Annotated in this window: 103 protein-coding genes, 2 tRNA genes and 1 riboswitch (2 of these 106 running past the window's edge); of the genes, 68 read left to right on the top strand and 37 right to left on the bottom strand. The window is 40.5% G+C overall.

The window, feature by feature from the left end:
- The 6 genes from ESA94_RS04880 to ESA94_RS04855 form a co-directional block, all read left to right on the top strand.
- Positions 1–1,618: the 3' portion of a SusC/RagA family TonB-linked outer membrane protein gene (locus tag ESA94_RS04880; RefSeq protein ID WP_205755907.1), read on the top strand. 1,415 nt of this gene lie to the left of the window's left edge; only the last 1,618 of its 3,033 coding nucleotides appear in the window; the start codon falls outside the window, past its left edge; the stop codon is at positions 1,616–1,618.
- Positions 1,619–1,637: 19 nt separating this feature from the next.
- On the top strand, positions 1,638–2,966 hold the full coding sequence (locus tag ESA94_RS04875) for a RagB/SusD family nutrient uptake outer membrane protein (RefSeq protein ID WP_129129720.1): 1,329 nt from the start codon (positions 1,638–1,640) through the stop codon (positions 2,964–2,966).
- Between the two features lie 130 nt (positions 2,967–3,096).
- Positions 3,097–3,657, top strand: coding sequence for an RNA polymerase sigma factor (locus ESA94_RS04870; protein WP_240670987.1), 561 nt, complete (start codon positions 3,097–3,099; stop codon positions 3,655–3,657).
- Complete coding sequence (locus tag ESA94_RS04865) at positions 3,647–5,065, top strand: outer membrane beta-barrel protein (RefSeq protein WP_164972652.1); 1,419 nt, start codon at positions 3,647–3,649, stop codon at positions 5,063–5,065. The genes ESA94_RS04870 and ESA94_RS04865 overlap by 11 nt, the downstream gene beginning before the upstream one ends.
- Before the next feature lie 61 nt (positions 5,066–5,126).
- Positions 5,127–6,371 carry an LVIVD repeat-containing protein gene (locus ESA94_RS04860; protein WP_129129718.1) on the top strand — a complete coding sequence of 415 codons (1,245 nt, stop codon included), beginning with the start codon at positions 5,127–5,129 and terminating at the stop codon, positions 6,369–6,371.
- Positions 6,372–6,375: 4 nt separating this feature from the next.
- Complete coding sequence (locus ESA94_RS04855) at positions 6,376–6,951, top strand: hypothetical protein (protein WP_129129717.1); 576 nt, start codon at positions 6,376–6,378, stop codon at positions 6,949–6,951.
- A 173-nt stretch (positions 6,952–7,124) separates the two neighbouring features.
- Here the strand turns inward: ESA94_RS04855 and queG are convergent, their stop codons facing one another.
- The 9 genes from queG to ESA94_RS04810 form a co-directional block, all read right to left on the bottom strand.
- The gene (queG, locus tag ESA94_RS04850; protein ID WP_129129716.1) at positions 7,125–8,057 is read right to left on the bottom strand and encodes a tRNA epoxyqueuosine(34) reductase QueG; all 933 of its coding nucleotides are present in this window, start codon (positions 8,055–8,057) and stop codon (positions 7,125–7,127) included.
- Positions 8,058–8,059: 2 nt separating this feature from the next.
- Positions 8,060–8,401, bottom strand: a complete 342-nt coding sequence (locus ESA94_RS04845) for a hypothetical protein (protein WP_129129715.1) — start codon at positions 8,399–8,401, stop codon at positions 8,060–8,062.
- Positions 8,402–8,466: 65 nt separating this feature from the next.
- The gene (locus tag ESA94_RS04840; protein WP_129129714.1) at positions 8,467–9,477 is read right to left on the bottom strand and encodes a serine hydrolase domain-containing protein; all 1,011 of its coding nucleotides are present in this window, start codon (positions 9,475–9,477) and stop codon (positions 8,467–8,469) included.
- A gap of 74 nt (positions 9,478–9,551) precedes the next feature.
- Positions 9,552–9,971: a VOC family protein gene (locus ESA94_RS04835; RefSeq protein ID WP_129129713.1), complete on the bottom strand. Its 420-nt coding sequence runs from the start codon at positions 9,969–9,971 to the stop codon at positions 9,552–9,554.
- A 24-nt stretch (positions 9,972–9,995) separates the two neighbouring features.
- Positions 9,996–10,406 carry a VOC family protein gene (locus ESA94_RS04830; RefSeq protein WP_129129712.1) on the bottom strand — a complete coding sequence of 137 codons (411 nt, stop codon included), beginning with the start codon at positions 10,404–10,406 and terminating at the stop codon, positions 9,996–9,998.
- Between the two features lie 10 nt (positions 10,407–10,416).
- Positions 10,417–10,860: an SRPBCC family protein gene (locus ESA94_RS04825; RefSeq protein ID WP_129129711.1), complete on the bottom strand. Its 444-nt coding sequence runs from the start codon at positions 10,858–10,860 to the stop codon at positions 10,417–10,419.
- Between the two features lie 17 nt (positions 10,861–10,877).
- Positions 10,878–11,255 carry a DUF1801 domain-containing protein gene (locus tag ESA94_RS04820; RefSeq protein ID WP_129129710.1) on the bottom strand — a complete coding sequence of 126 codons (378 nt, stop codon included), beginning with the start codon at positions 11,253–11,255 and terminating at the stop codon, positions 10,878–10,880.
- A gap of 13 nt (positions 11,256–11,268) precedes the next feature.
- The gene (locus tag ESA94_RS04815) at positions 11,269–11,802 is read right to left on the bottom strand and encodes an SRPBCC family protein (protein WP_129129709.1); all 534 of its coding nucleotides are present in this window, start codon (positions 11,800–11,802) and stop codon (positions 11,269–11,271) included.
- Between the two features lie 81 nt (positions 11,803–11,883).
- Positions 11,884–12,624 carry a DinB family protein gene (locus ESA94_RS04810; protein WP_129129708.1) on the bottom strand — a complete coding sequence of 247 codons (741 nt, stop codon included), beginning with the start codon at positions 12,622–12,624 and terminating at the stop codon, positions 11,884–11,886.
- Positions 12,625–12,763: 139 nt separating this feature from the next.
- On the opposite strand from ESA94_RS04810, the gene ESA94_RS04805 reads away from it, so the two are divergent.
- Positions 12,764–13,747: a GlxA family transcriptional regulator gene (locus ESA94_RS04805; protein ID WP_129129707.1), complete on the top strand. Its 984-nt coding sequence runs from the start codon at positions 12,764–12,766 to the stop codon at positions 13,745–13,747.
- A gap of 23 nt (positions 13,748–13,770) precedes the next feature.
- A complete protein-coding gene (locus ESA94_RS04800; RefSeq protein WP_129129706.1) occupies positions 13,771–14,142 on the top strand; it encodes an iron chaperone in 372 nt (123 codons plus the stop codon).
- A gap of 3 nt (positions 14,143–14,145) precedes the next feature.
- Here ESA94_RS04800 and ESA94_RS04795 read toward each other — a convergent pair whose 3' ends face one another.
- From ESA94_RS04795 to ESA94_RS04765, 7 genes are all read right to left on the bottom strand, one after another.
- The gene (locus ESA94_RS04795; RefSeq protein ID WP_164972651.1) at positions 14,146–16,140 is read right to left on the bottom strand and encodes a PAS domain S-box protein; all 1,995 of its coding nucleotides are present in this window, start codon (positions 16,138–16,140) and stop codon (positions 14,146–14,148) included.
- A 229-nt stretch (positions 16,141–16,369) separates the two neighbouring features.
- Complete coding sequence (locus ESA94_RS04790; protein WP_129129704.1) at positions 16,370–17,980, bottom strand: OmpA family protein; 1,611 nt, start codon at positions 17,978–17,980, stop codon at positions 16,370–16,372.
- A gap of 102 nt (positions 17,981–18,082) precedes the next feature.
- Positions 18,083–19,744, bottom strand: a complete 1,662-nt coding sequence (locus tag ESA94_RS04785; protein ID WP_129129703.1) for an FAD-dependent oxidoreductase — start codon at positions 19,742–19,744, stop codon at positions 18,083–18,085.
- A 14-nt stretch (positions 19,745–19,758) separates the two neighbouring features.
- Complete coding sequence (locus tag ESA94_RS04780) at positions 19,759–21,183, bottom strand: ATP-binding protein (RefSeq protein ID WP_129129702.1); 1,425 nt, start codon at positions 21,181–21,183, stop codon at positions 19,759–19,761.
- A gap of 146 nt (positions 21,184–21,329) precedes the next feature.
- Complete coding sequence (locus ESA94_RS04775; protein ID WP_129129701.1) at positions 21,330–21,836, bottom strand: lipocalin/fatty acid-binding family protein; 507 nt, start codon at positions 21,834–21,836, stop codon at positions 21,330–21,332.
- 255 nt (positions 21,837–22,091) lie between these two features.
- Positions 22,092–22,715: a hypothetical protein gene (locus tag ESA94_RS04770; RefSeq protein ID WP_129129700.1), complete on the bottom strand. Its 624-nt coding sequence runs from the start codon at positions 22,713–22,715 to the stop codon at positions 22,092–22,094.
- Positions 22,716–22,795: 80 nt separating this feature from the next.
- Positions 22,796–23,941, bottom strand: a complete 1,146-nt coding sequence (locus tag ESA94_RS04765; RefSeq protein ID WP_129129699.1) for a serine hydrolase domain-containing protein — start codon at positions 23,939–23,941, stop codon at positions 22,796–22,798.
- A 59-nt stretch (positions 23,942–24,000) separates the two neighbouring features.
- Here ESA94_RS04765 and clpB point away from each other — a divergent pair, with 59 nt between their 5' ends.
- From clpB to ESA94_RS04750, 3 genes are all read left to right on the top strand, one after another.
- Positions 24,001–26,643, top strand: coding sequence for an ATP-dependent chaperone ClpB (clpB, locus tag ESA94_RS04760; RefSeq protein WP_129129698.1), 2,643 nt, complete (start codon positions 24,001–24,003; stop codon positions 26,641–26,643).
- A 48-nt stretch (positions 26,644–26,691) separates the two neighbouring features.
- The gene (locus ESA94_RS04755) at positions 26,692–27,273 is read left to right on the top strand and encodes a DsbA family protein (protein ID WP_129129697.1); all 582 of its coding nucleotides are present in this window, start codon (positions 26,692–26,694) and stop codon (positions 27,271–27,273) included.
- A gap of 125 nt (positions 27,274–27,398) precedes the next feature.
- A complete protein-coding gene (locus tag ESA94_RS04750; protein WP_129129696.1) occupies positions 27,399–28,625 on the top strand; it encodes a TCR/Tet family MFS transporter in 1,227 nt (408 codons plus the stop codon).
- Positions 28,626–28,671: 46 nt separating this feature from the next.
- On the opposite strand, the gene ESA94_RS04745 is transcribed toward ESA94_RS04750, so the two are convergent.
- Positions 28,672–29,103, bottom strand: coding sequence for a DoxX family protein (locus ESA94_RS04745; RefSeq protein ID WP_129129695.1), 432 nt, complete (start codon positions 29,101–29,103; stop codon positions 28,672–28,674).
- 194 nt (positions 29,104–29,297) lie between these two features.
- Between ESA94_RS04745 and pdhA the strand changes: the two genes are divergently transcribed.
- From pdhA to ESA94_RS04710, 7 genes are all read left to right on the top strand, one after another.
- Positions 29,298–30,290, top strand: coding sequence for a pyruvate dehydrogenase (acetyl-transferring) E1 component subunit alpha (gene pdhA, locus ESA94_RS04740; protein ID WP_129129694.1), 993 nt, complete (start codon positions 29,298–29,300; stop codon positions 30,288–30,290).
- Positions 30,291–30,344: 54 nt separating this feature from the next.
- A complete protein-coding gene (locus tag ESA94_RS04735) occupies positions 30,345–31,034 on the top strand; it encodes a tetratricopeptide repeat protein (RefSeq protein WP_129129693.1) in 690 nt (229 codons plus the stop codon).
- A gap of 22 nt (positions 31,035–31,056) precedes the next feature.
- On the top strand, positions 31,057–31,563 hold the full coding sequence (gene ribH, locus ESA94_RS04730) for a 6,7-dimethyl-8-ribityllumazine synthase (RefSeq protein WP_129129692.1): 507 nt from the start codon (positions 31,057–31,059) through the stop codon (positions 31,561–31,563).
- A 22-nt stretch (positions 31,564–31,585) separates the two neighbouring features.
- Entirely contained in the window at positions 31,586–32,305 is a 720-nt protein-coding gene (locus ESA94_RS04725; protein WP_129129691.1) for a (Fe-S)-binding protein, read from the top strand.
- Positions 32,306–32,392: 87 nt separating this feature from the next.
- Positions 32,393–32,800 carry an EVE domain-containing protein gene (locus ESA94_RS04720; RefSeq protein WP_129129690.1) on the top strand — a complete coding sequence of 136 codons (408 nt, stop codon included), beginning with the start codon at positions 32,393–32,395 and terminating at the stop codon, positions 32,798–32,800.
- A 278-nt stretch (positions 32,801–33,078) separates the two neighbouring features.
- Positions 33,079–33,510 (top strand): hypothetical protein, encoded by a 432-nt coding sequence (locus ESA94_RS04715; protein ID WP_129129689.1) that lies wholly within the window; start codon positions 33,079–33,081, stop codon positions 33,508–33,510.
- Between the two features lie 76 nt (positions 33,511–33,586).
- Complete coding sequence (locus tag ESA94_RS04710; protein ID WP_129129688.1) at positions 33,587–34,498, top strand: DUF4349 domain-containing protein; 912 nt, start codon at positions 33,587–33,589, stop codon at positions 34,496–34,498.
- A 34-nt stretch (positions 34,499–34,532) separates the two neighbouring features.
- On the opposite strand, the gene aat is transcribed toward ESA94_RS04710, so the two are convergent.
- Positions 34,533–35,177, bottom strand: a complete 645-nt coding sequence (aat, locus tag ESA94_RS04705) for a leucyl/phenylalanyl-tRNA--protein transferase (protein ID WP_129129687.1) — start codon at positions 35,175–35,177, stop codon at positions 34,533–34,535.
- Positions 35,178–35,212: 35 nt separating this feature from the next.
- On the bottom strand, positions 35,213–35,506 hold the full coding sequence (locus ESA94_RS04700; protein WP_129129686.1) for an ATP-dependent Clp protease adaptor ClpS: 294 nt from the start codon (positions 35,504–35,506) through the stop codon (positions 35,213–35,215).
- A 105-nt stretch (positions 35,507–35,611) separates the two neighbouring features.
- Here ESA94_RS04700 and ESA94_RS04695 point away from each other — a divergent pair, with 105 nt between their 5' ends.
- The 3 genes from ESA94_RS04695 (at position 35,612) to ESA94_RS04685 (ending at position 38,998) form a co-directional block, all read left to right on the top strand.
- Positions 35,612–37,627, top strand: coding sequence for a hypothetical protein (locus ESA94_RS04695; protein ID WP_129129685.1), 2,016 nt, complete (start codon positions 35,612–35,614; stop codon positions 37,625–37,627).
- Between the two features lie 56 nt (positions 37,628–37,683).
- A tRNA-Val gene (locus tag ESA94_RS04690) sits at positions 37,684–37,758 on the top strand.
- Positions 37,759–37,990: 232 nt separating this feature from the next.
- Positions 37,991–38,998, top strand: a complete 1,008-nt coding sequence (locus tag ESA94_RS04685) for a PAS domain-containing sensor histidine kinase (protein ID WP_129129684.1) — start codon at positions 37,991–37,993, stop codon at positions 38,996–38,998.
- Here ESA94_RS04685 and ESA94_RS04680 read toward each other — a convergent pair.
- The 3 genes from ESA94_RS04680 to ESA94_RS04670 form a co-directional block, all read right to left on the bottom strand.
- On the bottom strand, positions 38,995–39,810 hold the full coding sequence (locus tag ESA94_RS04680) for a 3-keto-disaccharide hydrolase (protein ID WP_129129683.1): 816 nt from the start codon (positions 39,808–39,810) through the stop codon (positions 38,995–38,997). The two genes, ESA94_RS04685 and ESA94_RS04680, sit on opposite strands and share 4 nt — an antisense overlap.
- A gap of 99 nt (positions 39,811–39,909) precedes the next feature.
- Entirely contained in the window at positions 39,910–41,058 is a 1,149-nt protein-coding gene (locus tag ESA94_RS04675) for a DUF418 domain-containing protein (RefSeq protein WP_129129682.1), read from the bottom strand.
- A 152-nt stretch (positions 41,059–41,210) separates the two neighbouring features.
- Positions 41,211–41,450 (bottom strand): hypothetical protein, encoded by a 240-nt coding sequence (locus ESA94_RS04670; RefSeq protein WP_129129681.1) that lies wholly within the window; start codon positions 41,448–41,450, stop codon positions 41,211–41,213.
- A gap of 75 nt (positions 41,451–41,525) precedes the next feature.
- Between ESA94_RS04670 and ESA94_RS04665 the strand changes: the two genes are divergently transcribed.
- Positions 41,526–41,933 (top strand): hypothetical protein, encoded by a 408-nt coding sequence (locus ESA94_RS04665; RefSeq protein ID WP_129129680.1) that lies wholly within the window; start codon positions 41,526–41,528, stop codon positions 41,931–41,933.
- Positions 41,934–41,997: 64 nt separating this feature from the next.
- Here ESA94_RS04665 and ESA94_RS04660 read toward each other — a convergent pair whose 3' ends face one another.
- Together ESA94_RS04660 and ESA94_RS04655 are read right to left on the bottom strand one after the other, a co-directional pair.
- Positions 41,998–42,888, bottom strand: coding sequence for a 3-hydroxyacyl-CoA dehydrogenase family protein (locus tag ESA94_RS04660; RefSeq protein WP_129129679.1), 891 nt, complete (start codon positions 42,886–42,888; stop codon positions 41,998–42,000).
- Positions 42,889–43,044: 156 nt separating this feature from the next.
- Positions 43,045–43,686 carry a carboxypeptidase-like regulatory domain-containing protein gene (locus tag ESA94_RS04655; RefSeq protein WP_129129678.1) on the bottom strand — a complete coding sequence of 214 codons (642 nt, stop codon included), beginning with the start codon at positions 43,684–43,686 and terminating at the stop codon, positions 43,045–43,047.
- A 103-nt stretch (positions 43,687–43,789) separates the two neighbouring features.
- Here ESA94_RS04655 and ESA94_RS04650 point away from each other — a divergent pair, with 103 nt between their 5' ends.
- The 7 genes from ESA94_RS04650 (at position 43,790) to ESA94_RS04620 (ending at position 49,855) form a co-directional block, all read left to right on the top strand.
- Positions 43,790–44,884 (top strand): Mrp/NBP35 family ATP-binding protein, encoded by a 1,095-nt coding sequence (locus ESA94_RS04650; RefSeq protein ID WP_129129677.1) that lies wholly within the window; start codon positions 43,790–43,792, stop codon positions 44,882–44,884.
- A 111-nt stretch (positions 44,885–44,995) separates the two neighbouring features.
- The gene (locus ESA94_RS04645; RefSeq protein WP_129129676.1) at positions 44,996–45,247 is read left to right on the top strand and encodes a GlsB/YeaQ/YmgE family stress response membrane protein; all 252 of its coding nucleotides are present in this window, start codon (positions 44,996–44,998) and stop codon (positions 45,245–45,247) included.
- Between the two features lie 99 nt (positions 45,248–45,346).
- Positions 45,347–45,979, top strand: coding sequence for an FMN-binding negative transcriptional regulator (locus ESA94_RS04640; RefSeq protein WP_129129675.1), 633 nt, complete (start codon positions 45,347–45,349; stop codon positions 45,977–45,979).
- Positions 45,980–46,050: 71 nt separating this feature from the next.
- Positions 46,051–46,917: a glycerophosphodiester phosphodiesterase family protein gene (locus ESA94_RS04635; RefSeq protein ID WP_129129674.1), complete on the top strand. Its 867-nt coding sequence runs from the start codon at positions 46,051–46,053 to the stop codon at positions 46,915–46,917.
- 45 nt (positions 46,918–46,962) lie between these two features.
- A complete protein-coding gene (gene kynU / locus ESA94_RS04630; protein WP_129129673.1) occupies positions 46,963–48,240 on the top strand; it encodes a kynureninase in 1,278 nt (425 codons plus the stop codon).
- 119 nt (positions 48,241–48,359) lie between these two features.
- Complete coding sequence (gene pyrF / locus ESA94_RS04625) at positions 48,360–49,235, top strand: orotidine-5'-phosphate decarboxylase (RefSeq protein WP_129129672.1); 876 nt, start codon at positions 48,360–48,362, stop codon at positions 49,233–49,235.
- 86 nt (positions 49,236–49,321) lie between these two features.
- Complete coding sequence (locus ESA94_RS04620; RefSeq protein ID WP_129129671.1) at positions 49,322–49,855, top strand: thioredoxin family protein; 534 nt, start codon at positions 49,322–49,324, stop codon at positions 49,853–49,855.
- 1 nt (position 49,856) lies between these two features.
- On the opposite strand, the gene ESA94_RS04615 is transcribed toward ESA94_RS04620, so the two are convergent.
- Together ESA94_RS04615 and ESA94_RS04610 are read right to left on the bottom strand one after the other, a co-directional pair.
- A complete protein-coding gene (locus tag ESA94_RS04615; RefSeq protein WP_129129670.1) occupies positions 49,857–50,522 on the bottom strand; it encodes an SGNH/GDSL hydrolase family protein in 666 nt (221 codons plus the stop codon).
- A 5-nt stretch (positions 50,523–50,527) separates the two neighbouring features.
- A complete protein-coding gene (locus ESA94_RS04610; RefSeq protein ID WP_129129669.1) occupies positions 50,528–50,944 on the bottom strand; it encodes a YciI family protein in 417 nt (138 codons plus the stop codon).
- A 90-nt stretch (positions 50,945–51,034) separates the two neighbouring features.
- Here ESA94_RS04610 and ESA94_RS04605 point away from each other — a divergent pair, with 90 nt between their 5' ends.
- From ESA94_RS04605 to ESA94_RS04595, 3 genes are all read left to right on the top strand, one after another.
- Positions 51,035–52,219, top strand: coding sequence for an acyl-CoA dehydrogenase family protein (locus tag ESA94_RS04605; RefSeq protein WP_205755906.1), 1,185 nt, complete (start codon positions 51,035–51,037; stop codon positions 52,217–52,219).
- A 227-nt stretch (positions 52,220–52,446) separates the two neighbouring features.
- Complete coding sequence (locus ESA94_RS04600; protein WP_129129668.1) at positions 52,447–53,823, top strand: HAD-IB family phosphatase; 1,377 nt, start codon at positions 52,447–52,449, stop codon at positions 53,821–53,823.
- 5 nt (positions 53,824–53,828) lie between these two features.
- Positions 53,829–55,607, top strand: coding sequence for a chloride channel protein (locus ESA94_RS04595; protein ID WP_164972650.1), 1,779 nt, complete (start codon positions 53,829–53,831; stop codon positions 55,605–55,607).
- Here the strand turns inward: ESA94_RS04595 and hxpB are convergent.
- Together hxpB and ESA94_RS04585 are read right to left on the bottom strand one after the other, a co-directional pair.
- Complete coding sequence (gene hxpB / locus ESA94_RS04590) at positions 55,602–56,261, bottom strand: hexitol phosphatase HxpB (protein ID WP_129129666.1); 660 nt, start codon at positions 56,259–56,261, stop codon at positions 55,602–55,604. The two genes, ESA94_RS04595 and hxpB, sit on opposite strands and share 6 nt — an antisense overlap.
- Before the next feature lie 41 nt (positions 56,262–56,302).
- Entirely contained in the window at positions 56,303–57,034 is a 732-nt protein-coding gene (locus ESA94_RS04585; RefSeq protein WP_129129665.1) for an SIMPL domain-containing protein, read from the bottom strand.
- Between the two features lie 103 nt (positions 57,035–57,137).
- On the opposite strand from ESA94_RS04585, the gene ESA94_RS04580 reads away from it, so the two are divergent.
- The 4 genes from ESA94_RS04580 (at position 57,138) to ESA94_RS04565 (ending at position 61,060) form a co-directional block, all read left to right on the top strand.
- Complete coding sequence (locus ESA94_RS04580) at positions 57,138–57,908, top strand: lysophospholipid acyltransferase family protein (protein WP_129129664.1); 771 nt, start codon at positions 57,138–57,140, stop codon at positions 57,906–57,908.
- A gap of 130 nt (positions 57,909–58,038) precedes the next feature.
- Complete coding sequence (locus ESA94_RS04575) at positions 58,039–58,857, top strand: ion transporter (RefSeq protein ID WP_164972649.1); 819 nt, start codon at positions 58,039–58,041, stop codon at positions 58,855–58,857.
- A gap of 46 nt (positions 58,858–58,903) precedes the next feature.
- Positions 58,904–60,052: a carboxypeptidase-like regulatory domain-containing protein gene (locus ESA94_RS04570; protein ID WP_129129662.1), complete on the top strand. Its 1,149-nt coding sequence runs from the start codon at positions 58,904–58,906 to the stop codon at positions 60,050–60,052.
- 63 nt (positions 60,053–60,115) lie between these two features.
- Entirely contained in the window at positions 60,116–61,060 is a 945-nt protein-coding gene (locus ESA94_RS04565; RefSeq protein WP_129129661.1) for a hypothetical protein, read from the top strand.
- A 5-nt stretch (positions 61,061–61,065) separates the two neighbouring features.
- On the opposite strand, the gene ESA94_RS04560 is transcribed toward ESA94_RS04565, so the two are convergent.
- The 4 genes from ESA94_RS04560 to ESA94_RS04545 all read right to left on the bottom strand — a co-directional run bounded on the left by ESA94_RS04560 (position 61,066) and on the right by ESA94_RS04545 (position 65,503).
- The gene (locus ESA94_RS04560) at positions 61,066–61,581 is read right to left on the bottom strand and encodes an acyl-CoA thioesterase (protein WP_129129660.1); all 516 of its coding nucleotides are present in this window, start codon (positions 61,579–61,581) and stop codon (positions 61,066–61,068) included.
- Positions 61,582–61,702: 121 nt separating this feature from the next.
- The gene (gene queA, locus ESA94_RS04555) at positions 61,703–62,752 is read right to left on the bottom strand and encodes a tRNA preQ1(34) S-adenosylmethionine ribosyltransferase-isomerase QueA (protein ID WP_129129659.1); all 1,050 of its coding nucleotides are present in this window, start codon (positions 62,750–62,752) and stop codon (positions 61,703–61,705) included.
- Between the two features lie 221 nt (positions 62,753–62,973).
- Positions 62,974–64,731 (bottom strand): ABC transporter ATP-binding protein, encoded by a 1,758-nt coding sequence (locus ESA94_RS04550; RefSeq protein ID WP_129129658.1) that lies wholly within the window; start codon positions 64,729–64,731, stop codon positions 62,974–62,976.
- Positions 64,724–65,503: an AMP nucleosidase gene (locus ESA94_RS04545; RefSeq protein WP_129129657.1), complete on the bottom strand. Its 780-nt coding sequence runs from the start codon at positions 65,501–65,503 to the stop codon at positions 64,724–64,726. Before ESA94_RS04545 ends, ESA94_RS04550 begins: the two co-directional genes overlap by 8 nt.
- Before the next feature lie 47 nt (positions 65,504–65,550).
- Between ESA94_RS04545 and ESA94_RS04540 the strand changes: the two genes are divergently transcribed.
- The 3 genes from ESA94_RS04540 to cydB all read left to right on the top strand — a co-directional run bounded on the left by ESA94_RS04540 (position 65,551) and on the right by cydB (position 68,678).
- On the top strand, positions 65,551–65,988 hold the full coding sequence (locus tag ESA94_RS04540; protein ID WP_129129656.1) for a type I restriction enzyme HsdR N-terminal domain-containing protein: 438 nt from the start codon (positions 65,551–65,553) through the stop codon (positions 65,986–65,988).
- Positions 65,989–66,261: 273 nt separating this feature from the next.
- Positions 66,262–67,641, top strand: coding sequence for a cytochrome ubiquinol oxidase subunit I (locus ESA94_RS04535; protein ID WP_129129655.1), 1,380 nt, complete (start codon positions 66,262–66,264; stop codon positions 67,639–67,641).
- A 2-nt stretch (positions 67,642–67,643) separates the two neighbouring features.
- Positions 67,644–68,678: a cytochrome d ubiquinol oxidase subunit II gene (cydB, locus tag ESA94_RS04530; RefSeq protein ID WP_129129654.1), complete on the top strand. Its 1,035-nt coding sequence runs from the start codon at positions 67,644–67,646 to the stop codon at positions 68,676–68,678.
- A 60-nt stretch (positions 68,679–68,738) separates the two neighbouring features.
- Here the strand turns inward: cydB and ESA94_RS04525 are convergent, their stop codons facing one another.
- The 3 genes from ESA94_RS04525 to ESA94_RS04515 form a co-directional block, all read right to left on the bottom strand.
- Positions 68,739–69,146 (bottom strand): DoxX family protein, encoded by a 408-nt coding sequence (locus tag ESA94_RS04525; protein ID WP_129129653.1) that lies wholly within the window; start codon positions 69,144–69,146, stop codon positions 68,739–68,741.
- Positions 69,147–69,323: 177 nt separating this feature from the next.
- Positions 69,324–70,460 (bottom strand): hypothetical protein, encoded by a 1,137-nt coding sequence (locus ESA94_RS04520; protein ID WP_129129652.1) that lies wholly within the window; start codon positions 70,458–70,460, stop codon positions 69,324–69,326.
- Positions 70,461–70,670: 210 nt separating this feature from the next.
- Positions 70,671–71,666: an acyl-CoA reductase gene (locus ESA94_RS04515; protein WP_129129651.1), complete on the bottom strand. Its 996-nt coding sequence runs from the start codon at positions 71,664–71,666 to the stop codon at positions 70,671–70,673.
- A gap of 67 nt (positions 71,667–71,733) precedes the next feature.
- Between ESA94_RS04515 and ESA94_RS04510 the strand changes: the two genes are divergently transcribed.
- The 5 genes from ESA94_RS04510 to ESA94_RS04490 all read left to right on the top strand — a co-directional run bounded on the left by ESA94_RS04510 (position 71,734) and on the right by ESA94_RS04490 (position 74,956).
- Positions 71,734–72,081 carry a 4Fe-4S dicluster domain-containing protein gene (locus ESA94_RS04510; RefSeq protein WP_129129650.1) on the top strand — a complete coding sequence of 116 codons (348 nt, stop codon included), beginning with the start codon at positions 71,734–71,736 and terminating at the stop codon, positions 72,079–72,081.
- Positions 72,082–72,204: 123 nt separating this feature from the next.
- Complete coding sequence (locus ESA94_RS04505; RefSeq protein WP_129129649.1) at positions 72,205–72,699, top strand: YybH family protein; 495 nt, start codon at positions 72,205–72,207, stop codon at positions 72,697–72,699.
- A gap of 81 nt (positions 72,700–72,780) precedes the next feature.
- Complete coding sequence (locus ESA94_RS04500) at positions 72,781–73,782, top strand: D-alanine--D-alanine ligase (RefSeq protein WP_129129648.1); 1,002 nt, start codon at positions 72,781–72,783, stop codon at positions 73,780–73,782.
- A gap of 17 nt (positions 73,783–73,799) precedes the next feature.
- The gene (locus ESA94_RS04495) at positions 73,800–74,639 is read left to right on the top strand and encodes a PASTA domain-containing protein (RefSeq protein ID WP_129129647.1); all 840 of its coding nucleotides are present in this window, start codon (positions 73,800–73,802) and stop codon (positions 74,637–74,639) included.
- Positions 74,640–74,650: 11 nt separating this feature from the next.
- Entirely contained in the window at positions 74,651–74,956 is a 306-nt protein-coding gene (locus ESA94_RS04490; RefSeq protein WP_129129646.1) for a rhodanese-like domain-containing protein, read from the top strand.
- A 72-nt stretch (positions 74,957–75,028) separates the two neighbouring features.
- On the opposite strand, the gene ESA94_RS04485 is transcribed toward ESA94_RS04490, so the two are convergent.
- Positions 75,029–77,398, bottom strand: a complete 2,370-nt coding sequence (locus ESA94_RS04485; protein ID WP_240670985.1) for a TonB-dependent receptor — start codon at positions 77,396–77,398, stop codon at positions 75,029–75,031.
- A gap of 114 nt (positions 77,399–77,512) precedes the next feature.
- Positions 77,513–77,633, bottom strand: a riboswitch (TPP riboswitch).
- A 221-nt stretch (positions 77,634–77,854) separates the two neighbouring features.
- On the opposite strand from ESA94_RS04485, the gene ESA94_RS04480 reads away from it, so the two are divergent.
- The 23 genes from ESA94_RS04480 (at position 77,855) to ESA94_RS04370 (ending at position 111,078) form a co-directional block, all read left to right on the top strand.
- Positions 77,855–78,583 carry a head GIN domain-containing protein gene (locus ESA94_RS04480; protein WP_129129644.1) on the top strand — a complete coding sequence of 243 codons (729 nt, stop codon included), beginning with the start codon at positions 77,855–77,857 and terminating at the stop codon, positions 78,581–78,583.
- Positions 78,584–78,692: 109 nt separating this feature from the next.
- A tRNA-Met gene (locus ESA94_RS04475) sits at positions 78,693–78,764 on the top strand.
- Positions 78,765–78,837: 73 nt separating this feature from the next.
- Positions 78,838–79,710, top strand: a complete 873-nt coding sequence (gene era / locus ESA94_RS04470) for a GTPase Era (protein WP_129129643.1) — start codon at positions 78,838–78,840, stop codon at positions 79,708–79,710.
- A gap of 75 nt (positions 79,711–79,785) precedes the next feature.
- On the top strand, positions 79,786–81,096 hold the full coding sequence (gene der / locus ESA94_RS04465) for a ribosome biogenesis GTPase Der (protein ID WP_129129642.1): 1,311 nt from the start codon (positions 79,786–79,788) through the stop codon (positions 81,094–81,096).
- Positions 81,097–81,142: 46 nt separating this feature from the next.
- Entirely contained in the window at positions 81,143–81,427 is a 285-nt protein-coding gene (locus ESA94_RS04460) for a hypothetical protein (RefSeq protein WP_129129641.1), read from the top strand.
- A gap of 130 nt (positions 81,428–81,557) precedes the next feature.
- Positions 81,558–82,133 carry an RNA polymerase sigma-70 factor gene (locus ESA94_RS04455; protein ID WP_164972647.1) on the top strand — a complete coding sequence of 192 codons (576 nt, stop codon included), beginning with the start codon at positions 81,558–81,560 and terminating at the stop codon, positions 82,131–82,133.
- Positions 82,134–82,193: 60 nt separating this feature from the next.
- Positions 82,194–83,312, top strand: coding sequence for a FecR family protein (locus ESA94_RS04450; RefSeq protein ID WP_129129639.1), 1,119 nt, complete (start codon positions 82,194–82,196; stop codon positions 83,310–83,312).
- 240 nt (positions 83,313–83,552) lie between these two features.
- Entirely contained in the window at positions 83,553–86,807 is a 3,255-nt protein-coding gene (locus tag ESA94_RS04445) for a TonB-dependent receptor (protein WP_164972646.1), read from the top strand.
- A 52-nt stretch (positions 86,808–86,859) separates the two neighbouring features.
- On the top strand, positions 86,860–88,374 hold the full coding sequence (locus ESA94_RS04440) for a RagB/SusD family nutrient uptake outer membrane protein (RefSeq protein WP_129129637.1): 1,515 nt from the start codon (positions 86,860–86,862) through the stop codon (positions 88,372–88,374).
- 45 nt (positions 88,375–88,419) lie between these two features.
- Positions 88,420–89,277, top strand: coding sequence for a LamG domain-containing protein (locus ESA94_RS04435; RefSeq protein WP_129129636.1), 858 nt, complete (start codon positions 88,420–88,422; stop codon positions 89,275–89,277).
- A 103-nt stretch (positions 89,278–89,380) separates the two neighbouring features.
- A complete protein-coding gene (locus tag ESA94_RS04430; protein WP_129129635.1) occupies positions 89,381–92,683 on the top strand; it encodes a VCBS repeat-containing protein in 3,303 nt (1,100 codons plus the stop codon).
- Positions 92,684–92,704: 21 nt separating this feature from the next.
- On the top strand, positions 92,705–94,138 hold the full coding sequence (locus tag ESA94_RS04425; protein ID WP_240670984.1) for a glycoside hydrolase family 30 protein: 1,434 nt from the start codon (positions 92,705–92,707) through the stop codon (positions 94,136–94,138).
- Positions 94,139–94,154: 16 nt separating this feature from the next.
- Complete coding sequence (locus ESA94_RS04420) at positions 94,155–95,627, top strand: glycoside hydrolase family 30 protein (protein ID WP_129129634.1); 1,473 nt, start codon at positions 94,155–94,157, stop codon at positions 95,625–95,627.
- Positions 95,628–95,654: 27 nt separating this feature from the next.
- Entirely contained in the window at positions 95,655–97,325 is a 1,671-nt protein-coding gene (locus ESA94_RS04415; protein ID WP_129129633.1) for a glucoamylase family protein, read from the top strand.
- 77 nt (positions 97,326–97,402) lie between these two features.
- Entirely contained in the window at positions 97,403–98,824 is a 1,422-nt protein-coding gene (locus ESA94_RS04410) for a glucoamylase family protein (RefSeq protein WP_129129632.1), read from the top strand.
- Between the two features lie 6 nt (positions 98,825–98,830).
- Entirely contained in the window at positions 98,831–99,253 is a 423-nt protein-coding gene (locus ESA94_RS04405) for a DoxX family protein (protein ID WP_129129631.1), read from the top strand.
- Positions 99,254–99,287: 34 nt separating this feature from the next.
- A complete protein-coding gene (locus ESA94_RS04400; RefSeq protein ID WP_129129630.1) occupies positions 99,288–101,066 on the top strand; it encodes a family 43 glycosylhydrolase in 1,779 nt (592 codons plus the stop codon).
- Position 101,067: 1 nt separating this feature from the next.
- Positions 101,068–101,733 carry a GDSL-type esterase/lipase family protein gene (locus ESA94_RS04395; protein WP_129129629.1) on the top strand — a complete coding sequence of 222 codons (666 nt, stop codon included), beginning with the start codon at positions 101,068–101,070 and terminating at the stop codon, positions 101,731–101,733.
- A gap of 12 nt (positions 101,734–101,745) precedes the next feature.
- Entirely contained in the window at positions 101,746–104,034 is a 2,289-nt protein-coding gene (gene bglX / locus ESA94_RS04390; protein ID WP_129129628.1) for a beta-glucosidase BglX, read from the top strand.
- Between the two features lie 291 nt (positions 104,035–104,325).
- Positions 104,326–108,075 carry a PAS domain S-box protein gene (locus ESA94_RS04385; RefSeq protein ID WP_129129627.1) on the top strand — a complete coding sequence of 1,250 codons (3,750 nt, stop codon included), beginning with the start codon at positions 104,326–104,328 and terminating at the stop codon, positions 108,073–108,075.
- A 26-nt stretch (positions 108,076–108,101) separates the two neighbouring features.
- The gene (locus tag ESA94_RS04380; protein WP_129129626.1) at positions 108,102–108,464 is read left to right on the top strand and encodes a response regulator transcription factor; all 363 of its coding nucleotides are present in this window, start codon (positions 108,102–108,104) and stop codon (positions 108,462–108,464) included.
- A 59-nt stretch (positions 108,465–108,523) separates the two neighbouring features.
- Positions 108,524–109,654, top strand: coding sequence for a HEAT repeat domain-containing protein (locus ESA94_RS04375; protein ID WP_129129625.1), 1,131 nt, complete (start codon positions 108,524–108,526; stop codon positions 109,652–109,654).
- Entirely contained in the window at positions 109,651–111,078 is a 1,428-nt protein-coding gene (locus ESA94_RS04370; RefSeq protein WP_129129624.1) for a glycosyltransferase family 2 protein, read from the top strand. Before ESA94_RS04375 ends, ESA94_RS04370 begins: the two co-directional genes overlap by 4 nt.
- Here the strand turns inward: ESA94_RS04370 and ESA94_RS04365 are convergent.
- Positions 111,075–111,857, bottom strand: a complete 783-nt coding sequence (locus tag ESA94_RS04365; RefSeq protein WP_129129623.1) for a YaiO family outer membrane beta-barrel protein — start codon at positions 111,855–111,857, stop codon at positions 111,075–111,077. The two genes, ESA94_RS04370 and ESA94_RS04365, sit on opposite strands and share 4 nt — an antisense overlap.
- Positions 111,858–112,354: 497 nt before the next feature.
- Here ESA94_RS04365 and ESA94_RS04360 point away from each other — a divergent pair, with 497 nt between their 5' ends.
- Positions 112,355–115,343: the 5' portion of a hybrid sensor histidine kinase/response regulator transcription factor gene (locus tag ESA94_RS04360; protein ID WP_205755905.1), read on the top strand. The gene runs 1,058 nt beyond the window's last position; only the first 2,989 of its 4,047 coding nucleotides appear in the window; the start codon lies at positions 112,355–112,357; its stop codon lies off the right edge, out of view.

Below are 115,343 nucleotides of genomic sequence, written 5' to 3'. Positions count from 1 at the left end.
TAACTATACACAAACTGCAACAGCTTATATTCCGCCACGCAATACAACTCCTTCTTATAACGGAGGTTTTATACGCCGTGCTGATGCAACGGTAATGCAGCTGAATAATGACCTTACTGCAACGTATCAAAAAGAAATTGTCAGCGAACTGCAATCCACCACTTCGTTGGGAGGTACATTGCAATACGACCGCACATTTACGTTTTCGGCTAATGCAACACAGTTAGGTGCGTTTGGACAAACGATTAACAATGGTACAATTGCGGCAGGCGAATTCAGAGGCGAACGTGTAATTATGGGTGCATTTCTGCAACAGACATTTGGTTATAAGAACAGGTATTTTGTAACGGGTGCTGCACGTGTTGATGCATCTTCTGTTTATGGTATCGATAACCGTTGGCAGTTCTTCCCTAAAGTGAGTGGTTCGTATATCGTATCAAACGAAAAATTCTGGAGCGATAATCTTTCAAAAGCAGTTAGTAGCTTAAAGCTGCGTGCTGCATATGGGCAAAGTGGTAACTTAACAGCTATTGGTCAGTACGATCGCTTTACAAATTTCTCACCAGTGGTATACGGTGGACAGGCAGGATATATTGCACCATCAACACTGGGTAACTTTACCGTTAAACCGGAACGCCAGACAGAAGTTGAATTTGGTTTCGATTTAGGTTTACTCAACGATGCCATCAGTATCGAGTTCAGCTATTTCAATAAGGATGTAAAAGATCTTATCCTCAACCGCACACTTGCACCAACAACAGGTTATAACAATCGTTTTGTAAACATTGGTACAATGACGAACAAAGGATTTGAGTTTCTCGTTCGTGCTGCCATTCTTAACAAGGATAAGTTGCGTTGGGTATCAACTTTATCTTACCTCAATAACAAAAACGTAGTGAATGGTGTAGAAGGTAATGGCGTATTACCATTCGCCGGCGGCTTTGGCCAGGTGGCAGCTGTAAACGGTTATCCTTTGGGTGCTTATTACAGTACATTCTTTGCACGCAATGCTGATGGAACGTTATTGCTTGATCTGAATGGTTTACCACAACGTGAAAGAGGTATTCAGTTAGCAAACGGCAAGTATACTGTACAACGTGCTGCAAACGGACAGCCAACAGGTACATTGCTGAGTAAAGTAATTGGTCAGCCCAATCCCAAACATATCATTTCAAAAATTGATGAGCTCGATTTCGGCAAATTCAATTTCCGTATGCAATGGGATGCCATGCTTGGTTACGATGTGTTCAACTTTACAAAACGTGTGGGCGACAGAGATTTTTATGGTGGTTTGAAAGGGTATGAAGCAGAACTGTTAGGCAAAGTTCCAAAAGGTACAAGCGCAGCACTCTTCAGCATTTTCGAAAACTGGATCGAAGACGGTTCGTTTGTGAAATTGCGTGAGTTATCGCTATCGTATAATATGAAGCCAAAGTTTTTAAAAGGCAACAGCATGCGTTTAAGTGTTGTAGGGCGCAACCTGTTTTCATTTGATAATTACAGTGGATGGGATCCGGAAGTAAATGCTGCAGGGCAAGACAATGCAGTACGTGGTTTCGATTTTGTGGAAGTGCCGCTTCCGAGAATGGTCCTGTTTGCAGTTAACGTTAATTTCTAATTGAAAAAAATATTATACAATGAAAAAGCTTTTTAAACATTCCATCTTCCTGCTTGCACTTGCAGTGTTTTCAGGATGTAAAATGGATATCGTAAACCCGAACGGGCCAACCGATGCACAGGTAGTTTCTACCCGTGAGGGATTGATCACTTACAGTATTGGTATGAAGCAGAACTATGCTGCTTCTGCATTCGAATCGCTTGCAATTACAACAGGTGGTACCACACGTGAAGTAAAAGGCATTGCAACATTTACCAATGTGCTTGAAATTGAAGCAGGCGGTTCTGCGTTACCAACTTTTAACGGTAATGTATTGGGTGTTTGGTTACGCATGAATCGTGTAATGGGTATGGCTGATGATATTATTGCCAATGCGCCTACAGTGCTTGCAACTGATAATGCCATGCGTTCGGGTATTGTAGCACATGCACATTTATTTAAAGCAATGGCAATTGGTGGATTAGCAACTGCATTTGAGCAGGTGCCAACAGAAACCAACAAGGCAGGCGGTGTAACGTTTGTTGCCCGTCAGCAAGGGTTATTAAAAGCCATTGAACTGTTAGAACAGGCAGCAGCATTAATTGCAGCAAATACACCATCAACCGAATTTAATACACGTGTATTGGGTGCAAACTTTAATCTGTTAAATTGTATCAATGCCTACCTGGCACGTTACAATGTAATGGCCGGTCGTTATACGCAGGCAATCGCAGCAGCCAATCTTGTTCCATTAAGTTCTGCATCGCAATTTGTGTACGATGGTGCACAATCCATTAACCCAATTTATAACCAGTTACGTGTTGTAAACAGCTTTTCGCCACGTGATAATTTTGGTTTACCTGCGGGTATGTTCGATCCTGCTGATGGGCGCCTGGCTTTTTATTTTCAAGGTTCGCCTGTAACAAGCGGCAGCGATGTGTTACGTACCATCCGTGGTTTTGCACAGGTAAACAGCAGCCCCATCCCGGTTTATCTGCCCGATGAAATGCGTTTGATCAAAGCCGAAGCAATTCTGCGTTCGGGCGGATTGGTAACGGATGCGTTGATTGAGATCAATGCAGTTCGTCAGCAATCGAGCGGTGATGCATTTGGTGTACATGCCAATCTTCCTGCTTACACAGGTTCAATTCTTGTGAATGATCTGTTGCTCGAAGTGTACAAACAACGTTGTGCAGAACTGTACTTAAGTGGTCTTCGTTTGGAAGACAGTCGCCGCTTTGGACGTACAGCTCCGCCAAACAATGTAAATCCTGTTCCTACAACATTTGAGCGCAACAGAAATTTCTATCCTTATCCCGATCAGGAGCGTTTGAACAATCCAAACACTCCGGCCGATCCGTCGATATAAGTCTTTTTTCAGTAGTTATGTTTTAAGTGTTCAAGCCCCGTTTTCTAACGGGGCTTCTCTTTTTTAAAGAAAAATTTACAACAAAGCAACGATTGAGGAAATAGCTTTGTCAACCCATTACAAAACCCGAATGATCGATCAGCGGCAATTAATAAAAGAATGTTTGCGTGGCAACAGCGTGGCGCAAAAGCAACTCTATGATGCTTTTGCTGAAACCATGCTGGGTATCTGTTTCCGCTACACCAAATCGCTGGCCGATGCTGAAGATGTGTTGCAGGAAGGGTTTATTAAAGTGTTTCGTAACCTGCATTCGTACAGGAACGAAGGAGAGTTGGGAGGATGGATAAGAATGATTATGGTGAACACAGCGCTGAACTATCTCAAAAAGAAAAAGGAATACCAGTACGATATGTCTTTCCTGAGCGAGCCGTTGCATCCTGTAAGTAATGAAAACCCTGAAATAGTACTGCAAGCTAAACAATTGGCCGAACTGATACGGCAATTACCAACCGGTTATCAAACCATTTTTAACCTGCACGCTGTAGAAGGTTTTACGCATGTGGAAATAGGGAAGATGCTTGGTATTTCCGAAGGTACCAGCCGCAGCCAGTATATGCGTGCCCGTAACCTGCTGATCACCTGGATAGAAAAGTATAATGCCGAACCCCAAAAGAAAGTGTATGGAGGATAATCAATTTGAACAAAAAATAGGGCAGGAGATGGCCGGCTTTAAGCTGAAGCCATCGGATGCCGTGTGGCAAAATGTAGATGCGCAGTTGAAAGAAGACAGGAAGCGTCGCAGATGGGTACTCTTCTTTCTTTTTGCAGGACTGCTTTTGGGCGGAGCCGGATTGTTTTATATAATATCAGGAGATGGTGAAAGTAAACCGACGGCAACTCATCAAACAACAATCAACAACACAACTGTTAATAAAGAAAACAAAGAAGCGGATAGTAAAAGCACAATCACATTAAATGAACAGCAGCAGGAAAATAAAGCAATAACGAATACAGCAACCGGTACAAAAATAGCTTCACTAAACGAAGCAGAACCACAAAGCATAAACAAACAGCAGCAACGGCCTGCGGCAATTGTGTCAGTAAAAGGGAAAGACAAAAAAGTAACAGTAACAAAGTCTTCAATAAAATTGCCTGTTGCAAAAGATCAACAGCAAAGCAAACAGTTTCCGGCGAAGGAAGAAGTAGCCATTGTTTCAACCGAAAAGAAAGATGAAGGCGCAGTAGTTGATACAACAACTGTTGTAAATACTAAATCTGAAACAACAACCAGCGCAACTATAGATCATACAGTACAAACAAATGCTGATTCAGTTTCAACTACCGCAGGTATGACGCCTGCTGACAGCAGCACTAAAACAAAAAATAAGTGGCGTGTTGGGTTGCATGTTAATACCGGTATTGCCCAAATAAGAGAAAGTGTTTTTCCGGGAGTAATGTCGTCGAGTGCCGACGCCTCACCGTTGTTTGGAAACAATGGCGGATCGGGAGGCCCTACAAGTATTACGGTAAACCAGTTTACGGTTAAACCTGCGCTGCAGTTTGGTGCAGGGGTTGTTGTGCGTAAAACTATTTTAAAGAAACATGCATTTGTTACAGGCTTGCAATACCAGTACAGCAGTTATAAAGTTGAACAAACACAACGGGTAGATAGTTTTTACCAAACAACAAACAGTTTCTCAACAGTTATGAAAACAGAAAGCAGTGCTTTGTTTAAAACGCACAGCATTGCAATACCGCTGGAGATAGAATGGAAGATTGCATCAACTTCAGGTGGGGTATTTCGTTTAGGTACAGGCTTGCAACAATGGTTTACATTGTCTTCTGCAAAGAAAGGAACAGTTGCATCTGCTTACAGATATTCCGGTACAAGTTTAGTTGCAGGAAGAACCGCTACTGCAAAAGCTACTACATGGCAACCTGTGCTGCAACTTGCTCCTTTGTACGAATGGAGTACAAAAAAGCAAACATCGCAACTGGGTTTGTTCTTTAATTATGGGTTACGACCTGTTTACAAAACAACTGCAAGCGATTACTGGTGGCAAACCGGAGTACGTTATCGTTTTTATTTTACGAAATAAAAAAGCAAAGGAGCAACGGTTTTTAAAGTAGCAGTGTCAACCTTCTAAATAAACTACTGCTATGACCAGGATTAAACCTTACGCATTATTGCTGTTGCCGATTTTGTTTTTCAGCAGTTGCCTGAAAGATAAGTGCACACAAACCTATACCATCTATCGCCCTGTTTACAAAGCAAGACAGGAAGTATATGCCGATATTAAAAGTAAACCGGCAAGAGCTATTACAAGTCCGGGTAAAATAACGCTGTTTGGTTCGTATATTTTTCTTAATGAAATCAATAAAGGCATTCATGTAATTGATAACAGCAATCCGTCGCAACCGAAAAATCTTTCGTTTATTGAAATGCCGGGTAATGTAGACCTGGCAGTGAAGGGAAACCGTTTGTATGCCGATCTGTATAACGATCTCATCACACTTGATATTACAAATCCTACACAGGTAAGTGTTGCAAAAATTACAACAAAAGTATTTCCACACAGAATGTATACATCGGGCTTTGTTGCAGATACCAATCTTGTAATTGTTGACTGGAATACAAAAGATACTTCCGTTGAAATTGGTTGCTCCGGTACACCAATGTTTGGATGGTTCGACAGATCGGCAATGTTATTGTCTTCATTTGCATCAGGCGGAACCAATACTGCAACAGTTGGCATCAATGGTTCAATGGCACGCTTTGCATTAAAGAACGAATATCTCTATACGGTTTCAACCACTGATCTGAAAGTATTTGGTTTGCAAAATCCTGATGCACCGCAACAGCTCAACACTGTGCAGCTTGGTTGGGGCATTGAAACCATCTTTCCATTTAAAGATCATTTGTTCATTGGCTCCAATACCGGCATGTTTATTTACAGTTTGCAAAATCCTTCGGCACCTGTAAAGAAAGGAGCGTTTGCACATGTGCTTGCCTGCGATCCTGTAATTGCCGATGATACACATGCGTATGTAACACTCCGAAGCGGTAACAATTGCCGGGCTGTTATTAACCAGCTGGATGTGTTGGATATTGCTAATCTGCAATCGCCTTCGTTGTTGAAGACCTATCAGTTAACAAATCCGCATGGTTTATCGAAAGATGGTAACCTGTTGTTTGTATGCGATGGAAAAGATGGATTGAAAGTTTACGATGCATCTTCGCCAACCGATCTTAAGCTTATAAAACAGTTTAAAGGATTTGAAGCATACGATGTAATTGCATGGAACGGTAATGCATTGGTTGTAACAAAAACAGCCTTGCTGCAGTTCGATTACAGCAATACAAACAATATTCAGCAACGTAGCAGTATTGCTATTCAAAAATAAAGCTATGCGAAAAATATTCTGTTTGCTGTTGATGGCTCCTTTGTTTGTTTATGCACAAGTAAATCAGCAAAAGCAAAAAGCAATGCCATTGAAATTTGAAACGATTGTACAAACAGGGTTGCTTGTTGGCGACAATGCAGAGTCAGCAACATTGCAGGCCATCGCCGGTATGCGGCATAAAAAATGGTATGCCGGTGTAGGTACAGGTCTCGATTTTTATTTGCAGCGGAGTGTTCCATTGTTTGCCGATGTGCGGTACGATTTTTCTGCAAAGCGTAAAACCTTTTTTCTTTACGGCGATGCCGGTGTTAATTTCGCCTGGACAAAAAATAAAGAGCAACAGAATATCATTGATCAGACGCCGGGTTTGTTTACCGATGCAGGGATAGGATTGAAAATTGCTACAAAAAAGCAAGATGCATTTCTCATCAGCGTCGGTTATTCGCACAAACAATTAGAAGAAACGCAAAAAGGGTTCAGCTGGTGGTCAATAATAGGGCCAGGGGTTGATTATGCATCAGAGCTCAAGTATAATTATTCTTTCAACCGCATCGCAATAAAGTTTGGCTTTGTGTTTTAACCATTGCTTTATCATCTCTCGGATATATAACCGGGATACACCTATAGATAAGGTTGTCTCAAAAGGATCGTCATTTAATACACGATCGTCACTGCGAGGAACGAAGCAGTCTTATTATCGAGATTGCTTCACTTTGTTCGCAATGACGTTCCTTTTGGGACAGCCTTTCTTTTTTAATTTGTTTGAATGAATTTAAGATTGCGTTGAATGCCGCTGAATTTTGTGCGTTTAAGCGGCGAGTGTTTAAAAACCTGTTTAAATAGTTCTTCGGTCATCTCTTCCCATTGTTTAGTAGAAAGATTGAGTATTTGGGGAAGAGGAGTAAATGCAGGTTCTGCAGTTTGTTTGCTGAAGCGGTTCCATGGACAAACATCCTGGCAAACATCGCAACCAAATAGCCAGTTGTTGAATTTGCCTTGCATACTTTCGTCGATCAAGGCATCTTTTAATTCAATGGTGAAGTAGGAAATACATTTGCTGCCATCAACAACTTTACCGGGCAGAATTGCATCGGTTGGACAATTGTCGATACAGCGGGTGCAGCTGCCGCAATAATCTTTTGCAAACAGATCGTCATACTCCAGTTCAAGATCGCAAATGATCGTTGCTAAAAAAAAGAACGAGCCTTGTTGTTTGTTGATGAGGTTGCCGTTTTTGCCGATCCATCCCAAACCACTTCGTTTTGCCCAGCTGCGTTCAAGAACAGGAGCACTGTCAACAAAGCCACGGCCATTCACTTCTCCAATCGAACTGTTCATTTCAAACAACAACTCTTTCAGCTTGCTGCGTATTACTTCGTGGTAATCGTTGCCGTAAGCATATTTCGAAATTTTTGGTCCATCGGTTGTTTGCATTGCAGATGGATAATAATTCATCATCAGTGTTATTACACTCTTTGCACCGGGAACAAGTTTTGCAGGATCAACACGCAACTCAAAATGATTTTCCATGTATTGCATCTGGCCATGCATGCCCTTGCTCAACCATTGTTCCAAACGCCTTGCATCATCATCGAGCCGCACAGCTTTACTGATACCGCAAAAACTGAAACCAAGTTTTGTTGCTGTTTGTTTAATGAAAGAAGTATATGCAGTTACAGGTATCAATACTATTTGTCTTGAATGTGCAGCTTATGAAACAGGCGATGAGCAGCAGGTGCAAGTATTAAACCAATGTTGGTAATAAAAACAACACCGCTGAACAATGCGTAAAACGAAGAAAAGAGTTTGCCTCCATCGGATGTAATGGTTACAACCGGCCCCATGCCACTAAGTATCATCGAAGCATTGTGCAATGCATCAAGCCAGGGAATATTATCGGTATAGTGATAACCAAGTACTCCAATTGCAAGGCAGATGCTTAAAATGCCGGAAGCTGTAAACAAATTCCAGGCCATGCGTTTGTAATATTTGTGCTTGGGAGCAAGCGGTTGTTTACTGTGTTCGTACATGCTACAGAGTTTAAAAACAGAACTGCCGGAAAGGTACAAAACGAAACATGAACACAGCCTTCTTCTTATTTACAACCGCCGCTTATCTGTGCATCAACCAATGTTTTTAACTGATCGTACAATTCACGTTTTAAAGGATCTCTTTCCTTTTTGGTAAGTAAAATGCAGGTGTAGCCTTTGCAATAATCGATCCATGCAAACGGGGCGTTTTGCGAAACAGCGCTTACAACTTTACCTTCCTCTTCAACCCATGTGCCTAAGCCATAGCTGTAGCCATTCATAAAAGGCGGAGTAAATTTATTGAGGGCATTGCCGGTTTGTATTTTCATGATTTCAGCTACTGATGCTTCGGTTAAGATCTGTTTGCCGTTGAACATGCCTTTGTTCAGCAACATGCTCATAAAGTTTGTGTACTCCGTTGCAGTTGATTTTGCGCCATCAAACGGACTGATGGCAGAAGTATAATTGCTGAATGTAGTGAAGCGCAGGTTCATGGGCCGCAACAGTTTTTCCTGTATCAACCGGTCGAACTTTTTCTTTGTAACCACTTCCAGAACACGGCCAACAATATTTGTTCCTATCTGGTTGTATTGAAACCATACACCGGGGTTGTTTACAATAGCTCTCTTTTCTGCATAGTGATTCACTTCATCTTCCAGTGTGGTAAAGCTGTTGCGCTGAAACATTTTTCCTGCACCTTGTTTGTCGGGTTCAATGCCATCGGTATGGCTGAGGCAATGCCTGATAGTGATGTATCCTTTCATCCACTTTGGAAAAATGGGGAGATACTTTCCTACATTATCATCCAGCGAAATTTTTCCTTCCTGCACCAGTATCATTACCAACGCTGCTGTTAACCACTGGCTGCTTTCACCAATGGGGGCTTGTATGTTTGGTTTAAAATCGCCCAATGTTTTCTGGTAAATAACTTTTCCGCCTTTGTAGATCATCAGCGCCTGATCGTCGCCCAATTGCTTTTGATTATTGAGCAGGAACTGTTCAACTTCACTAAAGTTTTGTGCGTACGTTCCGTTAAGTGCGAGTACAGAAAAAAGAAAAAGCAGCATCCGCTTCATGTAAAAAAGTTTATGCTGCTAAAGATAATTGGAAACAGTATGCAAGCAAGCACCCGTTTCAATATTAACAAGGTTTAAGCCTGCGTACTTTCCTCGAAATTAAACAACCAATACTTACCGTATTTATCGGTTAAGGAACCATAGAGTCCGCCCCAGAACATGCGGGCAAGCGGTTCAATAATTGAGCCGTCAATTGCAAGATGGTTAAAGAAGCGGTGAGCTTCTTCTTCTGAAGTACATTGTACACAAAGATGCGTGCCGTTACCGTTGTTGAGTTTGGTGCGGTTCATATCGGAACCCATAATAACAATTGCACCGCTGTTTAGTTGTGCATGCATTACCTGTTCCTGTATTTGCGGAGGCATCTGTGCTGCAATGGGTGCTTCTTTCACTTTTTGAATGTTGAGTTCGCCACCAAAACATTGCTGGTAAAACTGCATGGCTTCTGCACAATTGCCTTCGAAGCTGAGATAAGGATTGAGTGTTGCGGGCATAAAATAATTTTTAAACTTTTGTAATTAACCGGGAAACTTTGAAGGATCGGAAAACATCACTTCCCATTGATGCCCGTCGGGATCTGCAAAGGAATCGTAATACATCCATCCATGATCGGCTGCTTCACGATAGCGGCTGCCGCCGTTAGCCAACGCTGCCTGCACAAGGGCATCTACTTTTTCTCTGCTTTCAACATCTATAGCAATAATCACCTGTGTACTGCTGCCATCGGCAACAGTTCTGGTAGTGAAGCCGGCAAAGAATTCATGCGTTAGCAGCATAGCATAAATGCTGCCTTCGTTCAGAATTAAGCAGACAGCTTTATCGTTGCTGAACTGTGCGTTAAAGCTGAAGCCTAAACTCGTCCAGAATGCTTTTGTTACTGCAAGGTCTTTCACCGGCAGGTTAATGTAGATCGATTTTACATGCGACATACGATAAGGTTTAATTGGTTTGCTCGGCCATTGTTTTAATTACTTCCATTGCTTTTGGCCAGGTGCCAAGAAAGTAATCTTTATATTCCGCACTGATGTCTATCTCCACATCAAGTGTGGTGCCGTTATTGTTTTGTGTAAGTGTGTAGTTCTCTTTCGATCCATTCCATACTTTTACTTTGTCGCTTGTGGTATCTTCAATCCCGTCTTTTATTTCGCCGAGATGCGTAAACGACATGTATTCGTTCTCTCTTTTTTCAGCTATTTCACTTACCATGCCGTTGCCGGTTCCATCGGTAAATAAAATTCTGCTTCCCTGTTGCCAATCGCTTATAGCTGTTGAGCCTGGTGCAAATACAGCCGTCCATGCTTCGTAGTTGCCTTTGGTCCAGAGTACGTCCCATACTTTTTCTTTGGGGGCGTTGATTTTTACAGAAAAATGAAGTCGTTCCATAAAATATAAATAAAGGGTTAACCAATTAACTGCACCGATTCGTTTACAATACGCTGCAGTTCTTTTTTATTTGCGTTGATCGTTTTCATGTCGGTCAGGTAAAGCATCCGTCTGTCTTTGTAATCGCCTTCAAGTAAAGCCGATTTTATTTTTACAATTGAAGGATGATGAAAGATAAGATGCACATGCTTAGTTGCCCGGTGATTAAAAGTTAAAAAATCTTCGTTGCAATAATAGCTGGGAGCATTCCATTTAATACGTTCATTGATTTGCCGGTTGCTATCTTTTATCAGCTGCCGCACGGCATCAATTTCTGCTTTTAACGGATGCTCCAGTTTGTTCATCCATTCAGCTACCTGTTCTTCATCGGTTGGCTTTGTTTTTTTTGTGGCCATGCTTTGCTGCAATTTATTGTTCAAGATTTTTCTTCATGTTGTTGAGGTTTGTCTGCATGTCGTTGCCAACAAACTTGTCCATAAACAGGTTCATGATGTTCATTGGGTAGGCCGATTTGCCGGAGAAGGTAGTGGTTACTCTTGTTTGGTTTTCGTTAATAGCTGTAACTGTTGTATTAGCGTAGTTGGTGCCCTCCATTGGTTCTTTAAAACGAATTTCCACTTTCATGCTTTCTCCGTCTTTTACTTCAATAATTTCCTGTGCACCAACGCCAACGTTTTTGTCTTTACTTTCCCAGGATGATGTAAAACCCGGAGTACCATCGGTACCAGTATAAACAATTTTAATGTTGGGATCGGCCATAACCCATACGCTGTATTTTTCCTGGTTGCGGATGAGTTTTGCATAATCGAATACTTCCTGCTTGGGTTTGTTAATGACTACCTCTTTCGATAAGCTGAATTCTTTACTGATGAACAATGCCGTAATTAACAGAATTGCAATAAGTGTAAGTAAAACGAGGAGGATGCGTTTAATAAATCTCATGATAGATAAGTTTAAGGTTGGTTAATGTGTGTAGTTAAATCTAAAAATAATTTCCGGTATTAGGCCGCCGCTGGTCAATCATTAAGTAAAAACAGATCCTCGGTGCCCGAGTTGCTCAAGTGTTGTTAATATCAGCTTCTGTTGCACCCGTTCACCTTCTATTCTTAATATTTTATCACAGTCGTTCAGGTCTATGGTAATTTTTGAAGATGGATAATGCAGTTTCAACCGGTTAATGATCGTGTCGGCTTCCGGTTTTGTGGTTACATTGGTTTTAAATAACTCAATTGCAGGTTGCTGAGGTTTTGTTTGCCGGTATAGCCGCAGGCAGTTGTTCATCTGCCGCAAATGCCGCTGCGTATGAAACCACACAAAGTGTGCAATTTCCAATTTACTGATATTGCCGAATGCAGGATGGTCGATCATTTCATCAAAATCAATTTTATACAATAGCTGCATTAACGCCAGATGTGTTGTTTCAAACTCCTCCAATAAAACTGCTTTAACATAAATGTCTTTTGTTGGCAGTATAAATTCGGGAGAATTGTATTTCTTTTCAAAATCAAGAAAGATTAGTTGCAGCTCTTCAATTTTTTCAGCCGGATCCCGCTGCGATTTGCTTCCTTTTAAGGCCATCGCCTTTAGCACAGAGTTTGTAGAAAGTAATACATGCTCGGCTATTTGTGCAATGCACCAACTGCGGGCTGTGGGTTTAAAATGAAGCGCATCTTCATTGGCTGTAGTAAGTAAATGCAGCATTGCTGTATTTACTTCCTCAATACCGGTTAATAAGGTTGCTGTATGAATTGTGTTTGTAAACATATTTGTGTTTGCTGCACAAACCTAATCGCTTCCTTTTGGAAAGAAAGGGTGTGTTTCCGAAATTGTGTGGGGTTGATTACGACAAATGCATTTCCTACATTTGATTTCTCATTAACTTGATCATCATATAAAAAGCCATATGAAGCATATTTCAATTCTTGTACCTCTTGGTCATTCCAGTTTGCCAAATATTGATGGCACACACCAGATTTTGTCGGAGGTAAATAATATTCGGCAGGCTATGGGCATGGAGCCTGCTTTTCGTATTCAACTGGTTGGACTTGAAGGTTCTGTTCCGCAACGAAACGGATTGTATACCATACAGCCCGATGTGCTGATCAATGATGTAAAGAAAACCGATCTTATTATTATACCTGCCATGCATGGCGATCTGGAAAAAGCAATGCAAACAAATGCCGCATTTATTCCTTGGATTGTTGAGCAGTATGAACAAGGGGCAGAAGTAGCTACCTTCTGTATTGCTGTATTTCTGCTGGCGGCAACAGGTTTGCTCGATGGCAAGCGATGTGCTACACACTGGATTGCTGCAAATGATTTCCGCCGTATGTTTCCGCAGGTGAATTTAGTTGATGATCGTATTATGACGGAAGAAGATGGTTTGTACAGCAGCGGAGGTGCTTACTCTTTTTTAAACCTGCTGGCTTATCTTATTGAAAAATATGCAGGGCGGGAAGTAGCAGTGCGTATTGCAAAAACATTTATGATCGATATTGATCGTGAAAGTCAATCGCCCTTTATCATCTTTAATGGTCAGAAATCACACGAAGATGAATCGATCAAAAAAGCACAGGAATATATTGAACGTAATTACCAGGATAAAATAACGGTAGATCAATTGGCCGATATGTTGGCATTGGGCCGTCGTAACCTGGAGCGTCGGTTTAAAAAAGCAACAGCAAATACAGTAGTGGAATATATTCAACGTGTAAAAGTAGAAGCAGCCAAACGCCAGCTCGAAAGCGGCCGCAAGAATGTAAACGAAGTAATGTACGATACCGGTTATTCAGATGAAAAAGCATTCCGCACCGTTTTTCGTAAGATCACAGGGTTGTCGCCACTTGCCTATAGAAATAAATATCATAAGGAAGCGGTTGCGGTGTAAAATCATTTCAACACAACATTAGTATGAATACATCCATTACAACCATCGATGCTTACCTCGTAGATTTTCCTGTAAGCACACAAACTTTACTGCAGCAAATGCGTAGTACCATTGCTAAGGCAGCGCCAAAGGCCGAAGAAGCCATCAGCTACGGTATGCCAACCTTTAAGCTGCAGGGTAATCTTGTACATTTTGCCGGGTATAAAAATCATATTGGCTTTTATCCTGCACCTTCAGGTATCGAAGCATTTGCAGATGAATTGAAAAAATATAAAACATCAAAAGGTGCAATTCAATTCCCGATCGATGAAAAGTTGCCGCTTGCATTGGTAACGAAGATTGTAAAATTCCGTGTAAAGGAAAACCTGGAAAAAGCTGCAGCAAAAAAGAAGTAGCAGTTAATAAAAGTTTTTCTGCTTAAGCAATTCGCTGTTCTTCACATAAGGAATTACCGCTTCCACTTTGCAACCTTTGCCCGGTGAAGAAACAACAGTAATTCTTCCTGCAAAAGCCTTTACCCTTGCTTCCATATTGTTCAATCCAAGGCCTGCATGTTGTTTTAACGGATCGAAGCCTTTGCCGTTATCTGCAATGCTTAAATGCAGATCGTCGTTTTCAAGACTTAAGGAAATCAGAACTTCTGTAGCTGCAGCATGTTTTAAAACGTTGTTGAGCTGTTCCTGCACAATACGGAAGATTGCACGTTTTTGCTGCATATCAAGATCGGTAAAAGTATGGCTGTAATTAAAGCTTATGGTTAGTTTGCCTGTAGCAGTAATATTGTTAAACAAAACGTTTAAAGCATCTACAATGTTTTTTGCAGCTAATGTTGGAGGATTAATAGCGTGCGAAAGATGTCTTATTTCCTGTATGGAGTCATCTATCAATTGTCTTGCCTGCGGAAGATAGGTTTGACTTATTTCCCGGTTACGTTCAATCAGCTCCAGGTAGTGTTTCGTCATCGATAAAATCTGGCATACATTGTCGTGTAATTCGCCGCCAATAATTTCACGTTCCCTTTCCTGTGTCTGGATAACCTGCTGCATGATCAGTTGTTCACGATGATTACGTTCTTTAGCCAGCTCGTTTTCTAAACGCCTGCGTTCGGTTGCATCTCTTATTACAATAACTGCTACATGGCAACCGGTTTTCGATTTGTATAATGATGATGCAATCTCTCCTGTAAATACAGATCCGTTGGAGCGCTTCAGTTCCACTTCGCCATTAAATGCTTGCTGTCTATAAAATACAGCGGATGAATGAGCAGCAATTTCTGTTACAATAAATTCTGAAATGTTCCGCACAAAAGGCATTGGGTAATTCAACTTAAATACATTGTAAGCAGCTGCATTAAGATCGATGATGGTGCCGTTGTCTTCTGTAAGTAAAATAGCATCTTTACTGTTTTCAAACATTGAGCGGTATTTCTCTTCGCTTTCTGCAAGTGCATAAAAAAAGCGACGCCTGTTTTGAATACTCCTGATAATTACAAACAAAAACATCACAAGCAGTAACGTAATGATAGAAGTAAACAGCAGCGATTTTGTTTTTATTTTTGTGTAATCCCGTAATACATCAACTTCCCGTTTACCTACTGTCGCAATAATGGGATAGTTTTTTAGTTGGCGATAACTGAAGTAAGTGGGGATATGACGAATGGCATCCTTTGCGAAATAATTGTCAACAGGTTTGTTTTTTAAATGTTGAAACAAAGGGCTTTTTATGATGTTCTCACCATAACTCGCAACTGCGCCTGTTTTTCGTGCATAGGTTGTACCGTCGGGTGCAATTAATGAAACAATATCAAACGAATCAACAAAAGCGCCGTCAGAAAATGAAGTGAAGGTTTCCGGAAATATCTGTAAAGCAATAACTCCTGCAAACTGATTGTTTTTGTCGATGATTTTACGGCTGAGAACAATAACAGCTTTTGAAAACAGGCGTGATGTAATTGGTTTGCTGATGTAAAGACTGTCGTTTGCAGTAGTTGTATGAATTTGAAAATATTCTTTGGTTGTGAAGTTTGTAAGTGAGTCCGGATGAAATGGGTGAAAGGATGAAACAAGATCGCCATGTGCGTTCATGATCACTACACCTTCAAGTAGTTTTTGATCGATTGTAGTATTGTGCTCAAAAAGCTGGAAGTCGCTGAACGTATTGTTCTGTATATATTCTGATCGTACAACCTGCAGAATAAGGTCGGCATTTTGAATTGTTCGGATGGCAAAGCTTTCTAGCGCAAGCGCCTGGTTGGCATTAAGCTGCTTTGCCTTGTTAATTGCAAATTCTTTTTCTTTTTTCAGTTGTTGAAAAATGTTTACCCATAATAAAGCAATGAGTAAAGCTCCAAAGAGTATTACAGAGCTGATAGCAGAAATTGGATTTTTAGTCAACTTAAACATAGTATGCCGCCCCTGAAAGTAAACGAAGGTAGTTCTTCCTTACATATAAACCCATTCTATTATATATTGATCAACTTCGATATGTTGTTCTTTTAGCCAGATAGACTTGTTTATAAAGCAGGTTTGTACAAACTGGGTTGAAAAAAGCCTTTTTAAGAAGTGGCTGCAGCGTTTATGATGGTTGAAAAATACGAGTGCACATAATGTTGAAGTGCAGATTTTAGTTTGAAATTATTTTAAACTCTACTCTTCGGTTTAATTGCCGGCCCTCGTCGGTATCGTTTGTTGCAACAGGCACCGTTTCGCCATAACCTTTAAACGATAATCGATCGGGTGTTATGCCTTTCGATAAAATGTATTGCATTACAGCTTGTGCCCGGTTGTGGCTTAGCTTGATGTTGTATTCATCCGAACCTTTACTGTCGGTATGTGCGCCAAGCTCAATACTGATAGCAGGATTTTCGTTAAGCATCTTCACTACAAGATTTAATTCTACAAACGAAACGGGGCGGAGGTCCCATTTGTCGAAATCGAAAAACACATTGTTCAATCGTACAATCTGTCCCACTTCAATAGGAACGAGGTAAAGATCTTTATGAATGATTTTATTGCCTGCCTTTACCAGCGAATCGAGATTAAAGTTTTCCGATTGCGCAAAAAAGTGATCGGCTGTTGCCCGGATCATGTAATTCTTGTCGTAGGGTAGTGTAACCTGGAATGCACCATCGCCGGGAGCTGATAATCCTTCGCCTGCAGTTTGTCCGTCGGGCAAAGTTTCATAAATTAAACGGGCACTTAAGGGCTGCTTTGTTTTTGCATTGTAAACGTTACCTGTAATCAACAGTACAGGATCAGGCTTTTCCTTTTCAAGTAATTGCACACGCACAATATCACTCTTTCCCAACGATTGAAAGCTGCTGGTGAGGTATGCATATTCACCGCCTGCATCTAATGTAAAAAAAGCATCGAAGTCTGCAGTGTTAATCGGCTCGCCTAAATTAACAGGCTCGCTCCATTTTGTCCAGCTGCTGTCTAAACGCTTACTCATCCAAATGTCGTGATCGCCAATGCCACCGGGTCTGTCGCTGCTGAAATAAAGTGTAAGTCCATCGGCAGCAACATAAGGTGTCATTTGATTATAACCGGTAACATTAATTTTTTTGCCAACACTTTTTGGTTCACTCCAGGTGCCGTCGGGTTGTAAAAAGCAAACATAAATTTTATTCAGTCTGCTCTTGGCTTCTTCGCTCATGTACAGCAACAGTACCTGACCGTTGTTCGACATGCTTGCTCCCGATTGAAATCCACGATCGTATTTGTAATAGTTTTTTATTTTCAACATATCGGGTTTGCTCCACCGTCCGTCTTTTTGTACTTCGCTCATGCTTACACCATTGCCATAATAATCGCCGTTTACAAAAGCATTGCGTAAGAGTATTCTGTTCTTATCAGGCGATATCCAATACACAGCATTGTAGTGTGCAGTGTTGAAAGGGAAGCCTAAATGTTGTGCGTCTGTCCACTTGCCTGTTGCAGTATCACGAACGGAATACCAGATATCCTGCGAGTTGCGAACTTCGTGGGCATGATTGTTATCGGGATGGCTTTCGCAAATAAAAAATAACAAATTGCCGTCGGCAGAAATGGTTGGGCGTAATTCCGGAAGTTCGGAGTTAACACGAAAGCCCAGGTTTTCTATTTTAATGACAGTAGAAGCAGTAATAATTTTTTCTTTCTGTTCAATCAACTTGCCTGCAGTATCGGCCAGAGGTTGCGCAAAACAAGCAGAAGCAAAAAGTAAACAAAAAATAACAGATACAGATCGTTTCACGGGTAAAGGATTTGCTGCTAAGCTACAGCAAATCGTAGAGGTGAAAAATAGTAGAACAACGAATAAATGAAACGTAAATTATCAATAAGTAAATGTTGTTCTTTACATCTCCTGTAAATACTTCCGCACAAAACGAATGGCCATAGAACCTTCCCCTACTGCAGCAGAAATACCTGTCATTGCACCAAAGCGTACATCGCCTGAAGCAAAAATACCCGGCACACTTGTCTCCGAAAGAAAAGGTTCACGTTCTAATTTCCACACGGCTGCAAAAGATTTTTCTTTCATCAATTCACTACCGCTGAGAATAAATCCTTTTTCATCTTTTAATACAAGATCATCTAACCAACCGGTTCCCGGTCTTGTACCAATATAAATGAACAATGCTTTTGCAGGAACTGTTTTTTCTTCGCCCGTAACTGCATCTTTTAATGTGATGGTTTCAAGAATGGTTGAGCCTGAGCAGGCAATCACTTCTGTATGTGGAAGCACTTTGATGTTTGGCGTGTTGCTGATATTTTCTACAAGATAATTGGCAGCAACCTGTGAGAGTTTATCTTTTCGAATAAGAATATTTACATCTTTTGCAAACTTGCTCATGTACATGGCAGCCTGGCAAGCCGAATTGCCGCCGCCAATAATATAAATGCTTTCGTTGCGGCATGCCTGCGCTTCAACAGCAGCAGCGCCATAATATACACCCGCACCGGTAAACGAATCCATGCCTTCCACTTCTAATTTTTTATAAGCAACACCGGTGGCTATAACAACTGCTTTGCTATGTATCTGCGAGCCATCTGTTAACTCTGTGATCTTATAACCATCTTTAACGCTGATGCTTTTTACTTCCTGTGGTGTAAGAATTTCTGTACCGAAACGAAGTGTTTGTGTAATGGCTCTTCTGCTTAACTCAGCACCTGATAAACCTGTTGGGAAGCCAAGATAATTTTCAATACGTGCACTGCTACTGGCTTGTCCACCGGGATTGCTTCGCTCGATCAACAATGTTTTTAAACCTTCGCATGAACCATAAACTGATGCTGCAAGTCCTGCAGGCCCTGCACCAATGATGAGTACATCATACATTTCTTTGGTTGCTTTTTGTTGCAGGCCCACACGCTCTGCAAGTGTAGATAATTCAGGATTACTAACGACAGAACCATCTTTTAAAATCACCAATGGAAGATCTGATGTTGATGCATTGGCACTGATGAGATATTTTTCTGCTTCAGGATCATTCTCTACATCCATCCAGATGTAAGGAACAAGATTTCCCGAAAGAAATTCTTTGAGTGCATGACTTTTAGGCGACCATTGAAAACCGATGATCCTTGTTGCTTCATGATCGGGCTTATACAATGCCTGCCATTCATCTAACAGATCATTCACTACAGGAAATAATTTTTCTTCAGCAGGATGCCAGGGTTTCAGTAAATAGTAATCCAGTTTAACTGTGTTGATAGCTTTGATAGCTGCTTCGATATCAGAATAGGCAGTAAGCAATACTTTTTTTGCTTCCGGAAAAATTTCATTTGCCAGTTCAAGAAAAGCAACGCCTTCCATTTCGGGCATACGTTGATCTGAAATGAATAAGGCCACTACTTCGTTCTTCAACTTCAGTTCTTTAATTAGTTCAAGAGCCTCTGTTGCTGATTCTGTTGCTGCTATTTTGTAATCATCACGGTACTGGTTGCGAATGTCCCGTTGAATAGCACGAAGCACCTGAACATCGTCATCAATTAATATGATATAAGGAAGTTTCATCTTTTTTGTTTATGCTATTGATTGTGTGATATGATTTGTTGCGATAGTGGAATACAAACTTTAAACACTGTTCTGCCGGGCGCTGATTCAACTTTTATATCAGCATTATGCCTTTTAATGATGCGGTTTACAATATCTAATCCAATGCCAGTGCCTTCGCCCACTTTCTTGGTGGTGAAGAACGGATCAAAAATGCGGGAAGCAATTTCTTTTGGAATACCTTTTCCATTGTCGATGATCGCAACTGTTACATCTTTTGAAGTGCAGGTTGTTTCAATGGTAAGTATTCCGTTTTGTTCTAAGGCGAAAATAGCATTGTCAATTAAGTTCGTCCACACCTGGTTCAGTTCGCCAACATAAGCAGGCACTACGGGCATATCAGCACAAAACTTTTTCACCACTTCAATATTCTTTCCACGCAACTTAAATCCGAGCAGTGTTAATGTGTTTTCAATATCAGTATGAACATTGGTTGTTTGCAGATCGTTTGTGCGATCCATGTGCACATGACTTTTAATAGAAGCAACCAACTTTGAAATACGATCTGAAGCATCGCTGAGATCCTTGATCATTTTTTGCGAACTGATGAGATTTTCCAACCACGGAACTACACGTGTAAATGCATCTGCTCCTGCATCAGTACGTATCTGTTCCAGTTCATCTAACGAAAGTCCAAATTCAGCAAAGGTCTCTGCTGCTTCACGTTGCTTTATACCGTTGCTCTCCAGCCAGTCTTCAATATCATCTTCGGCCTGTATCCGTTGCATGGTAGTGTGCTTGGTTATTTCTGTTATTGTGGTTTCCTTTTTTTCAATGATTGAATGAATGGTTTGAATGTGCTCAGCTGTCATATTGCAATCGAGCAATTGCCTGGTAAGTATGTAATTGCGTGTTACACGTTTTGTAAGCTCGTCGGCAATACCGCTGATGGCTGCTGCCGGATTATTTAACTCATGTGCAATGCCGGCTGCAAGATTACCTAGTGCGTCGATCTTTTCGTGTTGCAATTGTGTGGTGGCAAATATTCTTGCACGTTCGGTCATGTAACCAATGAGCCGTTGAATGAGATCAGGATTTAATAATTCCAGCTCATGAAAATGATCTTTATGAAGACGCAGCATTTTTACATCGCCCAAGGCATAGGAATAGCCGGGCATTGTTTTCATTCTAGAGTATGGCAGTAATCCACCCACGCCCCCGGTGGTACTGGTATTTTCAAACGTAAAATAATAAACCTGTCGTCCGTTAATGTACATGTAGAACGTAACTTTTCCTTCCAATGCAATCCACATCACTTCGGCCGGGTCGCCATATTTTACAATGATATCGCCATCCTGGTATTCTTCGTATTTCGAACGATCGATGATCCATTGCAAATGTTCATCAGGCAGATCGCTGAATGCAATAACTTTTCTCAGATCTTCAATTGATGGCTGCATAAAAGTTTACTTAATAATAAATGATGTTGAGGCAGGGAATATCACCAGGTGTTGATCATAAAGCCAGGTACTTAAATATACAACAGTATTTTACAAACACAAACGCCACTGCAATGCAGTGGCGTTTGATGATGGGTATATTTTTTTTACTTACTGTAAACTGCTTTTGTTGTTGATTCGCCACGTGAAGAAGTGGTTTGCGTAACAACTGAAAGTAAACCTTCGCTTGTGAGCGACCATGTTTCAACTGATTTAAATTCCATTGTCTGACCATCTCTTTCAAAGGTCATAACGCTGTTGATGGTGAGTGTTGATCCGTCATCCGACCATTTTGCAGTTGATTTTCTTTTTGATCCACCAAAACCTTCTGATTCTGTCGTTTTACCATCGTAGGTTACTGTAAATGTAGTAGTAACCGGGTTACCGCCATTAAAACCGGGAGTTGTTCTGCTGATGGTTAAATCATTTTCTTTTTGTTCTGCTTTTAATGAGCGTGCTGTGCGCCCGGCAGCATTGCCTAATTCACTTTTTGATTCATCTAATTTCCATTCGCCGGAAAAATTAGCCCGGTAAGTTACTGTGGTAAATGAAAAAAGAAGGAGGCAGGGAATCGTTAATGCATAAAAGATGTTGCTGAGGAAAATCTTTTTCATATTAATTGTTTTAAGTCATTAAATATAAAGAGAAATAGAGGAGGTTGTTGAATAAGTGTTAGCCGTTTAAGTAAATTTCACTATTTCGAAATTTGATGCTTTATATAAAAGCAGTAGGAATTGTCAATAATTCTATTGAAAGAATTGCAGAAGGAAAAGTGCTAATGAGTGACATGCTTCGGTTTGTGTCGCATGAAATAAGGACAGACAAGAACGATTACAAGTAAAAACTAATTAATTTTTTTAGGCAGGGTTTTAGTCAATGTAAGGATCCATAAGACCTTGAGATTTGTGCCCTTGTTTTTCTGTCAATTGTCCTTTGTTTATACTTGCATTTATTTCATTCGAATAAATGTAGTTGCCTTTTGAAATTAATAGCTTATATCTGATTTTCGTCTTTATTTTTCCAGTAAACCTTGGAATAACAAAAGCCCAGAATTGATTTGTCTTTAAATAAACATTGTGATAACTATTTCCACACCAACTGCTTGGCAAGTATTCAATTGCTTGCCATTCGTTCTTATAAAAAGCCTCTGCAATAATCGAAAGCCTACTGTCGGAGGCTTCAAGTTTTAAAATAGTGTCAGTCTTATTTCCTAAAAATAGATTGTAGCCATTGAATTTGTCTGCGATACTTACAATTTTTGTTGTATCAATCTTTAAAAATATTCCAGTTTCATCGAAAATTATACTGTCATTAATTTGCTTTGCGAGATTATCCGAACTGCCGAAACCACCCGCTGCAGTTGTGTCTTCAATGCTTGAGTGAGCATAGATTTGCCCCCGCAGTTTATATTTTATATTTAAGTCCTTTTTTACCTGTCCAAGAGCTGTTACGTAGAGAAAGAATAGTGCAAATGTTAAAAGGTTATGTTTCATAATTTATAGGTTGATGCAAAATGATCTACTGTTACATAAACCTCCGCAGAAAAATATGGAGACTTTTTATATCTTGTTATTTACCTCATAACATTATCCACTAATCCCTTCAACTCTCTATACTTTTCATGTCGCCCATTGTTTTTTAAATTGTACACAAACAAAAACGCACAATACTTTTTATCATTATCGATCCAGGGGAAACTTCCAAACAATCCGGGGCTGCTTACGGCAACGCCTCGTTTCGAAACCGGCATCGCATCTTTCTTTTCACTCACCGCCAATGGCGCATCAATGATCCATTCACCAAAACCATAACCCCAGTTGCCTGCTTCTTCAGGTGAATATGCTAATTCAACATCACGGCTTAAGCGGTTTTTCTGCATTTCATTCACCAATGCTTTGCTGATAATGCGTTTGCCATTGAACTCTCCTTCATTTAATAACATGATCAGGAAATTCATATAATCTTCCGGAGTGCTGTAAGCTCCGCCTGCTGCAAGTGGTACTCCATTCTTTCCAAAATCGGTATTCTTCATTTCAAGCGGATCGGCAATGCGTTCCTTGAAAGCAGTTTCAAAATCTTTTTCACTTACTTTTTCAATAATGGCTGCAACGATTTGTAAACCGGTGTTACTGTAATGAAAATATTTGCCGGGTGTGCCTTCCATCGGCAACATGGCAATTTGTTCAATGGCTTCAAACATTGTTTTTACGTTTTTCATTCCTCCAAGCATATCACGCAAACCACCGCTTTTAATACCTGTTGTATGATTTAAGCATTGCCATACTTTAATGCCGCCTTTGCCATACTTTGTCATTACAGGAAGAAATTTACCAACGGAGTCGGTCAGGCGAACTTTGTTCTCATCAATATATGTCATCAGTAATGCAGCAGTCAGCCATTTGCTGCTGCTGGCAATACGTTCACGTGTAGTAGTGGTATAATCCTGCAACACATCTTCCACATCCTTGCCCTGCACTTTGGCTTTGATCTTTCCACGGTTCTGCTGTGCTTTAGTTAAATTGTTAAAGTTTTGTGTGTATACAAATTTTCCATCCTTATAGATCATTAATACAGCCCGGCCGCCTAAGTCGGTAAGATTGGTATTTACCCAATCGTTCACCTTGCTGAAATCCTGTTGGGCAAAAGCAAACTGAAAGAATAACAGAAAAACAAGACTGGCACTGACTTTGGGGCGGATGTTGAAGCGATTAAATGACATTCTTTCTGATTTTTTTTATTGGATTGTGATTTGAGAACAATGTTTAAAACAATGGAACTATGAATTTAGGAAACTTCACTATAAAAGCAGCAGAGGCAGTGCAGCAGGCGCAGCAGTTAGCCTTTAATGTGCAAAATACCAATATCGAAACCGAGCATTTGTTGAAAGCATTGCTCGACCAGGAAGAGAGCCCGGTTGAATACTTATTGAAGAAGAATAATGTTACGATCAATCTTGTTGAAACAAAACTGGATGATGCAATTAATCGTTTACCTAAAACGAGCGGAGAAGCTGCACAATCCATCAGCCGTGAGGCAAACAGCGTGGTGCTGCGTGCAGGTGCTGCATTAAAAAGTTTTGGCGATGAGTTTGTTACTCCCGAGCATTTGTTATTGGCAATTGTGCAGGGTAACGATTCTACAGCAAAGCTGTTGAAAGATGCAGGCTTAACTGAAAAAGGGTTGATAACTGCAATTAAAGATTTGCGCAAAGGCGATACCGTAAAAAGTCAAACACAGGAAACACAGTTCAATGCACTCAACAAGTATGCAAAGAATTTAATTGAAATGGCCAGACAAGGAAAGCTTGATCCTGTTATTGGTCGTGATGAAGAGATACGCCGTACGTTACACATCTTAACACGCCGTAGTAAAAACAACCCCATTCTTGTGGGTGAACCTGGTGTTGGTAAAACAGCCATTGCAGAAGGCTTGGCCATGCGTATTGTAAATGGTGATGTGCCGGAGAATTTAAAATCGAAGATCATTTATGCATTGGATATGGGGCAACTCATTGCCGGTGCAAAATATAAAGGTGAGTTTGAAGAACGTTTGAAAAGTGTAGTGAAAGAGGTAAGTACCAGCGATGGTGAAATTATTTTGTTCATTGATGAAATTCATACGCTTGTTGGTGCAGGCGGCGGCGAAGGCGCAATGGATGCAGCCAACATCCTGAAGCCTGCACTGGCAAGAGGTGAATTGCGTGCAATAGGTGCCACCACCTTAAACGAATACCAGAAGTTTTTTGAAAAAGACAAAGCACTCGAACGTCGTTTCCAGAAAGTGATGATCGATGAGCCAAGTGTGGAAGATGCTGTTTCAATTCTTCGAGGGTTAAAAGACCGTTACGAAACGCACCATCATGTACGTATTAAAGACGAAGCAATTATTGCCGCAGTTGAATTGAGTGTTCGTTACATCACCGATCGTTTCTTACCCGATAAAGCAATTGATCTCATCGATGAAAGTGCAGCCAAGCTTCGTTTGGAAATGAACAGCATGCCCGAAGAACTGGATAAACTTGAGCGCCAGATCCGTCAATTGGAAATTGAGCGTGAAGCGATCAAAAGAGAAAGTGATGAACAGAAGTTAAAAGAGCTGAACACAGAGATCGCTAATCTTTCTGTTGAACGTGATACACTCAAGGCAAAATGGAAAGAGGAAAAAGAATTGGTGGAGAAAGTGCAAAGCGCAAAGGCCGAAATTGAAAACTTAAAACTCCAGGCCGAACGTGCAGAACGTGAAGGTGATTATGGTAAAGTGGCCGAAATCCGTTACGGTAAAGTAAAAGAGCAGGAAGCAATTATTGCAGAATTAAGCAAGCAGCTTGCTACAAGCAGCGAAAAGCGTTTGTTGAAGGAAGAAGTGGATGCGGAAGATATTGCGGAGAACATTGCTAAGATGACAGGTATTCCTGTTTCTAAAATGATGCAGAGCGAACGGGAAAAATTATTGCACCTGGAAGATGAGTTGCATAATCGTGTAATTGGCCAGAATGAAGCGATCACTGCTGTGGCAGATGCCATCCGCAGAAGCAGGGCAGGGCTGAGCGATCCGAAGAAACCGATTGGCTCCTTTATTTTTCTTGGTACAACCGGTGTTGGTAAAACAGAATTGGCGAAAGCATTAGCCGAATACCTGTTTGATGATGAGAGCATGATGACGAGGATTGATATGAGTGAGTACCAGGAAAAACATACTGTTTCCCGCCTGGTTGGTGCACCTCCGGGCTACGTGGGCTACGATGAAGGTGGTCAGCTCACCGAGGCTGTTCGTCGCAAACCCTACAGCGTGGTGCTGCTCGATGAAATTGAAAAAGCCCACCCCGATGTTTGGAACGTGTTGCTGCAGGTACTCGACGATGGCCGCTTAACCGATAATAAGGGCCGTGTGGTAAACTTTAAGAATACTATCATCATTATGACCAGTAATATCGGTAGTCATTTGATTACCGAGGCGTACGAAGGCGTAAACACTGAAAATGAGATAGATAAGGCGGCAGAAAGAGCGAAACTGGAAGTTATGACGTTGTTACGACAAACCATTCGCCCCGAATTTTTGAATCGTGTGGATGAAATTATTATGTTTGCACCCTTACTTCGAAAGGAAATCAAATCCATTATTCGCATTCAGCTAAATAACCTGAAGAAACTGGTGGCCCAAAGTGGTTTACAGCTGGAATTTTCTGACTACACCCTTGAATTCCTGGCCGAAAATGGTTTCGACCCGCAGTTTGGAGCAAGACCCTTAAAGCGATTGATCCAAAAAGAAATTGTAAATGGCTTAAGCCGGAAAATTTTATCAGGCGATGTAGACCGTAGCCAAAAAGTAATTGTTGACGTGTTTGACGGTGTAGTTGTTTTCAGAAATGAAAATGGGCATACAGCCTCAGCAAAAGGAAACACAAAAGCAGCAGTTAACTAATGGTCGGTCGGCAACAACTGAATCATCATTCATAAAAAAGGAACAAACATGGCACAAAAAACAACGGACATAGAAATAATACCACCAAAGGACATTTGGGTAGGAAATAAAAAAGCGCCGGTGAAACTGGTAATGTATGGCGATTATGAAAGTGAAGCCTGTGCAAAAGCAAACGAAGTGGTTAATCAGTTGCTGGAGAAGTTTGAAGACGGCGTACAGTTTAACTTCCGTCACTTTCCGTTAACACGTATTCACCAGCGTGCTCAAAAAGCTGCAGAAGCTTCTGTTGGTGCTGCACAGGAAGGCGAAGGCAAATTCTGGGATATGCACAACACCTTGTTTGCACACCGCCGCAACCTGGGCACTATCAGCTTAAAAGGTTATGCAAAAGATGTTGGTGTTACCGATAAAAACTTTTTAACCAAGCTGGTTGATTCGGTATATGGCTGGAGCGTAAGAGCCGATTTGCTGGAGGGTGCCGATAAAGGTATTACAGATGTACCTTATTTCTACATCAACGGCGAGCCCTACAAAGGTCCGGTAAACCTCAGCGCATTTTGCAAAGTAATTGAGCCCTTAACAAAGCAAAAGAAAGCTGCTGCAAAAACAGCGGTTAAGAAAAGAGCATAAAATAGTGTGGCAATTTTTTTAAGGCAATGGAGTAATTCCATTGCCTTTTTTGTTTGTTAGAGGTTGAAAAAAAACTTCTGCCTTTTTTCTTTAAACAATCATCTTTGCAACCTTAATCATCAATTATGGCCTCCAACCGCAACGCTGCTATCGGTTTTATTTTCATTACAATGCTTATTGATGTTATTGGTTTCGGCATCATTATTCCGGTAATGCCCAAGCTTATTGAAGAGTTGGGGCATGCCAATGTAAGCAAGGCATCGCAGATTGGTGGTTGGTTATTGTTTGCATTTGCCATTACACAGTTTGTGTTTTCGCCGTTAATGGGCAATCTCAGCGACAGGTATGGTCGCCGACCCGTTATTCTTGCATCACTGTTTGGCTTTGCAGTCGATTATCTTTTTTTAGCTTTTGCACCTACATTAGGTTGGTTGTTCATTGGTCGTATTGTAGCAGGTATTACGGGTGCAAGCTTTACAGCTGCCTCTGCTTACATTGCCGACATCAGCACACCCGAAGACCGTGCAAAGAATTTCGGCATGATCGGTGCTGCATTTGGATTAGGTTTTGTAATTGGCCCCGCCTTAGGTGGTTTGTTGGGCGGCTTTGGTCCACGTGTGCCATTTATGGTGGCCGCTGCTTTGTGTTTGTTGAATTTCCTTTATGGATTATTTGTTCTCCCCGAATCGTTAAAGCCCGAAAACAGACGCAAGTTCGAATGGGTACGAACACTGCCCTTTGTTACGCTTATCAGGTTGCGTCAGTATCCTGCCATTGGCGGGTTAGTAATTGCTCTTTTTTTGGTTTACCTCGGCAGCCATGCTGTACACAGTAACTGGAGTTTCTTTACGATCGAACGTTTTAAATGGGATTCGAAGATGATCGGTATTTCGCTGGCTGTTGTTGGTTTGCTGGTAGGCGCAGTGCAGGCGGGTTTAACAAGGGTGGTCAACCCACGTCTTGGAAACGAAAAAAGCATTTACATCGGTCTGGCACTTTATGCATTTGGTATGGGCTTGTTTGCATTAGCAACACAAAGCTGGATGATGTTTGCTTTTCTCGTTCCTTATTGCCTCGGTGGTATTTGTGGCCCGGCTTTGCAATCGATCATGACGGGCTTAGTACCGGCTAATCAGCAAGGCGAATTGCAAGGCTCACTTTCGGCACTCATGAGTTTTAGTTCTATTCTTGGACCTATTATGATGACGAATATTTTTGCGGCGTTTACAGGCCCTAAAGCACCGGTATATTTTCCCGGCGCCCCATTTGTGCTTGGCTCGGTATTTATGCTTGCAAGTGCAGGAGTCGCCTTCTATTCACTTCATCATAAAAAAGCTTTAAGGACACAGTAATGCCACACAGCAGACAGCTGTCAATAATCAACAAAGGAAAGGGCTGCTATTTCGGATTTCGCCTGAAATAATCATCCAGTGAAATTGGTCCGCCTCCTTCAATAAAAAATACAAACAGCAGTACCAATATCATCAGCGATAAACCAAGCTCCGACTGCGAACCCATAAAGCTCTTTTGCGAAAGCACCAATAAAAATGCTCCTGCCAAAATGGGGATCTGCAACAACACTGCCCAACGTGTAAATAAACCCACAATAATGAGGATTCCTCCCAAAAGATGCGCCCATGGAATAAGTGTAACAAGCCAGTTCTGAGAAGAGAAAATGCTTTGCTGTAAAATGTTCTGCAGAGTTGCGTCGTTACTGATGAACGAAATACCTTTTAACAGAAGGCTGAAACCAAGTGCTATTCGCAAAACCACCAGCCATTTGGGGTGATGGGTAATGCTCCAATTTTCCAATTGCTGTAATGTACCCATAACTTAAAATTTAGCGAAGAAAAACAGGTTTTCTTCATGGCAATTGCATCGAAAAAGATGCCAGAACTCTGTGTATGCCAAAACGCTCGTTAACAACGTTTACGGGCTAAATTTTTCAAAAATCCACAATCCAAAATCACCGATTTATTTTTAACCTCGTCCCCTTATCTTTGCCACTCTAAAAAAATTACGACGTGGCCACTAAATTCACGAAAGAAACATATCTCTACTGGTACGAGTTAATGCTGCTCCTCCGCCGTTTTGAAGAAAAAACAGGTCAACTTTATGGAATGCAAAAGATCCGTGGTTTTTGTCACCTCTACATTGGCCAGGAAGCCATTGCAGCAGGATGTATGACAGCTACCAAGCCTGAAGATAAAATGATCACAGCTTATCGTGATCATGCTTTAGCTATTGCAAAGGGCGTAAGTGCAAAGTCTTGTATGGCTGAAATGTTTGGTAAAGCTACAGGCTGTTCAAAAGGTAAAGGTGGCAGTATGCACTTTTTTGGTGCAGATGTTGGCTTCTTTGGCGGTCATGGTATTGTGGGTGCACAAATTGGTACCGGTGCAGGATTGGCATTTGCCGATAAGTACAACGGTAACGACAATGTTACACTTGCATTTTTTGGTGATGGTGCTGCCCGCCAGGGTATGTTGCACGAAACGTTTAACCTGGCAATGCTTTGGAAGCTGCCGGTTATTTTTATTTGTGAAAATAACAACTATGCAATGGGTACTTCTGTAACCCGTACAAGTAATGTGGTTGATATTTATAAACTGGCTGATGCATACGAAATGCCTGCAGACAGTATTGATGGTATGGATCCTGAAGCGGTACATGAAGCTGTTGCACGTGCGGTAAAACGTGGCAGAGCTGGCGAAGGGCCAACTTTACTGGAAATTAAAACCTACCGTTATAAAGGTCACTCAATGAGTGATCCGCAGAAATATCGTTCTAAAGACGAGGTAGAAGAATACAAACAACGTGACCCAATTGAAACTTCAAAACAAAAATTATTGGAAGTATTTGGTGTAAGCGAAGCAGAAATTGAAGCAATCAATGAGCGTGTTCGTGTAGAAGTGGAAGAGTGTGTGAAGTTTGCTGAAGAAAGCCCATGGCCAACTGAAGATGAACTGCTGAAGGATGTTTATATTGATCAGAACTATCCGTTCATTGTAGACTAATATTTAGCATAACGAAGCTTTAGCTATATTCAATTCAATCAGAACAAATACAAAATGTCAGAAACAAAAAAAACAACGGCACAGGAACTCAACGATGTGGAAGCCATTAAACAAGTAAAGGGGTTCTGGGGTCGTTTTTCTAAACCAATCACTTATGTTGGTGGTTTGATTATTTTATTGGCAGGTGGTTACCTCGCATATAAAAACTTTGTTGTAGGTCCGAAGGAATCAAAAGCAAACGATGCAATGAGCCGTGCTCAGATGTATTTCGCACAGGATTCATTAAACCAGGCATTAAACGGCGATGGCCCTAACGCAGGTTTCCTTAAGATCATTAAAAACTACAGCGGAACGAAAGCTGCAAACCTTGCAAATTATTATGCAGGCGCTATCTATCTCCGCAAAGAAGATTATAACAATGCTATTAAGCACCTCGAAGATTTTTCTACCGATGCAACACAAATACAAAGCGCTGCATGGCGCATGTTAGGTGATGCTTATATGAGCACCGATAAGAAAGATAAAGGTCCGGCTATGTACGAAAAAGCTGCAAAGCTGAACGAGAAAGATGAATTCACTTCATCGGAAAATCTGTTACGTGCAGCAATGGCTTATGAAGCAGTAGGTAATAAAGAAAAGGCTGCAGATTTATTAAAAGCATTGAAAGAAAAATATCCAAGATCAAACGGTGCAGGTCAGGCCGATAAATTTCTTGCACGCTTGGGTGTTGTTTCAAACGACTAAAAAATGCTAAACCCATTTTACTATGGCTGATGTTAGCAACAGCAATTTATACGCATTTAACACAGGCACTCACGATTTTTCGGGTGCCTGTGTTGTGTTAGTACGTACCGAATGGAATGCAACCATTATTGATGAACTGGAAAAGGGTTGCAGAAAGGTACTGGATGAATACGGAGTTAAACAGGTTGTTACTGTAACGATTCCCGGTGCAGTGGAAATAGGTTTTGCTGTTAAAGCTTACTGGGAAAGTAAGTCGAGACATCTGGGAACAAGACCACATGCATTTATTACACTTGGTTGTGTAATTCGTGGCGATACACCGCATTTCGATTATGTATGTAAAACAGTAACAGATGCAGTAACACAGCTGAACCTGTTGATACAGGTGCCAACGATCTTTGGCATTCTTACAGTAGAAAACCAGGAGCAGGCATTGGAACGGATTGGTGGTAAACACGGACATAAAGGCGAAGAAGCTGCCTTAACAGCGTTAAAGATGATTGCCCTCAATACCTCATTAAGAAAATAAAAAGCAGAGTTGTAACCGTTATATGAATGTACAGTTGTTTATACCATGCTTTGTAGATCAGTTGTATCCGCAAACCGCCTTTAATATGGTAAAGGTGTTGGAGAAGCTTGGTTGTACAGTTCATTACAATGCCAATCAAACCTGTTGCGGACAGCCGGCTTTTAATGCAGGTTTCCAGCACGAGTGTAAAGATGTGGCAACAAAATTCCTGAAAGATTTCTCCGGCTCTGATTTTATTTTAGCTCCCAGTGCATCTTGCACAGGCTTTGTACGTAACTATTACTCAAAAATATTCGACAACTCATCTGTTCACAACGAAGTAAAGGATTTAAGTAAACGTCTCTACGAATTCAGTGAGTTTTTAACCGATGTGTTGAAGGTGGAAAATGTTGGTGCAAAACTGGAGGGTAAAGCTACTTATCATGATAGCTGTGCCGGTTTGCGTGAATGCAAGATCAAAGAAGGACCACGTAAACTGCTCAACAATGTAGAAGGACTTGAGCTTGTTGAAATGAACGATGTTGAAACCTGTTGTGGTTTTGGTGGAACCTTTGCAGTAAAGTTTGAGCCGATCTCTGTAGCTATGGCCGATCAAAAAGTGAACAATGCATTAGCTACAGGAGCTCAGTACATGATCTCTACCGATCTTAGTTGTTTAATGCACCTCGAAGGTTATATTAAACAGAAAGGACATAATCTCCGCACATTGCATTTAGCCGATGTATTGGCGAATGGATGGTAAAAGAAATCGATAATCTTTTAATGGATAATTGATAATTTACCTCCTCGATAATTATCCATTTTTAATTACACAATTATCAATTATTATATGGCTCATTGGTTAATAAAATCAGAACCGTTTAAATACAGCTGGGATCAGTTTGTAAAAGACAAGCAAACGTTTTGGGATGGTGTGCGTAACTATGCTGCACGTAACAATCTCCGTGATATGAAGAAAGGGGATGAGGTGTTCTTTTATCACAGCAACGAAGGATTGGAAATTGTAGGTATTGCAAAAGTGGTGAAAGAAGCATACCAGGATCCAACGACAGACGAAGATGCGTGGGTAGTTGTTGATTTTAAACCTGTGCGTAAAATAAAAAAGCCTGTAACGCTTGCGCAGATGAAAGCCGATAAACGGTTGACGAATATGGACCTGTTACGCTTGGGTCGTTTAAGTGTGGGTAAAGTAACAGATGAAGAATGGAAGATTGTGTTGGAGCTGGCAGGTGAATAAGCTAAGAGTTTAAATAAGTGAAAAGAGTAAAGGAGTTGTAAAGCAACTCCTTTTTTATGCAGCTTAATTAAGGCTACTCTTTTTCTTCTTCCTCTTTTTAAAACTCTTAGCATTCTTTAACAATTAGCTTCGGTTACATTTTACAGTTAGTGGTATCAATCATTACTTATGAACGATACATCAGCAGTTGAATGATTTGCACGCCGGCAAATGAATTCAGCAAGTACTTCGCTGCTCCTGCATCTCTCTTCTCTTCTTAAACAATTAAACTTATCAAAATGAAAAAAATCATTTTGGCTGTCGTACTATTGGCAGCCGCAGGCGGAGCTTTGTATGTATATTTCAAACCAAAGCTTACAGATAAACCTTCAACAGTTGCTTATACTGAAACCATCCTCGGCGACTGGAAAATTGATTCAGTTGCCGCAAAAGATTCAAACAGTATTGGGTTGCTGGTAATGGCTCTCGACAGCAATCTTACCAATTATGCATTTCGTTTTGCAAAGGACGGATCGGTTACACAATTGCTCAACGATAGTGTTGTTCCTGTAAAGCGTAACTATATATTCAGCGATAGCGCCCATCTTGTTTTTAACGAAGGCGATTCGTTACAGGAAAAGCAACCCATGCAGGTATTGTTGCTTACAAACGAACAGCTGCATTTATTGAGCAGCGATAGTGTTACACTCTTCTTTAAGAAAGTAAAGTAACCTACTAAGCGCAGGCAACAATATTGCCTGCGCTTATGCATTTCAAACCATTCTGCATCCAATTAAAAACAATTTTATGCGTACATATTTTTACGCAGGCATCGTATGTCTGCTGCTGGTTGCTGCATGCAATTATGCCAATACAAAGGAGGAAGAAAAAACAGTTGCTCTTACAGATATTGCGATCAACAATATTGCTGTTGCAGATTCTTCTGCTGCATATGAAGAGCCTCAACAGATTCCTGCATCAGGCTCACCGCAACAAAGTAGCAAACCAAAAGCGCCATTGCAAACTCCTGAAAGCAAACCCGACTGGAACAAGAAGATTGTAAAAACAGCTTCTTTAAATATTGAAGTAAAAGAGTATAACAAGTTTAATCAGCTGCTGCATACTTCAGTTGCAAAATTCGGTGGTTATATTGCCAATGAACAACAAACAGAATCGGAATATAAAATCGAAAACACCGTAACCTTAAAAGTACCGGTTGATCAGTTTCAGGCAGCAGTCGATTTTCTTACAAATGGTGAGGGAAAGATCAACGAAAAGAATATTTCTTCAGACGATGTAACCACACAGTATGTTGATACCCGTTCAAGACTTGAAGCAAAGAAGCAGGTTCGTCTTCGCTACCTCGATCTGTTGAAGCAGGCAAAGAACATGGAAGAAATTCTGCAGGTTCAAAATGAGATCAACGATATACAGGAACAGATAGAAAGTGCAACAGGCCGCATCAACTATTTAGCAAACGCATCTGCAATGAGTACCATCAATCTTACCTATTACCAGGTACTGAATGCTGCTGTGCAGGAACCGGGTGAAGAAACCTTTTGGCAAAAAATAAAAGAAGCTGTAGGCAGTGGTTGGGAAGCTATTGGTGAAATTGTAATTGGGTTGTTATATCTCTGGCCTTTGTGGATGCTTGTTGCTGCTGTCTTGTGGTGGATACGCAGGAAAGGATTTTTTAAACAAACAAAAGTAACGCAGTAATAAGTAAAGCAGCGGATACATGATCGCTCATCGGTTATGTATTCGCTGCTGTTATTTTCAAAAACTCCTTTCGGTCGATCATTCTTGCACCAAGGCTTTCCAGATGGGGCGTGTAGATCTGGCAATCGATCAAAACAACTCCATCCTGTTGCAGTTGTTGCACAAGTTTTATAAAGGCATACTTACTTGCATTACTTACTTTGCTGAACATGCTTTCGCCAAAAAAAACATTTCCTATCCGCAAACCATATAAGCCACCAACCAATTCATTATTCAGCCATGCTTCGCCACTAAATGCATAGCCCAAGTTATGCAGCTTGCAATAAGCTTCTTCAATCTCATTGGTTATCCATGTTCCTTCAATAAGCTTACGTGTTTGTCCGCATAAATGAATTACTTCTTTAAAAGCAGTATTAAAGCGAAACTCAAATGCATTTCGTTTTAATAATTGCTGCATGCTTTTGCTGATGTAAAGTTCATCGGGAAAAACAACGCACCGGGGATCGGGGCACCACCATAGCGGCGGCTCATCATCGTTAAACCAGGGAAAAATGCCACTTCGGTAGGCGAGTAATAAGCGATCAGTTCTTAAATCGCCGCCAATAGCAAGTAAGCCGTTTGCTTTTGCTTTTTCTGCAGAAGGAAACCATAATTCATCTGTAAGAAGGGCGACGTTCATGTATCAAATAAGGTAAAAGAAAATAAAACGACAGATCAAACAATGGCTTCAACTGTTGCACCAATACCACGTTCGGTAATGGCATCGCAAAGCGGTTTTAAATCATCGTACGAGCCGTTTTTAACGGCGTATTTTCCTTTTGTATGAATAATCCAGGCACATTGCTCTGCCTGTTCGGGAGAATGATCACAAATGTCGATCAAGGTTTCAATAACCCACTCAAATGTGTTTACCTCATCGTTCCACATAATTAAGTGGCAGGGCTCTTCCACATCGGTTAATACATCCGTTTCTTCAAATTCTTTTGTATGGGTAGAAATTTGCGCCATCACACAAATTTAAAAAGAGAAAATAAATAAACAATTCTTTCGGTACTTAGCGCAACTAAAATGGTACGTTAATTGTCTAATGATGGTTGATTGTAAAATAAACGTATGAAATTCAGACTTCTGCCTAAAAAGAAAGCCCAGGACTCGCCCGTACAAGGGAAGGCTGTTGTGCTGTCTATCAACAGCACCAACAGGGGGCTCGATTTTTTGGTAGAGTTGTTTCGGAAAGTACGGCCTGCTGATGCCGATAATAAAGAGGAGGCCGAATTAAAGTTCCAGGCATTTTTATTTCAGTTGCAGGAAGATAAGTCGCTGTTGTTTTCTCTTCGCAGAGCTTTGCTTTCGCAGTTTAACAATAGTAACCTTTCAACAGCATTAACCGAAAGCGGTTTATTGAGTTCCCGTGGATTTATACAGGAGCTTACATCTAAAGTAAAGCACAAAATAATTCCGGCACTGCTACAGCCATCGGATTTCTTATATGTTATTGAACGTATTTTTTATAAAAGGAACGATTATGTATGGATGGAGAAGATCGATTCGCAACTATGGTCTTCTTTTTTTGAACGTTTAGGCTTTGAGGTTGATCTGCATGAGAAGGCTTTAAATCATCAGCTGCTCGAAGCTATGCAAACATTATCGTACCGTTTATCGATGATGGGGCTTGAAAAAGAAATTACAAAACAACACAACCTCGTAAGCGATGCAGCATTTCCTTTTCTTGAACAGAACAGATTGATAAATCTGTTAATAGAAAGAAAAAAAGGAACCCATAACCTGCAGGATGAAAAGGTATTGGCAGCAGGTATTTTTGAAGCGTTACATAATTGCTCACAAAGTATTATCTGGATCAAAGAACACCGCCGGAGTGTAGGTACAAGCCTTGCAGAAACATTTTTGCTTACACGTATGGAGCAGCATGTAGAACGTATGCTGTTAATTTTAGATGCAGTAGATAACGATAAGCGTTTTGATATCGATCGGTTTATTACTTATTTCATAACAGTAGTACGTAATCAAAACAGGAAAAACAGTTTGGGCGAATTTCTTTCGCAGAACATGGGGTTACTGGCTTACCAGATATCGGAACATGGCGGTAAAAAAGGTGAAACATTTATTACAAAAACCAAATCAGAATTCAATCGCATTTTCCTCAGCGCAATGGGAGGGGGCTTTATCATTTCCTTTATTGCAATAACAAAAAACCTGCTCGGCAAAATAACATTGGCTCCTTTTTGGCAAGGCGTTGCATACAGTACAAACTACAGTCTTGGATTTTTATTAATACAGGCAACAGGTTCAACACTGGCAACAAAACAACCTGCGTTTACAGCATCGTCTGTTGCAAGTTCGCTCGATAGTTCAAAACTTAAAGGCCGACCCGATCTTGACAATCTTGCTGTAACAGTTGCGCAGGTTTCACGAAGCCAGATAGCATCTTTTATCGGTAACCTCATTATTGTTTTTCCGTTAACCTATCTGCTTGCAATGTTGTTTTACAAAGCAACCGGAATTATGATTGCGGAAGGCGATGCAGCAACAGCTTTATTACAGGCACAACATCCGTTTAAAAGTCTCGCATTACTGTTTGCCTGTTTTACAGGGTTCTTTTTGTTTTTAAGCGGATTGATTGCCGGTTGGGTAGAAAACTATGTTGTGTATGCACAACTGCCGCAACGTATTCAACAACATCCAGCCTTGCACCATAGTTTAGGTAAAAAGCAATTGAACTGGCTGGCAAATACTGTAGAAAATAATTTAGGATCTATTGCCGGTAGTGTATCACTTGGTTTCTTTCTTGGTATGGCTTCATTTATAGGAAAGATATTCGGCATTCCTTTCGACATCCGGCACATTACGATTGCTGCCGGTAATACTGCCATTGGTTTTTTTGGAATGGATAAGCCAGTTGATTGGGCATATATGAGCATTATAATTTTGGGTGTTGCATTAATTGGCTTTCTCAACTTTTTTGTAAGCTTTGGTTTTGCTTTTTTTGTTGCTGTTAAGTCAAGAGGTATTAAGCTGAAAGATTATCCGGAGTTCTTGGGTATTCTATGGCGCTATTTCAGAAAAAATCCGCTCGACTTTATACGCCCGCCAAAAAATAATTTCAAATAATTTCTATTTTTTTTTGGCTGAATAAATCATCCTCTTATCTTTGCACTCCCAATCAAGGAAGCATAGCTCAGTTGGTTCAGAGCATCTGCCTTACAAGCAGAGGGTCCGCGGTTCGAGCCCGTGTGCTTCCACAAAAAAGCCTTCGAAATTTCGAAGGCTTTTTTTATTTGTACACTCTTTGGTAAGAGGGTATAAGTGCAAAATCTTAATTCTTTCAACAAGAAGTTAAACAGGCTTTTTATTTGCTTTTCTGGCCTTAACTTGTATGCTTGTAAAATAGCATTATCACATTGTAAACTTTGCAGACTCAATTACGGGATAAAACCAGGTAAGTTGAGATGTATGTGAAGTAGTCGTTACAGTATGGAGTTGTCACCTTTCTTTGAACTTACCCTCGATCTTGTTTTTGTAGCAGGAAGAGATGGCTTTTGTCGCAAAGTAAACAAAGCCGTAGTTGAGAAACTCGGGTATACACAGGAAGAATTATTTGCACGCCCGATTGCCGATTTTATGCATTCCGACGACAGGGCATCTACAAAAGTTGAACGGGAGAAATTACTCAACGGAGTTCCGCTTGTTAACTTCCAGAACAGGTATGTTACAAAACAAGGTACTGTTGTTTGGCTCGAATGGACATCGATTTATTTGCCTGATGAAGAAGTAGTCTTTGCCATTGCAAAAGACATTACCGTACGAAAATTGGCAGAGCTTGAAGTAGAAGCTAAATACAATCGTGTAAAAAGTATGGTAGGGCATTTTAAAGGAAATATTGAACGTGATCGAAAATATCTTTCCGTTGCCTTGCACGAAGAGCTGGCGCAATTACTGGCGGTATTAAAAATCGATATCGACTGGATCAAGGCAAGAGAAGAAATTTTACCAGCTCTCATCAACGAAAGACTTCAACATGCAACTGCCATTACAGAATTGCTGATGAAAACAATTCAACGAATATCGTTTTCAATCAGCCCCGGTATGTTGCAGGATCTCGGGCTTGTTGAAACATTGCGTTGGCATTGCAATGAGTTTTCTGTTATCAGTTCAATTTCATTTCGGTTGGAAGCTGATATGGAGGATATTAAGATCAATAAGGACTTGCAGCTTGATCTGTTTCGTATTTGCCAGGAAGCATTGCACAATATTGTTTACCACGCAGAAGCAAGTGAAGCAATAATCCGGATTGAAGAAACGGAGAAGATGATCCTTCTTACGATAAGCGATAATGGAAAAGGATTTCAGGTGAACCAGCAAACCAATACTCCCGGTTTGAATGTAATGCAGGAGCGTGCTGCTTCAATTCATGCCGATTTTGAAATAAGCAGCACAGCAGGAAGCGGAACAAAAATTTCTGTTGCTCTTCCGTTGAATTAATGGCTGATTTTATTGTACCTGGCTGATAAATCTTTTATGTAAATATTTCTGAAGTCAATCGGTTGTCCTTCGCTTTGCAAAGCAATAAATCCGCTGCTTAATAATTTGCCATCCTGTTTTATTTTCGGATCGAAACGGTTAACTACACCACCACCGATTTGAGGTTTGGAATATTGCAATACAGTATCTCCGTTAATGATATGTGTAATGAGCGAATCGCCTAATACAATCAGCTCAGCACTTACCCATTGTTCACCATCATAGGTTTTTGAAGTTGAGTTAATGCAATGCGATGGAACGATGGTTCCTTTTTGCACAACTTCTGTTCCGGGCGAACACATATTGCCGGTTGGTCTTGGCTTGCCATCGCTCAGTCCGCCGAGGAATTGCATTTCTACAGAAATCGGCCAATCTTGTTCCTTGGGCATGCTGTGTGGATCCTGTGAGTGAAACATAACTCCGCTGTTGCGTAAGGTATAAGAGGGCGCAGATTTATACCACTCCCCAACAAAACGATATTCAAGCTTCAGATGATAATAGGAATAAGGTGTTTTGTAATACAAATGACCGAACTGTTCATTGTAATCGCCATATTGATCGTAACGTACTTTGATCATATTGTCTTCCACTCGAAAAGTGTTGCCAAAGTTCACACCCACATCATGATGATGAATTTTTACAAACCAGTCGTTGATGTCTGTTCCATTAAAAAGTGAAACCCATTCGTTGGATTTATCTGACTGTTTTGCAGAGCGGCAACTGCACATGACTGCTGCTGCAAGAATTACGGTAAAAAGTAAATAGCGACGCATTCGTTGATGTATTGTTTTCGAAGATAGTTGAAAGAATGCAATTGAATAAATGAACACGATTGCGCAATTCCGGAAGCTTTTCCAGATTCAAGGATTATCTTATTTCTTAAAAGCAAATCTTTTTTTATAGCTTAAACAACGCCAAAGCCATTCTGCAGGGCCGTAGTTGTAATTCTTCAACCACCATTGACTTAAGGGCATTTGTAATAAAAAAACAATTAGCCCGAAAAGAAAGTAGCCTGTAATACCCCAACCAGGTTTTGAATAAATGAGTACAATAAATGCAATTATATTTTGTAAGATGTAATTGGTTAAAGTCATTTTTCCGGTAGCACGAAATGCTTCAAAAATTAAAATGAATTTGCTGGTACTCTGCAGCCAGATTATAGAAATAGATATAAACAGCATTACAACGAGGGCTTGCGGATAATAAAGGTTATAATACTTGTTAAATGGCCACTCGTAACGTGCAATAAAGAATTGCAACAGGTAGATAAGAGCAGAATTAAAAAAGCTGAACCAGAATATTTTTTTAATTACTTTTTTATTTGAAAGAAATCCATTGGTATCAAAAGCATTACTCCTTTCTAAAGCTGCTCCTATCAGAAAACAGCCTAACTGTATCAGATGGAAGATAATTAAATAGCTCAAGCGAAGCATCCATTTGTATCGCATATGTAAGTTCGCCTTAAGATAAGCTACAAATGTTCCTTCTTCATAAAGCGAATAAAAAGTATCTCTGTCTTTAGGAGAGAATAAAAGCTTGTGTTTTCCCAAATAAGATTGCAGAAGAGGAGTAAGAAGCAGAATTGCAATGCCAATTACAAATAGTTGCCGGCTGCAGCATTTATGAAAGGCTAATAGTAGTAAGCCGATAAAAGCGTAGTCATTCAATATATCTCCACCAAAAAACAAGGTATTGATAAATGCAAAAGCAAAAAGCCAAAACATCCTGGTAATGAAAAAAGCATATTTACCTGCGTTGTATTTGCTGATGTTTTTTAATAATGCAGAAAAGCCATATCCAAACAATATAGCAAGCAGGGGCCAGCCTTTTGAGCCAAATAGAAGTTCGGTAAAGTTTTCAATAAAAGTTGATGTTGCAGTTGAAGCTATTTCTTTACCATGCGTGTTCCAGCCATAAACACTTAAATAATTCATGATTACAACGCCAAGCAGCGACCATCCTCTAAGTATATCAACAACAGGAGTGCGCTGTTGCTGTGAAACTGGACTTAATTCTATCAAAAGGTTTTGTGGTGATTTTAAGTCTGCAAAAGTTAGTTAAGAATAGCAATGAACAGGAGTTTGTATACCGCAGTTCAGATTTTTCAAAAACGAAGATTATCTGAACTTATTGCCTTTGCATTTGCCTGAGTTATGTTTCGTGTACAGCCAGGTTATTTATTTTTTGCTTTATCGGGTCTGTCCTGGTAGCCCCAGTGCTGATCTTCTGAAAAATCTTTTCCATTGTATTTACCATGGCGTACTATACTCCATGCCAGTGCAAATACAACAACAGGAGAAAAGAAAAACATCAGATAAATAACGTTGATCCACAACCCGAACTGAATCAGAAGTACAAATAAAAGCAGGTAAAGGCTGGAGAGTAATACCATATAGTTTGTGTGCTTCAGCATGTTCAAACGTTTAGGCAGAGTTACTACTTGTAAACAGCGAAAATTGTTCCTAACTTTCCCTTACAAAGTTAAAAAATGAAACGATTGTTTTTAGCCTGCCTGCTCTTTTGTATTGCATTTGCAGGTTGTGTTAAAGATCAAGCTAAAGAAAACGATCTGCTTTTGGGAACCTGGCTCAAAACAGGAGCAACAGGGAATGCGCCAGCAGATACATTGGTTTTTTTGAAAGCAAACAATTTGTATAAACTGGATTTTAAATGCACAACAGCGCCTATGCTTGGCATACCGGCACGTGTATCGGCTGAGTATTTACTTTTAAACAATTCATTCTCGTTTCAGAATTACATGACTACGGCAAGCGGTATGTACACTGCAAGCAGTTTTACATGGATTAAAAAAGGAACTGAATTTGAAGTCAAGTTTCATCAGCTTGTGTTTTACATCTCGGCAGATTATACTGTTCGGTATACAAAAATGAATTAACACAAGAGGTATATATACAGAAAAGCCCTGCAATTGCAGGGCTTTCTTTGTTTATACTATACGGTTACTTCTTAAAACTTTTACTTACGATCAATTCTTTGCTTCCTGCAAGATAGCTGTAAAATCCTTCGCCACTCTTAACGCCTAATTTTCCTGCAGTAACCATGTTTACCAATAAAGGACAAGGTGCATATTTCGGATTGCCAAAACCATCCTGCAATACACGCAGAATTGCAAGGCAAACATCAAGACCAATAAAATCGGCTAACTGCAACGGGCCCATCGGGTGTGCCATACCTAACTTCATTACCGTATCAATTTCTTCCACACCTGCAACACCTTCGTACAAGCTGCAAATAGCTTCGTTGATCATGGGCATTAAAATGCGGTTGGCAATAAAGCCGGGGTAATCGTTCACAACACACGGCACTTTGCCTAATTGTTTACTCAGTTCCACAATTGCATCGGTTACTTCCTGTTTGGTTGCATAGCCATTAATAATTTCCACCAGCTTCATTACTGGTACGGGGTTCATAAAGTGCATGCCAATAACCATGCCCGGACGTTTTGTTACAGACGCAATTTTGGTAATGGAAATGGAAGAGGTGTTGGTAGCAAGAATACAGTTAGCCGGAGCAGCATTGTCGATCTCTTCAAAAATTTCCAGTTTCAGTTCAATGTTTTCTGTTGCAGCTTCTACTACTAATTCGGCATTCGTAACACCATCGAGCAAGTCGTGTGTGGTTGTAATGTTCTTTAGTGTACTTTGTTTTTGTTCTTCTGTCAGGACTCCTTTTGCAACCTGACGGTCTAAGTTTTTTGTAATGGTTTCTTTTGCTTTTACCAATTGGCCGGGGTTTACATCAATCAGTTTTACAGCAAATCCATTTTGGGCAAATACGTGTGCAATACCATTACCCATGGTTCCTGCACCTACTACAGCAATCTGTTTCATTTCTATGCTTTTTAAAGTTCTTGCAAGATAAGGAAAGCTTTGTGTTGAAGAAATGACGGGCATTACCAGTTGCTCTGATGCTTTTCCTTGTACTGCAAAAAGAATTGCCAACCTTTTAAGGTTGGCAATTCTTTTTGTGTTATGAACTTTCCACTTTTAATTTTTATTCTTAAAATCTCCCCGTTTCCAGGCCTGTATAAATTCGTTCCATGCAACAGGGTTAAAAATGTTTTGCGGACGGTATTGGCCACTGTAGAACTGTTGTTGCGAACTTTGTCTTTGTACATAGCGTGAATTTTCACTGCCATCTCTTGGCAAGGATTGCATCAATATTCTCGATTGAGCTGTTTTTGTATTTTGTCTGGCAATCTCAATTTTATCGTCCGGCACATCTGCATTTACAAATTCCCGTTCAAACTGTTCACGCCTTGGTCTTGCTTTAATAATTGTTGCAGGAAGGTAAACCGTATCAACAACCATCAGCTGTATAATGCTAAAAGAGTTGCCTTCGATGTTTGCAGGAATCTTTACTTCTTTAGGTTTAAATCCAACATAAGTAAAGTCGATAACATCGCCTTTCATCACAACAATACTGAAAACGCCCTGTTCGTTGGTAAAGGTTCCCCGGTTTTGGTTACGCACTTTTACAGTAACTGCAGGAAGGCCACGTAAACTGTCGGCGGTCATCACCACACCATATAATTGAACAACAGAATCTTTAAACGATTCAAATTGTGCTTTTACAGCAACTGGGGCAAACAATCCGGCCAGGAATATAAGGAGTAGAAATTTCTTCATCTGCTTCAAAAATAAGCTGAAAACATGATTTGCCTCATCTGTTGAAACCGAACTATGGTTAATTTTGCCCTTCGATCCACTTTTTTAACAAATACTACTACACATGACAAAGGAACAAGTGCTGCAGGCATTGAGTAATGTACAGGAACCCGACCTTGGCAAAGACCTCGTTACATTAAATATGATCAAGGATATTGAAATTGATGGCAATAAAGTGTCTTTTACGATTGTATTAACCACGCCGGCCTGTCCTATGAAGGATATGATGGGGCGTGCAGCTACCAATGCAATTGAATTATTGGTGAATAAAGATGCGGTGGTGATCGTGAATTTTACCTCTAACACCAGCAGTAACAGGAAAGATCCCAAATCGGTACTGCCCAACGTGAAAAATATTATTGCTGTTGTAAGTGGTAAAGGTGGCGTAGGTAAAAGCACGGTAAGTGCAAACCTTGCACTGGCACTTGCACAAGGTGGTGCAAAAGTAGGGTTGATGGATGCTGATATTTACGGACCAAGCGTACCCATTATGTTTGGCGTACGTGGTGAGCGTCCGAAAATGACTGAAATAAACGGCAAAGCCATGATTGTGCCGATGGAGAAATACGGCATTAAGTTTATGAGCATTGGTTTGCTGGTGAATGAAAAAGATGCGATTGTTTGGCGTGGCCCGATGGCCAGCAGCGCTATTCGCCAATTTGTAACAGATGTGCTTTGGGAAGAGTTGGATTACCTTGTAATTGATATGCCTCCGGGCACCGGCGATATTCATTTAACATTGGTGCAAACAGTGCCGGTAACAGGTGCAATTGTTGTAACCACACCGCAGGACATTGCATTGGCCGATGCGAAGAAAGCGGTTGCAATGTTTGGCCAGGCGCAGATAAAAGTACCTATCATTGGTTTGGTTGAAAACATGGCGTATTTCACACCTGCAGAGTTGCCGAACAACAAGTATTATATTTTTGGTAAAGATGGCGGCAAGCGTTTGGCCGATGAGTTTGATATGAATTTCCTCGGACAAATTCCGATTGTACAAAGCATTCGTGAAGGTGGCGATAACGGCAAACCTGTTATGGCAACCGATGAAGCAATTACCAAAAAAGCGTTTGAAGAATTTACTGCAGCAGCAGTACGCAGCATTGCAATGCGTAATGCCGAACTGCCTGTAACACAAACATTGGAAATTGTTTCGTAAGCAGCAGTTATACATTTTTAATGGCGGGTTTTAACCCGCCATTTTTTTTGGCACGATAATTTTATACCAGTTGCTGACAGGATTTTATTCAATCAATTTAAAACACATTGTATGGAAATTATTGTCACACTGCTGATAGGTGCAGTTGCCGGTTGGCTTGGAGCACAAATATTTAAAGGTCATGGGCTGGGTTTACTTGGAAACATTGTGGTAGGTATTCTCGGGAGTATTGTAGGCTATTGGGTATTGGGAAAACTCGGAGTAAGCTTTGGTGCCGGATGGATCGGTGCTATACTTACAGGTGCGTTGGGAGCCATTATTATATTGGCGATCATTAACCTGATATTCAGAAGTGCGAAATAGACATTGTGGTTACTGATAAAATGATGGCGGGTTTTTAACCCGCCATTTTTATAACCATTGTTTTATACTACTGTTTTTGCAGAACCTTACCTTTGGCGCATGTACAATTCTGCACAGTTCAAAGAAGAAGACCAACAGCAGGTAATTGAATTTATGAAAGCACATCCGTTTGCAATGCTCATCGGTAACAGTAATGGCCGTGCAGTTGCAACACAGGTGCCATTGATGATTGAAGAGCGGGAGGGTAAGTTGTTTTTACTTGGTCATATTACACGAAAGCAGGATCATCAATTGGTATTTGAAGAAAATGCAGAAGCACTCGTGATTTTTACCGGAGCACATGCGTATGTTAGTGCAACCTGGTACGAAAATCCGCAAACAGTAAGCACATGGAATTACAGCAGTGTACATGTAAGAGGTAAGCTGGTATTTTTAGATGAAGAAGGATTGATTGCAGCCTTGCGTAAACTTTCTCTGCACTACGAAAAACAAAATCAACAATCATCTACTGTGTACGATAATCTGCCGGCAGATTACGCTGCGAAAATGCTGAAAGCAATTGTTGGGTTTGAAATAGAAGTTGCATCTGTTGATCATGTGTTTAAGCTTAGCCAGAACAGAGATGCAAAAAGTTACGACCGTATTATTAATCGTTTAAAAGAAGAGGGAAGAGAAGCAGCTGAAGTGGCAAAGACGATGGAAGAACGAAAAGATAAAGTGTTTGGAAAATGAGAGCAATCCTTGTTTTTGGTTTATTGTTTTTCGTTTCTTGTTCATCCGTGAAGCCGTTTACTTGTACATGGATGAACCCATTAGATTACGCATACGACACATTAAATATGCAAACAACTTTCGATAAACAAGGCCATCGTGGTTGCCGTGGGTTGATGCCGGAGAATACGATCCCGGCAATGCTTCATGCATTGGATTTAAATGTAACAACACTTGAGCTGGATGTGGTTATTACAAAAGATAAACAGGTGCTGCTTTCGCATGAGCCGTTCTTTAATCATGAAATAAGTACCATTACGTACGGCACTTACGCAAATCCTGCAATAACAGATGCAAATGAAAAGTCATTCAATGTTTTTCAAATGACTTATGAAGAAATGAAACGATTTGATGTGGGACTAAAGCCTCATCCCCGTTTTCCGCAGCAGAAAAAAATCGCTGCGAATAAACCATTGCTCCGTGATCTGTTTGACAGTATTGCTGTTTACATGCAATCGCATAAACGTCCTCAACCATTTTTCAACATCGAAACCAAATGCCTTCCTGCAACAGATGGCATCTTTCATCCCAAGCCTCAAGAGTTTGTTGAACTGTTAATGACAGTGATCAAAGAAAAGAAAATGGAACAGTGGGTTATTATCCAGTCGTTCGATTTTCGTACACTACAATATTTGCATCAGCATTATCCCAACATCAAAACAGCTATGTTAATTGAAGATGATGATAAACGTGGCATTGAAATACAGATTGAAGCGTTGGGATTTATGCCAACAATTTACAGTCCGCATTATTCATTGGTAAATGTTGAACTGATCAAATACTGTCATGAAAAAAACATCAAAGTCATTCCATGGACAGTGAATACGAAAGAAGAAATAGAACAATTGAAGAAGCTGGGTGTTGATGGCATCATCAGCGATTACCCGGATTTATTTTAACTCATTTACCCCATTTGGCATTTTCGCCGGACAAGAACAAATAATATGAACTTTCAACCAACGCTTGCATTTGCACAACAACTCGATGCACAGGATGCATTAAAAAACTTTCGTAATGAATTTATTATTCCGGCTGAGAATGGAACTGCCAAACAGTATTTTCTTGGAAACTCACTGGGTCTTCAGCCAAAACGCACAAAAGAAAAACTGCAAACAATATTACACGATTGGGCAAAGCAAGGAGTGGAATCCTTCTTTCATGCCGAACAACCGTGGATGGATTATCACGATCGGTTAACAGGTCCGTTAAGTAAGATCGTTGGTTGCTTACCACACGAAGTAACGGTGATGAACAGCCTGAGTGTGAACCTGCATTTGATGCTGGTAAGTTTTTATCGTCCGCAGGGAAAACGTTGTAAAATTCTTTGCGAAGCAAAAGCTTTTCCCAGCGATCAGTATATGATGGAAACACATGTGCGGAATCATGGATACGATCCTGCTGATGCGGTTGTAGAAATCGCTCCACGTCCCGGTGAGCATACTATCCGCAACGAAGATATTCTGCAAAAGATCGTTGAGCTGCGTGATGAACTGGCATTGGTTTTATTTGCCGGTATCAATTACTACAGCGGGCAAGTGTTCGATATGCAAACCATTACCAAGCTGGCACAACAGGCCGGCGCTAAAGTTGGTTTCGACTTGGCGCATGCGGCCGGTAATATTGAAATACAATTGCATAACTGGAATGTTGATTTCGCCTGCTGGTGTAATTACAAATATTTGAATGGCGGTCCCGGTGCTATTGCTGCAGCTTATGTGCACGAACGTTATCATAAAGATGCATCGATGCAACGTTTTGCAGGCTGGTGGGGTTATGAAAAAGCAACTCGTTTTCAAATGGAGAAAGGGTTCAAACCAATCCAAACAGCAGAAGGCTGGCAGTTAGGTACACCGCCGTTGTTGTTGTATGCATCTTTACTTGCATCGTTAGAAATAGTTGAAGAAGCTGGTTGGAGTAACATCAATGCAAAACGTAAGCAGTTAACAGCTTATTTCTGGTATATACTTGATGAGGTAAACAAGACACAAGCCAGCCCTATCATTGAATTTATCACTCCACGAAACGAAGCTGAGCATGGTTGCCAGGTAAGCATGAATATGCTGCAGCGGGGCAAGGAAATTTATACTGCTTTAATGGAAGCCGGTTATTTTGTTGACTGGCGTGAGCCTTCGGTGATCCGTTTAGCACCTGTTCCTTTGTATAATACATTTGAAGAGGTGTGGAAGTTTGGGGAGCAGTTGAAGAAGATTGTAAGTCGGTAAGACAGATAGACCGTAAGTCCGAAAGACGGGAAGTCAGAAAGCATTATTCTCAGCGTTTTGCAGAGTGATTCTTCCGGACTTTCCGACTACAGACTTCCGACTTTCTTTATCTTCGCCGCATGACAAGGCAGCAACTCGTAGAACAGATCCATCAGAAGCAATCGTATTTATGTGTGGGGTTAGATACTGATCTAACAAAAATTCCCAAACATTTGCAATCACATCCTGATGCCATTTTCGAATTTAATAAAGCCATCATTGATGCTACGTTGCCGCATTGTGTTAGTTACAAGATCAATACTGCGTTTTACGAAGCAATGGGTTTGAAGGGCTGGGAGGCAATGGAACGCACGGTGAATTATATTCCTGATACACATTTTAAAATTGCTGATGCCAAGCGTGGCGATATCGGTAACACCTCTACACAATATGCCCGTGCTTTTTTTGAAGCCATGAATTTTGATGCCGTTACTGTGGCACCTTATATGGGTGAAGACAGTGTACGTCCGTTCTTAGAATATGAAGGTAAATGGGCCATTGTACTTGGATTAACATCAAACAAAGGCGCAAACGATTTTGAATTGAAACAATTGGTAAGCGATAATGGTGAAGCACATCTTCGTGCAGAATTTTTGTATGAACGTGTTTTACGTTCAGTAGCAAAATGGGGCACGCCCGATAACCTGATGTTTGTTGTTGGTGCTACACAACCTGAAGAATTTTTAAATATCCGCAGTATTATTCCCGATCATTTTTTACTGGTGCCCGGTGTTGGTGCACAAGGCGGCAGCTTAAAAGATATTTCGGAAAAAGCAATGGTAACTGGCCCCGAACCTTCAGTGAATGGCTCCGTACCTTCAGGTCGGAGTGATGTAGGTTTATTAGTTAACGCAAGCCGTGCAGTTATCTACGCATCAGGCAAAGAAGATTTTGCAACAGAAGCAAAAGCCATTGCAGAGCAATACCAGTTTGAGATGAAGAGTTATCTCGGCTGATTTAAATCTTGTTAAAATATCATTCATCTCTATTTGTCGGTTTGCAGATAATATTTCTGTTGTTATCTTGTTTGCAAATACAACGTATGAAATACATTCTTCCTTTACTGCTGTTGATTTCTGTTAACAATGCATTCGCTCAATCTGCTGAAACTATTTTAAAAGAGGCATCTGCAAAAGCAAAAGCAGAGAACAAAAAAGTGATTGTTCTTTTTCATGCAAGCTGGTGTGGCTGGTGTAAGAAGATGGATATTTCAATGAGTGATCCGGTTTGTAAAAAGTACTTTGATGATAATTTTATAACGGTACATCTCACAGTAGATGAGTCGGCAGATAAAAAGCATCTTGAAACACCCGGTGCAGATGCGGTTAAGAAAAAATACAAAGGTGAAACAGCCGGTCTTCCTTTCTGGCTTATACTCGATGCCGATCAAAAATTACTTGCAGACAGTTATATGCGTAAACCTGGCATATCGAAAGAAGAAGCAGGTGAAAATATCGGTTGCCCGGCAAGTGAAGAAGAGGTAGCTGCGTTTATTTCAATACTTCAACAAACAACAAATCTTAAAAAAGAAGAACTGACGATTATTGCTGAACGTTTCAGAAAAAATCAATCCTGATTTATTTTGCAAGTTTCAGTATAACATCTGCAACAAGCTTTGCCCAACGTGCATAATCTTTTGCTGAAGGATGCAACCCATCTTCCGCAACCAATGTTTTATCAGTTGCAGCTTCTCTTGTAAACGCAGTAATGTTAATGTAGTGAACCTTGTACTTCTTCGCTATTTTTTCATTGATGGCATTGAATGCGTCGATCTCTTTTGCAATTTTCTTTTTATCTCTGTCTTTTGCAAAAGGCGTTACTCCCCAATCGGGAATACTCAGCACAATTACACGATCTGTTTTGTCACCAGCATAACCTATTGCCTGTTGCAGTAATTCTTCAAACTGTTGTGCATATTCTTTTTCGCTGCGTCCACGATATTGGTTGTTTACACCAATCAGCAGCGTAACAAAATCAAACGGTACTGCTAAGCGTACCCGGCTTAATTGTTCCTGCAATTCATCAGTGGTCCATCCTGTTTTGGCAATAATTGCAGGATCGTCAATGTTGATCTTTTCTTTTCGTAACAATTCAACCACCTGGTGCGGAAAGTTTTTTTCTAAAGCAACACTTTCACCAATCGTATACGAATCGCCTAAAGCTAAATAGGTAAGTGGTTTTGTTTGTGCAGATGCCATACTCATCATCAATATGCAGATAAAAATTGAAAGGTAAGTTTTCATCGTCATTAATTTTCAGGAATACCTGTTTTAAAACTGCCGCTGCCCATTGTCCACCACGTACGAATATCATACGTTAATCGTCCGGCAATAACAGCAGGATCGGTTTTTACCAACGCTTCAATTTCTTCTTTCGTTTTACAGCCCGGTGCCGATGCATCAAAGATGAACAGTCCAACCCAGTCGCCACCATCACCAAACGGTCCGGCTACTTTTAGTTTTCCTTCTTTATGCAGTCGTGCCATATTCGCCATGTGGCCTTCCTGTATTTTAGCAGCTGTTGCAGAATCCTGCGAACGGTTAGCACCTTTCAGTAACATCACAAACCAGTAAGGTTGTATTTTATCTTTTGGCTTTTCTGTGTTTTGTTGTGCATATGTTGCTGAAGTGATAAACAGCAACACAAAAAGAATAACTGGCCTCATACAAAGGGGTTTAGATGACCAAAAAGTACAACTTTTTTGTGTGGATGCCCACACGTACATTTGTTAACTTTTAAAACGAACGCCTTTGCTATGTCAGTGAAACAAGATTTATTTCAAAGTCCCGATTATTATTTGGTAGATGAGTTGTTCACAGAAGAACATAAACTCATTCGTGATGCAGTGCGCACTTATGTAAAGAAAGAAATATCTCCCATTATTGAAGAATATGCACAAAAAGCAGAATTTCCACAACAGATCGTACAGCAAATGGGTGAGTTGGGTTGTTTTGGTCCAACAGTTCCTGTGGAATATGGCGGCGGCGGATTGGATTATATCAGTTATGGATTAATGATGCAGGAGCTTGAACGTGGCGATAGTGGTGTGCGTTCAACAGCAAGTGTGCAGGGTAGTTTGGTGATGTATCCTATTTATGCGTATGGTAACGAAGAGCAGCGTAAAAAATATTTACCCAAACTTGCAAGCGGCGAATGGCTGGGTTGTTTTGGATTAACAGAACCCAATCATGGCAGTGATCCAAGCAGTATGCTGACGAATATAAAAGATGCAGGCGATCATGTTATTCTCAATGGTGCAAAAATGTGGATCAGTAATGCACCTTACTCGCAAGTAGCTGTTGTATGGGCAAAAGATGAAGAAGGGATTGTGCGTGGTGTAATTGTTGAACGTGGTATGGAAGGTTTTTCTACACCAACCACACACGGTAAATGGAGTTTGCGTGCAAGTGCAACAGGTGAATTGGTATTTGATAATGTAAAAGTGCCCAAAGAAAATATTTTACCGAATGTAAAAGGATTAAAAGGCCCGCTCGGTTGTTTAACTAAAGCACGTTATGGAATTGCGTGGGGCGTATTGGGTGCAGCTATGGATTGTTACGATACTGCATTGCGTTACAGCAAACAACGTATTCAGTTCGATAAGCCTATTGCTGCGTTTCAGTTGCAACAGAAAAAACTGGCAGAAATGATTACCGAAATTACCAAAGCGCAATTACTCAACTGGCGTTTAGGTGTGTTGATGAGCGAAGGAAGAGCAACACCGCAACAGGTAAGCATGGCCAAACGTAACAGCTGCGAAATTGCAACAAATATTTGCAGAGATGCACGGCAGATGCTCGGCGGTATGGGTATTACCGGCGAATATTCCATTATGCGTCACATGATGAATCTTGAAAGTGTAATTACATACGAAGGCACGCACGACATTCATTTGTTGATTACAGGTATGGATGTAACAGGTTTCAATGCGTTTAAATAATTGTCAATTTTTATAAAAGACAAGGACATCTTATACAGATGTCCTTTTTTTATGTTTAGATTTTTTCGAACTGCCTGATTATTAGCAGAAATTAAATTTCAACCGGGCAACCCTTTTTTTGTGGCATCCATCTTGCAATTGTCTTCAACGATATGTTATTCATAATTGTACTCCTTGTAAACTAACTGAACGTTAACCCGATTTTCTGATTTTTAAAACCTATTCGCATGGTAACAGTAATTATTCCAGTTTTGAATGAAGCAGAAACAATTGAGAGTGTAGTTAAGTTCGCATTTGCAAACAAACATGTATCGGAAGTAATTGTGGTAGACGATAAGTCGTTTGACGATACGGTATCAATTGCATCTGCTGCAGGGGCTAAAGTAATTACCAGTACAAAATTAGGCAAAGGCGCTTCTATGAAAGAAGGCATGCTTTGTGCAACAAACGATATTCTGATTTTTCTCGATGGCGATATTAATCCGTATCCTCCGAACACAATTTGTGATCTTACAAACCCAATCATTAACAACACACACGATTTTGTAAAAGCAACATTTGCACGCAATGCAGGTCGTGTAACAGAGCTTGTTGCAAAACCATTGCTCAATATTTTATTTCCCGGCCTTTCGGAATTTGAACAACCACTCAGTGGTATGATAGCTGGGCGAAAACAATTCTTTGAGCAAATTGATTTTTATGATGATTATGGTGTGGACATCGGTATCCTTATCGACATGTATTTGCAAAAGGCCCGTATTACAGAGGTGAACATTGGCTATCTCGATAATAAGAGCAAACCCTGGCAGGCGTTGGGTAAAATGAGTAAAGAAGTATCGAGAGCAATTATTCAAAAAGCGATGAAAGAAAACAAAGCAAAAATTAATCTTGAAGAATTACAGTCCTACTCCGAAATAAGAGACCAGATGGATTTTGCTATTCGTGAAAGTTTAATGGGGTTGGATAAGATCGCCATTTTTGATATGGACAATACCATTTTGCGTGGACGGTTTATCGATACTTGTGCAAGGCTGTATGGTTTTCAAAAAGAACTCATCAATATCCGCACAAGTGGCGCAGATTCGGCAAGCATTACAAAAAACATTGCAAAGTTGTTGAAGGGGCTTGATCTTTCGCAGGTGCTGGCCGTTGCTGACAGCATACCATTAGTACATGATGTAAAAGAAGTAGTAAAAGAATTAAAAAACAGAGGCTATGTAGTAGGTATCATCAGCGATAGTTATGATGTGGTAACAAATCATATCAAAACAAAAATTGGCGCCGATTTTTCACTCGCTAACGAACTTGAGTTTTCAAAAAGTATAGCAACAGGCGAAGTAAAGTTGCCATCTTTCTTTTTTAATCATACCGAATCAATTTGTAAGCACAGTATTTGTAAAACAAATGCCGTGCAACACATTTTACAACATTACAATATCAGTATCAACAATGCAATTGCAATCGGCGATGGAGAAAACGATCTCTGCATGATCAAGCATGTTGGTGTTGGTGTTTCTTTTTGCTCATCCAACGAATTATTAAACTACCTTGCCGACCGGCAGATTACCTCTCCAAGATTTGAAGAGATACTGGAATTTGCCTGATGTTCATGTCGCTAAGAACTGTTGTTCGAAATATTAACCGTTACAGAGTTGCACGCATCAGCGATCGTAATTTTTTGCTCATTGCCAGCATCATTGTAGGTGTGGCAATGGGCTTTGTTGCAGTGTTGCTGAAAAAATCTGTACACGCACTGCAGCTCGCACTTGGCGGATTATTTAAAGATAATGCCTGGGAGTTTTTGTTTTACCTGCTTCCGCTTATCGGCATTCTGCTTACTGTGTTTTATGTGCAGAAGATACGTAAAGGAAAAACAGGCAGTGGCATCAGCAGTATCATTCAATCTGTATCTAAACGGCATGGAAATGTTTCGCCCGATAATATGTACACACATATGGTGGGCAGTGCTATAACAGTTGGGTTCGGAGGTTCTGTTGGGTTGGAAGCGCCAATTGTTGCAACAGGCTCGGCTGTGGGCGCAAACATTGCACGTATATTTCTATTGAGTCATAAAGAACGAGTTGTTTTACTGGCATGCGGTGCAGCGGCAGGTATTGCAGCCGTATTTAACACTCCTGTTGCGGGAGTATTGTTTGCAATGGAAGTGTTGATTGCAGAATTTTCTATTCCAACGTTTATACCTATTCTTATTGCTTCTGCAAGCGGTGCAGTTGTTTCAAGGCTCATGTACGATGAGCATTTGTTTTATCTGCTTACAAAAGAATGGCGTGTTGATGCAATTCCTTTTTACCTGTTGCTTGGAGGTTTATGCGGTTTGATATCGGTGTATTTTATGCGCATGTATTTCTGGACGGAGAAAAAATTTGCAGCAGTTAAAACTGTAGTGCCGAAAGCAATAGGAGGTGGGTTGTTACTGGGGCTTTTAATTTTCTGCTTCCCGGTTTTGTATGGCGAAGGTTATTCAACAATGGCTGCTTTGTTTCAAAACAATTCAGACAAATTACTCAACAATACTTTTTACAAAGAATGGATCACAAACCCATATGTTTTTTTAGTGATCATCGCCGGCATTGTTTTTTTTAAAGTAATTGCATCATCATTAACACTGCATGCAGGCGGTAATGGTGGCGTGTTTGCACCTACGTTGTTTACAGGAGCTGTAACAGGTTTTGGCTTTGCCTATTTTTTTAATGCAACAGGATGGAAAGAATTACTCACTGTAAATTTTGTTGCAGCAGGTATGGCAGGTATTTTAAGTGGAGTGGTGCATGCACCGCTGACCGCTATCTTTTTAATTGCTGAAGTTACGGGTGGTTACACCTTATTTGTGCCGCTGATGATTGTTGCAGCAGTAAGTTATTTCATTAGCAGGGCATTTGAGCCTTATTCCATTTACACAGAAAAACTGGCGCAAAAAGGTTTTAAAATTGATGACAGGGAACTTGTGCTCCTGAATAATATTAAACCGGAGTCGATCATCGACCGGAAATACATTGCTTTAAAATACGACGACAGTTTTCGCAAACTCAGTAATGCATTTCTTATTACCGATCAAACTGTTTTTCCTGTATTGAATGATGAGCAAAAGCTTACAGGCCTTGTTTATATCGACGATGTAAAATCGATTTTGCTGCGTGAAGAACTGTTCGATAAAACAAGTGTGGCAGATGTAAGTGTAAAACCACAGTACAGTATTTCGGTAAAAGACGATATTCAAAAAATTATGCGTCTCTTCGATATATCGGAGCTATGGCATATTCCTGTTATTAATGCAGATGGTGCGTTTATTGGCTTTGCAGATAAACGGATATTACTCGGGCTTTTGCGTGAAACGCTCAACGCACATCATCTTTCTGAGCAATTATAAAAACAGTTTCAATTGCTCTTCATCAAAAGCAGTAAGCGATTGCAGCTTTAAATCGGCAGCATTCCATTTTGGATGATTGTAATCTGCAACAGCAGGAATAATTACACATTTCATTCTTGCAGCTTTGGCAGCGATCATGCCATTAAACGAATCTTCAAATGCAATGCATTCCATACCGGCAGCATTCAACTCGTTGGCGCAGTTGAGGTAAACCTGTGGGTGCGGTTTGCCAAACGGAAGTTTTTCGGCCGATGTAATGGCATCAAAACTATTTTCAAGTTTCAGTTTTCTCAATACAACTTCAACAAGCGAAAGTGGAGAAGAAGTTGCAAGACCAATCTTTAAACCGAACGAACGCATAAAAGGAATGATGCTGTCAGATCCGGAAAAAGGAATGCCGTTCGCATCAATTTTTGAAACAGCTTTTTGAATAATGGTTTCAACTGCCTGTACTGCATGTTGCGTCGGAATATTGAAATAATGAAACCAATGCTGTATCCATTCTTCGGTACGTAAACCAGTAGAGCTGTGGTATTGTTCTGTTGTTAAATTAATGCCGAATTCATGTAAAGTTTCACTGCCTGCTTCCTGCCATAAAGGTTCACTGTCAATTAGTAAACCATCCATATCAAAAATTGCTGCCTTTAATTTCATGGCGCAAACTTTAGGTAAAAAAAAGGAATATCGAAATATTTTTATTGTAAAGCATAAATTACATCAACCGTAAACCTGATTTTTATTTTTTTAAAATTAATATTCTGACTTTCTGATTTATCGTCAGCATAAAATCCATTTTTAAGTATTGTGTTTGAAGTGTTAAATTGGAATTGAAATGGCTCAAAAGGATTGTTTTCATCCTGCTCAGTAATTGTAATGGCTTGGCCAATTTTTTCACCTATTGCTTCAGTTAAATAAATGCCTTTTTCTTTTGCAGATTTAATGGCATTAATTTTTGTCTGCCTTCTGTATTCTGTCATTTTTGTATGCCAGGCACGTATAACTCTAAAACCTACAGTAGCTTCTTCGTTTAGTTTTTCAGTAAGTAATTCCATTTTACTGCTCTCCGAAAATTTTATTTGATAAGAGATGAATGAAAATAACTGAGGGTCCTTTTTCCTTTTGCGCCACCAGTCGTTACCATTTGCTCCTTCAAACGATGCTATGCTGATGAGCGAATCCGGAATGCCTGCCGATTTACAGTGTTGTAAAAACTCTTCTTTTATTATTTCAAGCTCTACTTTTTCTTCCCCCTTTTTTTTGTATTCACGTAAGTCAACCTGTACATAAATTTCATTGGGTACAACTTCCATTTCTGCTGTGCCCGATACGGTAATCGTTTTTGGGTAGGGGTTGCTGACTGACTGAAGTTGTGCAGTTGCGGTTTGAAGAAAGAGTAAAACGACCAGAAGGCTTTGTAACTGTTTCATGATCAATGATTAAATGTGAAATAATTATCGAAAAAATAATGCTTTGAATGTTACCAAAATGTTATCTTGCACCACCCGCAAGGGACGTCAATCAACTTTAACCATGTCAACTTTTGTAGAACGACTCAAGAAGTTTAACCTTACCCGTAGGGTTATTTATGGTGTGCTGGGCGTAATTACTTACCCTGGTCTTGTACTCATAAACAGGTTAAAAATTACCGGTGGCGAGAATTTAAAAAATCTGCCCGGACGTAATGTGTTGTTTGTAAGTAATCATCAAACTTATTTTGCCGATGTTATCACTTTCCTGCACATCTTTTTTGCAGCAAAGTGGGGCCGTTATAAAGGATTAGGTATTCCTTACTATCTGCTCAATCCCAAAACAAATATCTACTATGTGGCTGCAGCAGAAACCATGAAGGATACATGGCTTACCCGTTTGTTTGCAAAGGCCGGTGCCATTACAGTTAAACGTACATGGCGTGCAGAAGGTAAGGAAGTACAACGTGGACTCGACCCCGGTGATACAAGAAATATTGCACGTGCATTAAATGATAGCTGGGTAATTACTTTTCCGCAGGGAACAACCAAACCGTTTGCTCCCGGACGTAAAGGAACTGCTTACATCATTAAACAAAATCAACCAATTGTTGTACCAATCGTTATCAACGGTTTTTGGCGTGCTTTCAATAAGAAAGGTTTGAAGTTTAAGAAAAGAGGCAGCCTGCTTTCGGTAAACATTAAAGAACCGTTGGATATTGATTACAATGCACCTGTAGAAGAAATCCTCGACCAGGTAATGGATTCAATTGAACAAAGTAAAAAATATATGCTCAAAGGAAGACATCACCTGATGAGCATTATTGATAAATGAGTGTAAATAAAAGAAGTTAGAAGGGATGAACCAACAGGTTCATCCTTTTTTTATTTGCAGGCAGGCCGCATTGTTCGCTCTTGCAAAACCTGTTTTATTCATTAACTTTAAAACAGCCAAAAACCACTGCATGTACCATAAAGTCAGGAAAAAAATACACATCTTACTGCATCCCGAATTAGGCGAAACAAAATGGGATAAGATCATTAACGGGTTTATCATTTTTTTAATTATTGCTAACGTAGTTGTGGTGATACTTGAAACTGTACAGCCCTTACACGATAAGTATCTTACCTTCTTTCATTATTTCGATCTTATCTCCGTTATCATTTTTACGATTGAATATTTATTGCGCTTGTGGAGTTGTATACACGAGGCAAGGTTTGAACATTCGCTTTATGGAAGGATTCGCTATGTTTTTTCTGTTGAAGGAATAATTGATCTCCTGGCAATATTACCCTTCTATATTCATTCGCTTATCGGGCTCGATCTGCGTGTACTGCGTATTTTACGACTCCTGCGTTTTCTGCGTTTGTTCCGGCTTACTGCTTACATGAAATCGGCACGCATGGTAAAGAATGTATTTGTGAAACGTGCAAGTGAATTAAAGCTGAGTGTTGTGCTGATACTTTTTCTGGTAATCATTGCATCGAGCATTATGTACTTTACCGAGCACCAGGCACAACCAAAAGTGTTTACCAGTATACCTGCCACATTGTGGTGGGCCTTTGTTACACTTACATCGGTAGGCTATGGCGATATGGTGCCCATAACCACTTTAGGAAAAGTGATGACGGCAATTATTATGCTTTGCGGTGTAGCTATTTTTGCATTGCCTGCAGGTATTATTACAGCCGGTTTTTTAGAAGAAATGCAAAAAGTGAGGCAAAAGAAAACAGTCAAATGCCCGAACTGCGGCCATAGTTTTCATCACGATCATACTGAGTAGTATGCAGGTTCTTCTTTTATCTTTACTGTAAGCCTTTATTTCACCCATGCATTTTTTGCGAACCTTTATCATCATACTTTTTCTGTTGCCATTGTGCAACTGTCTTTATGCGCAATCCTTTTTTATTCGGGGAACTGTAGTTGATGGCGATACTGGTCAACCGCTTGCAAATGCAAGTGTGTTTATCAATAATTCTACCAGCGGCACGGTTACCAACACCGCAGGTGAGTTTCAATTAGGTCCGTTTGCTCCCGGCGAGTACGAAGTTGTTGCATCGTTTGTAGGTTATCACAACATTCTCTATGTAGCCAACCTGCATTCTGCATCGTTAAAAATTAAGTTTGAAATGGGCAGAAAGGAACAGCAGATGCGTGAGCTGCTCATTTTGCCAAGCGAAACACGAATGCGTTATCTCGAAATTTTTAAACATACTTTACTGGGCCAGACAAATGCTGCTGCAAGAGCTAAAATTAAAAACCTGAAAGATGTGCAGTTTACAGCAGGCAGAAGCAGCAACGAAATAATTGCTTATTGTGATACAACATTGGTGGTTGATAATCCTGAGCTGGGTTATGTTGTGAACTTCGACCTGGTTGATTTTTACTTTAACCGTTCAACCGGCGAATCAAGATTTTTTGGCTACACCCGATTTTTTGATAAGGATACCGATGGCGAAACAAAACGCAGGTGGACACGCAGGCGCAGACAAACATATGAAGGAAGCTCCATGCATTTTTTCAGAAGTCTGGTGAACAAAAATCTCAAGCAGGATGGCTTCAATATGCAGAATGTTTACCGCAAAGAAATGAAAAGAGAACCCGGTGCAGGTACAACAATAACCATACAAAGCAGCGGAATAAGCAGTATGGATATGGCCGTGCCTGTAACAGAAGACAGTATTCTGCATGTCTACAGCGATTCGGGCTATCGCATTTATCAATTAAAAATAGCCGATTGGTTGCGTGTGTTGTATAACAAAAACACGGCATTAAAAAATGAAATGACCAAGAACCGTATCATTACAGGACAGTTGCGGGATATAACCGTATCGGGAGTACGGCCTGTTAAACCACCTGTTCCGTTACTTGTAGATTACCGTGGACGATTATTAACAGCCATGTCGTTTTACTACGATGGTATGTGGATGTATGAACGACTGGCGAATATGCTGCCGGAGGATTATGTGCCTGAGTGAGTTTCTCGTTGTTAAAGAACGATAATAAGCAGTTGTAAATAGCGTTTCATAAAAAAGTTAACGATGGGATATCGCTTCTCTATAACCAGCCTGTTTGTTTTTTTATTGTTCAACTTGTTCTTTATTGGCTGTTCAAGAAGAACTCCGAATGATTTATATGTGGTAAAAGCCTTAAAAATAAGCTTGGAAAATAGTGTAGCGATATTGGAGAGAGAAAACGAACAGGCGCTAACAACTTTTCAAATGAAAACACAGTTCCCTGAAACAAGAGAAAAGGCAGAGTTGCTTCTACCGCAGATGATGGGGGTAAAAAGTATTACAACTTCAGCGATTAATGAAATAAAAAAAGCACAAAGTGATTTAATAGCGGAGGCAACATCTAAAGATGAAAGTGAACCTTTTTATTATGAAGACAATCTTGATGCTGTTAAGCGACTTTTTATTCAAAAGGAGCGGGCAAAATTTCTTTTTAGAAAACTTAAGTTATATAAAACTCAACTAGAGGCAATAGACAGAAGTAACAAAGAATATATAACACACCTGTTGATTGATGTGCCGGAGAATGAAAAGCAGTTAGAGAATCTTGATAATTTTCTTGAATTTTTTAAATATCAACCTGCAATATCGGTGGATGCATTTTTGGAAAGCCTGAAAGCGAATATTCTCTTGAACGAAAAAAGAATGTACTTTTTTATTAGTGATAAAACGACAAGTCACCTGAATCATAATTCTACTGAAATATTGATCGGTACAAATATGCGTTACTTTAAATCGGGCGACCAACTTCAAATAACAGCCGGTATTGCCGAGTTTAGATACTTTTCTAAATCCTATATGCTCGTAAACGGCGAAAAAATATTACCTGATGAAAGAGGTAGATTTATCTACGATACAAAAATTAATAAAAGTCCTGGAAACTATCAGATGCCTATTGAAATTGGTTATGTTGAAGCGGATGGGAATCCGCAAACATTAAACAAGAATATAGATTATTCCGTAATCAAATAGTCAAATTACTCACCCGCAAACAACGCTTTCAACTCTGCTGCATCATGTGGCTTCATCTTACCACCAAGGATCAAACGTAACTGGCGGCGCCGCAAAGCACCTTCGAAGAGTTTTTGTTCTTCTTCTGTTTCAGGAATTAATTGTGGAACGGGTTTAGGTCTGCGATTAGGGTCAAGTGCAACGAATGTATAATAAGCCTCGTTACTTTTATAACGATATTGCTGCACAGTATCTTCGCCCCACACTTTCATGTGCACCTCCATAGAGCTGTTGAATGCTCTCGTAACTTTTGCTTCAATATGAACCACATTGCCAAGTTTAATAGAGCTTTCAAACGAAATATTATCTACGCTTGCTGTAACAACAGGAGAGTTGCAATGCTTGCCTGCGGCAAGCGCAGAAGCAATATCCATCCAATACATTAAACGGCCGCCCATGAGGTTGCCAAATACGTTGGTATCGTTTGGCAGTACCAACTCTGTCATTACAATAAACGATTCTTTTGCTGTTTTGCTGTTCATTTGAAAAACTGTTTTTGGCTTATGGGCCGGGGCGCAAAGTAAACGAAGATTTGCTATTGATCGTCTATCTGCTTTATAACTAAGAAAAAAAATCCCTCTCACAAGGAGAGGGATAATGTTATCAGATAACCAACATCGCATCTCCATAACTGAAGAAACGGTATTTATCTTTAATTGCTTTTTTGTACGCTTCCATTGTAAGCTCGTAACCGGCAAATGCGCAGGTCATGATCAATAAGCTTGTTTTGGGCAAATGGAAATTTGTTACCAGTGAATCGGCAATATTAAAATTGTAAGGAGGATGGATGAAAATATTTGTCCAGCCTTCGCTTGGTTTTAACAGCTGCTGTGCGGTAAACGATGTTTCCAGTGCACGCATGGTTGTTGTGCCGATAGAGCAGATACGATGCTTGCCTTCTTTTGCTTTGTTTACAATTTTGCAGGCAAACTCATCGATCTTATAATACTCTGCATCCATTTTATGTTTGCTCAGATCTTCCACTTCAATAGGACGGAAAGTTCCCAGGCCCGTATGCAATGTAACTTCTGCAAAACGTACACCCTGAATTTCCAAGCGCTTGATCAACTCCTGGCTGAAGTGCATACCTGCAGTAGGAGCCGCAACCGCACCTTCGTGTTTTGCAAACACGGTTTGGTAACGCTCACGATCTTCTTCATCGGGTTTACGTTTAATGTATTTTGGAAGTGGAGTTTCGCCCATGTTGTACAACACAGTGCGGAACTCTTCGTCTGTGCCATCAAACAAAAAGCGAATGGTACGGCCACGTGATGTAGTGTTGTCAATTACTTCTGCAACCAGATCTTCTGTGTCGCCGAAATATAATTTGTTACCAACACGGATCTTTCTTGCGGGATCAACAATTACATCCCAAAGACGGTTTTGTTTGTTTAATTCACGGAGAAGAAATACTTCGATTTTTGCACCGGTCTTTTCTTTACGGCCATACATACGGGCAGGAAATACTTTGGTGTTGTTTACAACAAAAGCATCCTTGTCGTCGAAGTATTCCATAATGTCACGGAAAGTTCTGTTTTCAATTTGACCGGTTTTGCGGTGAACCACCATCAGGCGACTGTCTTCACGTTTCTTTGTTGGGTTCTGGGCAATGAGATTAAGAGGAAGATCGAAGGTAAACTGAGATAACTTCATACTACGTTTTATAAATTTTAGTAACGGTGCAAACGCAGCAGTGAGATGAGTACTTAGGAGTGACTCTCCAAACCCCGTCTTACGGCACCGGGTTTGAACCTGTTACTTTTTGATGGGTGCAAAGGTAAGGGAAAAGGCCGAAACCGGGGAAACTTATCCACAGGATACTGGTCTTTAGCCGGTAGTTGATAGCCGATAGCCAGGGCGTTGGTTTTTACGGTTTATACCAGGGTAGTTCGGCCGGGTACAGCTTCGAGAAGTTGCCGGGTGTATTCTTTTTGCGGATGGAAATAAATGTCGTCGGCAGTGCCTGTTTCTTCGATTTGTCCTTTGTTCATTACAATAATACGGTCGCAGATATAACGCACCACAGCCAGATCGTGTGAAATAAAGATGGAAGTGAAGTTGAATTCTTGCTTCAGATCGTTGAGCAGGTTGAGTACCTGTGCCTGTACACTTACATCGAGCGCTGAAACAGATTCGTCCCAAACAATAAAGGAAGGATGCAGCGCCAATGCTCTTGCAATAACGATGCGTTGCCGCTGCCCGCCGCTGAACTCATGCGGATAGCGTTTAAAATGATCGGCCGTGAGATTCACTTTTTCCAGCAGACCAACGGTTCGTTCTTTCGCCTGTTTTTTTGTAGTGGCTAATTGATGCACAAGCATGGGTTCGGTAATGGCATCGCCAATAGTAATGCGTGGATTAAGCGATGAATACGGATCCTGGAAAACGATCTGCAGATCTTTGCGGTTTGACTTAAATGCATTGGCAGACTGATCAAGAATGTTTTTGCTATTGAGCAAAATACTCCCGGATGTTGCTTCAACCAAACGAAGAATGGCACGGCCCAATGTGGTTTTGCCACAGCCGCTTTCGCCAACCAATCCCAATGTTTCTCCTGCAAATACATCAAAGCTTACATCGTTTACTGCTTTGATAAAGGAAGTTGGTTTGCCAAAAAGTTTTTTCTTTTCTGAAAACCAAACGTTGAGGTTTTTTACCTCAAGCAGAGGAGTTGGGGAATCAGGGGTTTGGATGCGATAGCTATCGGATTTGGAATTTGGATTTTGTATGTCGGGCTTTTCACTAACCACTGTCGGCTTAAAACTATCGGCTGTATTTGCCACTTCTAAAAAATCGTTGACAACGGGCAAGCGTTTTCCTTTTGGATGCAGTGCAGGACGGCAGGCGAGTAGTGCTTTTGTATAAGGATGCTGCGGACGTTGAAAGATGTCGGTTGTTGTTCCCTGTTCAACAATAGCACCTTTATACAGCACAACAATTCTGTCGGCTATATCATGTACAACAGCAAGATCATGCGTAATAAACAAAACACCCATGCCGTTTTCATTTTGCAATTGTTTGATCAATTGCAGAATGGTGTTTTGCACTGTTACATCAAGAGCAGTTGTTGGTTCGTCGGCAATAAGCAACGATGGGTTGCAGCTCATGGCCATCGCAATCATTACACGTTGTTTTTGTCCGCCGCTTAACTGGTGCGGATAGCGATGAAGCATTGCTTCAGGATTTGGCAGCTTTACTTTTTCAAACAATGATAAGGTGCGTAAACGGGCTTCTTCTTTACTCACTTGCTGGTGCAACTGTATTGCCTCCATCACCTGTGTTCCGCAGGTGAACACAGGGTTGAGCGATGTCATTGGTTCCTGGAAGATCATGGCAATTTCATTACCACGAATGGATTGCAATTGTGCTGCAGGAATTTTCAACAGATCAATAGTTGTTCCGTCTTTACGGGTAAAAAGAATCTTTCCGTTTGGATAAGCAGCAGGAGGTTGAGGCAGCAATTGTAAAGCAGAAAGAGATGTTACCGATTTGCCCGAACCTGATTCGCCAACTACTGCTACGGTTTCACCTTTTGCAATACTGAAAGAAATACCCTCAACAGCTTTTGTAAAACCATCTTCTGTTTTAAACGCAACTTCTAAATCCTGTATGGAAAGTAAAGCATCACTCATTTTCAAAACGAAGATGCTTCACGGTGTTTCCGTTATTGATGAGTTGTTTTAAAGAGTCGATACCGACTTTAATATGCTTCTCAACAAAATTAGTTGTCACCTTTTTATCACTCTCTTCTGTTTTCACGCCATCTGGTGTCATTGGGCTATCGCTTACAAGTAATAAAGCACCGGTTGGAATATGATTGGCAAAGCCTACCATAAATACGGTTGCTGTTTCCATATCAATCGCCATGGCTCTTACTTTTTCGAGATAAGTTTTAAACTCTTCATCATGTTCCCAAACTCTGCGGTTGGTTGTATAAACAGTTCCTGTCCAGTAATCGCTGTCGTAATCACGAATAGTTGTTGAAACGGCTTTTTGCAATGCGAAGGCAGGGAGTGCAGGAACTTCAGAAGGGAAATAATCACGGCTTGTACCTTCGCCACGAATAGCTGCGATAGGAAGAATAAGATCGCCGATTTTATTTTTTGCTTTTAAGCCGCCACATTTTCCTAAGAATAAAACTGCTTTTGGATCAATTGCAGATAACAGATCCATTACTGTTGCAGCGGTTGCACTACCCATTCCAAAGTTGATGATGGTGATGCCATCTGCAGTAGCGCACTGCATCGGTCTGTCTCTTCCAACTACTTCTACATTGTTCCATTCTGCAAACAGATTTACATAATTGCTGAAGTTGGTTAATAAAATGTATTTGCCAAAATCCTCTAATTGCTGACCGGTATAACGGGGCAGCCAGTTCTTTACGATTTCCTCTTTCGTCTTCATACTTTCATTTTTTTAAATTCTGCTAAATTAATCATTTACTTTGACGCATGATACAGGTAACGTTTCCTCAACCCGCATTCCGTATAAAAGAAGATGAGGGGAAAGAATTGATCTTTGATGAAATTCGTAAACAATGGGTGCGGTTAACACCTGAGGAATGGGTACGACAAAACCTGCTTCAGTATCTTATCCAAACAAAAAAATATCCTGCTGCATTTATTGGTGTAGAAAAAGAAATCAGTCTTGCTGAATTGAAAAAACGGTTTGACGTATTGATTTATGACAGCAATCATCAACCCTGGATGATGATCGAATGCAAAGCAATGGATGTTGAATTGTCGGAAAAAGTATTGGAACAGATTGTTCGTTATAACATGTCGGTACCTGTTCCATATCTTGTGATCAGTAATGGTTCGTACACTTATGCATGGGTAAAAAAAGAAAACCGGCTCATCAGTATTACTGACTTGCCGGAATTTGAATAAGTACTTCGTGCATGTTCTCCTGCGGTATATTTGGGCCTGTTTTTCGAAGTGTTGCGGTTAGGTGTTTTTCGTGCAGGTAGCAACGGCCTTAGGCTACAAAGCTATTATTGCCGGCAAATTCCAAAAAAGGTGTTTTAACGGGTTTTTGTTTTTCAAGGCAAACAACCGTGTGTTCCCGAAAAACATTTTTTCTTCTGTCTGTTCAATGTGGGTTTGTTCCTCATCTATCTTTGTTTTTTCCAGCTAACTATTCTTCAATTATCAACCGTTTTTATGGATGTAGAGGTCCTTTCACGAATACAATTTGCGTTTACAGTAGCCTTTCATTATATCTATCCGCCTTTAAGTATTGGCTTGGGACTGCTGCTTGTTATTATGGAAGGAATGTACCTGAAAACAGGCCGAAAGATTTACGAAGATGCAACCCGTTTCTGGATAAAAATATTTGCACTCATTTTTGGTATTGGTGTGGCAACGGGTATTATTATGGAGTTTGAGTTTGGAACCAACTGGGCAACCTATTCAAAATATGTAGGCGATATTTTTGGCAGTGCACTTGCTGCAGAAGGTATTTTTGCATTTGCACTCGAGTCGGGCTTTCTTGGCATTCTCATCTTTGGCTGGAACAGGGTTAGTTCAAGAGTGCATTTCTTTTCAACGATCATGGTGTTTTTAGGTTCGTTGTTTTCTGCCATCTGGATCGTTGTGGCAAACTCCTGGCAACAAACACCTGCAGGGTATCATATTGTTGGCGAAGGCATGAATGCACGTGCCGAAATAACCGATTTCTGGGCAATGGTTTTTAATCCATCGAGTGTAGATCGTTTAACGCATGTGTGGATCGGCGCATTTCTTTCAGGTGCTTTTTTGGTGTTGAGTGTAAATGCATACTATATTCTTCGCAAACGTCATCTTGAAATTGCACGACCATCATTTAAACTTGCATTGATCGTTGCTACAGCATGTTCGTTATTACAGTTGGTAGCAGGGCATCACAGTGCCGATGGTGTGGCAAAAAATCAACCTGCAAAACTTGCTGCCATTGAAGGACATTATGATACATTGGCCATGGCTGATATGTTTTTGTTGGGTTATGTAAATAACAAAACACAAGAGGTGAGCGGTTTAAAAATTCCGGGTGGATTGTCTTTCCTCATTCATGGAAATTTTAATGATCCGGTTAAGGGGTTAAAGGCTTTTCCTGAAGATGAGCGACCCAAACAGATCAATGCTATTTTTCAGTTCTATCATATTATGGTGGCCTGCGGAATGGCCATGATTGCACTAACTGTGTTTGCTGTGTGGCAATGGCGACGTAACCGTTTGTTCGAAACAAAATGGCTGCTTTGGCTTTTTGTGTTTGCTGTGTTGTTGCCGCAAGTAGCTAACCAGGCTGGTTGGTTTGCAGCAGAAATGGGCAGGCAACCCTGGGTGGTTTATGGCTTGCTCAAAACATCGGATGCTTTATCGAAAACAGTAACAGCAAACCAGGTGCTGTTTTCACTTATCATGTTTACAATCGTGTATTTGTTATTACTTGTTTTGTTTTTGTATTTGCTCAACCGAAAAATAAAGCATGGCCCGGTAAGCGATCATGCAAAAGAAGAATTGGAAGAAGGCAGTAAACGCAATAACCCTATAATGCAACAATAATTATGGAAACGTTTCTTGGTTTAGATTATAATGTTTGGTGGTTTCTGGTTTTTGGTGGCGTTATCAGTGGCTATGCAATACTCGATGGTTTCGATCTTGGAGCCGGTGCACTGCATTTGCTTCTTAAAAAAGAACAAAGCAGGCGTATTGCCATGAATGCCATTGGCCCTGTTTGGGATGGTAATGAAGTATGGCTGGTAATTGGCGGCGGCGCATTGTTTGCCGGGTTTCCTGTTGCATATGCAGCTATCTTTTCTGCGTTTTATGTGCCGTTTATGATTTTTATGGTTGGCTTAATCTTTCGTGCAGTTGCTATTGAGTTTCGAAGTAAAGAACCGATGCTGTGGTGGCGTAAAACATGGGATGTAGTGTATAATATTGCCTGTATTGTAATTGCACTTTCGTTAGGATTGATGTTGGGCAATGTGGCATATGGGTTACCGTTAAATGAACAAAAAGAATTTGCAGGTAACTGGATGTCGTTCTTTCATCCGTTTCCTATTATGGTATCCATTACCACACTGGCTCTGTTTCTGATGCACGGTGCTATTTATCTTACCATGAAAACAGAAAACAGGCTGTACACAAAAATGCACTTGCTGGCCAATAATTTCACCGTGTTCTTTGTGTTGAGTTTTGTAATTACAACATTGTACACATTGCTGTATGTGCCACATCTCTGCGATCAGTTCAGGCAATCGCCGGGTTTGTTTCTGTTGCCGGTGTTAATGATATTGGCCATTGCAAATATTCCAAGACAGATCAAGAAAGGAATGTACCGCTACGCCTTCATCAGCTCGGCTGTTACCATTGCATTATTGCTGATAATGGTTGCCGTGGAAATATTTCCTTACCTCTTATATGCAAGCAATAACATCAACAACAGCATTACAATTCATAATGCAGCAGCTTCGGCCAAAACAATGAAGATACTGCTCATTATTGCACTTATTGGTACACCGTTAGTGGCAATGTATACCGCTTTTGTGTTCTGGACATTTAAAGGAAAGGTGAAACTCGATGAAATGAGCTACTGATGCAGGCGTAGCCATGCTACACCTGCGCCAATAGTATGCGGAACTGGTTAGTCTTTTTTATTAGTCGTTATGATCGAAATGAAGATGTTGCTTATAAGCACCTGCGGCAATATGCAGTGCAAATGCTGCAATGGCTGTATCCTTTAATAAATTTATTAAAGCCATTTGGCGCATTTCCGGAGCTCCCGCATTCATTGAGTTGGGTAAGTGAATGGTTAATACAAAAACAATAAGCATTGCAGCAAGTAGATACCCCGTAATTTTTACAAACTTGTTGGTAAGAAAAGAAACGCCTGCTAATATAAATGCAGTGCCTACAATGTATACCCAAGCAACACCACCCGGTAAAAAATCGGGTACATAAACCAATAAATCATACGGGTGTTTATAGTGGAAAATGCCAAATGCTATTAGAATTACAGAGAGCAAATAAATCGCAATCCGTGAAACGATGTGGTAATGTTTCATAACAGAAGTTTTAAAATGAAAAAATATGGCTGATATCTGTTTTTCTTTCTCCCGTTCTGATAATTGCTGCAATGAAACCCGCTTCCTCACTATTAAGTTACGAATAAAATTACCTGAAGCAAATATTTAGTGTATTTGTTTTTAAGGTTTAACAATAAACATAATGCTGAATAATTATTACTTCTGAACAAAAAGCTGCCTGCTTTCCCTTGCAGTTTCTGTGCAGGCCTGTATTAATACATAGCCATCGGGCAGCTGGTTGAAAGGTATTTCTGTTTGTAACACAGAATTGGGACAGCGAATGGTTTTAAGTAAAACGCCAAAAGAATTATACACGTTGCAATAAGCAATCGGTTTGCAGCTTGTAATAACAACTGCTTTCTTTTGACTGTTTGTGCTTATGAGCACATCGTTTACCGGCTTAACTTTTACATTGATCGATGCAGAGTAAGAACTATTTCCGTTTATGTCTGTAATTTTTAAACGATAGTTGTTAGAGGTTGATGGATACAGATCGGAAGCTTCAAAGTCTGTTTGCTCCTGGTTGTTTTTTGCCGAATTAAAATGAGCTATCTCTTGCCAATCGGAAGCAGATAAGCTACGCTCAAGCGATATTTCTTTTGTTTTATGGTCTTTTTCTAATTTCCAGTTTAACTGAACAGTATTGTTTTTTTGCACAGCATTAAAACTTTCAATATTTTTTGGCAAAGCAATATGCTGATAGTAGACGTTTACAGTAACAGCATCTATATCGGCATTAAGAAAAGCGCCTGCAGCTCCGGAGTTTATTTGTATTGCAAGGGCAACTCCAAAATCGGCACTGTTAACTTCGGCAGAGGTCCATGTAGTTCCCCACAGATCGGTATTGCTTCCATAAGTAACCACTGCTTCAGATCCTGACCATGAACTCGTTTTAGCTTTGTTTGTTCCCACAAGGCTGCCAGCTTTTAATAATTGTACTGTTTGGTCTTTAACGGAGGTTCCAAGAATACCCAAACCATCAGCATCACATTCAATCTGCACCTCAATACCGCAAATAGTAACTGCGGCAGGAATGGCAATGTTGAAATTTTGAGACAGGAGATTGTTTGATTGTGCACTTGCAAACAAGCCCAGCGTGTAGCCTGCTGTTGCTTCAAGATTATCGGAAGAAACAATGTTTGTTACACTTCCCCATGAGAAAATACCGGATGATGTGTTGTTGTTGACCGTTGCAGGAAATTTAAAACCTGAATTACTGCATTGCGAAAAAGAAGGGTTAGTCGCAGTAATCAATAAGGTTAGCAGCACACAAATAAGTGTCGAGTGTTTCATAGTGATTGTATTGGATTTTGGTATCAGAGCTCCCGTTAAGATAATACCCAAAAAAAGAGAGTGCAAGCATTTGCACTCTTCTCTTTTAAAACTAAATGTAAATATTTATCCGGCAGCAATAACAGACTACACTGAAATCGACAGATCTGCCTCCGATACTTGGTTTCCGGTAATATAATATCCTTCTATTCCTAAGCCCCACGTCTGCTATTACAGGCTTAACAGGAAGGCCATCACATCTACTCCGTCAGCATAATCCATCAGTCCCGGTTGCTGGGCATAGCCAAAAGGTATTGTTGCTGTACCCGTAACAGCCTGTACCTGTTCGTGGTTTTTTAATTCATCCGTTACTTCGTTTGCAGAATTGTAATAACTGTAATGCAATGTGCCGATGGGTGAAAACAATTGCTCGTTTTCAACAAGCACAATGCAATCGTTGGTCATGTAATACACATTGTTCATTAAATAAATGGCTAGCTGATAATCGTAGTTACTGCGGTATTTATGATGATCGAACATCCATTTGTATTTCTTCAACGCATTCAGCAATGGAACAAAATCGTAATTGGCGGGAACATACAGTTTGGTAACGTTGCGGCAACCTAAGCCAAAGTAAAGCATCACATCATCTGCCAGCAAAGAGAGTTGCTCCTCCGTTTCGTTACCGGTAAGCAATGCAACAGATGTTCTGTTCTTTCGGATGATGGATGGGTAGCGACCGAAATAATATTCAAAATAACGGGCGCTGTTATCGCTGCCTGTGGCAATATAAGCATCACAATTCTTCAACATGCTGTTGAATTGAACATATTGTGCTGTTTCAGGATTCCACTCCGTCATTTTTTGAACAAGATGCTTTAACAACACATCATCTTTCGACGAAAGTTTACAAACCTGTTTATGTCCGCTGATGAAGACAGTAAGAAAATCATGAAACCCAACCAATGGAATATTTCCTGCCATTACAATGCCAATAGTCTTTGGTATTACACTGTCGTTTAGATGATAGTAATCAGCCCAGCTGCGTAGTTTCGTCAGCAATAAAAAGTTATCAGCAATTGAGTCGGTTGCATTTTTTATAAATGCCTGTGTAAACCAATTGTTTTGCTGTTCGGCCCTCTGGCAAGCCACTTGCCACTCGGGCGAGTTTGAAGAAATATATTCACCAAGTTGCGATAAAATTTCCAGCCTTTGTTGTAAATTCATTCAAAGCTTTAGTTTACATTTGAAATGCAAAAGTAAATTAAATCTAACCCCAAAAAATTCTAAGGTTATGGCTATAAAAATTACAGAAGAATGTATTAACTGCGGGGCATGCGAACCCGAATGTCCCAACAATGCAATTTATGAAGGCGGTGTAGAATGGGCAATCGCTGATGGAACAACCGTTAAAGGATCGTATACGCTTATTGATGGATCTCAAGTGGATGCTGCAGCAAAGCAAAGTCCATTGAGTATGGATACTTATTACATTACACCTAATAAATGTACCGAGTGCCAGGGTTTTCATGAAGAACCACAATGTGCTTCTGTTTGCCCGGTAGATTGCTGCGTTCCTGATGATATGTACCAGGAAACTGTAGATGATTTGATGGCACGTAAAGATCGCTTACACAGTTAGTCTCTTTTTCAACCGATGGATGAGTTCCCGTAAGAACGATTCCGGAATACAGCGGGTGATATTTCCCGTTAAAAAAAGGTGAAGGCTTGAAAACCTTCACCTTGCTTTTTATATCTTGCAGCAATGAAGAAGTTTGCATACATCCTGCTGGCTGCAGCCATTTTCTCCTCTTGCAATTGGGAGTTTAAAAAGCAGGAAAGCCCCGAAACACTTTCCGGAAAAACTGAAGATGCACGAAAGCAGCTCGATGAAATGCTGGAAACAGATAAAGCATTTTCTGCCGCAAGCGAAAAAAACGGAATGAACAAAGCATTTCTTGAATATGCTGCAGACGATGCAGTTTTGTTACGTCCCGGCTATATGCCAATTGTTGAAGCAGATGTAATAAAATACCTCAACGCACAGGAAGACACATCTTTTAAAATGACATGGGAGCCGCACGGTGCTGATATTGCTGCTTCTGCCGATATGGGTTATACCTATGGTGTTTATAAAGTAGTAACTGCCGATACAACGTTAAAAGGAACTTATCTGAATGTATGGAAAAGGCAGCCCGATGGTAAATGGAAATTTGTGATTGACTCGGGTAACGCCGGTGCAGAAAAAACAGGAATGTAAACAGAGCGGCAGGATTTTTGAATACTTACTGCCCCGTAACAATCAACCGGAAATCAAACCAATATTTAAACAACCATCATCATGAACGGACCCAAAAACATAGCCTTGGTAACAGGCGGCTATAGTGGCGAAGCGGTAATATCGTATAAAAGTGCAACCACTATCTTTAATCACCTCGATAAGTCGAAATACAATGTGTATGTAATTGATGTTACAAAAGAGGGATGGTTTTATAAAGCAGAGAATGGTGAATTGTTTGCAGTTGATAAGAACGATTTTACAATAAGTGTTAACAATCATAAAGTAATATTTGAGTGTGTGTTTATTGGTATGCACGGCACACCCGGTGAAGATGGTAAACTGCAGGGTTATTTTGATGTGTTGGGTTTCCCTTACACGTCGTGCAATGCAGCAACATCGGCTATCACTTTTAATAAAAGGTATACTGTTGCAGTAGCTGCATTTGCAGGTATTAATGTGGCAAAGAGTGTGCACCTGTTTAAACAGCAGGCTTTCGACAGTAATCAATTTAATCTAAATCTTCCTGTATTTGTAAAACCCAATAATGGCGGCAGCAGTATTGGCATGAGCAAGGTGAGTAAAAAAGAAAATCTTGCTGCTGCAATTGAAAAAGCATTTGCAGAAGATAACCAGGTGTTGATTGAAGAAATGATTACCGGCAGGGAATTTACAATAGGTGTATTTAAGCACAAAGGTGAAATTATTGCAATGCCGATGACAGAGGTAAAAGCTGATGCCGACATGGAGTTTTTCGATTTCGTGGCAAAGTACCAGGGTAAGAGTACAGAAATAACACCGGCAGAAGCAAGCGAAGAAGTATATAAAAAAGTAAGCGATGCTGCAAAGAAAGTATATGCTGTGTTTAACTGCAGCGGTGTAATACGCATCGATTTTATTTACAATGAAGAGCGTAACGAACCGTTTATGTTAGAGATCAATACCATTCCAGGGCAGAGCGACGCAAGCATTGTTCCCCAGCAAGTAAAAGCAATGGGATGGAAGCTTGAAGATTTTTATGCATCTTTAATTGAAGAAGCACTGGCAGATGCCGCTGCGAAATAAGTTTTAAACTAAATAACGTGTTTCAATTTATTACCAAACGTTCCTTTTTTGTAAACCTGCTTATTGCGCTTTTACTCGGGCTTGCAATTGTGTTTATTTTTTTTCAACTGCTCGATAGTATTACGCAACATGGAAAGTATGCGAAAGTACCCTCCGTAAAAGGCAAAACGGTTGAAGATGCAACGAAAGTACTGGAGGCCCAGGGCTTTCGGGTAGAAGTGCAGGATAGTGTTTACTACGATAGTCTTCCAAAACTTTCTATTGTAAAACAATCGCCGCAACCCGAAGAACTGGTGAAGGTGAACCGTACCATCTATTTAACCATCAACCGTGCAGAAGCACCGTTAGTAACTTTGCCCAACTTCGTAGGACAAACCTATCGTAGCGTGCAGTTGCAATTAAATACACTCGGTTTAAAACTCGGCGATACTACTACAAGACCCGATTTTGCTGTAGGCTCTGTACTCGAACAATTATACAAGGGTGTTTCCGTTAAGCCCGGTGCTAAAATACCAATGGGCAGCAGCATTAGTCTTGTAATTGGTGGAGGTATAAAACAAACCGAAGTGTCTGTTCCTTTGTTATTAGGACTTACATTTGCCGAAGCAAAAGTGTTGCTGGAAAGCAACGATCTTTTGCTGGGAGCAGTAGTGGTTGATGGTGCAATAGCAGACAGTGCTTCGGCATTTGTTATTAAGCAAAACCCTCCCGTTAGAGATGATGAAGGACGACCGATACGTATCCGTGGTGGACAGCTGATTGATGTGTGGATCAGTACCGATCGCTCAAAGATTGACAGCATTCCCAAACCAAAGGCTGTAATGGAAAAGAAACCTGAAACTGTAAACGAATATTAATAAATAAAAAAATGAAGACAATCACTGCAGAAGAGTTGAAGGCAAGAATAGATGCCGGCGAAGAATTAAATATTGTTGATGTACGTGAACCGCACGAACACGCTGAGTTTAATATTGGTGGCACATTGTATCCGCTTGGTCGTATTCTGTCGATGGATGTAGATGAGTTGGAAGAATTAAAAGAAAAGGAAGTGGTTTTCTACTGCCGCAGCGGAAACCGCAGCGGACAGGCTTGTATGTTTGCTGAAACAATGGGCTTTACAAACGTTATAAACCTTACAGGTGGTATGCTTAACTGGCGCCAGGTATTTGGTTAATCGGTTTATTGAACGAATAAAAAGAAAGGCCGCTGTTTACAGCGGCCTTTCTTTTTATATGCGGTTCTTTTATCAGATTTTGATATTGATGCCTGCCATAAAATTAGTACCTGCCATTGGGTAATAATAGTTTTCAGTAATGGTTTGCCCGCCGTAGATATAACCAAACGTATAACCATTGGTTTCGTATACCCGGTTAAACAGGTTGTTTAACTGTAAGTTGAAATTTACTTCCTTTACCTTTTTAAAGCGAAGCTGGTAACTTAAACGAAGATCGGTTACATAAAATGGATTAATACTTCTTGCATCATTACCGGTATTATCGAGATACTGGCGTGATACATATTTGTTCAGTAAGCTGATCTCTCCGTTTTTAACCGGAATAAAGTTGAGTGTAAACCCTGCAACAGCTGATGGAGAAAAGGAGAGAGGTGTTGATGCGAATTTATTTTCCTGCTGTCCTCCATTATCATAGTCATCTACAAACTCTGTAAAGTTGAGAATACGATTCTTGCTCAATGTTAAATTAGCGTTTGCATTAAACCAGCTGATGGGTTTTACACCTGCCTGCAATTCCACACCTGCACGATAGCTTTTGGGAGCATTTGTACGTGTATAACCGCCAACATCGTTTACTTTTCCTGTTAATACAAGTTGATTATTGTAATGCATGTAATAACCGGTAACACTCCAGTTGTATTGAGCTTTGCGTTGTTCAATATTCACTTCAAAGTCGTAAAGCGTTTCGTGTTTGGGTTTCTGTGTAACACCTGCTTCAAAATCGTCACGGTTTGGTTCTTTATTTCCAATGCTGAACGATGCAAAACCTAACCAGCCGTTTCCATTGGCGTATGATATACCCAGTTTCGGATTGATAAAATTGAAGTTTCCTCCAGATTGCAAACTTGGATTCTTGCGGAAACCGTTAATCGTGTGGTTCACATTTCTGTACTGCACATCGGCAAATGCTTCCCAACGGCTGTTTAACCGGCGCTGATATTTTGTATAGAAATTAAAGTCTGTTTTAAACGCTGTAAGGTTGTACCATTTGTAATCTTTTGGCACAGCAACTTCACTCCATACAATTTTGCCATAATGCTTCCCATCGTAACGAGTGTATGCGCCACCAAAAGTCAACTGATCGTTGTTGCGTTTGTATTGTGCTGAGAAAGTAGCACCGTAAAAATAATTATCTAACCAAAGCTGACGGATAATATCTGCTGTAACAGCGTTCAAACCATAATCATCCAGCGATTCTCCACGTTTGTATTCTTCGTAATAACCTAAACCACGAGTTAAGAAGAAAGCCGTATTGATATTCCAGCTTTTATTGATCTCGTGGTTGAATAAGAGTTGGTAATGATCCTGACGATAGTTGTCGGTTTGATTGCCGTAACGGAAATAATTGTATGTACGGTTATTGTTCGGATTAAAGAGGTTTGCAGAATCCTCTTTTGTATCGTACAGATAATAATTGTTGTTGTAATGTTCAAGCAGCTTCGCTTCATCGCCTCTCAGCTTTGCTTCAGGAATACCATTCCATGCCTGATAGGTTTTTTCTTTTCCTGTAAACGCATTTAAACGCAGCGATGTTTTTTTGTTGATGTATGCTGCAGATAAATAAGCCGAACGCAAATCGGATGCGCCTCTTTCAATAAAACCGTCGCTGTTGATAAACGATACACGACCATCAATAGTAAAATGTTTCCCGATTAATCCGGAACCGGCTTTAATCGTATGTCTCCAGCTGCTGAAGCTGCCGAAACCGTTATTCAGCTCTGCGTAAGGTTTTTCATTAAACTCATTAGTACTGAGGTTAAGTGTAGCACCAAATGCACCTGCACCGTTTGAAGAAGTACCAACTCCACGTTGAATCTGGATGGAGTTTACAGAAGAAGCAAAATCGGGGAGGTTCACAAAAAACAAACCCTGGCTTTCTGCATCGTTATACGGAATGCCATTTAACGTCATGTTGATTCTTGTTGCATCGGTACCACGTATACGAATGCCGGTATAACCAATGCCATTACCCGCATCGGAGTTAATAACAACAGAGGGCGTTTGGTTAAGAATGAACGGAAGGTCCTGCCCAGTATTCATTTTTTCAATCTCTTTTTTGTTGAGATTGGTTTTAGTAAACGGCATACGGTCGTTTGCACGAATGGCAGTAACTTCTACCGGATTAAGAAACAATACCTGCTTTTCAATCTGGAATTGAATTACAAATGTTTCTTCCTTTACTTCAAAGTCAAATTCTGAAGTTTTGTAACCAACACCGGATAATTTTAATTTGTGCTTTCCCGGTTTGAGTTTTTTCATAATGAATTCTCCGTGTTCGTTGCTCACACTTTGAAGTACATTATCAATTTCTGCAGAAATAAAGGCAAGTCTGTTGCCCGTTTCTTTTTCGCTCACAATACCTTTTACAGTAGCTTGAGCCATTACCAGTTGTTGAGAAATAATCATCAACATTCCCAGCATCAATTTTTTCATTTCAAAATCACTTTAACGGTTAAAAATTGAATTGGAAATGCTGCGTAACGGAGAGAGGAATATGCATGTAGGAACCTCCTTCCCTGCGCAGGCATTACCCTGATCAGGTTCTACGGGTTTGATCTCAGCCTCCGTGCAGGTTCCGGGCCCTGGAACCGACGGGTAAGCACCCCGGGGAATCTGTGTCGAAAGCCGGTTTTCCGCTCCTTCGACGCCGCAAAGATAAATTCTTTCAGGTTTGCTGTAACATTTTCATAACATCTTTCGTACAACTTCTATACAACAGCGGTTACAACCTGGTTTTCGGGCAGTATGCAGCAGAAAACAAAGATCCTGTAGCCGGTTGTAACAGAGGATGCACTCATTTTTCATCAACCATTAAACCTTATCTAAAAATTTTTGATCATGAAAAAAGTATTCAGCTTCATTGTATTGGCCATTTTTGCAACCGGTTTTGCTGCTGCGCAGGATGTAACCGTTATTAACGATAAAAATGCCGAGCCCCGTAAAGTAAGTTCCTTTCATGGTATTCGGGTATCCAGTGCATTTGATGTAATTATTAAACAAGGCAACGAGGAGGCAGTAGTGGTTAGCGCCAGCGAAGAAAAATACCGCAGCCGAATTAAAACAGAAGTGGTGGATGGTATTTTACGTATTACCTACGATAATGAAGGTGTATGGAAGTGGAATAGTGAAAACAAAAAACTTCGGGCTTATATTTCTGTAAAGAACATCGACAAGCTTGACATCAGTGGTGCTACCGATGTAAAGATTGATGGTGTTTTAAAAGGAACCAATCTAAAAGTAAACTTAAGCGGCGCTTCAAGCTTAAAAGGTGCAGTTGCATACGAAAGTATGAATATCGATCAAAGTGGTGCATCCGATTCTAAACTGTCGGGTTCTGTAAAAAACTTAGATGTTGATGTAAACGGCGCAAGTGATTTTAATTGCTTTGAATTGGTTGCAGATAATTGCAGAGCAGTAGCATCGGGTGCGTCAGATATTTTTGTAACGGTAAATAACGATTTAAAAGTAAATGCAAGTGGCGCAAGCGATGTGCAATATAAAGGAACAGCTTCTGTGAGTGATTTTAAAACAAGCGGAGCATCCAGTTTAAAGAAACGTACCAAATAAGTTTTCGATAATTATCAACGATGAAAAAGAAAAAGACAGAAATTATTTCTGTCTTTTTCTTTTTTCTTTTGGGAGGTAATCTGTTTCGCCTTACATTTGCACTCCATTCCGCGAAGTAGAGCAGCGGTAGCTCGTCGGGCTCATAACCCGAAGGTCGGGAGTTCGATCCTCCCCTTCGCAACAAAAGTCCCTCGCAAATGCGGGGGATTTTCTTTTTCAGCTAATAGCATGTAGCTTGCAACAAGAAGTATTGTATGAAAGTTGGCTTTGTAAACATATTTGGTAAACCTAACGCAGGTAAAAGCACATTGATGAATGCTTTGCTGGGCGAGAAGCTTGCGATTGTTTCGCCGAAAGTGCAAACAACAAGGCATCGCATTAAAGGTATTCTTACAACAGCCGATTACCAGGTGATCTTGTCTGATACACCTGGCATCATTGATCCTAAATATAAATTGCAGGAGAAAATGATGATGAGTGTAAAAAGTGCATTGGAAGATGCAGATGTTGCACTGTTGCTTGTTGATGTAAAAGATAACTGGCAGGAAAATGATGAGTTGTTTGCATCGCTTAAGTTGAAAGTGCCTTCCATTGTTGTGCTGAATAAACTGGATACGGTTGATAAGGCCAAACTGGAAGAAGCAAAACAATATTTCGAAAGTAAACTCTACTGCAAAAAAGCAATTACAGTTTCGGCATTATCCGGCATCAACAAAAAACAATTCATCAACCACATATTGCCGTTGTTGCCCGAAGGTGAGCCTTATTTTGAAGAAGATCAGCTAACGGATCTCAGCACCCGCTTTTTTGTTGCCGAACTCATCAGGGAAAAAATTTTCGAACTTTTCTCTGACGAAATACCTTACCACACAACAGTGATTGTAACGGCCTTTCAGGAAAAAAATACACTCATTAAAATATCGGCCGATATCATTGTACAGCGGGAAACGCAGAAAGCTATTTTGCTGGGCAACAAAGGCGTAATGATCAAAAAGCTGGGTTCAATGGCCCGAGCAGAAATTGAAAAATTTGTTGATTCGAAAGTTTTTCTTGAGCTGTTTATTAAAGTGCGGCCTAAATGGCGTGATACCGATCTTTTCCTGAAGGAGTATGGCTATAACGGCTAAGAAACAGTCGTTTTCAATAACACACCCCGCTTTCTCTTTTATTTCTGTACTTTTGCCGACTTTATTTGTTTTATTATGGCAGGTTTTACGGTAGCAATTGTGGGCAGACCCAATGTAGGAAAGAGTACATTCTTTAATCGTTTATTGCAACAACGCAAAGCGATTGTGGATGATGTTAGCGGTGTAACAAGAGACCGCCAATATGGTATTGCCGACTGGAACGGAAAAACATTTAACCTGATTGATACAGGTGGATTTGTTGCAGGCAGTGATGATGTATTTGAAACAGAAATTCGCAAGCAGGTGCGTATTGCATTGGATGAAGCAAATGCGGTGATATTTATGTGCGATGCTGCTTCGGGCATTACTGATCTGGATGAGTCGATGACTGATCTGCTGCGCCGTACCACTAAGCCTGTTTTCTTAGCAATTAACAAAGTTGATAATCACGAACGCTTATTGGAGGCGAGTGAATTTTATGCACTCGGCTTTGATCATATCTTTTTCCTCAGCAGTATGACGGGTAGCGGCACAGGTGAATTACTTGATGCAGTTAGTGCTTTAATACCCGAAGAACAGGCAGAGGCAGAAACATCAACCATTCCGAAAATTGCCATCATCGGTCAGCCGAATGTTGGTAAATCATCTATGTTGAATGCTTTGCTTGGTGAGGAGCGTACCATTGTAAGTGATATTGCAGGCACAACAAGGGACACTATCCACACACATTATAATCTCTTCAACAAAGAATTTATTCTTATTGATACTGCAGGTATCCGTCGTAAAACAAAAGTGAATGAAGATCTGGAGTTTTATTCGGTGATCCGTGCTATTCGTGCAATGGATGAGGCAGATGTATGTTTGCTTTTGCTCGATGCAGAAAAAGGAATATCGCAACAGGACCTCAATATTTATTCGCTTGCTGTAAAAAAAGGCAAAGGCATTGTGGTGTTGGTGAACAAGTGGGATCTTATTCAGAAAGAAACCAATACTGCACGTGATTACGAAAAAGAATTAAAGCAACGTCTTGCTCCGTTTAACGATGTGCCGATCCTGTTCGTATCTGCAAAAGAAAAAACCAGGCTGATGCAGGGTATTGAAGCTGCATTACAGGTAGTGGAAAACAGGCTGCGTAAAATTTCAACATCCGACCTTAACGAAGTGCTGCAGAAAGCCATTAATGCTTATCATCCGCCGGTGGTACGTGGTATGCCCATTAGTATTAAGTATGCAACACAGTTGCCTACGCCGGTTCCATCGTTTGCATTTTTCTGTAACCATCCCGATGATGTAAAACAATCGTACAAGAATTATCTGGAAAATCAGTTAAGGGCAGCGTTTAATTTTAAAGGAACGCCGATGCGTTTGTTCTTCCGTAAAAAATAAGAACGGTTTTTGCGTTATCCTAAACTTATAATAAAACATACAACACATGAAAAGATTAGTATTGGTTTTAATGGCTGCTTCTTTTTTAACAGCATGTGGCAGCAACGAACAAAAGTCGGATAACGAAAAAGCAGGAGCCGACAGCGGCGTAATTGATAAAGCGCAGGAAGGTATGAACGAAGTGATAGATACCATGCAAAGCAAAGGCGATAAACTTGCTGATACTTTGAAGAAGCATGTAATTGAGCCTGTAAAAGCCGATGTAAAGAAAGCCGGCGAAAAAATTAAAGAGGCGGCAAACGAAGTGAAAGAGAAAGTAAAACAAGAGTAATTTAAGAAGTAAAACAGCATAAAACGGGAGCAGTTAACTGCTCCCGTTTTTTATTTTAGGAAGATCGCTGATAAAGATCATTTGGAAATTACTAAGAAATAAAATTATTTTACAGTTCAAGTATTGGTTTTTGCCACATAAAAAAACGCATAAGAGCATTAAAGATCTTCAGCGAAGGATCGCTGTTTACGAAGATGAGGCTGCTTACAAAGAGCTGTTCTTTCTGTTATTTCAATCCCTTACACATTTTGCCGAAGGTATTCTGCAATCCAAAGAAAATGCTGAAGAAATTGTTTCCGATGTATTTATTTCTATCTGGAACGATCGTGCAAAGCTTAACCAGATCGACGATTTAAAGCTGTACATTTTTGTAGCAGTGAAAAACAATGCAGTGCGTAAAGCCCGTCAGCTGAATAAAGATGCAACCATTTCTTTAGACAGTATAAATGTAGAGGTGGATTCGTTATACCAAAGCCCCGAAGAACGGATGCTTTCTACAGAAACGGTTACTAAAATTGAAACCGCTATCAACAACCTTCCGAACAAAGCAAGGCTTATTTTAAAACTGGCCAAGGAAGACCGGATGAAATACAAGGATATTGCATCGCTGCTCAATATCTCCGTAAAAACAGTTGACAATCAACTGGCAATAGCATTGAAAAAGCTGGCCACCGCCATCAGCGAACCGCTCCGCAAAAAAAAATAAAAAAGTTGAAATCCTTTTAGGGGATTTTTTCCATTTTCTACTCCTTATCAGTAACAACTCATGAGCAAAGAAAAAGTTTGGCATTTATATTCCCGTAAATTAACCGGTGAAGCAAGTCAGGATGAACTGATGGAGCTACAGCTTTACATCGAAGATCACCCATCGCTTCAATACGAAATGGAGGCTCTTGAGCAAGTATGGATGCAAAATAATCAGCCCGACAAGGAATATCTCGAAGCAACTTATCTCCTGCATATTGAAAAGATGAAAAAACTCGGCGTTGAGCCAAAACATCTCGACGACATGGTTGAATCGGAGGAGCTGTTGCAACTTTCTTTCTTTAAACGTAATAAGCGCAAGGTTTTTGCTGCGGTAATGGTGGCCGTAATTGTAACAGCAGCAATTATTCCGCTGGTAAACAGAAAAAATGCTGCAACCGGATCGGCAAATACAGAAACAGCGAAAGCAGAGCCGAAAGTTGTAGTAATGCCTAACGGCAAAAACACAAGCTTTAAACTACCCGATGGTTCAACGGTATGGTTAAATGCCGGAAGTAAACTTGATTATTCGAAAATAAATGATGCGGGCAACAGAGAAGTACATTTAACCGGCGAAGCTTTTTTTGATGTGGTAAAAAATCCCGCCCGTCCTTTTATTATTCATACATCAACCATTGATGTAAAAGTGTTAGGTACAAAGTTTAATGTAAAGGCATACCCTGAAGATAAAACCGTTGAAACAAGTCTGGTGCAGGGTAGTGTAGAAGTATTTGTAAAGAACCGTCCCGGTGAAAAATATTTGTTGAAGCCAAACCAAAAACTGGTATTGCTCAACGAAGAACAAACTGTAGCTAAATCTTCATTAGCCGCAAACAAAAAAGATATTAATCTGCCCATTATTGCCATTACTCATTTAACCTATCCGAAAAACGATACACTGGCAGTTGAAACATCGTGGATAAGAAACAAGCTGGCTTTTGAAGATGAAAGCTTTGCAGAGATTGCTAAGAAAATGGAACGCTGGTACGATGTAAAGATCATTTTCAAAAACCAGGAACTGGAAATGGAAGAATTGCGTGGCGATTTTTCGAAAGAAACTTTACAGCAGGCATTGGATGCATTGCGTTTTGCCAGCAACTTCAGGTATAAAATAGAAGGTAAAACTGTTATTATTTATTAAAACCTAAACTGCAACTGATTATGACCCAACTTCAAAACTCTACCTGAGAAAGTGTTGGAAACAAAAGCGGGAAATGTTGGCGCATTCCCCGCAAGTAGTACACTTTCTTTTAAACCGGAGACCGCTTGCTATGTAAGAAACAAAACGGTTTCCTTATTTATACTACCAAAGCTTAAAAGTATGAAAAAAAGGACTTCGATTGCTAGGGCGACCCATGCCTTAAAAAAGCCGCTATTGATTATGAAACTAACAATTTTGCTTGCTGTATTGTGTACGTTTCAGGCTACAGCAGGACTTACTGCCCAAACAGTAACATTAAAAACCAAGGACACGGAAATTGCTACTGTTCTCAACAGTATTCAACGGCAGGGTGATTTCAGGTTTTTGTACAATTCCAAATTAAAAGACCTGAAGCAAAAAGTATCGGTTGATTTTATAAACCTCAGCATTAATGATGTTTTAAGGCAACTTTTTGCAGGTACAACGCTCACTTATCTTCAGCTCGATAACAATCTTGTTGCAATCCGTTCATCAAATCCAGATGAGAAAGACCTGCGTATTACAGGTAAAATCACTAACGAAGCAGGTGAAGGATTAGGTGCTGTTTCCATTACAGTAAAAGGTACATCACGTGGTACCGTTACCGATATGAACGGAAACTTCGCATTAACTGTTCCCGAAAATGCAGTGCTGGTAATTTCTGCTATTGGTTACAATACAACAGAAATAAATGTAAATAACCAGCAAGTGGTTAATGTTAAACTCGAACAGGCTACACGCCGTATGGACGAAGTAGTTGTTATTGGTTATGGTGCTGCAAGCAAGCGTGATCTTACAGGATCAATTACCAAAGTAAGTGGTAAAGACATTGCAGATAAACCAAACATAAACCCGATATCTTCTTTGCAAGGTCGTGTTGCAGGTTTGTACATTGTAAACAGTGGTACGCCCGGTGCACAACCCGATATCCGCCTGCGTGGTACATCCAGCTTCGGACAGGTTCGTCCGCTTTATGTTGTGGATGGAATCTTCAATGACAATATCGACTTTTTAAATCCCAACGATATTGAATCGATTGAAGTGTTGAAAGATCCTTCTTCACTTGCCATCTTCGGTATTCGTGGAGCAACAGGGGCAATCGTAATTACAACTAAAAAAGCAAAAGCAGGTCAGCTCAACATCAACTTCAGTTCAACTGCAGGTGTAAAACGCCTGGTTGACCGTATTGACATGGTTGATGCAAATGGTTTCAAAACATTGTACGATGAAGAACAAGCCAACAACGGCGTTCCAACCAATCAACGTTTTGATTACACACCATGGACAGGTAACACAGATTGGATCGAAGCAATGACACGTACGGCATTCTTCAACACCAATAACTTAAGTGTTACTGCAAGTACAGAGAAAAACAAATTTTACATGGGCATTGGTTATGCTATTGACGAAGGCGTGGTAAAACACGAACGCTTAACCAAAATGTTCATCAACATTAACGACGAATTAAAAATTTCGAAAAACATTAAAGTAGGGTTTACATTAAACAGCATGCGTCAGCGTTTGCCTTTTAGCCAGGCAAATGGTTTGTTGTTTGATGCAAGAAGAATTTTGCCCATTACTCCTGTAACAAATGCAGAAGGTACATTCTACGACCTTGCTGTACAGGGCGGACAGATTTCTAACCCGGTAATGAATCTCGAAAGCAAATGGGATAAAGAGAAACGTGTTGAATACCGCAATGTTGGTAGCGTTTATACCGAGATCAACTTCCTGCGCAACTTCACCTTCCGTTCTACATTCTATGCCGATATGTCGAACCTTGAATCGAGAAACTACAATCCGTTGATTGCACGTTACAACCCCGTTATCGATTCAACATTTGTTCCTGCAAACTCGTTAACATCTGTAACACAGAACAACGAACGTTGGAGCAAATTCCAGCAGGATCATGTATTAACCTTCCGCAAAAACTTTGGCGAACATGGTGTTACAGCAACAGCAGGTTTTACAACGTTCGAAGAAAAATACAGAGGCTTGTTTGGTTCTGTTCGTCAGTCGCCAACAGGTGATCCTATTCCTGATGATCCACGCTTCTGGTATGTAAGCAATGGCTTGGGCGATCCTGCAACACTACGTGTATCATCAAGCCAGTGGGATCGTGCAAATGCAGCCTTCCTCGGAAGGGTGTTGTACAACTACGGCGGAAAATATTTACTGAACGCTTCTTTCCGTCGGGATGGTTCTTCTGCATTCCCGAACAACGAATGGAATAACTTCTTCTCAGTAGGTGCTGCTTGGGAAGTAACCAAAGAATCGTTCATGAATGATGTGAAGGTGATCGACTTCCTGAAAATTAAAGCATCAACAGGTACATTAGGTGTGCAGAATACATTGGGGCTTGCATATCCTGCGTATCCAAACATTGTTGCAGGTAACTCTGCAGTATTTGGCGATCTGTTGTTGCCTTCTTATGCAAGAAGCTACGAGCCTGATCGTGATCTTAACTGGGAACGCATCCGTGCATCAGAAGCTGGATTTGAATTATATGCACTCAATAACCGTTTATACGTTGAAGCTTCTTATTATGTAAGAACTACAAACGATCTGCTGGCATTTGAATTTTCAAGCTTAACCGGCAGTCGTTTAGGCAACATCGGTAAAGTAAGAAATCAGGGTATTGAAGTAACATCAAGCTGGACACAACAATTGTCGAAAGATGCAACGCTTACACTCAGCGGTAACATTACAACATTCAATAACGAAGTGATCGATCTTCCATCGGGTGGTAAATTAACTGCCGGTGAAGAACGTCCGAGTGTAACAGAGAAAGGTTTTCCTATCGGTTATTTCTATGGTTACGTTGTTGAAGGTGTTTACCAGAGCTATGCAGATAAACTTGCATCGCCTACTGTTGTTGGTTACGATTACCAACCCGGCGATCTGAAATACAAAGATGTAAATGGTGATGGTAAAATCGATGCTAGTGATCGTACAATGATCGGTAACCCAACGCCTGATTTTATGTATGGCTTATCTGCCAACTTTAAATACAAAGGGTTTGATGCAGGTGTAGATTTTCAAGGTGTATATGGTAATGAAATTTATCGCTACTGGGGTAGTTCTGAATTACCGTTTACACGTTTCAATTATCCAACTTTCCGCTTAAACCGTTGGACAGGTGATGGTACATCAAACTGGGAGCCGGCAGTATCAAGCCGACCCATCAACCGCCTGCCATCAACGTATGGTGTTGAAGATGGAAGCTTCTTCCGTATAAGAAACGTACAGTTAGGTTACAATTTCAGCCCTGAAAAACTGCGTACTGTGCATATCAAGAGCTTCCGCATTTTCGTGAACGCACAAAATCTGAAAACGTTTAAACGCAATTCAGGTTATACACCGGAGTTTGGTGGTTCGCCAACACAGTTCGGTATTGATAACGGTAATGGCCCTATTCCTGTAATATTCACAGGTGGCATTAACGTTAATTTTTAGATGATAACTATTTGTAACGATAAACTTTATTCTAATATTTAAATAAGAACCTATGCGTACAATCAAACAATTTCTGTGGATGTTTCTGATAGGTGCGTCCACGCTCTTGATGTTCTCAGGGTGTTCAAAATTTCTTGATCGCAAGCCATTACAAACCACACTCGACGATTTAAACCAGGGTGGTTTGGAAGGACAGATATATGGTATGTATGGTGCTATCCGCAATGGTGATGTTGCAGGCCAGGCTTTTGGTGGTATTCCCTGGATGGCGCTGCACAACTTCCGTTCTGATGATTCGGAAAAAGGAAGCAGCCCTGCCGATGGTGCCGATTGGGAATTGATACACGATAATTTCCAATATGTAAAAGATCACTGGAGTGCTACTATTTACTGGGATCAGCATTATACATTAATTGCATTGGCAAATACAGCATTGCAGATCGCCGATTCATTAAAGCTCAACAGCCCTGCCGATCAGATCAATATCGGTGAAGCGAAATTCTTCCGTGCAATGGCTTACTTTGATATGGTGCGTACATACGGACAGGTTCCAAAGATCGACTTCCGTATTTACAACCCTGCAGATGCAAGAAAACCAAAAGCAAGCGTTGCCGAAATTTATGCATTGATCGATGCAGACTTGCAGGCAGCAATTGCAAGCTTACCCGACGATTGGAAAAATGCAAGTGGTAACAGCCGTTTCCCCGGCCGTTTAACCAATTATGCTGCAAAAGCATTGCGTGCAAAAACATTAATGTACCGCAGTCAGTGGAGCGAAGCATTGGCATTGTGCCAGAACATCATTTCATCGGGCCGTTATGGATTGGCAGATGATTATTTTAAAACCTTTGGTGACGAAGGTGAAAATAACCTCGAATCAATTTTTGAAATCCAGGCCGATCAGGGACCACAATATGCAGGAAGCAGCGAACCTTTCTCCTGGTTTGCAATTTGCCAGGGTGTGCGTGGTGCAGCAGAATGGGACCTTGGTTGGGGTTGGAACACGCCAACTGCAAATCTTGTAAATGCATATGCTCCCGGCGATAAACGTAAAGACGGTACAATTCTTTTCTCCGGACAAAGCGATGGAGTATATGGCCGTACATTACCTGCATTTCCTACAGTTATACCCCGTGCATACTGGAACAAAAAAGTGTATCCGAATCCTGCAACACAAACTTCAAAAGGGCAACGCCAGGCAGGTTGGAGAAACCAAAAGGTTCTTCGTTATGCCGATGTGTTGCTGATGGCTGCTGAAGCTGCTAACGAAGCAGGTGGAGCAGGTAATCAAACACTGGCAGTTACATATGTAAACCAGGTTAGAACAAGAGCAGGGTTGGGCAATATAAGTTTTACAACACAGGCTGCAATGCGTACCATTATACAGGACGAACGCCGTTTTGAAATGGCATTGGATGGAGAACGTTTCTTTGATCTTGTTCGCTGGAACCTTGCAACAACAGTATTAGCTCCACAGGGATATCAGAACAAGCATCGTTATTACCCAATACCACAGGCTGCAATTGATGCATCGAATGGTGTGCTTATTCAAAATCCCGATTATTAATCGATGATTGTTAGCAGTAACATTCATTCTTAAAAAAATAATTGTATGCGTATAAAAAAGTTTAAAATCATATTTAAAGGAGCGTTGGCGTCAATGCTCCTCCTCTCGGCTTGTCAGAAAATGAATCGCCCGGGTTACAGCAACTATCCAAAAGATACAAACCCTCCGGGAGGCCCGTTGAAGTTTTATGTTGCATTTGATGGCACAACAACTAACCCGTTAATGAATGCGGTGGATAGTATTCGTGCAAACTTTGCATCAGAAAATCCATTAACATCAATAGCAGGTGTAAACGGAAAGGCTGTGCAAGGTGAGAATAAGAAGTTTGTGAAATATGCAAAGCCAAACGATTGGGCAGATATATCGAGAAGCTTCACAATTTCCTGTTGGTTTAAACGTAACGGCCAAACAAAAAACAATGCCGGCACTAACGGCCCTGAATACCTGATGAGCTTTAAAGCAAGTACAGGTCATTGGTCAGGTTCAAGCCTGCTGGTGTTTCTTGAAGGTGATAATGCTGCGGGCCAGGTGAAGGTAATGGTTGCCGATAAAACGTCGGACAGCTGGTTTACCTGGGAAAATTCAAATACAAGCTCCATTCCTGGTTTACTGGATAATAACTGGCACCACATAGTGTTAACTTATAACAGCACAAACAGTATAATGACGCTATATATTGATGGGGTTGCAAATTCGAAAACACGTGCATGGGGCACACATGGTGGTGTAGTGTTTGATGCGTCGAAGATTACAGAAATGCGTGTTGGTGCTGGTCCGGGTACAAACTACGATTCAAACGATTGGCTGTCTTCTACATTTAAAGGAGGCATCGACCAGGTTCGTATGTACAGCACAGTTCTTACGCAAGCTGAAATTACTGCCCTGTTTACAGGTAAATTATAGAAGCAGTCGTTTTTAGGTCATAATCAAAAATGGGGCTGCATATTTATGCGGCCCTTTTTAAACAACTCCATTTTCTTTCATCTCTTTAGTTTTCGTTTGGGTTATGTGTTTATTACGAAACGTACATTTCTTAGCAACACTGTTTTTATGCGGCGCCTTTTTTTCCTGTAAGGAAAACAAACCCCTGTTTAAGCAGTTAGATGCTGCTGCAACAGGAATAGCTTTTGAAAATAAACTCGAAAATAAACCGCACCTCAATATTCTATATTACCTCTATTTCTACAATGGTGGAGGCGTTGCAACAGGCGATATCAATAACGATGGGCTAACTGATATTTATTTCACCGCCAACACAAAGGGCAACAACAAACTTTATCTCAACAAAGGCAATTTTCAATTTGAAGATATTACAAATGCAGCCGGTGTTGCAGGCAGCAACGATTGGTGCAGTGGTGTAACCCTGGCCGACGTTAACGGCGATGGACTGCTGGATATTTATGTATCTGCTGTTGCAAAGTTTAACGATCTGAAAGGCCACAACGAATTATTCATTAACAAAGGCAATGGAAAATTTACCGAACAATCAAATGCATATGGTCTCGATTTTTCCGGCTTATCAACACAAGCTGCTTTTTTCGATTACGATAAAGACGGTGATCTCGATTGCTTTCTCATCAATCACTCCAAACAACCACATGCGAATATTGTTGATACAGTTAACCGGAATAAGAAAGACAGCATCAGCGGCAGTCGTTTGTTCAGAAATGAATTGAACAGAGGCGAACAGAAGTTTACCGATGTTACTGCAGAAGCAGGTATTTATCAATCCAATTTATCTTATGGATTGGGATTAAGCGTAGCCGATATGAACAACGATGGCTGGGAAGATGTATACATCGGCAACGATTTTCATGAAAACGATTACTACTACCTTAACAATAAAAACGGAACCTTCAGCGAAAGCGGTGCAATGCATTTTGCACATTACAGCCGCTTCAGTATGGGCAACGATATTGCCGATTATAACAACGATGGTCAGCCCGATGTAATTACAGTTGATATGCTGCCACCCGATGAAAAAACAGTAAAGACTTACGGCAGTGATGAGAACCCTGATATTTACAAAGTAAAACTGGAACTGAACGGTTACCAGCATCAATATTCCCGCAACTGCTTGCAACGGAATAACGGCAGCGGTATCAACTTCAGCGAAGTTGGCTTAATGGCCGGCGTATCTGCAACCGACTGGAGCTGGAGTCCTTTGTTTGCCGATTTTGATAATGATGGAAAGAAAGATCTTTTCATCAGCAGCGGTATTGTAAAACGCCCTGTTGATCTTGATTACATCCGCTTTGTTTCTTCCATGCAGATGAACAAAGGGTTGGATGGTACAGATAAATACGATGATGAAACCATTGCGAAGATGCCTGATGGAAGCAGTCATCCTTTCTTCTTTAAAAATAGCAATGGGCATTCGTTTGCCGATGTAAGTGTTGCGTGGGGCACCGCAAACATGAAAGGTTATTTCAATGGCGCTGCTTATGCCGATTTTGATAACGATGGCGATCTGGACATTGTTACCAATAATATTAATGCACCGGCAACAGTGTTGAAAAACGAAACAACGACAAAGAGTTATCTCACACTGCAATTGCAAGGCGATAGTTTAAATCGTTTTGGTATTGCTGCAAAAGTGTACCTGTTTACAAAGGCAGGGATGCAGTATCAGCAACTGATGTCAACAAGAGGTTTCCAATCGGCAGTAGAACCCCGTTTGCATTTTGGACTCGATAGTATTGCAGCAGTCGATTCGGTTGTAATTGTCTGGCCAAATCAACAATATCAAACCATTAAAAATCCTGCAATAAACAAGCAGCTTACGGTTGCGCAAAAAGATGCAACAGGTGCATTTCAATACGATTTATTTTTTGGAACACCGGCTCCGTATTTTAAAGACGTTACTAATGAAATTGCGTGTAACTGGAAACATGCCGAAAACGATTTTGTTGATTTTAATGTGCAATACCTCATTCCGCATGCACAAAGTACAAGAGGACCAAAGCTTGCAGTAGCCGATATAAACGGCGATGGGCTCGATGATTTTTATGTATGTGCTGCAAAAGATCAACCCGGTGCATTAATGATACAGCATGCAAACGGAAGTTTTCAATCCACCAATAGTTCCTTGTTTGAAAAAGATGCAGGATGCGAAGATGTGGATGCCGTATTTTTTGATGCTGATGGAAACAAAACACCGGACCTGTTGGTTGTTAGCGGAGGTAACCAGTTGCCAAAACACGCAGGCGATATGGCCGATCGTTTATACCTCAACGATGGAAAGGGAAATTTCACAAGAAAGAGCGATGCTTTCACAATACAATATGAAAGTAAATCCTGTGTAACGGTTGCTGATGTGGATCATGATGGTGATATGGATTTCTTTATCGGTAATATGGGAAGCCCTACTGGTTATGGTATGCTTAAACCATCTTATCTCTACTTAAATGATGGCAACGCAAAATTTGCATTGGCATCCATGCAGCAGATCGATCTTACAGCAGTAGGTATTGTAACCGATGCAGCGTTTACAGATATTAATAACGATGGCTGGTCCGACTTGCTGGTAACAGGAGAGTGGATGCCGTTGAAAGTTTTCATCAACAACAAGGGAAAGTTTACTGCAGCAGATGTACCTGCATCAACAGGTATGTGGCAACATATTACCGTTGCAGATGTAAACAACGACGGCTTTGCAGATGTACTTGCAGGCAACTGGGGGCATAATTCTAAACTATGGGAGCGTAAGGATGGTCCGTTAAAACTGTATGTAAAGGATTTTGATAACAATGGCACAACCGAACAGATACTGGCTTATACCATTAAAGGCGAAGAGTTCCCGTTTTTAGCGAAGGATGAGCTTGAGCGTCCGTTACCGATATTAAAAAAAGCATACCTCACTTATGGTGAAGTTGCAGGAAAAACAGTGCAGTATATTTTGTACGATCTGTTTAAAGATTATAAAGAGTTGAAAGCAGAAGTGCTCAGCAGCTCAGTATTTATTAACGATGGTAAAGGAGCATTTAAGCGCTACGATCTTAACAGCGAATTGCAGCTTGCGCCGGTAATGAGCTTTGCAACGGTAAGTGCAGGTGGAAGTTATATCGCTGCAGGTAATTTTTATGGCGTTATTCCTTACGAGGGAAGATATGATGCATTGTATCCTTCGCTGTTTTCGTTCACTAACGATCAATCGGCTGTATATGCATCGTTACAACAAATTAAAGGTGAAGTAAGAGATATGCAATGGATACGTACTACAGGTGGTAATAAAATTTTAGCAATTGCACGAAACAATCAATCGCTTGTATTTATGAAAAGTATTGGCGAATTGCAAACAATGAAATAACAACTATAAACAGATCGAATAATGATGAAACATCTTGGTACAATGAAAAGTATTTTGGTTTTGCTTGCAATTATGTCGTTAAGTTTTAATTGCGACAAACGCAAAGGTGGTGGCGGTACACCCAATACTCCCGGTGCAGAAGTAAACTGGTGGCTTACAACAGGCAGTCAAACATCGTTATTGCAAAAACAACCTGCGTTTACATTTAACAACGGTGGTACAGCTGTATTAACCATTGATGTGGACAGTGCCCAAACTTTTCAAACGGTTGATGGATTTGGTTATACGTTCACCGAAGGAAGTGCTTATCTCATCAACAAATACAACGCTGCTGCAAAGAATAACCTGTTGCAGGAATTGTTTAGTGCTGCAGATAATGCCATTGCTGTAAACTATTTACGCATTGGTATGGGTGCAACAGATCTCAGTACAAAAGTGTACAGCTATAATGATCTGCCCAATGGCGAAACCGATATTACGCTCAGTAAGTTTTCGCTGGCGCAGGATACGGTAGATGTAATTCCATTGTTGCAACAGATATTGGCCATCAATCCAAACATCAGGATCATGGCAACACCCTGGAGTGCACCTGTATGGATGAAAGATAATAACAACACAGTAGGTGGCCGGTTAAAAACACAGTATTACAGTGTGTATGCACAATACTTTGTAAAGTATATACAGGCAATGAAAGCAAAGGGTATTACTGTTGATGCGGTTACAATACAAAATGAGCCTCTGCATGGTGGCAATAATCCGAGTATGTTGATGAATGCTGCAGAACAAGCTGATTTTATCAAGAATCATTTAGGTCCTGCTTTTCAAACAGCGGGCATTACAACTAAAATTGTATTGTACGATCATAACTGCGATCGTCCCGATTATCCAATTGCAGTGCTCAACGATGCTGCAGCAAAACCATTTATCGATGGTTCTGCATTTCATCTGTATGCAGGCGATGTAGCCGCAATGTCAACTGTGCGTGATGCGCATCCTGATAAGAATTTATATTTCACCGAACAGTGGACAGGTGCAGGTGGCAGTTTCGATGGCGATTTGAAATGGCATGTACGTAATGTGATCATCGGTACTATGCGTAACTGGAGTAAGGTTGCGCTCAACTGGAACCTTGCGAATGATGGCAGTTACAATCCGCATACACCTGGTGGTTGCGACCAATGTAAAGGTGCTGTAACATTGGATGGCGGCGTTATCCGCAACGTATCGTATTACATTATCGGTCATGCATCGAAGTTTGTACCCACAGGTGCAAAGCGTATTGCCAGTACGCAAACAGGTAATCTTTACACTGTAGCATTTTTAAGAAACGATGGAAAGAAAGTGTTGATCGCACTTAATGATGGTGCAAGCACACTTCGCTTCAACATTAAATACAAAGGAAGTAATGCAAATACAAGTTTGCCTGCAGGTGCTGTGGCAACTTATGTTTGGTAACAATAAAACTACGATTATGAACAGACTATTATTTGTTGCAGCAACCTGTTTGTTTGCAGCATGTACAACAACTACAGAAAACGATAAGCAGGCAACAACAGCTGCAAGTACTTATTCAACCGATGGCAAAAAAGTATTGGTGTATTCAACTGCCGACAGTAGCGATCTGCGTTTATCGCTCAACGATACATTAACGTTTGCAGAAAAGGGGCAGCCATTCGAAAACGAGATCATGGTGTTTGTTGACCCCGGTAAAACATTTCAATCGTACATGGGCGTTGGTGCTGCATTGACCGATGCATCAGCAGAAGTGTTTGCTAAACTTTCCAAAGAAAAACAGCAGGAGTTTTTAACAGCACATTTCGATAAGCAGAAAGGTATTGGCTATACCATTGCACGTACCAACATCAACAGTTGCGATTTCAGCAGCGATATGTACACCTATGTACAGGACGGCGATAAAGAATTAAAATCGTTTAACATTGAACACGATCAGAAATTTAAAATTCCAATGATCAAAGCGGCCATGCAGGCAGCAGGTGGAAGTTTGAATTTGTTTGCAAGTCCGTGGAGCCCGCCATCGTGGATGAAGGATAACAATGATATGTTACACGGAGGTAAACTAAAAGAAGAGTTTGCAGATAGCTGGGCATTGTATTATACAAAATTTATTAAAGCGTATGAAGCCGATGGTATTCCTGTATGGGGCATCAGTATCCAGAACGAACCTATGGCCAAACAAATATGGGAGAGTTGTATTTATACGGCTGAGGAAGAAAAGAATTTCCTGATGAAGCATCTCGGTCCAACAATGGAAAAAGAAGGATTGAAGGAAAAGAAAATTATTATGTGGGATCATAACCGGGATCTTATTTATCAACGTGCAAGCACATACTTTTCCGATCCGGAAGTAAAGAAATATGCGTGGGGTATTGGTTTGCATTGGTACGAAGACTGGAGTGGTGGCGATCAGATGTTTGATAATCTTGGTCGTGTACATGAATCATTTCCAGATGTGCCGATTCTGTTTACCGAAGGTTGCAACGGTCCGTTTAAAATGGAAAACATTCATCAATGGAAATGGGGCGAGCGTTATGGCCGCAGCATGATCAACGATTTTAATAATGGTATGACAGGGTTCACCGATTGGAATATTCTGCTCGATGAAACGGGTGGCCCTAATCATGTAAAGAATTTCTGTTTTGCACCTGTACATGCTGATACACGTACAGGTGAACTCATTTACACCAATGCTTATTACTACATTGGCCATTTTTCAAAATTCATACAGCCCGGTGCAAAACGCATTACTGCTGCACCAAGCCGCAGCCAGTTGTTATCAACTGCATTTCAGAACCCAGATGGAAGTATTGCCGTGGTGGTAATGAATCAAAGCGATAAGCCAACAGATTTTATGTTATGGATCAATGGTAAAGCAGCCACAACAAAAGCATTGGCACATTCCATCAACACCTATCTTATTCAATAAAAGAACGGTTTTTGCTGCATAACGGTTATGAAAATTAGTGTACGACATAGCTTGCTTCTTTTTTTACTGCTCATCATCGGCTGTAAAAAGAAATCAACGCCACCTGCGCCGGAACCTCCAAAGCAGGTAACACTTAAATCAATTAAGTTAAACGCTGTTGATTTTAATGCATTGCTGTATGGCGTAAATCTGCAGCCCGTAATTCGTTTGCAATTTTCGCAGCCGTTGAAACAATCAACTGTTACAACAGCTGTTAAACTGTATACGGCAACAGGAGTAGAAACTGCAATCACCACCAGTTTACAGAACAATGATTCGGTTTTGATTGTACAACCAACAGCTGCATTGGCAAGTGTTGCCCGTTACCAGTTTAAATTGATTGACGGGTTGCAATCGGCAAGTGGTGGAAATTTTATCGGCACCGTTGACAACAGTTTTATTACGCAGATCGATTCATCAAGAAAGTTTCCTGCAATAACAGATGATGAATTGCTTACCAAAGTGCAGCAACAAACCTTTAAATACTTCTGGGATTTTGCACATGCAACAAGTGGCCTGGCAAGAGAGCGTAACACTTCAGGTGATCTTGTTACTTCCGGCGGCTCCGGTTTTGGAGCAATGGCTATTGTAACAGGTATCAATCGCAATTTTATTACAAGAGCACAAGGCTTGCAGCGTATGCAAACCATTGTTGAGTTTTTAAAAACAAAAGCGCAAAAGTTTCATGGTGCTTTTCCGCATTGGTTAAATGGCAACACCGGTAACGTTATTGCGTTTAGTGCAAAGGATGATGGCGCAGATCTGGTTGAAACATCATTGCTGATGATGGGACTGTTAACAGCAAGACAATACTTTAACGTAGTGGATGCGGCAGAAACAAATCTGCGGAATGATATTACAGCATTGTACAATGCGGTTGAATGGAGTTGGTTTCGAAAAAATAATGAACAGCAATTGTACTGGCACTGGAGTCCGAATTATGCATGGGATATGAATTTGCCCATACGTGGCTGGAACGAATGTTTAATTACCTATGTTCTTGCTGCTTCATCTGCAACGTATGGCATTCCGAAAACAGTGTACGATAATGGCTGGGCAAGAAACGGCGCAGCAGGTTTTGTAAATGGAGCGCAGTATTACAATATTACATTACCATTGGGCAGCGCTTACGGCGGACCGTTATTTCTTTCGCATTATTCCTTTATGGGCATTAATCCAAACGGGTTGGTTGATGCGTATGCGAATTATGAAACGCAAACAAAAAATCATTCACGCATCAATTATCAATACTGCGTAACAAATCCGAATGGTAATTACGGTTACAGCGACTCCATCTGGGGATTAACAGCAAGCGATATACCGAACGGTTATACGGCAAGCTCTCCTTCGAACGATGTGAGTGTAATTGCACCAACAGCAGCCATCTCATCAATGGCTTATACGCCAACAGAAAGTATGAAGGCGTTGAAATTCTTTTATTATGTAATGGGCGATAAGTTGTTTAAAGAGTATGGATTTATTGATGCCTTCTCCTTGAAACAAACATGGTTTGCTTCATCGTTCCTTGCTATCGATCAGGGGCCGATCATTGTAATGATTGAAAACCACCGGAGCGGGTTGTTGTGGAGTTTATTTACCAGCTGCCCGGAAGTAAAGAATGGGATGCGTTCGCTTGGATTTAGTGCACCTTATTTGTAAAGCGGATGATTATTGACGGTGTCAGGACGTCGCAAACGTCACACACCTTTATAAATGGTTTAAACAACAGAATCAGCATGAAAGTGATTGGTATTTTACTGTTATTCATTTCACTGAACAGCTTTTCGCAGTCGCTCAAAAAAGGAAAGTATGGCGATGGTCCCGACAGCATTGCGCCTGTTGGTGTCATCAAAGAATTATCAGATGAACAGCTATTGGAAACAGTACAAAAACAAACCTTTCGTTTTTTCTGGCATGGCGCACATCCTTACAGCGGGTTGGCACCGGAACGAAGCAACAGCGTAAAAGCAGAACATTACTGGGATTACATTAACGAAGCATGGGATGAGCCTAATTTCAGTAAAACAGAGTTTGGAAAAGATGCAGGTGCGATTGGTGGCACCGGCTTTGGTATTATGAGTACGATCGTTGCGGTAGAACGTGGATGGATTGGAAGAGATACGGCTGTGCGTCGCTTGATACAGATCGCCGATTTTCTCATCAATGCTGATTGTTATCATGGTATCTATCCGCATTTCATGAACGGACGTACAGGTAAAACAATCAGATTCGATCGATTGGATGATGGTGCGGATATTGTAGAAACATCTTACCTGCTCATGGGTTTTCTCTGTGCAAGAGAATACTTCAATAAAGAAACAGCAAGAGAAATTTATTTGCGTAAACGTATTAACCAGATGTGGGGTGCTGCTAACTGGAACTGGCATACCAACGGCGAAAATAAATTATACTGGCATTGGAGTCCGAACAATGGGTTTGATATGAACTTTCCGGTATGGGGCTGGAACGAATGTTTGATCACCTACATCATGGCGGCGTCATCGCCATACAAAGGCATTAAAAAATCGGTGTACGATGGTACATGGACAGGAAGTACAGGATTTAAAAACGGCAGAGCGTATTACGGCTATGTTTTACCGTTAGGTAATTACGATAAAGACAGAGGAGGTCCGTTATTCTTTGAACAATATACATTCCAGGGTATTGATCCGAATGGATTGAAAGATTCGTTGGGCAACGATTATTTTCTGCAGGGTAAACATCACACACTCATCAATCGTGCTTACTGCGTAGAGAATCCAAATAAATTCAAAGGATATTCTGATAAATGCTGGGGTTTAACTGCAGGCGACAGTTATAAAGGTTACGTTGCCCATAGTCCGGAAAACGATCGTGGAGTAATTCAACCTACTGCTGCCATTTCATCGATGCCTTACACACCGAAAGAAAGCATGGAGGCATTGCGTTATTTCTATTATGAACTGGGGAATAAGATCTGGAGCAAATATGGTTTTGTAGATGGTTTCAGTATTCATCATAACTGGTATGCAAAAAGCCATTTGGCAATTGACCAGGGACCAATTATTGTGATGATTGAAAATTACAGAACGGGGTTGTTGTGGAAGTTATTTATGAAGATACCCGATGTGCAGAACGGATTGAAGAAGCTGGGATTTACATCGCCGTATATAAAATAAACTTGTATGAAGAAATTCTTTTCAGCTGAGCCATTTGCATACAATGCGGGGTTAACATTGGTGCGTATTATTGTTGGGCTGTTTCTTATTTATCATGGATGGGAGTTGTTTGATACGGCCAAAATGAATGTGTATCTCGCCTGGGATAATTTTAAACAAGCCGGTAACGGAAAGGTATTGGTATATGCAGGTAAAGCAGCAGAATTAATTGCAGGTGTATTGTTTGTGTTGGGTTTGTTTACACGAGTGGCATCATTACTTACAATCGGAACACTTGGTTACATCGCATTTGTTTTAGGAAACGGAATTGTATGGTATAATGATCAGCATCCTTTTCTGTTTGTATTGATCGCTTTCCTGTTTTTGTTTTCCGGTCCCGGAACTTTAAGTATAGATGCGGCTCTTTTTAAACAAAAGAGACGCTATTAATTTTTTGTTTATTCAAATCAGAAAAGTTTTTGCAATGAATAACTTCTGTAAGAAAAAGATCATCGTGCTGGCAGCAGTTTTCGTTTTCGTGCTGCAGCTGCATGCACAACAACGTACATATTGCAATCCCATTAATATCGATTATGGTTATACACCCATTCCCAACTTCAGCGAATGGGGCAGGCATCGTGCAACGGCCGATCCGGTAATTGTTACGTATAAAGGCGATTACTATTTATTCAGTACCAACCAATGGGGTTATTGGCATAGCAGCGATATGCTTAACTGGAAATTTGTATCAAGAAAGTTTTTACGTCCGTGGAATAAAGCATACGATGAATTGTGCGCACCTGCAGTTGGTATTATTGGTGATACGATGATTGTCTTTGGCTCAACTTATACAAGACAGTTCAGCATCTGGATGAGTACAAACCCAAAAGCAAATGAATGGAAGCCATTGGTCGATTCCTTTGATATAGGCGGATGGGATCCTTCATTCTTTACCGATGATGATGGACGTTTGTACATGTACAATGGCAGCAGTAACAAATTTCCTATGTATGGTATTGAACTTAACAGGAAAACGATGCAGCCCATTGGCACAAGAAAGGAAATGTATTTGCTCGAACCCTGGCGTTTTGGCTGGCAGCGTTTTGGCGAACACATGGATAATACATTTCTTGATCCGTTTATTGAAGGAAGCCACATGACCAAGCACAACGGAAAATATTATTTGCAATATGGTGCACCGGGCACAGAGTTCAGTGGTTATGCTGATGGTTTGTTGGTTGGCAATGGTCCGTTAGATTATTTCGAAGCACAAAGCGATCCTTTAAGTATTAAGCTGGGAGGTTTTGTGCGTGGTGCAGGACATGGTGCAACGTTTCAGGATAAGTTTGGTCAGTACTGGCATGTATCAACAACAGTGTTATCGGTGAAGAACACATTTGAACGCAGGCTCGGCATTTGGCCAACCGGTTTTGATAAAGATGGCAACATGTTTTGCAACACAACCTTTGGCGATTATCCGCATTATATTCCATCTGCTAATGTTGATGGATCGAATTATGGGAAAGATGGTAAGTCGCCTTACTTCACCGGTTGGATGTTGCTCAACTATAACAAACCTGTACAGGTTTCTTCAACACTTGGTAATTATGTTGCAAACAATGCTGCTGATGAGTTGATCAAAACATACTGGAGTGCAGCAACAGGCAACAAAGGAGAATGGATACAAACCGATTTGGGAAATGTATCAACTGTAAATGCGGTGCAGATCAATTATGCCGATCAGGATGTAGAGCAAAACAGGTTGGGCAAGTGGAACGATCAATATCATCAATACAAAATGTATTATTCAGTTGATGGAAAGAAATGGAATGCATTGGTTGATAAGAGTGCAAACAAAACCGATGTGCCACACGAATATGTTGAATTGGAAAAATCAATACAGGCACGGTTTATAAAAGTGGAGAATATACACATGCCCACCGGTAAATTTGCAATCAGTGGTTTGCGTGTGTTTGGTAATGGAAATGGCGCAAAGCCCGATGTCGTTAAAGGATTTATTGTATTGCGTACAGAAAAAGATAAACGCAGTGCGTTTATAAAATGGAAGCCGGTTGATAATGCATTTGCGTATAATATTTACTATGGTACACATCCGGATAAATTATACACGAGTATAATGGTGCATGCCAATAATGAATACTGGATGAAGGCGATGGATGCATTAAAAACGTATTACTATAGCATAGAAGCCGTTAATGAAAACGGTGTAAGCGAACGTTCACCCGTAATGAAAGTTGAATAATATGAAGAAAGGTTTAGTTAGTATGTTGTTACTCTTTGTTCTGCTTGTAACAAACGCACAAAACAAAGAGCCGTTTCCTTTTTGGAACGAAGTGCAGAAATTTAAAGCCGCTGATAGTGCTGCATTTCCTGCATCGAACCAAATATTATTGATCGGCAGTTCATCTTTTACATTGTGGAAAGATGTGCAGGATTATTTTCCCGATCGTAAAATTTTAAACCGAGCATTTGGTGGCAGCACTTTGGCTGATGTGATCCGTTACCGTTATGATGTTGTCTTTCCTTATCAACCCAAACAGATTGTGATCTATTGCGGCGAAAATGATTTTGCATCGAGCGATACAGTAACAGTAGAGTTGGTCGTGCAACGGTTTACAACATTGTTCAACTTTATCCGTGCAAAATATAAAACAGTACCTGTTGCTTATGTGTCGATGAAGCCAAGCCCAAGTCGCCTGCATTTGCTGGAGAAATATAAAGAAGGGAATAAACGGATACAGGCTTTCCTCAGCACGAAGCCCAATACAAAGTTTGTTGATGTGTATAGTGCGATGCTTACTGCATCAGGCGAACCTATGCCGGATATTTTTAAAGAAGACAGTTTGCACATGAATGCAAAAGGCTACGCTATCTGGAAAACAAAACTGGAAAAGGTATTACTTAAATAATAAAAACAGGTTATGAAAATTGTAAACAGCTTGCTTGTTGGTTTGTTTTTGATGTGTGCTTTACAGCTGCACGCCCAGCAAACGAATGATGCAAAGATGAAAATCTTCATCGATGCATTGATGAAGAAGATGACAGTGGATGAAAAGATCGGGCAGTTGAACTTACCGGGCTCCGGTGATATTGTTACCGGGCAGGCTGGTAATTCCGACATTGGTAAAAAGATCAAAGAAGGAAAAGTGGGCGGACTTTTCAATATTAAATCTGTTGCCAAAATTAAAGCAGTACAAAAAGTAGCAGTAGAAGAAACACGTTTAAAAATTCCTTTGCTTTTTGGCATGGATGTAATACATGGTTATCAAACGGTGTTTCCTATTCCATTGGGTTTAAGCGCCTGTTGGGATATGCAATTGATTGAACAAAGTGCACGCATTGCTGCCATTGAAGCAAGTGCCGATGGCATCAACTGGACATTTTCACCTATGGTAGATCTTACACGTGATCCTCGATGGGGCCGTGTATCGGAAGGCAATGGTGAAGATCCTTATCTCGGTGGACAAATTGCAAAAGCAATGGTGCGTGGTTACCAGGGAAAAGATCTTTCGCTCAACAACACCATCATGAGTTGTGTAAAACATTTTGCATTGTATGGTGCAGCAGAAGCCGGTCGTGATTACAACACTACCGATATGAGTCGTTACCGGATGTACAACGAATATTTTTATCCATACCAGGCTGCCGTTGATGCAGGTGTGGGAAGTGTAATGGCATCGTTCAATGAAATTGATGGTATTCCTGCAACAGCCAACAAATGGTTATTAACAGATGTATTGCGCAGGCAATGGGGCTTTAAAGGGTTTCTTGTTACCGATTATACAGGCATTAACGAAATGATGGATCATGGTTTGGGTAATTTGCAAACAGTTTCCGGCAGAGCATTGAATGCAGGTATTGATATGGATATGGTGGGCGAAGGTTTTTTAACTACACTCAAACAATCACTGAAAGAAGGAAAAGTAACCATGCAGATGATCGATGCAGCCTGCAGAAGAATTCTTGAAGCGAAATACAAACTTGGTTTGTTTGATGATCCGTATCGTTACTGCAATGAAGAGCGTGCAAAAACAGAAATATTTACTACGGCTCATCGCAAGATAGCAAGATCAACAGCGGCACAAAGTTTTGTGTTGCTGAAAAATCAAAACAATGTACTGCCGTTAAAGAAGAGCGGTACGGTTGCAGTAATTGGTCCATTGGCAAACGATAAACGCAACATGCCGGGCACATGGAGTGTTGCAGCAGAGTTTGATAAAGCAACAGCTGTATTAACCGGTTTAACTGAAGTAGCAGGCGACAAAGTAAAGTTCCTGTATGCAAAAGGAAGTAACCTTGATTATGATGAAGCATTTGAAGACAGGGCAACGATGTTTGGTAAAGGCATTGGCAGAGATAAACGTTCGCCTGAAGAAATGATCAATGAAGCTGTTGCCATCGCTAACCAGAGTGATGTGGTATTAGCAGTGTTGGGCGAAAGTGCAGAGATGAGTGGTGAGTCATCCAGCAGAAGTAATATAGAAATTCCACAGGCGCAAAAAGATTTGTTGAAAGCATTATTAAAAACAGGCAAGCCTGTTGTGTTGGTATTGTTTACCGGTCGTCCGTTGGCATTAACATGGGAGCAGCAAAATGTTCCTGCAATACTGAATGTATGGTTTGGCGGAAGTGAAGCAGGTTATGCAGTGGCTGATGTGTTGTTTGGCGATGTAAATCCTTCCGGTAAATTAACCATGACCTTTCCGCAGAATATCGGGCAGGTGCCTTTGTTTTATAATCATAAGAACACCGGTCGTCCGTTGCCAGACGGACAATGGTTTCAAAAATTCCGCAGCAATTATTTAGATGTTAGTAATGATGCATTGTATCCGTTTGGCTATGGCTTGAGTTATACCAACTTCAGCTATAGTGATGTAAAGATCAGCAACGCTTCTCCTAAAGGCAATCAAACCATTGCAGCAAGTGTTACACTTACAAACACGGGTGCTGTTACCGGTAAAGAAGTGGTACAGCTTTATATTCGTGATGTGGTGGGTTCTGTAACAAGACCGGTAAAAGAGTTAAAAGGTTTTCAGAAAGTTGAATTGAAAGCTGGCGAAAGCAAAACAGTAACTTTCAATATTTCTCCAAACGATCTCAGGTTTTACAATTACGATCTCAAGTATGATTGGGAGCCGGGTGAATTTCAGATCATGATTGGCGGTAATTCACGTGATGTGAAGATGGCCAAGCTGAATTGGAGTAAGTAGTAGCTACTCTACAAAAAAATGCCGGGCTTGTAGTCCGGCATTTTTTGTTTGTAAGGGTATGCACTTATTTTCAACTTAATTTTTCTGAAGATTAAGGCTGTTCAGTGTTTATCAACGATATTCATGTTATCCAAATCCTGTATCCATGATCTTAACAAGCCAACTGCGTGTTTCACGCATCATTTATTTTCTCCACAAACGTATTCAATCTTTGTTATCCGGATTCTTCACTGTATCTGCAGTTGCGGAGAACTACGCCTGTTTATTTACTTCAAACCGTAACGGAAAATTGTGAAGAAGCGATCGCTTATAAAACTAAACCTTCCGGTAAGCCGTACCATTCTGCTGATATTTTTATTGGCAGCAAGTGTGCTCATTTTTTTTGGCCGTATTATTTACGTAGGCTCTGTGCAAACAAAGCAAACGGATGATATGGTAACGCATACGTACAGGGTTATGGAACAGGTAGATAATATACGGATAGGCGTATCGGAAAGTGAAGGGTTGGTGAGAAGTTACCTGATAACCGGAGAAGAACAAATCCTCAACAAGCTCACGAAAGTTCATCTCAGTATTCAAGATGCTGCAGCCACTGCACACCTGATGGCAGTTGACTCAACACAAAAAGCATGGTTGGGTGAATTAAGTACAACATTAAAACGAAGCGGTACAGAACAGCAGGCATTTGTTACTAATCAAAAACCAATAGCAAAAGCAACAGAGCTTGATGCCAAGGGGAGTAAACTTGCACAGCAGATCAACGAGCAGATCTCGTCTATACGAGATCGTCAGCAAATACTGTTGCAGCAACGTACGAGAGTAAGTGAACAGACAGAACAGCGGCTGATAAAAATAGCTGTTGCAGGTGCAATACTGGTAATACTTTTTATTGCCGTATTGTTATGGCAATTGGATAAAGATATCCGGTTACGAAAAAAAGCAGAACAGGAAATACGTGAAAGCGAAGTAAAGTACCGAAAGCTCATTGAAGGGCCTGGTATTATTACATTCACTGCAAACCTGAAAGGTGAGTTTGAGTTTATTAGTGCAAAAGCAAAAGTGCTTACAGGCTATTCACCACTTGAACTACAGGGAAAGTCATTTGCCGTGCTCGTGCCCGAACAGTGGCAGAGCCAGGTGCTTGAGAAATTTGTAGAGCAGTTTAACGATCGGACTTTCGAAATGGTAGTGCGTTTTCCCATTGAAACAAAAGACAAAGAACAGAAATGGGTTAAACTTACTTCGCTTATTATTTCTGCAGAAGAACAGGTTATTGGCTTTCAGTGTACGGTAAAAGATATTTCGGATGAAATGGAAGCCGAATCAAAACTGAAAGAATCTGAAGAGCTTATTCAAACACTTTTAAACAATACACATGAAGGGTTCTTTATGGTTGATCGTAACCTCACTATTCGTGTAATGAACAGGCCTGCACGTGAAGGGATGGAAATGCGCACAGGCAAAAAAGTGGAAATAGGCATGCACCTGTTATCAGTTATACCCGAAACAGTAATGGAGCAGGCTGCAGAAAACTTTGAACGTGTGTTTAATGGTGAATATGTTGAATATGAAGCAAAGTATGATACAGAAAATGGTGTACAATGGCTTCGCATCAGTCATTCACCTGTAATGGAAAACGGAAAAGAAATTACAGGAGCAGCTGTTGTTACATCTGATATTAGCTCAATCAAGCAAAATGAAGAGCGAATTCGTGAAGCAGATCAGAAAATAAGAGCCATGCTTTCAAGTACGGAGGAAGGTTTTTACATGATCTCTCCCGATTACAATATCGTTATGATCAATGAAGCAGGGAAAAAGATACTGCGTAACATAGCAGGGAAGCCTGTTCGTGAAAATGATCAGATACTTGAATTTATAAGAGAAGAACGGAAAGAGGTGTTTCGTGCAATGGTGGAAAAAGTAATGCGTGGAGTGATACAGGAAACAGAAACAATGATTGAGACAGAAGAAGGAGAGCAATGGTATCACAATACATATTTTCCGGTTCGTAATGAAAAGAACCAGGTAATTGCCGTTTGCATTGCAGCAAAAAATATTACAGAGCGTAAACTTGTTGATCGTGCCTGGGAGAAGATTCGTGAAGAAAGAGAAGAGTACCAGTTCAGGCTTCAGTCAATTCTTGATAACACACCGCTTATTATGTTTATTAAGGATGTGGAAGGACGTTACTTATTGATCAATCGTTCTTTTAAAGAAGAGTTTTCTCTTACAGAAGAGGAAGTTGTTGGTAAAACAGACTTTGATTTTGAGAGTGATGAAGATGCGATCCGTTATCGTGAAGCCGATGAAAAAGTACTGCATACACTGGAGCATGTTCAAACAGAAGAAACAGTGCATATGGCCGATGGTGAACACAATTTGCTTATTGTGAAATTTCCATTGTTTGATAAAGATGAAATTGTATATGGTGTTGGTGGAATTGCAACGGATATAACAGAACGTGTACAAGCCCGGCAGAAATTAGTAGATGCAAAGAAAAAAGCGGAGGCTGCCGAATTGTTGCAGGAGCAGTTTCTTGCAAATATGAGCCATGAAATACGTACACCTCTTAATGGAATTATTGGTATGACAAATGTTTTGCAGAATACCAGTCTCGATACTGAGCAGGAAGAATTTGTGCAGATCATCCGTCAGTCGTCAGACAACTTGTTGATGCTGATTAATGATATACTTGATCTTTCCAAAATCAAAGCCGGTAAGTTGAGTGTAGAGAATATTGTTTTTGATCTGCGGAAAATTCTTGAGCAGGCTGTTGCACCGTTCAGGTTAAAAGCAAAGGAAAAAGAAATTGAGTTACTGCTGCATGTTGAAGAATCGTTGCCTGCGGAATTTTGCGGCGATCCATTACGTATTACACAGGTGTTTTCGAACCTGTTGAGTAATGCGATGAAGTTTACAGAACAAGGTAGCATTAAGTTGCATGTAAAACAGTTGCAACGCTCAGGAAATGATTGTGAACTCAGCTTTACAGTTAGTGATACCGGCATAGGCATTCCGGAAGAACGGCTTGGTTCTATTTTCAGAAATTTTGAACAGGTAGCTGCAGAAACTACAAGAAAATACGGGGGCACAGGTCTTGGCTTATCCATTACACGGCAATTGTGTGAGTTAATGGGCGGTAATGTTCGTGTGGAAAGTGAGTTACATAAAGGCACAGTATTTTGTGTAACACTTCCTCTCGTTGTTGTGCAACAAAGTTCAACTGCAACCAATGGCAAAGATGTAAAAGAAGTATTGCAGGTTGGTCAATTGGCAGGTAAAACAATATTGGTAGCAGAAGATAATGAAATCAATCAGCTTGTGATTCATCATGTATTGCAACAGGTGGGTATCATTACAACTATTGTAAATAACGGAAAAGAAGCTGTTGATTTGCTGGAAACCGGTCAGCAGTTTGATTTGATCATTCTCGATCTGCAAATGCCGCTGATGAATGGCTTTCAGACTTCTACGTATATACGGGAAAAGCTGGAGCTGTCTACACCCATCGTTGCGATGACGGCAAGTGCGCTTCGCAATGAAAAGATGAAATGTTTTGAGTTGGGGATGAATGAGTATTTAACTAAACCATTTGTGCCGGCAGATCTGTTTGCTGTACTTAGTCGTTTTTTACTGGCACAACCATTGCAGGTAAAACAGCAACAGAAAAAAGACGAGCAGCAAGGACCGGTGTTTTATAATCTGTCGCATTTGTACGAAATGGAAGATGTGGAGTACTTCTGCGAAGTGTTGCACTTGTTTCTTTCTACAACGCCTCCTCTGCTGAACGAAATACATGAAGCCGTATTATACGAAAACTGGGAACAGGTGTATAAAAAAACACATCGTTTAAAAAGCAGCCTTGGTATTTTGCAAATGAACCTGATGCTGGCGTTGGTAACGACTATTGAACAGCAGGCAAAAGAAGAAAAACAACTCGAACTGATACCGGAAGAGTTAAAAAGGGTAAACGAATTATATGAACTTGTACGCCCAATGATAGAAGCAGAACTTGAAAAAGCTGCTGAGGTGAATAACTGAAACTATGATAACTAAAATAACAACACATGAAAATCCTTGTAGCCGAAGATGAACCAATTATGCTCAAAACTATTGCCCTGCGATTACGCAAAGATGGGTACGATGTAATTACTGTTGCTGATGGCAGGGAAGCAATTGAACAGATTGAAGAGCAAAACCCGGATCTGATTATTACCGACATTATGATGCCTTATTCATCGGGTCTTGAAATTGTAGGAAAAGTAAAAGCGTCGGGACAAAGAAATGTTCCTGTAATAGTATTAAGTGCAATGGGGCAGGAGAATGTAGTAGTAGAAGCATTCAATCTTGGTGCAGATGATTATATTACAAAACCATTTAGTCCTAACGAACTTTCAATGCGTGTAAAACGTCTTGCAAAAACGGCATAAGGAAGTCTGTAAAAACAACATATTGTTTGCTTTAGCTGCATCCCTTAATTTTATGTTGTATGCAGCCAGGCTTGGTATTCAATTACATTACATTATATCTGCTGGATGCAGTTGTTGATCCCTTACAGCTGCTTGCAGTTACGTTGTTTTTTGTTTGCATTATTGCAGGAGTTGTTCTGTTCATTCTTTTCTATCTTATACGGCGCACAGGACGCAGCATGCGTCGCAGAAGTTTAAGGGAGCAATACAGCAATTGTATCAGTGAGCTTGCCGTTTGCGAAACGGACGAAGAGCTGCAGTCTTTTCTTCAACAACCCGATACACAAAGGATTACCCGGCTATTAGAGCATGAGGCATTCAGTCGTCGTGTTATTATTACGGAGTTGCTTAAAACAGTGAAGAATATGAGTGGTAATGCTGCCACGAATGTATGCTGGTTTTATGAGCAGGCAAACTTGCAGCACGATTCGCTTTTGCGTTTACAAAATGGAGCCTGGCATGTAAAGGCTAGGGCTATCCAGGAGTTAAGTGGTCTTCGTCAGAATAAGTACATCACCAAAATTTATCGTCATACCAATAACGCTAATGAACTTGTGCGTAATGAAGCCCGTACTGCTGTTGTAAAACTTACTGGCTTTGAAGGGTTACGTTTTTTAGATGTTGCAACTTATCCGTTAACTGAATGGCAGCAATTGTGTTTGTTGTACGAACTGTCGTTACACAGTAATCGTTCGTTTGAGGGTGTGCAACGCTGGCTGCAGTCATCTAACAGCAGTGTAACCGAGTTTGCTTTGCGGCTGGTAGAAGTGTATCATCTTCATGCCTGTTTTTCAACTGTTACAAGCTGTTTAAAACATGCAGCAAAACCTGTACGTAAAAAGGCGCTTGCTGCATTGAAAGAAATTTATGATCCCGCAATAAACGAAATACTGGTTGCAATGTTTCCCGCTGAAGATGCTGATGTGCAAATCCTCATCTTACAGATGTTGAAAGAATTTGGTACAGAAGAAGAGCAAGCTTTTCTGCTGCAACAGCTGTTACACGAACAACAGGAAATTAAAGTAGCTGCAGCAAGAGCGGTTTATTATACACAGCCGGATGCTGAAAGCCTGTTAAGGCAACGGGTACAAACAGATACTTATCCCTGGAATGTTTTGTTGGTACAATTAAAACAGGAGGTACTGTTATGAACTGGCAGCAATTTCTGGTTGATTTTTTAACATGGGTTATCTTTCTGTATTCAATTGTATTGCTGCTGTGCTATATTTTCATTGCGTTTTATTCTATTGGTGAAACAAGAAAGTATATCAGGAAGAGCAGCTTTACAGATTATTCCATCATGGCTGTATCGGAGCATACTCCTTCCATCAGTATTCTTGCACCTGCTTATAACGAAGGTGCAACTATTATTGAAAATGTGCGTTCGCTGCTGAACATACATTATAACAATATGGAAGTAATTGTGCTCAACGATGGAAGCAAAGATGATTCCATGCAGAAGCTGATGGATGCATACCAGCTTGTAGAAGTGCCTTATGTTTTTACAGCACATATTGCAACAAAACCTGTGCGTGCTATTTACAGAAGCAGTAATCCGGTTTATAAAAAGCTATTGGTAGTAGATAAACAAAACGGTGGTAAAGCAGATGCGTTAAATGTTGGAATCAATATCGCTTCAAACGATATTCTGGTTTGCATTGATGTAGATTGTATTCTCGAGCAGGATGCCATGCAAAAACTGATTAAGCCTTTTCTTGAAGAAAAAGAAAAGCGTGTAATTGCTACAGGTGGTGTGGTGCGTATTGCTAATTCATGCGAAGTAAAAGATGGAAAAATCATTCGTGTGCATTTGCCCGAAGAATTTATTCCAAGAGTGCAGACATTGGAATATATCCGTGCTTTTTTGTTAGGACGAATGGCCTGGAGCAGGTTAAATGGCTTGTTGCTCATCTCCGGTGCATTCGGGGCATTCGATCGGGAAATTGCAATTAAAGCAGGCGGCTACGATCATAATACTGTTGGTGAAGATATGGAGCTGGTGGTTCGTATGCGTCGTTACATGGAGGAGAAGAAAATACCTTACAAAGTGGCTTATATCCCCGATCCGCTTTGTTGGACAGAAGCGCCGGCGAGCTTTAAAATATTAGGTCGTCAACGAAACCGATGGACAAGAGGAACAATTGAAACATTAAAGCTGCACAGAAAAATGTTTTTTAATCCATCGTATGGCGTATTGGGAATGATCAGTTATCCTTACTGGTTCTTTTTTGAATTTCTGGCACCGTTGATCGAATTTGCGGGCTTTGTTGCATTTGTTGTTTTTGCAGTACTTGGTTTAATGGATTGGTCGTTCTTCTTTGCGTTGCTTGTTTTTATTCTGAGCTTTGGTTTTCTCTACTCTGTTTTTGCCATTCTTATGGAAGTACTCACCTATAATCAATACAGAAAGCGAAAAGAAATTTTCAATTTAATGCTCACTGCATTTTTAGAGCCGTTTATTTTTCATCCGTTTGTAGTATGGTCGGCAGTGCGTGGAAATATCGATCTGCTGCGTAAGAAAAAATCCTGGGGCGAAATGACTAGACAGGGATTTGCAGGAAAGAAGAAAAACTAAAACCTTCTTCCATAGCCAACAGAACCGTATAGTTGATTGCCAAATGTAGATGGCTTGTATTCGTCTCTTGAATAACCAAACGACAACAGCAGAAGATTTTTTTGTTTAACAGATGTTCTTACTCCCGCAATAATTCGGTTTGAGTATAAACGTTGATTTGTTGTAAACTGGATATTTCTTGTTTCATCAGGCGATACGCCGGTTCCATATTGCAGCCATACATAATCATTCATTTCACCAAAATATCTGCGAACGGTAAACATGCCTGCAAGGTTAAAGCCGTTGTTATCACTCATAAAACTACGGGCCTGTAAAAACCAGTTACCGGTATAATAACCAATACCTGCAACAGCAATTAAAACACTTTTGTCAAAATAAAGGTAACGGAAACCGGCTTCCAGCTCTATTGCTTTTGGAATGTTTACATACAGTGAATAGCCTGCACGGAATTTTGGAAACACAGGCATGTTTGCAGAATAACCAATGCCGGCATAACTATATACTTTCTTTGAAAATTTCGGATAAGCTTCCAGTTCGCCTTGCCAGCCATTTTTCGAAAGACGGTTGGCATAATTCAAACGGCCAAGGATAGCAGCTTTTTTTGTTTCATGTTTGTATTCAAGCCCCGTAATATGCCAATCGTTTGTAAACTGTTTATCAAAATGAAAATACTCGTATTGAAGCGTGAGTGTGTTTTTTAATAACACGCTGTCTGCTTGTTGTGCAACTGCAAAAAAGGGCAACAACGAAATCAGAAGTAAAAAAGAACGGATTTTCATATTTTAATTATAGTAACATAAAGATAGCTCTTATCGGGGTTGGCTTGTATAGCTGAAAGTACCTAAAAGTATAAATTATTTCCATTGGGGTATAAGATTGATGGCAATACCTGGGTATATAAAACGGTAATGCAACAGTGAGATCGAAAAAGAACATCCAGCATGTATAAGCGGAAGTAATTGCTTACACAGGTTGTAGCAACGGTTTAGAATGGATTCGGCAAATGTTTAATCGTAACTATAAAAGCATTGGCTGGTGAAAAAGATGGATATTGTCTCTGCATATTTTTCAGGTAAGGTTTGTTGTAACATTTAATGGGTAACTGTTATGAAGAGAATAGTTGCTTAAATTTAAATGCGATGCGGTGTTGTTTTTTTATACAGAACAACATGTGGCGACCTGACAGAGTTTTTCTAATTTTGAAAAATTTGATTCAAGTTTGATGTTTAACAGGTCCATACAGATTTACTGCTGTTTGTTTGCTTTTCTATTTGCTATGCTTATGGAGGCAAAAGCCATGCCTCCTGTTATCCGCCTTGGAATTGAACGGGGGCTTTCCAATAATTCTGTACGTGTGGTTTACCAGGATAAACGTGGCTTCATCTGGCTGGGTACATACGATGGGCTTAACTATTACGATGGTAATGAGTTTAAAGTTTTTCGCAATAAACTCAACGACAGTACCTCTATTCCACATAATTATATTTATTCGTTGCACGAAGATGCCAGCCACAATTTATGGGTTGGCACCGGACAGGGGGTTGTAAAGTACAACAGTACCTATGCTAATTTTTCTCCATTGTATGGTTTCCCCTTCGGGGCAAAGCAACCCGTAAAGGTTACGATTAATGCTACGGCTATACAATCAATGGAAAATGGAAATGTATTTATTGCCACCAATGGCTGGGGCTTGCTTGTAAAAAAGGCAAACGATCAGTATGCAAGAGAAGTTGTTTTGCAATTGGGTAAAGAACAGCTCGACGGGTACAATGTAAGAGTGGTTGAGGTAGATAACAGGAATAAAAAAGTATGGTTGTTTGTTGCCGGAAGAGGATTGTGTGTGTACAACGAAAAACAGAACCATGTTACATTGGTAAACAGCGATATAAAAATTGCGAATTGTATGTTGCTTAACCAGTCGGGACAATTGTGGGTCGGTGGCGAAACAGGATTGTACTTGTACGATCCGGCTGCAAATCGTTACAGTAAACATTATGCATCAGGTTCCGGTGCATTAAGTGGTCAGGATGTGATGTCGCTTTGTTTTGATAAACAGCAAAATCTCTGGGTAGGGACCGATGATGGCGCAATCAGTATTCTTAACAATACAACAGGGATATTTTCTTATATCAGTTCAGGGCAGGAAAAAGACCAGGTATCAAGTGAAGCGGTTTATTCCATTATTCGTGATAAGGAAAACCGTATGTGGATCGGCACCATCAAAGGTGGGTGCAATGTGTTTGATGAACAGAAGAATAATTTCGTTACTGTTGCAAACGATCCTTACAAAACAAATTCACTGGCCAGTAATTTTATTTACTCCTTTTACGAAGACAGAGATGGAGATATATTGGTTGGTACAGAGGGCGGCGGTTTGAGTATCTGGAACCGCACAAATAATGTATTTAAAAATTACAGGTACCAGGCTGGTAATACAGCATCCCTCAGTCATAACATCGTATCAAGTATTCTGCAGGATCATACAGGTGCTTTATGGATGGCAACTTATGGTGGTGGCATTAACCGGTTTAATAAATCAACAGGAACTTTTGAACGGTTTCGTTGCATCAACAATGTAACCGGCGAAGAAAACAGGAATGCATGGTTAATGTACGAAGACAAAGCAAAAACACTTTGGGCAACTACATTTATCAATGGGCCACTTTATTTTTTCGATCGTTCATTAAATCGGTTTGTTGTATTTGATAATCGTGTAAACGATCTTGTATCGATATTGGAAGACAGCAAAGGGCAATTGTGGGGCGGTAATACGATTTCACTCATTCGTATCGATAGAAAAAATAAGCAACACCAGTTTTACAACTTAGGCAAGCCTGTTCGTGCAATTTTCGAAGACAGTAAAAAGAATTTATGGATTGGTCTTGAAGGTGGAGGGTTGGTTTTGTTTGATGTGGCAAAGGGGACAATAAAAAAACGCTATTCATTTGCAGATGGTTTGTGTAATAATGCTGTGCTCAACATTGAGGAAGATGCAAAAGGGTTTATCTGGCTTAGTACGTTTAACGGCCTTTCTAAATTCGATCCCGCAACAAGTACGTTTAAAAATTTTTACGAAAGCGATGGCCTGCAGAGCAATCAATTCTCCTACAACGCATCGTATAAGCTTCGTTCCGGCGAATTATTATTTGGTGGAATCGATGGATTTAATGTGTTTGTTCCCGAAAAAATTGCACAACGAACCTTTACTCCTCCGCTTTACGTTACAAATATTGTCATCAACAATAAAACAATTTCGGATGTAACTGAGTATATAAGAGAAGCAGACGGTACCGGTATTTCCGAATTGCGTGTTCCGTTTAAAGAAGCAGTGCTTTCTTTTGAGTTCACCGCTTTGGAGTACACCTCTCCCGAAAAAATTTCTTATGCTTATTACCTCGATGGTTGGGATAAGAACTGGAACTACACCGGCAATATCCGCAACATCAACTATAATAATATTAAAGAAGGAAGCTACAAGCTCCGCATCCGCAGCACCAATGCAAACGGCGATTGGAATACACAGGAAACAGTGTTGGCTATTACAATTTTGCCGCCCTGGTACAGAACCATTTTCGCTTACCTCGTTTATTTATTGGCAGCAATTTCGTTGGTGTATGTTTTCTACCGTTATCGTTTACAGCAGGCACGGCTTACCTATAAAGTAAAACTTGCAGAGTTGAATGCAGAAAAAGAAAAAGAGATCAACGAGAAACGTCAATCGTTCTTCACCAATATTACACACGAGTTTCGTACACCACTTACACTCATCATTAACCCGGTGAAAGATTTATTGAAGCATGAGGAAAAAATTGAAGAGAAAGAAGAATTGAATGTTGTTTACCGTAATGCCCGCCGCCTGTTAAGTTTGGTTGATCAGTTGTTGTTGTTTCGTAAAACGGAAAGTGAAACCGGCAAACTCAGCATCTCCTCATTTAATTTCTACGATCTTAGTCATGATGTGTATTTGTATTTTAAACAACAGGCAAAAACAAGGCACATCAATTATACATTTAATTGCAGCAATCTGTCGCTTGATTTTTTTGGCGATAAAACGCAGCTTGAAATTGTATTCTATAATTTGTTATCGAATGCATTCAAGTACACACCCGATAATGGCAAGATCGATTTTAACATTACCGACGATGCAACAAGTATTCGGGTGCAGGTTACAGATAGCGGACAGGGTGTACCTGCACATATTGGCAATCGCATTTTCGAAAAATTTTACCAGGTTAAAGAAGAGCATGCCCCGGTTAAACCCGGTT

Origin of the sequence: Lacibacter luteus (assembly GCF_004118265.1) — a bacterium.
GTDB lineage: Bacteria > Bacteroidota > Bacteroidia > Chitinophagales > Chitinophagaceae > Lacibacter > Lacibacter luteus.
The sequence above is the reverse complement of the archived record's forward strand: the minus strand, read 5'-3'. Positions and strand labels throughout refer to the sequence as shown.

What these genes read in the sequence shown, in the direction of transcription:
- ESA94_RS04875 (WP_129129720.1), top strand. Translation starts at nt 1,638, where the DNA reads ATGAAAAAGCTTTTTAAACATTCCATCTTCCTGCTTGCACTTGCAGTG.
- ESA94_RS04870 (WP_240670987.1), top strand. Translation starts at nt 3,097, where the DNA reads ATGATCGATCAGCGGCAATTAATAAAAGAATGTTTGCGTGGCAACAGC.
- ESA94_RS04865 (WP_164972652.1), top strand. Translation starts at nt 3,647, where the DNA reads ATGGAGGATAATCAATTTGAACAAAAAATAGGGCAGGAGATGGCCGGC.
- ESA94_RS04860 (WP_129129718.1), top strand. Translation starts at nt 5,127, where the DNA reads ATGACCAGGATTAAACCTTACGCATTATTGCTGTTGCCGATTTTGTTT.
- ESA94_RS04855 (WP_129129717.1), top strand. Translation starts at nt 6,376, where the DNA reads ATGCGAAAAATATTCTGTTTGCTGTTGATGGCTCCTTTGTTTGTTTAT.
- ESA94_RS04845 (WP_129129715.1), bottom strand. Translation starts at nt 8,401, where the DNA reads ATGTACGAACACAGTAAACAACCGCTTGCTCCCAAGCACAAATATTAC.
- ESA94_RS04840 (WP_129129714.1), bottom strand. Translation starts at nt 9,477, where the DNA reads ATGAAGCGGATGCTGCTTTTTCTTTTTTCTGTACTCGCACTTAACGGA.
- ESA94_RS04835 (WP_129129713.1), bottom strand. Translation starts at nt 9,971, where the DNA reads ATGCCCGCAACACTCAATCCTTATCTCAGCTTCGAAGGCAATTGTGCA.
- ESA94_RS04830 (WP_129129712.1), bottom strand. Translation starts at nt 10,406, where the DNA reads ATGTCGCATGTAAAATCGATCTACATTAACCTGCCGGTGAAAGACCTT.
- ESA94_RS04825 (WP_129129711.1), bottom strand. Translation starts at nt 10,860, where the DNA reads ATGGAACGACTTCATTTTTCTGTAAAAATCAACGCCCCCAAAGAAAAA.
- ESA94_RS04820 (WP_129129710.1), bottom strand. Translation starts at nt 11,255, where the DNA reads ATGGCCACAAAAAAAACAAAGCCAACCGATGAAGAACAGGTAGCTGAA.
- ESA94_RS04815 (WP_129129709.1), bottom strand. Translation starts at nt 11,802, where the DNA reads ATGAGATTTATTAAACGCATCCTCCTCGTTTTACTTACACTTATTGCA.
- ESA94_RS04810 (WP_129129708.1), bottom strand. Translation starts at nt 12,624, where the DNA reads ATGTTTACAAACACAATTCATACAGCAACCTTATTAACCGGTATTGAG.
- ESA94_RS04805 (WP_129129707.1), top strand. Translation starts at nt 12,764, where the DNA reads ATGAAGCATATTTCAATTCTTGTACCTCTTGGTCATTCCAGTTTGCCA.
- ESA94_RS04800 (WP_129129706.1), top strand. Translation starts at nt 13,771, where the DNA reads ATGAATACATCCATTACAACCATCGATGCTTACCTCGTAGATTTTCCT.
- ESA94_RS04785 (WP_129129703.1), bottom strand. Translation starts at nt 19,744, where the DNA reads ATGAAACTTCCTTATATCATATTAATTGATGACGATGTTCAGGTGCTT.
- ESA94_RS04780 (WP_129129702.1), bottom strand. Translation starts at nt 21,183, where the DNA reads ATGCAGCCATCAATTGAAGATCTGAGAAAAGTTATTGCATTCAGCGAT.
- ESA94_RS04775 (WP_129129701.1), bottom strand. Translation starts at nt 21,836, where the DNA reads ATGAAAAAGATTTTCCTCAGCAACATCTTTTATGCATTAACGATTCCC.
- ESA94_RS04770 (WP_129129700.1), bottom strand. Translation starts at nt 22,715, where the DNA reads ATGAAACATAACCTTTTAACATTTGCACTATTCTTTCTCTACGTAACA.
- ESA94_RS04765 (WP_129129699.1), bottom strand. Translation starts at nt 23,941, where the DNA reads ATGTCATTTAATCGCTTCAACATCCGCCCCAAAGTCAGTGCCAGTCTT.
- clpB (WP_129129698.1), top strand. Translation starts at nt 24,001, where the DNA reads ATGAATTTAGGAAACTTCACTATAAAAGCAGCAGAGGCAGTGCAGCAG.
- ESA94_RS04755 (WP_129129697.1), top strand. Translation starts at nt 26,692, where the DNA reads ATGGCACAAAAAACAACGGACATAGAAATAATACCACCAAAGGACATT.
- ESA94_RS04750 (WP_129129696.1), top strand. Translation starts at nt 27,399, where the DNA reads ATGGCCTCCAACCGCAACGCTGCTATCGGTTTTATTTTCATTACAATG.
- ESA94_RS04745 (WP_129129695.1), bottom strand. Translation starts at nt 29,103, where the DNA reads ATGGGTACATTACAGCAATTGGAAAATTGGAGCATTACCCATCACCCC.
- ESA94_RS04735 (WP_129129693.1), top strand. Translation starts at nt 30,345, where the DNA reads ATGTCAGAAACAAAAAAAACAACGGCACAGGAACTCAACGATGTGGAA.
- ribH (WP_129129692.1), top strand. Translation starts at nt 31,057, where the DNA reads ATGGCTGATGTTAGCAACAGCAATTTATACGCATTTAACACAGGCACT.
- ESA94_RS04725 (WP_129129691.1), top strand. Translation starts at nt 31,586, where the DNA reads ATGAATGTACAGTTGTTTATACCATGCTTTGTAGATCAGTTGTATCCG.
- ESA94_RS04720 (WP_129129690.1), top strand. Translation starts at nt 32,393, where the DNA reads ATGGCTCATTGGTTAATAAAATCAGAACCGTTTAAATACAGCTGGGAT.
- ESA94_RS04715 (WP_129129689.1), top strand. Translation starts at nt 33,079, where the DNA reads ATGAAAAAAATCATTTTGGCTGTCGTACTATTGGCAGCCGCAGGCGGA.
- ESA94_RS04710 (WP_129129688.1), top strand. Translation starts at nt 33,587, where the DNA reads ATGCGTACATATTTTTACGCAGGCATCGTATGTCTGCTGCTGGTTGCT.
- aat (WP_129129687.1), bottom strand. Translation starts at nt 35,177, where the DNA reads ATGAACGTCGCCCTTCTTACAGATGAATTATGGTTTCCTTCTGCAGAA.
- ESA94_RS04700 (WP_129129686.1), bottom strand. Translation starts at nt 35,506, where the DNA reads ATGGCGCAAATTTCTACCCATACAAAAGAATTTGAAGAAACGGATGTA.
- ESA94_RS04695 (WP_129129685.1), top strand. Translation starts at nt 35,612, where the DNA reads ATGAAATTCAGACTTCTGCCTAAAAAGAAAGCCCAGGACTCGCCCGTA.
- ESA94_RS04685 (WP_129129684.1), top strand. Translation starts at nt 37,991, where the DNA reads ATGGAGTTGTCACCTTTCTTTGAACTTACCCTCGATCTTGTTTTTGTA.
- ESA94_RS04680 (WP_129129683.1), bottom strand. Translation starts at nt 39,810, where the DNA reads ATGCGTCGCTATTTACTTTTTACCGTAATTCTTGCAGCAGCAGTCATG.
- ESA94_RS04670 (WP_129129681.1), bottom strand. Translation starts at nt 41,450, where the DNA reads ATGCTGAAGCACACAAACTATATGGTATTACTCTCCAGCCTTTACCTG.
- ESA94_RS04665 (WP_129129680.1), top strand. Translation starts at nt 41,526, where the DNA reads ATGAAACGATTGTTTTTAGCCTGCCTGCTCTTTTGTATTGCATTTGCA.
- ESA94_RS04660 (WP_129129679.1), bottom strand. Translation starts at nt 42,888, where the DNA reads ATGAAACAGATTGCTGTAGTAGGTGCAGGAACCATGGGTAATGGTATT.
- ESA94_RS04655 (WP_129129678.1), bottom strand. Translation starts at nt 43,686, where the DNA reads ATGAAGAAATTTCTACTCCTTATATTCCTGGCCGGATTGTTTGCCCCA.
- ESA94_RS04650 (WP_129129677.1), top strand. Translation starts at nt 43,790, where the DNA reads ATGACAAAGGAACAAGTGCTGCAGGCATTGAGTAATGTACAGGAACCC.
- ESA94_RS04645 (WP_129129676.1), top strand. Translation starts at nt 44,996, where the DNA reads ATGGAAATTATTGTCACACTGCTGATAGGTGCAGTTGCCGGTTGGCTT.
- ESA94_RS04640 (WP_129129675.1), top strand. Translation starts at nt 45,347, where the DNA reads ATGTACAATTCTGCACAGTTCAAAGAAGAAGACCAACAGCAGGTAATT.
- ESA94_RS04635 (WP_129129674.1), top strand. Translation starts at nt 46,051, where the DNA reads ATGAACCCATTAGATTACGCATACGACACATTAAATATGCAAACAACT.
- kynU (WP_129129673.1), top strand. Translation starts at nt 46,963, where the DNA reads ATGAACTTTCAACCAACGCTTGCATTTGCACAACAACTCGATGCACAG.
- pyrF (WP_129129672.1), top strand. Translation starts at nt 48,360, where the DNA reads ATGACAAGGCAGCAACTCGTAGAACAGATCCATCAGAAGCAATCGTAT.
- ESA94_RS04620 (WP_129129671.1), top strand. Translation starts at nt 49,322, where the DNA reads ATGAAATACATTCTTCCTTTACTGCTGTTGATTTCTGTTAACAATGCA.
- ESA94_RS04615 (WP_129129670.1), bottom strand. Translation starts at nt 50,522, where the DNA reads ATGAAAACTTACCTTTCAATTTTTATCTGCATATTGATGATGAGTATG.
- ESA94_RS04610 (WP_129129669.1), bottom strand. Translation starts at nt 50,944, where the DNA reads ATGAGGCCAGTTATTCTTTTTGTGTTGCTGTTTATCACTTCAGCAACA.
- ESA94_RS04605 (WP_205755906.1), top strand. Translation starts at nt 51,035, where the DNA reads ATGTCAGTGAAACAAGATTTATTTCAAAGTCCCGATTATTATTTGGTA.
- ESA94_RS04600 (WP_129129668.1), top strand. Translation starts at nt 52,447, where the DNA reads ATGGTAACAGTAATTATTCCAGTTTTGAATGAAGCAGAAACAATTGAG.
- ESA94_RS04595 (WP_164972650.1), top strand. Translation starts at nt 53,829, where the DNA reads ATGTCGCTAAGAACTGTTGTTCGAAATATTAACCGTTACAGAGTTGCA.
- hxpB (WP_129129666.1), bottom strand. Translation starts at nt 56,261, where the DNA reads ATGAAATTAAAGGCAGCAATTTTTGATATGGATGGTTTACTAATTGAC.
- ESA94_RS04585 (WP_129129665.1), bottom strand. Translation starts at nt 57,034, where the DNA reads ATGAAACAGTTACAAAGCCTTCTGGTCGTTTTACTCTTTCTTCAAACC.
- ESA94_RS04580 (WP_129129664.1), top strand. Translation starts at nt 57,138, where the DNA reads ATGTCAACTTTTGTAGAACGACTCAAGAAGTTTAACCTTACCCGTAGG.
- ESA94_RS04575 (WP_164972649.1), top strand. Translation starts at nt 58,039, where the DNA reads ATGTACCATAAAGTCAGGAAAAAAATACACATCTTACTGCATCCCGAA.
- ESA94_RS04570 (WP_129129662.1), top strand. Translation starts at nt 58,904, where the DNA reads ATGCATTTTTTGCGAACCTTTATCATCATACTTTTTCTGTTGCCATTG.
- ESA94_RS04565 (WP_129129661.1), top strand. Translation starts at nt 60,116, where the DNA reads ATGGGATATCGCTTCTCTATAACCAGCCTGTTTGTTTTTTTATTGTTC.
- ESA94_RS04560 (WP_129129660.1), bottom strand. Translation starts at nt 61,581, where the DNA reads ATGAACAGCAAAACAGCAAAAGAATCGTTTATTGTAATGACAGAGTTG.
- queA (WP_129129659.1), bottom strand. Translation starts at nt 62,752, where the DNA reads ATGAAGTTATCTCAGTTTACCTTCGATCTTCCTCTTAATCTCATTGCC.
- ESA94_RS04550 (WP_129129658.1), bottom strand. Translation starts at nt 64,731, where the DNA reads ATGAGTGATGCTTTACTTTCCATACAGGATTTAGAAGTTGCGTTTAAA.
- ESA94_RS04545 (WP_129129657.1), bottom strand. Translation starts at nt 65,503, where the DNA reads ATGAAGACGAAAGAGGAAATCGTAAAGAACTGGCTGCCCCGTTATACC.
- ESA94_RS04540 (WP_129129656.1), top strand. Translation starts at nt 65,551, where the DNA reads ATGATACAGGTAACGTTTCCTCAACCCGCATTCCGTATAAAAGAAGAT.
- ESA94_RS04535 (WP_129129655.1), top strand. Translation starts at nt 66,262, where the DNA reads ATGGATGTAGAGGTCCTTTCACGAATACAATTTGCGTTTACAGTAGCC.
- cydB (WP_129129654.1), top strand. Translation starts at nt 67,644, where the DNA reads ATGGAAACGTTTCTTGGTTTAGATTATAATGTTTGGTGGTTTCTGGTT.
- ESA94_RS04525 (WP_129129653.1), bottom strand. Translation starts at nt 69,146, where the DNA reads ATGAAACATTACCACATCGTTTCACGGATTGCGATTTATTTGCTCTCT.
- ESA94_RS04520 (WP_129129652.1), bottom strand. Translation starts at nt 70,460, where the DNA reads ATGAAACACTCGACACTTATTTGTGTGCTGCTAACCTTATTGATTACT.
- ESA94_RS04515 (WP_129129651.1), bottom strand. Translation starts at nt 71,666, where the DNA reads ATGAATTTACAACAAAGGCTGGAAATTTTATCGCAACTTGGTGAATAT.
- ESA94_RS04510 (WP_129129650.1), top strand. Translation starts at nt 71,734, where the DNA reads ATGGCTATAAAAATTACAGAAGAATGTATTAACTGCGGGGCATGCGAA.
- ESA94_RS04505 (WP_129129649.1), top strand. Translation starts at nt 72,205, where the DNA reads ATGAAGAAGTTTGCATACATCCTGCTGGCTGCAGCCATTTTCTCCTCT.
- ESA94_RS04500 (WP_129129648.1), top strand. Translation starts at nt 72,781, where the DNA reads ATGAACGGACCCAAAAACATAGCCTTGGTAACAGGCGGCTATAGTGGC.
- ESA94_RS04490 (WP_129129646.1), top strand. Translation starts at nt 74,651, where the DNA reads ATGAAGACAATCACTGCAGAAGAGTTGAAGGCAAGAATAGATGCCGGC.
- ESA94_RS04485 (WP_240670985.1), bottom strand. Translation starts at nt 77,398, where the DNA reads ATGGCTCAAGCTACTGTAAAAGGTATTGTGAGCGAAAAAGAAACGGGC.
- ESA94_RS04480 (WP_129129644.1), top strand. Translation starts at nt 77,855, where the DNA reads ATGAAAAAAGTATTCAGCTTCATTGTATTGGCCATTTTTGCAACCGGT.
- era (WP_129129643.1), top strand. Translation starts at nt 78,838, where the DNA reads ATGAAAGTTGGCTTTGTAAACATATTTGGTAAACCTAACGCAGGTAAA.
- der (WP_129129642.1), top strand. Translation starts at nt 79,786, where the DNA reads ATGGCAGGTTTTACGGTAGCAATTGTGGGCAGACCCAATGTAGGAAAG.
- ESA94_RS04460 (WP_129129641.1), top strand. Translation starts at nt 81,143, where the DNA reads ATGAAAAGATTAGTATTGGTTTTAATGGCTGCTTCTTTTTTAACAGCA.
- ESA94_RS04450 (WP_129129639.1), top strand. Translation starts at nt 82,194, where the DNA reads ATGAGCAAAGAAAAAGTTTGGCATTTATATTCCCGTAAATTAACCGGT.
- ESA94_RS04445 (WP_164972646.1), top strand. Translation starts at nt 83,553, where the DNA reads ATGAAACTAACAATTTTGCTTGCTGTATTGTGTACGTTTCAGGCTACA.
- ESA94_RS04440 (WP_129129637.1), top strand. Translation starts at nt 86,860, where the DNA reads ATGCGTACAATCAAACAATTTCTGTGGATGTTTCTGATAGGTGCGTCC.
- ESA94_RS04435 (WP_129129636.1), top strand. Translation starts at nt 88,420, where the DNA reads ATGCGTATAAAAAAGTTTAAAATCATATTTAAAGGAGCGTTGGCGTCA.
- ESA94_RS04430 (WP_129129635.1), top strand. Translation starts at nt 89,381, where the DNA reads ATGTGTTTATTACGAAACGTACATTTCTTAGCAACACTGTTTTTATGC.
- ESA94_RS04425 (WP_240670984.1), top strand. Translation starts at nt 92,705, where the DNA reads ATGATGAAACATCTTGGTACAATGAAAAGTATTTTGGTTTTGCTTGCA.
- ESA94_RS04420 (WP_129129634.1), top strand. Translation starts at nt 94,155, where the DNA reads ATGAACAGACTATTATTTGTTGCAGCAACCTGTTTGTTTGCAGCATGT.
- ESA94_RS04415 (WP_129129633.1), top strand. Translation starts at nt 95,655, where the DNA reads ATGAAAATTAGTGTACGACATAGCTTGCTTCTTTTTTTACTGCTCATC.
- ESA94_RS04410 (WP_129129632.1), top strand. Translation starts at nt 97,403, where the DNA reads ATGAAAGTGATTGGTATTTTACTGTTATTCATTTCACTGAACAGCTTT.
- ESA94_RS04405 (WP_129129631.1), top strand. Translation starts at nt 98,831, where the DNA reads ATGAAGAAATTCTTTTCAGCTGAGCCATTTGCATACAATGCGGGGTTA.
- ESA94_RS04400 (WP_129129630.1), top strand. Translation starts at nt 99,288, where the DNA reads ATGAATAACTTCTGTAAGAAAAAGATCATCGTGCTGGCAGCAGTTTTC.
- ESA94_RS04395 (WP_129129629.1), top strand. Translation starts at nt 101,068, where the DNA reads ATGAAGAAAGGTTTAGTTAGTATGTTGTTACTCTTTGTTCTGCTTGTA.
- bglX (WP_129129628.1), top strand. Translation starts at nt 101,746, where the DNA reads ATGAAAATTGTAAACAGCTTGCTTGTTGGTTTGTTTTTGATGTGTGCT.
- ESA94_RS04380 (WP_129129626.1), top strand. Translation starts at nt 108,102, where the DNA reads ATGAAAATCCTTGTAGCCGAAGATGAACCAATTATGCTCAAAACTATT.
- ESA94_RS04375 (WP_129129625.1), top strand. Translation starts at nt 108,524, where the DNA reads ATGCAGCCAGGCTTGGTATTCAATTACATTACATTATATCTGCTGGAT.
- ESA94_RS04370 (WP_129129624.1), top strand. Translation starts at nt 109,651, where the DNA reads ATGAACTGGCAGCAATTTCTGGTTGATTTTTTAACATGGGTTATCTTT.
- ESA94_RS04365 (WP_129129623.1), bottom strand. Translation starts at nt 111,857, where the DNA reads ATGAAAATCCGTTCTTTTTTACTTCTGATTTCGTTGTTGCCCTTTTTT.